This is a genomic window from Variovorax saccharolyticus, from assembly GCF_030316765.1.
Lineage (GTDB): Bacteria > Pseudomonadota > Gammaproteobacteria > Burkholderiales > Burkholderiaceae_C > Variovorax > Variovorax saccharolyticus.
This window is the reverse complement of the sequence record NZ_JASZYT010000001.1, coordinates 1,002,027-1,112,000: the sequence shown is the minus strand read 5'-3', so window position 1 is coordinate 1,112,000 and position 109,974 is coordinate 1,002,027. Positions and strand designations below refer to the sequence as shown.

General features: G+C 68.5%; 111 protein-coding genes, 2 tRNA genes and 1 pseudogene (2 of these 114 running past the window's edge). 65 read left to right on the top strand and 49 right to left on the bottom strand.

Annotation, left to right across the window (positions count from 1 at the left end; translation table 11 throughout):
- Both QTI45_RS05510 and QTI45_RS05505 read left to right on the top strand, forming a co-directional pair.
- A protein-coding gene (locus tag QTI45_RS05510; protein WP_286653733.1) for a DNA ligase crosses the window boundary here: on the top strand, positions 1 to 632 show its 3' portion. It extends 214 nt beyond the left edge of the window; only the last 632 of its 846 coding nucleotides appear in the window; its start codon lies off the left edge, out of view; the stop codon is at positions 630 to 632.
- Between the two features lie 4 nt (positions 633 to 636).
- On the top strand, positions 637 to 1,506 hold the full coding sequence (locus tag QTI45_RS05505) for an EamA family transporter (RefSeq protein WP_286653732.1): 870 nt from the start codon (positions 637 to 639) through the stop codon (positions 1,504 to 1,506).
- On the opposite strand, the gene QTI45_RS05500 is transcribed toward QTI45_RS05505, so the two are convergent.
- The gene (locus tag QTI45_RS05500) at positions 1,469 to 3,793 is read right to left on the bottom strand and encodes an arginine/lysine/ornithine decarboxylase (RefSeq protein WP_286653731.1); all 2,325 of its coding nucleotides are present in this window, start codon (positions 3,791 to 3,793) and stop codon (positions 1,469 to 1,471) included. The genes QTI45_RS05505 and QTI45_RS05500 overlap by 38 nt on opposite strands.
- A 173-nt stretch (positions 3,794 to 3,966) precedes the next feature.
- On the opposite strand from QTI45_RS05500, the gene QTI45_RS05495 reads away from it, so the two are divergent.
- From QTI45_RS05495 to QTI45_RS05485, 3 genes are all read left to right on the top strand, one after another.
- Positions 3,967 to 4,057: transfer RNA gene (locus tag QTI45_RS05495), tRNA-Ser, on the top strand.
- Between the two features lie 131 nt (positions 4,058 to 4,188).
- Positions 4,189 to 4,545 carry a hypothetical protein gene (locus QTI45_RS05490; protein WP_286367763.1) on the top strand — a complete coding sequence of 119 codons (357 nt, stop codon included), beginning with the start codon at positions 4,189 to 4,191 and terminating at the stop codon, positions 4,543 to 4,545.
- Positions 4,546 to 4,687: 142 nt separating this feature from the next.
- Positions 4,688 to 5,062, top strand: a complete 375-nt coding sequence (locus QTI45_RS05485) for a response regulator (protein WP_286653730.1) — start codon at positions 4,688 to 4,690, stop codon at positions 5,060 to 5,062.
- A 53-nt stretch (positions 5,063 to 5,115) separates the two neighbouring features.
- Here the strand turns inward: QTI45_RS05485 and QTI45_RS05480 are convergent, their stop codons facing one another.
- From QTI45_RS05480 to QTI45_RS05465, 4 genes are all read right to left on the bottom strand, one after another.
- Positions 5,116 to 6,321, bottom strand: a complete 1,206-nt coding sequence (locus QTI45_RS05480) for a branched-chain amino acid ABC transporter substrate-binding protein (protein ID WP_286367761.1) — start codon at positions 6,319 to 6,321, stop codon at positions 5,116 to 5,118.
- Positions 6,322 to 6,445: 124 nt separating this feature from the next.
- Positions 6,446 to 6,859 (bottom strand): hypothetical protein, encoded by a 414-nt coding sequence (locus tag QTI45_RS05475; protein ID WP_286653729.1) that lies wholly within the window; start codon positions 6,857 to 6,859, stop codon positions 6,446 to 6,448.
- Positions 6,856 to 7,296, bottom strand: a complete 441-nt coding sequence (locus tag QTI45_RS05470) for a DNA polymerase III subunit chi (RefSeq protein ID WP_286653728.1) — start codon at positions 7,294 to 7,296, stop codon at positions 6,856 to 6,858. Before QTI45_RS05470 ends, QTI45_RS05475 begins: the two co-directional genes overlap by 4 nt.
- Positions 7,293 to 8,783, bottom strand: a complete 1,491-nt coding sequence (locus QTI45_RS05465) for a leucyl aminopeptidase (RefSeq protein WP_286653727.1) — start codon at positions 8,781 to 8,783, stop codon at positions 7,293 to 7,295. The genes QTI45_RS05470 and QTI45_RS05465 overlap by 4 nt, the downstream gene beginning before the upstream one ends.
- A 21-nt stretch (positions 8,784 to 8,804) precedes the next feature.
- On the opposite strand from QTI45_RS05465, the gene lptF reads away from it, so the two are divergent.
- From lptF to QTI45_RS05435, 6 genes are all read left to right on the top strand, one after another.
- Entirely contained in the window at positions 8,805 to 9,914 is a 1,110-nt protein-coding gene (gene lptF / locus QTI45_RS05460) for an LPS export ABC transporter permease LptF (RefSeq protein ID WP_286653726.1), read from the top strand.
- Positions 9,911 to 11,017 carry an LPS export ABC transporter permease LptG gene (gene lptG, locus QTI45_RS05455; RefSeq protein WP_286367756.1) on the top strand — a complete coding sequence of 369 codons (1,107 nt, stop codon included), beginning with the start codon at positions 9,911 to 9,913 and terminating at the stop codon, positions 11,015 to 11,017. The genes lptF and lptG overlap by 4 nt, the downstream gene beginning before the upstream one ends.
- The gene (locus QTI45_RS05450) at positions 11,014 to 11,394 is read left to right on the top strand and encodes a sirohydrochlorin chelatase (RefSeq protein WP_286653725.1); all 381 of its coding nucleotides are present in this window, start codon (positions 11,014 to 11,016) and stop codon (positions 11,392 to 11,394) included. Before lptG ends, QTI45_RS05450 begins: the two co-directional genes overlap by 4 nt.
- Positions 11,395 to 11,457: 63 nt before the next feature.
- A complete protein-coding gene (locus QTI45_RS05445; RefSeq protein ID WP_286367754.1) occupies positions 11,458 to 12,399 on the top strand; it encodes a CysB family HTH-type transcriptional regulator in 942 nt (313 codons plus the stop codon).
- Entirely contained in the window at positions 12,396 to 13,562 is a 1,167-nt protein-coding gene (locus QTI45_RS05440) for a pyridoxal phosphate-dependent aminotransferase (protein ID WP_286653724.1), read from the top strand. Before QTI45_RS05445 ends, QTI45_RS05440 begins: the two co-directional genes overlap by 4 nt.
- 109 nt (positions 13,563 to 13,671) lie before the next feature.
- Complete coding sequence (locus tag QTI45_RS05435) at positions 13,672 to 13,830, top strand: DUF3309 family protein (RefSeq protein WP_286367752.1); 159 nt, start codon at positions 13,672 to 13,674, stop codon at positions 13,828 to 13,830.
- A 63-nt stretch (positions 13,831 to 13,893) separates the two neighbouring features.
- On the opposite strand, the gene hrpA is transcribed toward QTI45_RS05435, so the two are convergent.
- Positions 13,894 to 17,745 carry an ATP-dependent RNA helicase HrpA gene (hrpA, locus tag QTI45_RS05430; RefSeq protein ID WP_286653723.1) on the bottom strand — a complete coding sequence of 1,284 codons (3,852 nt, stop codon included), beginning with the start codon at positions 17,743 to 17,745 and terminating at the stop codon, positions 13,894 to 13,896.
- Positions 17,746 to 17,812: 67 nt separating this feature from the next.
- On the opposite strand from hrpA, the gene argA reads away from it, so the two are divergent.
- From argA to QTI45_RS05380, 10 genes are all read left to right on the top strand, one after another.
- Positions 17,813 to 19,159: an amino-acid N-acetyltransferase gene (gene argA / locus QTI45_RS05425; RefSeq protein WP_286653722.1), complete on the top strand. Its 1,347-nt coding sequence runs from the start codon at positions 17,813 to 17,815 to the stop codon at positions 19,157 to 19,159.
- A 19-nt stretch (positions 19,160 to 19,178) separates the two neighbouring features.
- Complete coding sequence (locus tag QTI45_RS05420) at positions 19,179 to 19,598, top strand: hypothetical protein (protein ID WP_286653721.1); 420 nt, start codon at positions 19,179 to 19,181, stop codon at positions 19,596 to 19,598.
- A 9-nt stretch (positions 19,599 to 19,607) separates the two neighbouring features.
- Entirely contained in the window at positions 19,608 to 20,807 is a 1,200-nt protein-coding gene (dapC, locus tag QTI45_RS05415) for a succinyldiaminopimelate transaminase (protein WP_286653720.1), read from the top strand.
- Positions 20,808 to 20,815: 8 nt separating this feature from the next.
- Positions 20,816 to 21,640 (top strand): 2,3,4,5-tetrahydropyridine-2,6-dicarboxylate N-succinyltransferase, encoded by an 825-nt coding sequence (dapD, locus tag QTI45_RS05410; protein WP_286367747.1) that lies wholly within the window; start codon positions 20,816 to 20,818, stop codon positions 21,638 to 21,640.
- Between the two features lie 75 nt (positions 21,641 to 21,715).
- The gene (locus tag QTI45_RS05405) at positions 21,716 to 22,864 is read left to right on the top strand and encodes a PilT/PilU family type 4a pilus ATPase (RefSeq protein WP_286653719.1); all 1,149 of its coding nucleotides are present in this window, start codon (positions 21,716 to 21,718) and stop codon (positions 22,862 to 22,864) included.
- 16 nt (positions 22,865 to 22,880) lie between these two features.
- Positions 22,881 to 24,053, top strand: a complete 1,173-nt coding sequence (dapE, locus tag QTI45_RS05400; RefSeq protein WP_286653718.1) for a succinyl-diaminopimelate desuccinylase — start codon at positions 22,881 to 22,883, stop codon at positions 24,051 to 24,053.
- Complete coding sequence (prmB, locus tag QTI45_RS05395; RefSeq protein ID WP_286653717.1) at positions 24,050 to 24,913, top strand: 50S ribosomal protein L3 N(5)-glutamine methyltransferase; 864 nt, start codon at positions 24,050 to 24,052, stop codon at positions 24,911 to 24,913. Before dapE ends, prmB begins: the two co-directional genes overlap by 4 nt.
- 27 nt (positions 24,914 to 24,940) lie before the next feature.
- Complete coding sequence (locus QTI45_RS05390; protein ID WP_286653716.1) at positions 24,941 to 26,977, top strand: ABC-F family ATP-binding cassette domain-containing protein; 2,037 nt, start codon at positions 24,941 to 24,943, stop codon at positions 26,975 to 26,977.
- Positions 26,978 to 26,989: 12 nt separating this feature from the next.
- Positions 26,990 to 27,577, top strand: a complete 588-nt coding sequence (locus tag QTI45_RS05385; RefSeq protein WP_353621284.1) for a hypothetical protein — start codon at positions 26,990 to 26,992, stop codon at positions 27,575 to 27,577.
- A 205-nt stretch (positions 27,578 to 27,782) separates the two neighbouring features.
- Positions 27,783 to 28,013 (top strand): hypothetical protein, encoded by a 231-nt coding sequence (locus tag QTI45_RS05380; RefSeq protein ID WP_286367742.1) that lies wholly within the window; start codon positions 27,783 to 27,785, stop codon positions 28,011 to 28,013.
- Between the two features lie 70 nt (positions 28,014 to 28,083).
- On the opposite strand, the gene QTI45_RS05375 is transcribed toward QTI45_RS05380, so the two are convergent.
- Complete coding sequence (locus QTI45_RS05375) at positions 28,084 to 28,446, bottom strand: SPW repeat protein (protein WP_286653715.1); 363 nt, start codon at positions 28,444 to 28,446, stop codon at positions 28,084 to 28,086.
- 154 nt (positions 28,447 to 28,600) lie between these two features.
- Between QTI45_RS05375 and QTI45_RS05370 the strand changes: the two genes are divergently transcribed.
- The 8 genes from QTI45_RS05370 (at position 28,601) to hpxZ (ending at position 35,645) form a co-directional block, all read left to right on the top strand.
- Positions 28,601 to 29,500 (top strand): LysR family transcriptional regulator, encoded by a 900-nt coding sequence (locus QTI45_RS05370; RefSeq protein ID WP_286653714.1) that lies wholly within the window; start codon positions 28,601 to 28,603, stop codon positions 29,498 to 29,500.
- A gap of 111 nt (positions 29,501 to 29,611) precedes the next feature.
- Positions 29,612 to 30,796 (top strand): cyanuric acid amidohydrolase, encoded by a 1,185-nt coding sequence (atzD, locus tag QTI45_RS05365; protein WP_286653713.1) that lies wholly within the window; start codon positions 29,612 to 29,614, stop codon positions 30,794 to 30,796.
- Between the two features lie 90 nt (positions 30,797 to 30,886).
- Complete coding sequence (locus tag QTI45_RS05360) at positions 30,887 to 31,423, top strand: VOC family protein (RefSeq protein WP_286653712.1); 537 nt, start codon at positions 30,887 to 30,889, stop codon at positions 31,421 to 31,423.
- Positions 31,410 to 32,396: an ABC transporter substrate-binding protein gene (locus QTI45_RS05355; protein WP_286367737.1), complete on the top strand. Its 987-nt coding sequence runs from the start codon at positions 31,410 to 31,412 to the stop codon at positions 32,394 to 32,396. Before QTI45_RS05360 ends, QTI45_RS05355 begins: the two co-directional genes overlap by 14 nt.
- Positions 32,396 to 33,175, top strand: a complete 780-nt coding sequence (locus QTI45_RS05350; RefSeq protein WP_286367736.1) for an ABC transporter permease — start codon at positions 32,396 to 32,398, stop codon at positions 33,173 to 33,175. Before QTI45_RS05355 ends, QTI45_RS05350 begins: the two co-directional genes overlap by 1 nt.
- A gap of 5 nt (positions 33,176 to 33,180) precedes the next feature.
- A complete protein-coding gene (locus tag QTI45_RS05345) occupies positions 33,181 to 34,398 on the top strand; it encodes an FAD-dependent oxidoreductase (protein ID WP_286367735.1) in 1,218 nt (405 codons plus the stop codon).
- A complete protein-coding gene (locus QTI45_RS05340; protein WP_286367734.1) occupies positions 34,395 to 35,240 on the top strand; it encodes an ABC transporter ATP-binding protein in 846 nt (281 codons plus the stop codon). The genes QTI45_RS05345 and QTI45_RS05340 overlap by 4 nt, the downstream gene beginning before the upstream one ends.
- Positions 35,241 to 35,264: 24 nt before the next feature.
- Positions 35,265 to 35,645 carry an oxalurate catabolism protein HpxZ gene (gene hpxZ, locus QTI45_RS05335; protein ID WP_286367733.1) on the top strand — a complete coding sequence of 127 codons (381 nt, stop codon included), beginning with the start codon at positions 35,265 to 35,267 and terminating at the stop codon, positions 35,643 to 35,645.
- Between the two features lie 48 nt (positions 35,646 to 35,693).
- On the opposite strand, the gene QTI45_RS05330 is transcribed toward hpxZ, so the two are convergent.
- Positions 35,694 to 36,338 (bottom strand): TetR/AcrR family transcriptional regulator, encoded by a 645-nt coding sequence (locus QTI45_RS05330; protein ID WP_286653711.1) that lies wholly within the window; start codon positions 36,336 to 36,338, stop codon positions 35,694 to 35,696.
- 104 nt (positions 36,339 to 36,442) lie between these two features.
- Between QTI45_RS05330 and QTI45_RS05325 the strand changes: the two genes are divergently transcribed.
- From QTI45_RS05325 to QTI45_RS05300, 6 genes and pseudogenes are all read left to right on the top strand, one after another.
- Positions 36,443 to 37,675: an MFS transporter gene (locus tag QTI45_RS05325; protein WP_286653710.1), complete on the top strand. Its 1,233-nt coding sequence runs from the start codon at positions 36,443 to 36,445 to the stop codon at positions 37,673 to 37,675.
- A gap of 61 nt (positions 37,676 to 37,736) precedes the next feature.
- Positions 37,737 to 38,609 (top strand): alpha/beta hydrolase, encoded by an 873-nt coding sequence (locus QTI45_RS05320; RefSeq protein WP_286653709.1) that lies wholly within the window; start codon positions 37,737 to 37,739, stop codon positions 38,607 to 38,609.
- A 108-nt stretch (positions 38,610 to 38,717) separates the two neighbouring features.
- Positions 38,718 to 39,776 (top strand): GGDEF domain-containing protein, encoded by a 1,059-nt coding sequence (locus tag QTI45_RS05315; RefSeq protein ID WP_286653708.1) that lies wholly within the window; start codon positions 38,718 to 38,720, stop codon positions 39,774 to 39,776.
- Positions 39,777 to 39,860: 84 nt separating this feature from the next.
- Positions 39,861 to 40,570 (top strand): annotated as a pseudogene (locus QTI45_RS05310) (RNA polymerase sigma factor).
- Between the two features lie 22 nt (positions 40,571 to 40,592).
- Positions 40,593 to 41,162 carry a ferritin-like domain-containing protein gene (locus QTI45_RS05305; protein ID WP_286653707.1) on the top strand — a complete coding sequence of 190 codons (570 nt, stop codon included), beginning with the start codon at positions 40,593 to 40,595 and terminating at the stop codon, positions 41,160 to 41,162.
- A 47-nt stretch (positions 41,163 to 41,209) separates the two neighbouring features.
- Positions 41,210 to 41,548 carry a c-type cytochrome gene (locus QTI45_RS05300; protein ID WP_286368295.1) on the top strand — a complete coding sequence of 113 codons (339 nt, stop codon included), beginning with the start codon at positions 41,210 to 41,212 and terminating at the stop codon, positions 41,546 to 41,548.
- Positions 41,549 to 41,600: 52 nt separating this feature from the next.
- Here the strand turns inward: QTI45_RS05300 and QTI45_RS05295 are convergent.
- The 5 genes from QTI45_RS05295 to tolB form a co-directional block, all read right to left on the bottom strand.
- Positions 41,601 to 41,676 (bottom strand) — tRNA-Lys (locus QTI45_RS05295).
- A 46-nt stretch (positions 41,677 to 41,722) separates the two neighbouring features.
- Positions 41,723 to 42,523, bottom strand: coding sequence for a tRNA threonylcarbamoyladenosine dehydratase (locus tag QTI45_RS05290; protein ID WP_286653706.1), 801 nt, complete (start codon positions 42,521 to 42,523; stop codon positions 41,723 to 41,725).
- A gap of 13 nt (positions 42,524 to 42,536) precedes the next feature.
- A complete protein-coding gene (gene ybgF, locus QTI45_RS05285) occupies positions 42,537 to 43,289 on the bottom strand; it encodes a tol-pal system protein YbgF (RefSeq protein ID WP_286367725.1) in 753 nt (250 codons plus the stop codon).
- Positions 43,289 to 43,801 carry a peptidoglycan-associated lipoprotein Pal gene (gene pal / locus QTI45_RS05280; RefSeq protein ID WP_286653705.1) on the bottom strand — a complete coding sequence of 171 codons (513 nt, stop codon included), beginning with the start codon at positions 43,799 to 43,801 and terminating at the stop codon, positions 43,289 to 43,291. Before pal ends, ybgF begins: the two co-directional genes overlap by 1 nt.
- A 19-nt stretch (positions 43,802 to 43,820) precedes the next feature.
- Positions 43,821 to 45,137 carry a Tol-Pal system beta propeller repeat protein TolB gene (gene tolB, locus QTI45_RS05275; protein ID WP_286367723.1) on the bottom strand — a complete coding sequence of 439 codons (1,317 nt, stop codon included), beginning with the start codon at positions 45,135 to 45,137 and terminating at the stop codon, positions 43,821 to 43,823.
- A 147-nt stretch (positions 45,138 to 45,284) separates the two neighbouring features.
- Between tolB and msbA the strand changes: the two genes are divergently transcribed.
- A complete protein-coding gene (msbA, locus tag QTI45_RS05270; RefSeq protein ID WP_286367722.1) occupies positions 45,285 to 47,069 on the top strand; it encodes a lipid A export permease/ATP-binding protein MsbA in 1,785 nt (594 codons plus the stop codon).
- 17 nt (positions 47,070 to 47,086) lie between these two features.
- Here the strand turns inward: msbA and rng are convergent, their stop codons facing one another.
- The 8 genes from rng to QTI45_RS05230 all read right to left on the bottom strand — a co-directional run bounded on the left by rng (position 47,087) and on the right by QTI45_RS05230 (position 54,003).
- Positions 47,087 to 48,613 carry a ribonuclease G gene (gene rng / locus QTI45_RS05265; protein ID WP_286653704.1) on the bottom strand — a complete coding sequence of 509 codons (1,527 nt, stop codon included), beginning with the start codon at positions 48,611 to 48,613 and terminating at the stop codon, positions 47,087 to 47,089.
- A gap of 66 nt (positions 48,614 to 48,679) precedes the next feature.
- Positions 48,680 to 49,294 (bottom strand): Maf family protein, encoded by a 615-nt coding sequence (locus tag QTI45_RS05260; protein WP_286653703.1) that lies wholly within the window; start codon positions 49,292 to 49,294, stop codon positions 48,680 to 48,682.
- The gene (gene rlmH, locus QTI45_RS05255; RefSeq protein ID WP_286367719.1) at positions 49,291 to 49,758 is read right to left on the bottom strand and encodes a 23S rRNA (pseudouridine(1915)-N(3))-methyltransferase RlmH; all 468 of its coding nucleotides are present in this window, start codon (positions 49,756 to 49,758) and stop codon (positions 49,291 to 49,293) included. Before rlmH ends, QTI45_RS05260 begins: the two co-directional genes overlap by 4 nt.
- A complete protein-coding gene (gene rsfS / locus QTI45_RS05250; protein WP_286367718.1) occupies positions 49,755 to 50,420 on the bottom strand; it encodes a ribosome silencing factor in 666 nt (221 codons plus the stop codon). The genes rlmH and rsfS overlap by 4 nt, the downstream gene beginning before the upstream one ends.
- Positions 50,420 to 51,040, bottom strand: coding sequence for a nicotinate (nicotinamide) nucleotide adenylyltransferase (gene nadD, locus QTI45_RS05245; RefSeq protein ID WP_286367717.1), 621 nt, complete (start codon positions 51,038 to 51,040; stop codon positions 50,420 to 50,422). Before nadD ends, rsfS begins: the two co-directional genes overlap by 1 nt.
- A complete protein-coding gene (hemF, locus tag QTI45_RS05240; RefSeq protein WP_286653702.1) occupies positions 51,031 to 51,957 on the bottom strand; it encodes an oxygen-dependent coproporphyrinogen oxidase in 927 nt (308 codons plus the stop codon). Before hemF ends, nadD begins: the two co-directional genes overlap by 10 nt.
- Positions 51,957 to 53,252 carry a phosphoribosylamine--glycine ligase gene (gene purD / locus QTI45_RS05235; protein ID WP_286653701.1) on the bottom strand — a complete coding sequence of 432 codons (1,296 nt, stop codon included), beginning with the start codon at positions 53,250 to 53,252 and terminating at the stop codon, positions 51,957 to 51,959. Before purD ends, hemF begins: the two co-directional genes overlap by 1 nt.
- Positions 53,253 to 53,277: 25 nt before the next feature.
- Positions 53,278 to 54,003, bottom strand: a complete 726-nt coding sequence (locus QTI45_RS05230; protein WP_286367714.1) for a YebC/PmpR family DNA-binding transcriptional regulator — start codon at positions 54,001 to 54,003, stop codon at positions 53,278 to 53,280.
- Positions 54,004 to 54,252: 249 nt separating this feature from the next.
- On the opposite strand from QTI45_RS05230, the gene QTI45_RS05225 reads away from it, so the two are divergent.
- The 3 genes from QTI45_RS05225 to QTI45_RS05215 are packed head-to-tail and all read left to right on the top strand — an operon-like array spanning position 54,253 to position 56,840.
- Positions 54,253 to 55,284: a chorismate transformation FkbO/Hyg5 family protein gene (locus QTI45_RS05225; RefSeq protein WP_286653700.1), complete on the top strand. Its 1,032-nt coding sequence runs from the start codon at positions 54,253 to 54,255 to the stop codon at positions 55,282 to 55,284.
- Between the two features lie 15 nt (positions 55,285 to 55,299).
- The gene (locus QTI45_RS05220) at positions 55,300 to 56,097 is read left to right on the top strand and encodes a lysophospholipid acyltransferase family protein (RefSeq protein ID WP_286653699.1); all 798 of its coding nucleotides are present in this window, start codon (positions 55,300 to 55,302) and stop codon (positions 56,095 to 56,097) included.
- Positions 56,064 to 56,840: a glycosyltransferase family 2 protein gene (locus tag QTI45_RS05215; protein WP_286367711.1), complete on the top strand. Its 777-nt coding sequence runs from the start codon at positions 56,064 to 56,066 to the stop codon at positions 56,838 to 56,840. Before QTI45_RS05220 ends, QTI45_RS05215 begins: the two co-directional genes overlap by 34 nt.
- Before the next feature lie 480 nt (positions 56,841 to 57,320).
- Here the strand turns inward: QTI45_RS05215 and fabG are convergent, their stop codons facing one another.
- The 10 genes from fabG to QTI45_RS05165 are packed head-to-tail and all read right to left on the bottom strand — an operon-like array spanning position 57,321 to position 66,783.
- A complete protein-coding gene (fabG, locus tag QTI45_RS05210) occupies positions 57,321 to 58,052 on the bottom strand; it encodes a 3-oxoacyl-ACP reductase FabG (RefSeq protein WP_286653698.1) in 732 nt (243 codons plus the stop codon).
- A complete protein-coding gene (locus QTI45_RS05205) occupies positions 58,049 to 58,516 on the bottom strand; it encodes a hotdog family protein (RefSeq protein WP_286367681.1) in 468 nt (155 codons plus the stop codon). The genes fabG and QTI45_RS05205 overlap by 4 nt, the downstream gene beginning before the upstream one ends.
- On the bottom strand, positions 58,513 to 59,262 hold the full coding sequence (locus QTI45_RS05200) for a class I SAM-dependent methyltransferase (protein ID WP_286653697.1): 750 nt from the start codon (positions 59,260 to 59,262) through the stop codon (positions 58,513 to 58,515). The genes QTI45_RS05205 and QTI45_RS05200 overlap by 4 nt, the downstream gene beginning before the upstream one ends.
- The gene (locus QTI45_RS05195; protein ID WP_286653696.1) at positions 59,259 to 60,104 is read right to left on the bottom strand and encodes a polysaccharide deacetylase family protein; all 846 of its coding nucleotides are present in this window, start codon (positions 60,102 to 60,104) and stop codon (positions 59,259 to 59,261) included. The genes QTI45_RS05200 and QTI45_RS05195 overlap by 4 nt, the downstream gene beginning before the upstream one ends.
- Complete coding sequence (locus QTI45_RS05190) at positions 60,104 to 62,494, bottom strand: MMPL family transporter (protein ID WP_286653695.1); 2,391 nt, start codon at positions 62,492 to 62,494, stop codon at positions 60,104 to 60,106. Before QTI45_RS05190 ends, QTI45_RS05195 begins: the two co-directional genes overlap by 1 nt.
- Positions 62,491 to 63,132 carry a LolA-related protein gene (locus QTI45_RS05185; protein WP_286653694.1) on the bottom strand — a complete coding sequence of 214 codons (642 nt, stop codon included), beginning with the start codon at positions 63,130 to 63,132 and terminating at the stop codon, positions 62,491 to 62,493. Before QTI45_RS05185 ends, QTI45_RS05190 begins: the two co-directional genes overlap by 4 nt.
- Positions 63,104 to 64,087: a lysophospholipid acyltransferase family protein gene (locus QTI45_RS05180; RefSeq protein WP_444813250.1), complete on the bottom strand. Its 984-nt coding sequence runs from the start codon at positions 64,085 to 64,087 to the stop codon at positions 63,104 to 63,106. The genes QTI45_RS05185 and QTI45_RS05180 overlap by 29 nt, the downstream gene beginning before the upstream one ends.
- Positions 64,088 to 64,118: 31 nt before the next feature.
- The gene (locus QTI45_RS05175) at positions 64,119 to 65,816 is read right to left on the bottom strand and encodes an AMP-binding protein (RefSeq protein WP_286653693.1); all 1,698 of its coding nucleotides are present in this window, start codon (positions 65,814 to 65,816) and stop codon (positions 64,119 to 64,121) included.
- Positions 65,817 to 65,829: 13 nt separating this feature from the next.
- Positions 65,830 to 66,468 (bottom strand): COG4648 family protein, encoded by a 639-nt coding sequence (locus tag QTI45_RS05170; protein WP_286367675.1) that lies wholly within the window; start codon positions 66,466 to 66,468, stop codon positions 65,830 to 65,832.
- 3 nt (positions 66,469 to 66,471) lie between these two features.
- Positions 66,472 to 66,783 (bottom strand): phosphopantetheine-binding protein, encoded by a 312-nt coding sequence (locus QTI45_RS05165; protein WP_286367674.1) that lies wholly within the window; start codon positions 66,781 to 66,783, stop codon positions 66,472 to 66,474.
- Positions 66,784 to 66,928: 145 nt separating this feature from the next.
- Between QTI45_RS05165 and QTI45_RS05160 the strand changes: the two genes are divergently transcribed.
- Positions 66,929 to 68,443 (top strand): helicase HerA-like domain-containing protein, encoded by a 1,515-nt coding sequence (locus tag QTI45_RS05160; protein WP_286367673.1) that lies wholly within the window; start codon positions 66,929 to 66,931, stop codon positions 68,441 to 68,443.
- Positions 68,444 to 68,453: 10 nt separating this feature from the next.
- Here QTI45_RS05160 and QTI45_RS05155 read toward each other — a convergent pair whose 3' ends face one another.
- Genes QTI45_RS05155 through QTI45_RS05140 form a run of 4 tightly spaced genes read right to left on the bottom strand, consistent with a single transcriptional unit; the run spans position 68,454 to position 72,474 of the window.
- Positions 68,454 to 69,680 carry a Glu/Leu/Phe/Val dehydrogenase dimerization domain-containing protein gene (locus QTI45_RS05155; RefSeq protein WP_286653692.1) on the bottom strand — a complete coding sequence of 409 codons (1,227 nt, stop codon included), beginning with the start codon at positions 69,678 to 69,680 and terminating at the stop codon, positions 68,454 to 68,456.
- Between the two features lie 38 nt (positions 69,681 to 69,718).
- Positions 69,719 to 70,513, bottom strand: a complete 795-nt coding sequence (locus QTI45_RS05150) for an ABC transporter ATP-binding protein (RefSeq protein ID WP_286653691.1) — start codon at positions 70,511 to 70,513, stop codon at positions 69,719 to 69,721.
- Entirely contained in the window at positions 70,513 to 71,454 is a 942-nt protein-coding gene (locus QTI45_RS05145) for an ABC transporter permease (protein WP_286653690.1), read from the bottom strand. Before QTI45_RS05145 ends, QTI45_RS05150 begins: the two co-directional genes overlap by 1 nt.
- Before the next feature lie 42 nt (positions 71,455 to 71,496).
- Positions 71,497 to 72,474 (bottom strand): ABC transporter substrate-binding protein, encoded by a 978-nt coding sequence (locus tag QTI45_RS05140; RefSeq protein ID WP_286653689.1) that lies wholly within the window; start codon positions 72,472 to 72,474, stop codon positions 71,497 to 71,499.
- Positions 72,475 to 72,679: 205 nt separating this feature from the next.
- On the opposite strand from QTI45_RS05140, the gene QTI45_RS05135 reads away from it, so the two are divergent.
- Positions 72,680 to 73,153, top strand: a complete 474-nt coding sequence (locus tag QTI45_RS05135) for an Lrp/AsnC family transcriptional regulator (protein WP_286367668.1) — start codon at positions 72,680 to 72,682, stop codon at positions 73,151 to 73,153.
- Between the two features lie 24 nt (positions 73,154 to 73,177).
- Here the strand turns inward: QTI45_RS05135 and QTI45_RS05130 are convergent, their stop codons facing one another.
- Both QTI45_RS05130 and QTI45_RS05125 read right to left on the bottom strand, forming a co-directional pair.
- Positions 73,178 to 73,819: an NrsF family protein gene (locus QTI45_RS05130; protein ID WP_286653688.1), complete on the bottom strand. Its 642-nt coding sequence runs from the start codon at positions 73,817 to 73,819 to the stop codon at positions 73,178 to 73,180.
- Positions 73,816 to 74,385, bottom strand: coding sequence for a sigma-70 family RNA polymerase sigma factor (locus QTI45_RS05125; protein ID WP_286653687.1), 570 nt, complete (start codon positions 74,383 to 74,385; stop codon positions 73,816 to 73,818). The genes QTI45_RS05130 and QTI45_RS05125 overlap by 4 nt, the downstream gene beginning before the upstream one ends.
- Positions 74,386 to 74,557: 172 nt before the next feature.
- Between QTI45_RS05125 and QTI45_RS05120 the strand changes: the two genes are divergently transcribed.
- From QTI45_RS05120 to QTI45_RS05085, 8 genes are read left to right on the top strand one after another with little or no spacing between them, the layout of a single operon-like run.
- Entirely contained in the window at positions 74,558 to 75,916 is a 1,359-nt protein-coding gene (locus tag QTI45_RS05120; RefSeq protein ID WP_286367665.1) for a GTP cyclohydrolase II, read from the top strand.
- Positions 75,913 to 77,322, top strand: coding sequence for a DUF1688 family protein (locus QTI45_RS05115; protein WP_286653686.1), 1,410 nt, complete (start codon positions 75,913 to 75,915; stop codon positions 77,320 to 77,322). Before QTI45_RS05120 ends, QTI45_RS05115 begins: the two co-directional genes overlap by 4 nt.
- A 52-nt stretch (positions 77,323 to 77,374) precedes the next feature.
- Positions 77,375 to 78,004, top strand: a complete 630-nt coding sequence (gene upp / locus QTI45_RS05110; RefSeq protein ID WP_286367663.1) for a uracil phosphoribosyltransferase — start codon at positions 77,375 to 77,377, stop codon at positions 78,002 to 78,004.
- A 43-nt stretch (positions 78,005 to 78,047) separates the two neighbouring features.
- Positions 78,048 to 79,031 carry a BMP family protein gene (locus QTI45_RS05105; protein ID WP_286367709.1) on the top strand — a complete coding sequence of 328 codons (984 nt, stop codon included), beginning with the start codon at positions 78,048 to 78,050 and terminating at the stop codon, positions 79,029 to 79,031.
- A 19-nt stretch (positions 79,032 to 79,050) separates the two neighbouring features.
- Positions 79,051 to 80,571 (top strand): ABC transporter ATP-binding protein, encoded by a 1,521-nt coding sequence (locus QTI45_RS05100; RefSeq protein WP_286653685.1) that lies wholly within the window; start codon positions 79,051 to 79,053, stop codon positions 80,569 to 80,571.
- A 13-nt stretch (positions 80,572 to 80,584) separates the two neighbouring features.
- Entirely contained in the window at positions 80,585 to 81,646 is a 1,062-nt protein-coding gene (locus QTI45_RS05095) for an ABC transporter permease (protein ID WP_286653684.1), read from the top strand.
- A complete protein-coding gene (locus QTI45_RS05090) occupies positions 81,643 to 82,566 on the top strand; it encodes an ABC transporter permease (protein WP_286653683.1) in 924 nt (307 codons plus the stop codon). The genes QTI45_RS05095 and QTI45_RS05090 overlap by 4 nt, the downstream gene beginning before the upstream one ends.
- Entirely contained in the window at positions 82,566 to 83,840 is a 1,275-nt protein-coding gene (locus tag QTI45_RS05085; protein ID WP_286653682.1) for an amidohydrolase family protein, read from the top strand. Before QTI45_RS05090 ends, QTI45_RS05085 begins: the two co-directional genes overlap by 1 nt.
- 12 nt (positions 83,841 to 83,852) lie before the next feature.
- On the opposite strand, the gene QTI45_RS05080 is transcribed toward QTI45_RS05085, so the two are convergent.
- The 6 genes from QTI45_RS05080 to icd form a co-directional block, all read right to left on the bottom strand.
- The gene (locus QTI45_RS05080) at positions 83,853 to 84,371 is read right to left on the bottom strand and encodes a GNAT family N-acetyltransferase (protein ID WP_286653681.1); all 519 of its coding nucleotides are present in this window, start codon (positions 84,369 to 84,371) and stop codon (positions 83,853 to 83,855) included.
- Positions 84,372 to 84,381: 10 nt separating this feature from the next.
- Entirely contained in the window at positions 84,382 to 85,824 is a 1,443-nt protein-coding gene (sbcB, locus tag QTI45_RS05075; RefSeq protein WP_286653680.1) for an exodeoxyribonuclease I, read from the bottom strand.
- Positions 85,825 to 85,827: 3 nt separating this feature from the next.
- Positions 85,828 to 87,288 (bottom strand): cardiolipin synthase, encoded by a 1,461-nt coding sequence (gene cls / locus QTI45_RS05070; protein ID WP_286653679.1) that lies wholly within the window; start codon positions 87,286 to 87,288, stop codon positions 85,828 to 85,830.
- A gap of 90 nt (positions 87,289 to 87,378) precedes the next feature.
- Positions 87,379 to 89,700: an ATP-dependent Clp protease ATP-binding subunit ClpA gene (gene clpA, locus QTI45_RS05065; RefSeq protein ID WP_286367655.1), complete on the bottom strand. Its 2,322-nt coding sequence runs from the start codon at positions 89,698 to 89,700 to the stop codon at positions 87,379 to 87,381.
- A 67-nt stretch (positions 89,701 to 89,767) separates the two neighbouring features.
- Positions 89,768 to 90,127: an ATP-dependent Clp protease adapter ClpS gene (clpS, locus tag QTI45_RS05060; RefSeq protein WP_286367654.1), complete on the bottom strand. Its 360-nt coding sequence runs from the start codon at positions 90,125 to 90,127 to the stop codon at positions 89,768 to 89,770.
- A 230-nt stretch (positions 90,128 to 90,357) separates the two neighbouring features.
- Positions 90,358 to 91,617, bottom strand: a complete 1,260-nt coding sequence (icd, locus tag QTI45_RS05055) for an NADP-dependent isocitrate dehydrogenase (protein ID WP_286367653.1) — start codon at positions 91,615 to 91,617, stop codon at positions 90,358 to 90,360.
- 99 nt (positions 91,618 to 91,716) lie between these two features.
- Between icd and QTI45_RS05050 the strand changes: the two genes are divergently transcribed.
- Both QTI45_RS05050 and QTI45_RS05045 read left to right on the top strand, forming a co-directional pair.
- Positions 91,717 to 92,124: a cell envelope biogenesis protein TolA gene (locus tag QTI45_RS05050; RefSeq protein ID WP_286653678.1), complete on the top strand. Its 408-nt coding sequence runs from the start codon at positions 91,717 to 91,719 to the stop codon at positions 92,122 to 92,124.
- A gap of 149 nt (positions 92,125 to 92,273) precedes the next feature.
- Positions 92,274 to 92,726, top strand: a complete 453-nt coding sequence (locus QTI45_RS05045; protein ID WP_286367651.1) for a DUF192 domain-containing protein — start codon at positions 92,274 to 92,276, stop codon at positions 92,724 to 92,726.
- Positions 92,727 to 92,792: 66 nt separating this feature from the next.
- Here QTI45_RS05045 and QTI45_RS05040 read toward each other — a convergent pair whose 3' ends face one another.
- Both QTI45_RS05040 and xseA read right to left on the bottom strand, forming a co-directional pair.
- A complete protein-coding gene (locus tag QTI45_RS05040) occupies positions 92,793 to 93,374 on the bottom strand; it encodes a superoxide dismutase (RefSeq protein ID WP_286367650.1) in 582 nt (193 codons plus the stop codon).
- A gap of 96 nt (positions 93,375 to 93,470) precedes the next feature.
- Positions 93,471 to 94,748, bottom strand: a complete 1,278-nt coding sequence (xseA, locus tag QTI45_RS05035; RefSeq protein WP_353621283.1) for an exodeoxyribonuclease VII large subunit — start codon at positions 94,746 to 94,748, stop codon at positions 93,471 to 93,473.
- A gap of 310 nt (positions 94,749 to 95,058) precedes the next feature.
- Here xseA and QTI45_RS05030 point away from each other — a divergent pair, with 310 nt between their 5' ends.
- From QTI45_RS05030 to adk, 6 genes are all read left to right on the top strand, one after another.
- Positions 95,059 to 95,691: a MotA/TolQ/ExbB proton channel family protein gene (locus QTI45_RS05030; RefSeq protein WP_286367648.1), complete on the top strand. Its 633-nt coding sequence runs from the start codon at positions 95,059 to 95,061 to the stop codon at positions 95,689 to 95,691.
- Between the two features lie 2 nt (positions 95,692 to 95,693).
- Positions 95,694 to 96,119: an ExbD/TolR family protein gene (locus tag QTI45_RS05025; RefSeq protein WP_286653807.1), complete on the top strand. Its 426-nt coding sequence runs from the start codon at positions 95,694 to 95,696 to the stop codon at positions 96,117 to 96,119.
- Positions 96,120 to 97,094 (top strand): tetraacyldisaccharide 4'-kinase, encoded by a 975-nt coding sequence (gene lpxK / locus QTI45_RS05020; RefSeq protein WP_286653676.1) that lies wholly within the window; start codon positions 96,120 to 96,122, stop codon positions 97,092 to 97,094. It abuts the gene before it with no gap.
- Positions 97,075 to 97,257: a Trm112 family protein gene (locus tag QTI45_RS05015; protein WP_286367646.1), complete on the top strand. Its 183-nt coding sequence runs from the start codon at positions 97,075 to 97,077 to the stop codon at positions 97,255 to 97,257. The genes lpxK and QTI45_RS05015 overlap by 20 nt, the downstream gene beginning before the upstream one ends.
- On the top strand, positions 97,254 to 98,021 hold the full coding sequence (kdsB, locus tag QTI45_RS05010; protein ID WP_286367645.1) for a 3-deoxy-manno-octulosonate cytidylyltransferase: 768 nt from the start codon (positions 97,254 to 97,256) through the stop codon (positions 98,019 to 98,021). The genes QTI45_RS05015 and kdsB overlap by 4 nt, the downstream gene beginning before the upstream one ends.
- A 123-nt stretch (positions 98,022 to 98,144) precedes the next feature.
- Complete coding sequence (gene adk / locus QTI45_RS05005; protein WP_286653675.1) at positions 98,145 to 98,801, top strand: adenylate kinase; 657 nt, start codon at positions 98,145 to 98,147, stop codon at positions 98,799 to 98,801.
- On the opposite strand, the gene QTI45_RS05000 is transcribed toward adk, so the two are convergent.
- Genes QTI45_RS05000 through QTI45_RS04990 form a run of 3 tightly spaced genes read right to left on the bottom strand, consistent with a single transcriptional unit; the run spans position 98,802 to position 100,697 of the window.
- Positions 98,802 to 99,275 carry a DUF6152 family protein gene (locus QTI45_RS05000; RefSeq protein ID WP_286653674.1) on the bottom strand — a complete coding sequence of 158 codons (474 nt, stop codon included), beginning with the start codon at positions 99,273 to 99,275 and terminating at the stop codon, positions 98,802 to 98,804.
- A gap of 26 nt (positions 99,276 to 99,301) precedes the next feature.
- Entirely contained in the window at positions 99,302 to 99,718 is a 417-nt protein-coding gene (locus tag QTI45_RS04995; RefSeq protein ID WP_286653673.1) for a hypothetical protein, read from the bottom strand.
- Between the two features lie 4 nt (positions 99,719 to 99,722).
- Positions 99,723 to 100,697 (bottom strand): asparaginase, encoded by a 975-nt coding sequence (locus QTI45_RS04990; protein ID WP_286653672.1) that lies wholly within the window; start codon positions 100,695 to 100,697, stop codon positions 99,723 to 99,725.
- Between the two features lie 89 nt (positions 100,698 to 100,786).
- Here QTI45_RS04990 and lexA point away from each other — a divergent pair, with 89 nt between their 5' ends.
- The 4 genes from lexA (at position 100,787) to QTI45_RS04970 (ending at position 104,234) form a co-directional block, all read left to right on the top strand.
- Entirely contained in the window at positions 100,787 to 101,461 is a 675-nt protein-coding gene (gene lexA, locus QTI45_RS04985) for a transcriptional repressor LexA (protein WP_286367640.1), read from the top strand.
- A gap of 122 nt (positions 101,462 to 101,583) precedes the next feature.
- A complete protein-coding gene (locus tag QTI45_RS04980) occupies positions 101,584 to 101,934 on the top strand; it encodes a hypothetical protein (protein WP_286653671.1) in 351 nt (116 codons plus the stop codon).
- Positions 101,935 to 102,000: 66 nt separating this feature from the next.
- Positions 102,001 to 103,008 carry a D-2-hydroxyacid dehydrogenase family protein gene (locus QTI45_RS04975; protein ID WP_286367638.1) on the top strand — a complete coding sequence of 336 codons (1,008 nt, stop codon included), beginning with the start codon at positions 102,001 to 102,003 and terminating at the stop codon, positions 103,006 to 103,008.
- Complete coding sequence (locus tag QTI45_RS04970) at positions 103,005 to 104,234, top strand: MFS transporter (RefSeq protein ID WP_286367637.1); 1,230 nt, start codon at positions 103,005 to 103,007, stop codon at positions 104,232 to 104,234. The genes QTI45_RS04975 and QTI45_RS04970 overlap by 4 nt, the downstream gene beginning before the upstream one ends.
- Positions 104,235 to 104,249: 15 nt before the next feature.
- Here QTI45_RS04970 and QTI45_RS04965 read toward each other — a convergent pair whose 3' ends face one another.
- Entirely contained in the window at positions 104,250 to 106,409 is a 2,160-nt protein-coding gene (locus QTI45_RS04965; protein WP_286653670.1) for a type IV pilus assembly protein FimV, read from the bottom strand.
- Between the two features lie 148 nt (positions 106,410 to 106,557).
- Here QTI45_RS04965 and QTI45_RS04960 point away from each other — a divergent pair, with 148 nt between their 5' ends.
- The 4 genes in view from QTI45_RS04960 to QTI45_RS04945 are tightly spaced (at most 55 nt apart) and all read left to right on the top strand, a layout consistent with a single transcriptional unit that may run on beyond the window.
- Positions 106,558 to 108,078, top strand: coding sequence for a 3-hydroxyacyl-CoA dehydrogenase (locus QTI45_RS04960; RefSeq protein ID WP_286653669.1), 1,521 nt, complete (start codon positions 106,558 to 106,560; stop codon positions 108,076 to 108,078).
- Positions 108,079 to 108,087: 9 nt separating this feature from the next.
- Positions 108,088 to 108,867, top strand: a complete 780-nt coding sequence (locus tag QTI45_RS04955) for an oxepin-CoA hydrolase, alternative type (RefSeq protein WP_286367634.1) — start codon at positions 108,088 to 108,090, stop codon at positions 108,865 to 108,867.
- A gap of 55 nt (positions 108,868 to 108,922) precedes the next feature.
- A complete protein-coding gene (locus QTI45_RS04950) occupies positions 108,923 to 109,645 on the top strand; it encodes a Crp/Fnr family transcriptional regulator (RefSeq protein WP_286367633.1) in 723 nt (240 codons plus the stop codon).
- 13 nt (positions 109,646 to 109,658) lie between these two features.
- Positions 109,659 to 109,974: the beginning of a phosphotransferase gene (locus QTI45_RS04945; RefSeq protein WP_286653668.1), read on the top strand. The gene runs 773 nt beyond the window's last position; only the first 316 of its 1,089 coding nucleotides appear in the window; the start codon lies at positions 109,659 to 109,661; its stop codon lies off the right edge, out of view.

Genomic DNA, 109,974 nt, shown 5'->3' with positions numbered 1-109,974 from the left:
CGTGGTTCACCGCCGCGCTGCCGGCCGTTCCGATGGACGGCGAACTCTGGGCCGGCCGCGGCCGTTTCGCGCACGCCGTCTCGACCGTGCGCAGCCAGACGCCGAACGACGTCGCCTGGCGCCAGATGCGCTTCATGGTGTTCGACCTGCCGGCCATGCCGGGCGACTTCACCGCCCGGCTCGCGGTGCTGCGCAAGCTGCTGCCGATCACCGAGGCCCCCTGGATCGTGCCGGTGCCCCAGCTGCGCGCCACCACCCACGAAGATCTCCAGGCCCTGCTCGACAAGACCGTGCGGATGGGCGGCGAAGGCCTCATGCTGCACCGTGGCGGCTCGCTCTACCGGGCCGAGCGCAACACCGATCTGGTCAAGGTCAAGCCTTACGACGACGCTGACGCGCGCGTCGTCTCCCACGTTCCGGGCCGCGGCAAGCACGCCGGACGGATGGGGGCCATCTGGGTCGAGACCCCCGACGGCAAGCGCTTCAAGCTCGGCGGCGGCTTCAGCGACGCCGAGCGCGAGAAGCCCCCGGCCATCGGCAGCTGGGTGAGCTACCGCTACAACGGCACCAACCCGAGCGGCCTGCCGCGCTTCGCGCGATTCCTGCGCGAGCGCCCGGACCTGGGCGACTGAAGCCGTGACGCTCAGCCCCACGCTGGTTGGCGCCGTGCTGTTCGGCGCGCTGCTTCACGCAGGCTGGAACGCGCTCATCAAGTCGGGCACGGACAAGGCGCTCGACACCGCGCTGATCCACAGCCTGGGCACCTTCATCGCCGTGCCGCTGCTGCTCCACACCGGATTGCCGGCACCCGCCGCCTGGCCCTACATGGCCGCCTCGCTGGTGATCCACCTCGGCTACTACGTGGCGCTGGCGGGCGCCTACAAGCACGGCGACCTCGGCCTCACCTACCCGGTGATGCGCGGCTGCGCCCCGTTGCTGGTCGCGATGGGCAGCCTGCCCTTCATCGGAGAGGGCATCTCGGCGGCGGCGTGGGCCGGTGTCGCCGTGATCTGCGTCGGCGTCGTCACGCTGGGCCTGTCTCGCTCGGCGCTGCGCGACAGCGACGAAAGCCGGCGCCGCAAGGCACTGGGCTTCGCCCTCGCCAACGCCGCCATCATCGCGGTCTACACCGTGGTCGACGGCATCGGCGTGCGGGCCTCGGGCAACGCGCTGGCCTACGTGGCCGGCCTGTTCCTGTTTGACGGCCTGCCCTATCTGCTGCTGGTGCTGTGGCGGCGCCCCGGCCAGCGGCGCGCCGCCCTCGGCTACATGGCGGGGCGCTGGAAGCTGGCGCTGGTCGGCACCGTGGCCTCGCTCGGCAGCTACGCCATCGCGCTGTGGGCCATGACGCACGCGCCGGTGGCGGTCGTCGCCGCGCTGCGCGAGACCTCGGTGCTGTTCGCCGCGGTCATCGGCACCCTCTTCCTGCGCGAGCCCTTCGGCTGGCAGCGTGCCATCGGCACCGTGGTCATCGTCGCGGGCGTGATGACTTTGCGGCTGGCTTGACGACCGCCGGTGCCACCGGCTCGGCGCGCACGCAATCGGCGTAGTAGCGCTTCTTGCCGGTCTCGTCGATGCGGCCGACCAGGCCGTGGATGTCGGTCTCGAAGCCCGGACACTCGGTGTTGAACTCGCGCGCGAACTTCAGGTAGTCGACGATCTTCTTGTTGAAGACCTCGCCCGGGATGAGCAGCGGAATGCCGGGCGGGTACGGCGTGATCAGGCTGGTCGTGATGCGGCCTTCGAGGTGGTCGATCTCGACCCGCTCGGTCTTGCGGTGCGCGATGTGGGCGAAGGCATCGCTCGGCTTCATCGCCGGCGTCAGGTCGCTGAGATACATCTCGGTGGTCAGGCGCGCGACGTCGAAGCGCGCGTACAGCTCGTGGATGTGGTGGCACAGGTCGCGCAGGCCGAGGCGCTCGTACTTGGGATGCGCCTGGCAGAACTCCGGCATGATCCGCCACATCGGCTGGTTGCGCGCGTAGTCGTCCTTGAACTGCTGCAGCGCCGTCAACAGCGTGTTCCAGCGGCCCTTGGTGATGCCGATCGTGAACATGATGAAGAAGCTGTAGAGCCCGGTCTTCTCGACGATCACGCCATGCTCGGCCAGGAACTTGGTGACGATGCTGGCCGGGATGCCGGTGCTGGCGAACTTGCCGTTCAGGTCCAGGCCTGGCGTCACGATGGTCGACTTGATCGGGTCCAGCATGTTGAAGCCGTCCGCCAGCTTGCCGAAGCCGTGCCACTTGGCGGTGCGCGACTCGCCCTTGATGATCCAGTCGTCGGCGCGGCCGATGCCCTCGTCCACCAGCTTCTCGGGGCCCCAGACCTTGAACCACCACTCGTCCTTGCCGAACTCGGCCTCGACCTTGCGCATCGCGCGGCGGAAGTCGAGCGCCTCGAGGATGCTCTCCTCGACCAGCGCGGTCCCGCCGGGCGGCTCCATCATCGCGGCGGCGACGTCGCAGCTGGCGATGATGGCGTACTGCGGGCTGGTCGACGAGTGCATCAGGTAGGCCTCGTTGAACAGGTCGCGGTCGAGCGCCCGGTTCTGCGAGTCCTGCACCAGCACGTGGCTGGCCTGGCTGATGCCGGCCAGGAGCTTGTGGGTCGACTGGGTCGCGAACACCAGCGAGTCCTTCGGCCGCACGCGGCGCTTGCCCATCGCGTGGTAGGCGCCGTAGAACGGATGGAAGGCCGCGTGCGGCAGCCAGGCCTCGTCGAAGTGCAGCGTGTCGACGTAGCCGTCGAGCATGTTCTTGATGGTCTCGGTGTTGTAGATCACGCCGTCATAGGTCGACTGCGTGAGCGTCATCACGCGCGGCTTCACCTTGCTGGCATCGACATGCGAGAGCAGCGGATTGGCCGCGATCTTGGCCTTGATGGCCGCCGGCTCGAACTCGCTCTTCGGGATCGGGCCGATGATGCCGAAGTGATTGCGCGTGGGCTTCATGAACACCGGAATCGCGCCGGTCATGATGATCGCGTGCAGGATCGACTTGTGGCAGTTGCGGTCGACCACGACCACGTCGTCCGGCGCCACCGTGTGGTGCCACACCATCTTGTTGCTGGTGCTGGTGCCGTTGGTGACGAAGAAGCAGTGGTCGGCGTTGAAGATCCGCGCCGCGTTGCGCTCGCTGGCCGCCACCGGGCCGGTGTGGTCGAGCAGCTGGCCGAGTTCCTCGACCGCGTTGCAGACGTCGGCGCGCAGCATGTTCTCGCCGAAGAACTGGTGGAACATCTGGCCCACCGGGCTCTTGAGGAAAGCGACGCCGCCCGAGTGGCCCGGGCAGTGCCACGAGTAGGAGCCGTCTTCCGCGTAGTCGATCAGCGCCTTGAAGAACGGCGGCTGCACGCCTTCCAGGTAGCTCTTGGCTTCCCGGATGATGTGCCGCGCCACGAACTCCGGCGTGTCCTCGAACATGTGGATGAAGCCATGCAGCTCGCGCAGGATGTCGTTCGGGATGTGGCGCGAGGTCTTCGTCTCGCCATAGATGTAGATCGGCACGTCGGCGTTCTTGCGTCGCACTTCGCCGATGAAGCTGCGCAGGCTCAGCACCGCCGGGTCGAGGTCCGGACCGACCGTGAACTCCTCGTCGTCGATCGACAGGATGAAGGCGCTGGCGCGGCTCTGCTGCTGCGCGAACTGGCTCAGGTCGCCGTAGCTGGTGACGCCCAGCACCTCGAAGCCCTCGCTCTCGAAGGCCTGCGCCAGGGCGCGGATACCAAGCCCCGACGTGTTCTCGGAGCGGAAGTCCTCGTCGATGATGACGATGGGAAAGCGGAATTTCATGAGCAGGGCTCCGGACAGGCAAATAGGCGCGAAGTGTACGGAATTCGGATGAAGGTTCCGGCGGTCCGTCGAACGGCGTTTCGGGCGGCGTGCCGGACGGGCCTTCGGCGCCTTCGCCGTGCCCGCCCCGGGCGGCGGAAAACGCGCCGTGGCACTGCTACAATCATGGGCTCGGAGCGGTGGATGAGCGGTTTAAGTCGCACGCCTGGAAAGCGTGTGAGGGTTAATAGCCCTCCGCGGGTTCGAATCCCGCCTGCTCCGCCAGAAAATACGTCTCCAGCAGCTTCCAACTGCCACCGGATCCGTCCTGAAAGCCCCGCTTGCCGGGGCTTTTTTGTGCGCGGACGACAGCGGCGTAACATGGCTTTCGCTTTTTCAATCCCGAGGAGCCTGGAATGGCCGGACAGAACAATTCGCAGCCAGAGCCCACGACGCCGCTCGACCAGAGCTCCGGCAAGACCCGCGAGGTCGCCGCGGACGTCAAGCGCGCCTCCGAAGACCTGCTGGTGATCAACACCGTGCTCGAGCAGGAACTGCCCGATGAACTGCAGGTCGGCGACGTGGCGCAGGCGATCGAGCACACCGGCCACCTCGAAAAGAAGCTGGCCGAATCGGCCGAGAGCCTGGCCGAGGTGCACGCCGCGCTGGAGGAAGAGATCGCGAAGCGCAAGAAGGCCACGGCCCAGCGCGATGCCAGCCGGGCGCTGGTCGAGAGACTGAGCGCCAACGACGACGGCAAGACCGCCGACTGAGGCGCGACGGCGCCCCCCTGCGCCAAATCTGCGCCACGCAATGAGTCCCATGCGCTTTCTCCTACGCAAGCGCAAGCCGACTGCCCTAGGTGAGTCGTCTCCTGCGGACTAGGCTCTAAGCCTTGTACTGGCAGGAACCTGCATGGCGCTCCTCACGTTCCTTGTCGAAGACAACAGGACCATTCGCGACAACCTGATCCCCGCGCTCGAGGATCTGGTCGATGCGCGCGTGCTCGGCATCGCCGAAACCGAAGCCGACGCGGCGGCCTGGCTCGCCGCCCATGGCGGCGAGTGGGAATTGCTGATCGTCGACCTGTTCCTCAAGGAAGGGTCGGGCCTGGGCGTTCTTCGGTCTTGCGTCCGGCGCCGCGAACGCCAGCGTGCGGTGGTGCTGAGCAATTTCATCAATCCCGACATTCGCGCCCGCTGCATGGCGCTGGGTGCCGACGCCGTGTTCGACAAGTCCAGGGATCTCGAAGCCTTCTTCGATTACTGCACAGCCCAGGGGTCGGCGTAGCGCCAAAGAAAAAGGGGCCCGAAGGCCCCTTTTTCATGCGGGATGCGAAACGCTCAGCGCACCACGGCGATCTGAGTGCGTGCACCGTTCTTGTAGGTGTACAGCGTCAGCGCACCGTTCTTGATGTCGCCCTTTTCGTCGAAGGCGATCGGGCCGGTCAGGCCCTTGTAGTCGATCTTGCCGACTTCAGGCAGGTACTTCTCCGGATCGGCCGAGCCGGCCTTCTGCATCGCAGCAGCCAGCACCTGGACCGCGTCGTAGACGTACGGTGCGTAGATCTGGACTTCGACGCCGTTCTTTTCCTTGAACTTGGTCTTCCAGGCATCCAGTGCCGTCTTGAAGTCGCCGTCCACGCCACCGGCTTCGGCGCACACCACCATGTCTTCGCCGATCGCGTCGCCAGCCAGCTTGGCCAGTTCGCCGGTGCACAGGCCGTCGCCGCCCATGAACTTGACGTTCATGCCGAGCTGCTTGACCTGCTTGAGCATCGGGCCGCCCACCGCGTCCATGCCGCCGAAGAACAGCACGTCGGGTTGGGCACCCTTGAGCTTGGTCAGGATGGCATTGAAGTCGGTCGACTTGTCGGTCGTGAATTCGTGGCCGACGATGGTGCCGCCGGCGGCCTTGACAGCCTTCTCGAACTCCTCGGCGACGCCCTGGCCGTAGGCCGTGCGGTCGTCGATGACGGCGATGTTCTTGCCCTTCAGCGTCTCGACCGCGTACTTGCCGAGCGTGCCGCCCAGCTGCGTGTCGTCAGCCACCACGCGGAACGTGGTCTTGAAGCCCTGGCGGGTGTACTTGGGGTTGGTCGCCGACGGCGAGATCTGCGGAATGCCCGCGTCGCTGTACAGCTTGGAAGCCGGGATCGTGGTGCCCGAATTCAGGTGGCCGACCACGCCCTGGACCTTGCTGTCGACCAGCTTCTGGGCCACGGCAGTACCCTGCTTCGGATCAGCTGCATCGTCTTCGGCGAGCAGTTCGAACTTGGCGACCTTGTCGCCGATCTTGATGCCCTTGGCATTGAGGTCTTCGACCGCCATGCGAGCGCCGAATTCGTTGTCCTTGCCGAGGTGGGCGATGGCACCGCTGGTGGGGGCGACGTGACCGATCTTGACCACCAGGGTCTCGGCCGGCGGAGCGGCGGGAGCGGGGGCGGCTGCGGTCGGTGCAGGGGCCGCAGGAGCGGCGGCTTCTTCCTTCTTGCCGCAGGCCACGAGCGCGAGAGCAGCCAGGGCGACAGCAGTCCATTTCAATTGCATGGGAAACCTCCAGAACATTGATAAATAGAGTTGAAAACCGGTCTTTGGATCCGGGCACATACCTTGAGCAAGTATCGCGCCGCGGATGCGCAGCGCCCTCGCGCTTTTCGACCCGGCGCGCAGTTTAGCCCAAGGATTCGCGCCCGAATGCTGGCGTAGACCCGGGGTTGTCCGAAAGCTCGTGAGCCAGCGCTTCGCTCACCAAAGCGCGCAAGACAGCCTCTATTTCATTGCGCAAAGCCGGGATCATGGTGTCGAGGTGCTGCTGGACGGCAGCCGAGACCGCGTCGCTCACGCGCTCCTCGAGCGACAGGTCGACGCGCTGCAGCACGCGGTGCAGCAACTGCTCTTCGAGGCGGAAGGCTTCGGCCTCGGACGACTGGGCTTGCGGGCTCAGCGCCACGGCCTGCGAGGGCTCGATCGGGACCGGCGTCGCGGCCACCGGCGCCGGCTCCGCGGCGGCATCCGGCGGCGCAGGCTCGAGCACCGTCGTCAAGGTGGGAACGAAGCGCGGCGGCGTGCGAGGAGCCCCGGTCATGCGCCGGCACTCCCGCCGTAGGCATGGGTGCGGATCGCGTAGCCGCGGTCCTTGTAGTGGCGCCAGCGCGCGCGGCCGGCCTGGCGGTCGGCGTCGTCGCTGCCGACGATGTCGATCAGGCGCTCGAAGCGCTCGAAGCGCGCGGGCAGTCCGGCGCCGAGGTTCACGAGGATCGGCCGGTCGGGGAGCGCATCGGCCGCGCTGTCTGCCAGCACCACCGGCGACCGCTCGACGATGAACGGTGCGTCGTCGCTGCGGCAATGGGCGATGAATTCGCTGGGCGCAAGCTTCCACAGCGCCAGGTCGAGCGCCTCCAGCGCGGCGGCGTCGGCCACCACCACCAGCCGCGCGCCGTGCGCGCTCACCGCCTTGCGCAGCAGGCGGCAGACATAGCCCGTCTTGTCGGGCATGTTGTAGTGGCCGTCGATCTCGGTCACTTGCGAGGCCGCGCCTTGGTGGTCCTGGCCGTCTTGCGCGGCGACGCCTTGCCGCTCTGCGCCAGCAGGTAGTTCAGCAGCAGCCCCACGGGCCGCCCGGTGGAGCCCTTGGCTGCCCCGCTCTTCCAGGCGGTGCCGGCGATGTCCAGGTGCGCCCAGGGATGGTCGCCCACGAAACGCTGCAGGAACTTGGCCGCCGTGACGGCCCCGCCGGCGCGGCCGGCCACGTTGGCGACATCGGCGAAGTTGGTCTTGAGGCCCTCGGCGTAGTCGTCGTCGAGCGGCATCCGCCAGCAGCGGTCCTGCGAAGCCTCGCCGGCCGCCTCGAGCGCCCCGGCCAATGCGTCGTCGCTGGAAAAGAGCCCGCTGCGCACGCCACCCAGCGCCACCACGCAGGCGCCCGTGAGCGTGGCGATGTCGATCACCGCCGACGGCGCGAAGCGCTGTGCGTAAGTCAGCGCGTCGCACAGGATCAGCCGTCCTTCGGCATCGGTGTTGAGCACCTCGATGGTCTGGCCGCTCATGCTGGTGATGACATCGCCCGGCTTCAGCGCCCGGCCGTCGTTCATGTTCTCGCACGAAGGCACCAGCCCGATCACGTTGATCGCCGGCTGGATGTCGCCGAGCGCGCGGAACACGCCCAGCACGCTGGCCGCGCCGCACATGTCGAACTTCATCTCGTCCATTTCCGCCGCCGGCTTGAGCGAGACGCCGCCGGTGTCGAAGGTGATGCCCTTTCCGACCAGCACCACCGGCGCCTGGTCCTTGGGCGCCCCCAGGTAGCGCAGGACGATGAAGCGCAGCGGTTCGGCCGAGCCCTGCGAGACCGCGGCGAAGGCGCCCATGCCGAGCTTGGCCACTTCCTTCGGCCCCAGCACCTCGCACTTCACGTTGGGCAGGTCGGCGAGCTTCTTCGCGGCATCGGCCAGCATCGTGGGCGTGCAGTGGTTGCCCGGCCGGTTGCCCCATTCCTTGGCCAGTTCAACCCCGGCGACGGTCGCGGTGGCCTGGTCGAAGGCCTCGCGCAGCGCCGCGGCGTCGGGGACGCCGACGCACAACTGGCGGATCGTCCGGGGTTCGGCCTTGGACTTGGTCTCGGTGTAGACATAGCTGGCGTCGGCCGCGGCCAGCACGGCGCTGGCCAGCGCCGCAGCGTCGACCGCGCCGGCGAAGACGATGGCAACCCGCTTCGGATTCGTGCCCTTCGCCGCGTTGACGGCGGCCAGCACCGCGGTGCGGACCCCGGCCGCGCCGCCGTCTCCCGCCGCAGCGAGCAGCACGCGTGCCGCCGCCACGCCCGGCGGGCGGTACAGCGCAAGCAGCTTGCCCGCCTTGTCGGGCAGGTCGCCCGCCTTGCGGGCCTCGGCCGCCAAGGCGGCAAGCGCGTCTTTCGAGGTGGTGGTTCCGGCGGCGACCAGCACGATGAGGACATCGGCTTTCTCGGTGGCGGCCTGGGCGATGGAGAGGGTCTTGAGTTGAAAGTCCATAATCCTTTTTTTCCCTCGACGATGTTATTCCATTCCTCTCTACGCAAGGAGCTGTCGCGCAGCTTCGGCGCCACGCTGGTGGTGCTGGTCACCATCGTCATGACGATGATGCTGATCCGCACGCTCGGGCTGGCGGCCAAGGGCAGCGTGAACCCCTCCGAGGTCTTCCTCGTGATGACCTATACCGTGCTCGGCTACATGCCGACCATCCTCAGCCTGTGCCTGTTCATCGCCATCGTCGGCACGCTCTCGCGCATGTACCGCGACAGCGAGATGGTGATCTGGTTCTCGAGCGGGCGCGGCCTGGCGGAGTTCGTCCGGCCGCTGTTCCGCTTCGCCTGGCCGATTCTGCTGCTGATCGCCGTGTTCGCGCTGGTCGGCTGGCCCTGGGCCAACTCGCAGACGCAGAACATGCGCGAGCGCTATGAGCGCCGCAGCGACATCGAGCGCGTCGCACCCGGCGAGTTCCGCGAATCGGCCGGACGGCTGCGGGTGTTCTTCATCGACAAGGACGCGCCCGACAGCGCCACCGCCAGCAATGTGTTCATCTCCTCGATCGAGCGCAACCTGCGCATCGTCACCTCGGCCCGCAGCGGCCGGATGGAAGACCTGAACGGCATCCGCTACCTGATGCTGAGCAACGGCCAGCGCATCGAGGAACCGCTGCAGCCGACCGGCATCAAGGTGAGCGAGTTCGAGACCTACGGCGCCAGGATCGGCGGCCGGACGGTCGACTCGCTCGACGCCACGCCGGTGCGGGCCCGCACCACGCTGACCCTGCTGCGCGAGCCGAACGCGATCAACCGCGCCGAACTCGCCTGGCGCATCGGCCTGCTGTTCGCGGGCGCCAATTTCGTGCTGCTGGCGCTGTCCTTGTCGAGCGTCAACCCGCGTGTCGGCCGCAGCGGCAACCTGCTGTTCGCGCTGTTCGCCTTCGTGCTCTATTTCAATCTGCTCAACCTCGGCCAGAACTGGGTCGGCACGGGACGCATCGGCGTCGGCTTCTTCATGCTCGCCCTGCACGGCGGGGTCTTCGTGCTCGGCCTGCTGTGGCTCGCGAAGCGACACTTCAACTGGGGCTTCCGGGCGCGTCGCGTCCGTGCGCGGCCCGACTCCCCCTCCATCGCGTGAAAACCATCCGTCGCCTGATCTACGTCGAGGTGCTGAAGTCGGTCGCCTTCGTCACCCTGGGATTCCTGAGCCTGTTCTTCTTCTTCGACTTCGTCGACGAACTGCAGGCGATCGGCAAGCCCAACTCCCTGGGCTATGGGGCCGCGCAAGCGCTGCTGTACGTCGCGCTGCTGATCCCCAGCCACCTCTACGAGCTGCTGCCGATCGCCGTGCTGATCGGCACCATCTTCGTCATGGCACGGCTGGCGCAGAGCTCCGAGTACACGATCCTTCGCACCAGCGGCCTCGGGCCCTGGCGCGCCTTGCGCACGCTGCTGCTGCTCGGCGTCGGCTTCGTGGTGCTGACCTTCGCGATCGGCGACTATGTCGCGCCGGCCTCCGATCGTGCGGCGCAGCTGCTCAAGGCGCGCTACCAGGGTTCCCTGTCGCTGATCGGCAATACGGGCGCCTGGCTCAAGGAGCGCCAGGGTGACACATCCTTCGCAGTCAACGTGGTGTCGATGGGGCGCAACGGCATCCTGAAGGAGCCGCGGATCCTCGAGTTCGACGGCAAGGGCTTCCTGGTTTCGCAGACCTCTGCGCCCGCGGCGAGCGTCGAGCGCGGCCACTGGATGCTGGTCAACGTCGAACGCCAGCAGTACGACACCCGCGGCCCCGGCGCGCCGCGGATCGTCCATACCAACGTGCCGGTGCTCGAATGGCCGACCACGCTGAGCAGTGAAATGGTGTCGGTCGCGCTGCTGCGCCCGGACCGCATGCGCACCCTCGATCTGTTCGATTACATCCGCCATCTCGAAGCCAACGGCCAGACCGCGCAACGCTACGAGATCGAGTTCTGGCGCAAGGTGTTCTATCCGCTGTCCTGCCTGGTGATGATCGTGCTGGCCCTGCCCTTCGCCTACCTGCATTTCCGGCAGTCGGGCATCACCACCTACGTGTTCTGCGGCGTCATGATCGGCATCAGCTTCTTCCTGCTGAACAACGTCTTCGGCTACCTCGGCAACCTGGGCAACTGGTGGCCGTGGATCACGGCGGCGGCACCGGGGCTGATCTACTCCGTGATGTCGCTCGGCGCCTTCAGCTGGCTGGTGCTGCGCCGATGACCGTTGCAGCCGCCTCCGCGCTGGGCATCGTTCTTTTTGCACACGGGTCGCGCGACGAGCGCTGGCGCGAGCCGGTCGAGGCGGTGGCGCGGCAGGTCGCCGCGCTCGATCCCACGGCCCGCGTGGCCTGCGCCTACCTCGAACTGGTCGCCCCCGATCTGCGCACCGCGGCGCTGGCCCTGATCGCCGGCGGCGCCCGCCGGGTCCGGATCGTGCCGCTCTTCCTGGGCATGGGCCGGCACGTGCGGGAAGACCTTCCGCTGCTGGTCGAGGAACTTCGCGCGCTGCGGCCAGACGTTGTGTTTTCGCAACAGCCGGCGGTGGGCGAAGACCCCGAAGTGATCGCGTTGCTGGCACGAAAGGCACTCGATTCCTGAACTTGCAGGAATTTTCATAGACCAAGAAGGCATAATGAATCCGAAAATAATACGGAATCCGTTATGAATCTTCATCAGTTCAAGTTCGTTCAGGAAGCCGTCCGGCGCAACCTCAACCTGACCGAAGCTGCCAAGGCGCTCCACACCTCGCAGCCGGGCGTGTCGAAGGCCATCATCGAACTCGAGGAAGAACTCGGCGTCGAGATCTTCGCCCGCCACGGCAAGCGCCTGAAGCGCATCACCGAGCCCGGCCAGCATGTGCTGGCCAGCATCGAACTCATCATGCGCGAAGTCGGGAACCTCAAGCGCATCGGCGAGCAGTTCAGCGCCCAGGACAGCGGCACGTTGTCGATCGCCACCACCCACACCCAGGCCCGCTACGTGCTGCCGGTGCCGGTGGCGAAGCTGCGCGAGGCCTATCCGAAGGTCAACGTGAGCCTGCACCAGGGCTCACCCGACCAGGTGGCGCGGATGGTGATCGACGAGGTCGCCGAAATCGGGATCGCCACCGAATCGCTGGCCGACTACACCGAACTCGTGACCATGCCCTGCTACGAGTGGCAGCACGTGCTGGTGCTGCCGCAGGGCCATCCGCTGGCGGACAAGGAGCGCATCTCGCTCGAGGACCTGGCGAACGAGCCGATCATCACCTACCACCCTTCCTTCACCGGACGCACGCGTATCGACCACGCCTTCGCGCAGAAGAAGCTGACCCCGCGCATCGCGCTCGAGGCGATCGACTCGGACGTCATCAAGACCTACGTGCGGCTCGGCCTCGGCGTCGGCATCGTGGCCGAGATGGCGGTGCGCGACGACACCAACGCCGACCTCGTGGTGCGGCCGATGGGCCACATCTTCGGCGTCAACATCGCCCGCGTCGCCTTCAAGCGCAGCGCCTACCTGCGCAACTTCGTCTTCAAATTCGCCGAGCTGCTCTCCGACCGGCTCGATCGCAACCTGATCGCCAAGGCCTTGAGCGGTCATCAACAGGACTACGAACTGTGAGCCGAGCGACTGCCCGCACCCCTGCCCTGCAAACCAAGCTGCCCGCCGTCGGCACGACGATCTTCACCGTGATGTCGGCGCTGGCCGCCGAGAAGAACGCGGTGAACCTGGGCCAGGGCTTTCCCGATTTCAACTGCGATCCGCAGCTGCTGCAGGCGGTGACCGATGCGATGGCGGCGGGCCACAACCAGTACCCGCCGATGCCGGGGATCCTGCCGCTGCGGGAGGCGGTCGCGGCCAAGATCGAGACCCTGTACGGCCACCGCTACGACGCGCAGAGCGAGATCACCGTGACCGCCGGCGCCACCCAGGCGATCATCACGGCGATCCTCGCGGTGGTGCGGCCTGGCGACGAGGTGATCGTGCTGGAACCCTGCTACGACAGCTACGTGCCGAACATCGACCTGGCCGGCGGCACCGTGGTGCGCGTGCCGCTCACGCCCGGCAGCTTCAGGCCCGACTTCGCCAAGATTGCCGCGGCGCTGTCGCCGCGCACCCGCGCGATCATCATCAACACGCCCCACAACCCCAGCGCCACGGTCTGGACCGAGGCCGAGATGCGGCAACTCGAAGACCTGCTGGCGCCGACCGACGTGCTGGTGATCAGCGACGAGGTCTACGAGCACATGGTCTACACCGGCGCCCGCCACGAGAGCGCGGCGCGCTTCCCGGGCCTGGCGGCGCGCAGCTTCATCGTCAGCAGCTTCGGCAAGACCTACCACGTGACCGGCTGGAAGGTCGGCTACGTGGCGGCGCCGGCCGCGCTGAGCGCCGAGTTCCGCAAGGTGCACCAGTTCAACGTCTTCACGGTCAACACGCCGATGCAGCATGCGCTGGCCCGCTACATGGCCGATCCGGCGCCCTATCTCGAACTGCCGGCCTTCTACCAGCGCAAGCGCGACTTGTTCGCGGCGGGCCTGGCGAAGACGCGATTCAAGCTGCTGCCGAGCGCCGGCACCTACTTCCAGTGCGTCGACATCAGCGAACTCAGCGAACTCGGCGAATCGGATTTCTGCCAATGGCTCACGCGCGAGATCGGCGTTGCGGCGATCCCGCTGTCGGCCTTCTACGGCGATGGTTTCGACCAGCGTGTGGTGCGCTTCTGCTTCGCCAAGAAGGACGAAACGCTGCAACTGGCGATCGAGCGATTGGCGCGGCTCTGACACGAAAGGTAGGCGAGGCCTGACCGCGGGAGGGGGCCCCTTCCCGCGATCGGATCGAGCCCGGACACGGAACATGAGGGCTTCGAACACATCGCCCTAGGAGTAATCCATGTCCCTCTCGTTGATTCTGCTGATCGTCCTGATCCTGCTTCTGGTGGGCGCGCTGCCGAGCTGGGGCTACAGCCGCGGCTGGGGCTACGGGCCCAGCGGCGGTCTCGGCCTGGTGCTGCTGGTCGTGATCGTGCTGCTGCTGATGGGGCGCATATAGGCCGCCCTCGAGCACCGACTCTGCAAGCCCGCCCATGGCGGGCTTTTTCATGCCCGGCGCAGCTCAGTGCCCCAGCTGGGCCCACAGCTTGTCCAGCCGATTCACGCTGACCGGCTGCGGCGTCCGTAGTTCCTGGGCGAAGAAGCTCACCCGCAACTCTTCCAGCAGCCAGCGGAACTCGCTCATGCGTTCGTCGGCCGCGCCCTTGCGCTCGGCCAGCAGGCGCCAGTAGCGCTGCTCCTGCGGCCGCAATTCGGCCAGCCGCTGCGCATCGCGCGCCGGATCGGCGCGCAGCTTGTCGAGCCGCAGCGTGATCGCCTTGAGGTAGCGCGCGAAATGCTGCAGCCGCGTCCACGGGGTGTCGGCAATGAAGCGCTTGCCCATCAGGCGCTGCAGTTGCTGCGCGGCGTCGGCGGTGGCGTCGGGCTGCACCTTCGTGTCCTTGATCTTGCGCGCCGCCAGCCCGTACTCGACCAGGATCGTGCCGGCCAGCCGGGCGATCTCGTTGGCGATCAGCGTGAGGCGGCCGCGGCCCTCTTCCAGCCGGCGCTTGAAGGCGAACTCGTCGGTCGGCAGCGGCTCCTGGAGAAAGGCGCGGTCGATCGCCACCTCGATGATCTGCGCGCGCAGCTCCTCGGCGGTGCCGAGCGGCATGTAGGCGACCGCCATCTTCTGCAGGTCGGGGATGTTCTTCTCCAGGTACTTCAACGCATCCTTGAGCTGCAGGGCGAACAGCCGCCTGAGGCCCGCCCGGTGCTTGGCCGCCGCCACGGCGGGTTCGTCGAAGACTTCGATGCTCACCGCATCGGCACCGTCGACCAGCGCCGGAAAGCCGATCAGCGATTGCGCGCCGCGCCGCACCTCCATCAGTTCGGGCAGCTCGCCGAAGGTCCAGCCGGTGTAGCGCTGGCCGGCCGGCAGGGCCGGCGCCGAAGCAGGCTCGGGCACGGCCTTGGTGGTCGCCTGCGCGGGTGCGCCCGCCGCAGGCGAAGCTGCGGGCGAGGCCCGCACGTTGAGTCCGGCCAGTGCCTGGAACGCACCGCGGGCCTGGGCCCCGAGTTCGGCCTTCAGTGCGCCTAGATTGCGCCCCATGCCGAGCTGTCGTCCATGCTCGTCGACCACCCGCAGATTCATGAACAGATGCGGCGGCAGCATGTCGAGCTTGAAGTCGGCGCGCTTGACGTCCAGGCTGGTCTGGTCGCGCACCCGCTTCAAGAGCGCGTCGGTCAGCGAGCCGTGGCCGAAGGCCTCGGGCGTCGACAGCATCTCGGTGAAGCGCGCCGCCGACTCGGGCAGGGGCACCAGCCGCGCGCGCGGCTTCTGCGGCAAGCTCTTGAGCAGCGCCTGGATCTTGTCCTTGAGCATGCCGGTCACCAGCCATTCGCAGCGTTCGTCGCTGACCTGGTTCAGCACGAACAGCGGCACGCTGACCGTGAGACCGTCCCGCGCATCGCCCGGCTCGTGCAGGTAGGTCGCGGCGCAGTCGACGCCGCCCAGCCGTAAGGTCGGCGGGAAGGACTGGGTCGTGATGCCGGCCGCCTGGTGGCGCATCAGCTCGTCGCGCGTCAGGTAGAGCAGCCGCGGCTGCTCGCGCGACTGGCTGCGATACCAGTTCTCGAACGTGAGGCCACTCGATACGTCGGCCGGCAGCTGGGCGTCGTAGAAGGCGTAGATCAGCTCGTCGTCGACCAGCACGTCCTGACGGCGCGACTTGTGCTCCAGCCCCTCGACCTCGCGCACCAGCTTTCGGTTGGCCGCCAGGAAGGGCAGCTTGCTTTCCCACTGCCCGCCGACCAGCGCCTCGCGGATGAATATCTCGCGCGCCGCGACCGGATCGACCTTGCTGAAATCGACCCGGCGCCCGCTGTAGACCACCAGCCCGTAGAGCGTGGCGCGCTCCAGCGCCGCGACCTGGGCGCCCTTCTTCTCCCAGTGCGGGTCGAGCAGCTGCTTCTTGAGCAGATGGCCCGCCACCTGCTCGAGCCACTGGGGCTCGATGTTGGCGATGCCGCGGCCGAACAGGCGCGTGGTCTCGACCAGCTCGGAGGCGACGATCCAGCGGCCCGGCTTCTTCTTCAGGTGGGCGCCGGGATGGCGGTAGAACTTGATGCCGCGCGCACCCAGGTAGGCTTCGTCGTCCTCGAGCTTCCAGCCGATGTTGCCGAGCAGCCCCGAGAGCATCGACAGGTGCAGTGGCTCGTAGCCGGCCGGCTGGGTGTTGATCCGCCACTTGTGCTCGGTCACCACCGTCAGCAGCTGCGAGTGGATGTCGCGCCATTCGCGCACGCGGCGGATGTTGATGAAGTTCTGCCGCAGCAGCTGCTCGTACTGCCGGTTCGAGAGCTTATGGGTGTCTCCATGCCCGCCGCGCGCATCCAGGATCCACTTCCACAGCCGCAGGTAGCCGCTGAACTCGCTCTTCTCGTCGTCGAACTTCGAATGCGCCTGGTCGGCCTGCTGCTGCATCTCCATCGGCCGGTCGCGCACGTCCTGCACCGACAGGGCGCTGGCGATCACCAGCACTTCCTCGAGGGCGCCGCGCGTGCGGGCCTCGATGATCATCCGGGCCACCCGCGGGTCGAGCGGCAGGCGGGCCAGCTCAGCGCCCATCGGCGTCAGCTCGTTGGCGTCGTCGACCGCGCCGAGTTCGTTCAGCAGCTGGTAGCCGTCGGCGATCGCGCGCCGCTGCGGCGCCTCCAGGAAGGGAAAGCGCTCGACATCGCCCAGGTGCAGCGACTTCATGCGCAGGATCACGCCGGCCAGCGAGGAGCGCAGAATTTCCGGGTCGGTGAAGCGCGGCCGGCCGTCGAAGTCCTTCTCGTCGTAGAGCCGGATGCAGATGCCGTTGGCGACCCGGCCGCAGCGCCCGGCGCGCTGGTTGGCCGCCGCCTGGCTGATCGGCTCGACCAGCAGCTGCTCGACCTTGCTGCGGAACGAATAGCGCTTGACCCGCGCCGTGCCGGTGTCGATCACGTAGCGGATGCCCGGCACGGTGAGCGAGGTCTCGGCGACGTTGGTGGCCAGCACGATGCGCCGGCCGCTGTGGCTGTCGAAGATGCGCTCCTGCTCGGCCTGCGACAGCCGCGCGAACAGGGGCAGCACCTCGGCGCTGCGCATCAGCGGCTGGTGGCTCAGGTGGCGGCGCAGGTGGTCGGCGGCCTCGCGGATCTCGCGCTCGCCGGGCAGGAAGACCAGGATGTCGCCGGCGTTGTGCGGATCGCGCCAGAGCTCGTCGACCGCGTCGGCGATGGCGTCATTGAGGTCGTGGTCGCGGGACTCCTCGAAGGGCCGCCAGCGCTGCTCGACCGGGAAGGTCCGCCCCGACACCATGATGGTCGGCGCCGGCCCCTTCGCGGATGCAAAGTGCTGCGCGAAACGGTCGGCATCGATGGTGGCCGAGGTCACGATCACCTTGAGGTCCGGCCGCCGCGGCAGGATCTCGCGCAGGTAGCCCAGCAGGAAGTCGATGTTCAGCGAGCGCTCGTGGGCCTCGTCGATGATGATCGTGTCGTAGGCCTTGAGCAGCGGGTCGGTCTGGGTCTCGGCCAGCAGGATGCCGTCGGTCATCAGCTTGACCGAGGCATCGCGCGACAGCCGGTCCTGGAAGCGCACCTTGTAGCCGACCACCTCGCCCAGCGGCGTCTTCAGCTCCTCGGCGATGCGCTTGGCGACCGAGGTCGCGGCGATCCGGCGCGGCTGGGTGTGGCCGATCAGCCGGCCCTTGCCAGGCGGGGCGTTCAGCTTGCCACGGCCGAGCTCCAGCACGATCTTCGGCAACTGCGTGGTCTTGCCCGATCCGGTCTCGCCGCAGACGATGACGACCTGGTGGGCAGCGATGGCCTTGGCGATTTCGTCGCGCCGGGCCGACACCGGCAAGGACTCGGGGAACTCGATTCGAAGAGGAGACGAAGACAAGGCGGGCAGTTCGGGGAAAATCGTCGATTATCTTGCGCCTGGCAATTCCGCCCGACCCACCCCGCCAATGTCCACCGTCTTCAACTTCACCTTCGTCCCCTGGTTCCGCTCGGTCGCGCCCTATATCCACATGCATCGCGGCAAGACCTTCGTGGTCGCGATGGCCGGCGAGGCGATCGCCGCCGGCAAGCTGGCCAACATCGCCCAGGACCTGGCGCTGATCCAGAGCATGGGCGTCAAGGTCGTGCTGGTGCATGGCTTCCGGCCCCAGGTCAACGAGCAGCTGCGCGCCAAGGGCCACGAGGCGAAGTATTCGCACGGTATCCGGATCACCGACGAGGTCGCGCTCGACTGCGCCCAGGAAGCCGCCGGCCAGCTGCGCTACGAGATCGAGGCCGCCTTCAGCCAGGGCCTGCCGAACACGCCGATGGCCGGCTCGACGATTCGCGTGATCTCGGGCAACTTCATCACGGCCCGGCCGGTCGGCGTGGTCGACGGCGTCGACTTCCAGCATTCGGGGCTGGTGCGCAAGGTCGACGCCGCCGGCATCCGGCGCGCGCTCGATTTCGGCTCGATGGTGCTGATGTCGCCGTTCGGCTTCTCGCCCACCGGCGAAGCCTTCAACCTCACGATGGAAGAGGTCGCGACCAGCGTGGCGATCTCGATCCAGGCCGACAAGCTGATCTTCCTCACGGAAGTGCCCGGGATCGCACAAGACGCGGCCCTGCCGATCAGCGAGGACAATCCGATCGACACCGAGCTGCCGCTCGACACCGCGCGCAAGCTGCTGGCCGCGCTGCCGGCGCCGCAGCGCCCGACCGACACCGCCTTCTACCTGCAGCACTGCGTGAAGGCCTGCGAGGCCGGCGTCGAGCGCAACCACATCCTGCCCTTCTCGGTCGACGGCTCGCTGCTGCTCGAGGTCTATGTGCACGACGGCATCGGCACCATGATCATCGACGAGAAGCTCGAGTCGCTGCGCGAGGCCACGGCCGACGACATCGGCGGCATCCTGCAGCTGATCGAGCCCTTCGAACGCGACGGCACGCTGGTCAAGCGCAGCCGCACCGAGATCGAGCGCGACATCGGCCAGTACACCGTGATCGAGCACGACGGCGTGATCTTCGGCTGCGCGGCGCTGTATCCCTATCCCGAGGCGAAGACCGCCGAGATGGCCGCCCTGACCGTGTCGCCCCATTCGCAGGCCCAGGGCGACGGCGAGCGCATCCTCAAGCGCGTCGAGCAGCGCGCCAAGGCCTCGGGGCTGGACAGCATCTTCGTGCTCACCACCCGGACCATGCACTGGTTCCTCAAGCGCGGCTTCCAGCAGGTCAACCCCGACTGGCTGCCCGAAGCCCGCAAGCGCAAGTACAACTGGGATCGCAAGAGCCAGGTGCTGGTCAAGAAACTCTAGAAACCGCAGGAGTAAAGCGATGTTCCCCTGGCTCTGGTTCTGGTCCCCCACGCTCCACCTGCCGTTCAGCGGCAGCGTGGCCCAGCAGATCGAGCCGGACACCCAGTGGTTCTTCGCCGGCATCCCTGCGCAGGCGGGCAACGGGCAGATCGAAAAGAAGGCCTTCGAGGTCGCCAGCTACGGCAGCCAGCTGGGCTGGATCACCGAGGTGCTGCTGGCACAGGCCAGTCCGGGCTCGGTGGATGCCGACCGGGCGGCCGGCGCGCTGCGCAAGCTCGAGAAAGCCCATGCCGAGATCGAGGTCGTCAAGAAGCAGAGCCGCGCCGAGCTCGCCGAGGCCGCCAGCGCCGCGCTGGCCAGGCTGCAGCAGGCCGACCCGGCCGCCTACGAGCGCCTGTTGGCCTCGGCGGCCGCAGGGCCGCGCCGGCTGCCGCGATAATCCAGGTCCATGAATCCCCTGCTCGCCAAACTGCAGCCCTATCCTTTCGAGCGGCTGCGAAAACTGTTCGCCGGGGTCACGCCGAACCCTGAATTCACGCCGATCAGCCTCGGCATCGGCGAACCCAAGCACCCCACGCCGTCCTTCATCAAGGACGCACTGGTGGCCGGCATGGACGCGCTGGCCGTCTATCCGGCCACGGCCGGAGACCTCGAATTGCGCCAGTCCTTCACCGGCTGGCTGCAGCGGCGCTACGGCCTGTCGCTCGACGCCGCCACCCAGGTGCTGCCGGTCAACGGCTCTCGCGAAGCCCTGTTCGCACTGGCCCAGACCGTGGTCGATGCCAGCCGCTCGCCGGCCCCGGTGGTGCTGTCGCCCAACCCGTTCTATCAGATCTACGAAGGCGCAGCCCTGCTCGCGGGCGCCGAACCGTACTACGTGCCCAGCGTGCCCGCACGCAACTTCGCGGTCGACTGGGACAGCGTGCCGGCCGATGTCTGGGCCCGCACCCAGCTGGTCTTCGTCTGCTCGCCCGGCAACCCGACCGGCGCCGTGATGCCGATCGGCGAGTGGGAAAAGCTCTTCGCGCTGTCCGACCGGCACGGCTTCGTGATCGCCGCCGACGAGTGCTACAGCGAGATCTACTTCCGCGACGAGCCGCCGCTCGGCGGCCTCGAGGCTGCCGCCAGGCTCGGCCGGGGCGACTTCCGCAACCTGATCGCGCTGACCTCGCTGTCCAAGCGCAGCAACGTGCCGGGCCTGCGCAGCGGCTTCGTGGCCGGCGACGCGGCCATCATCAAGTCCTTCCTGCTCTACCGCACCTACCACGGCAGCGCGATGAGCGGCACCGTGGCTGCGGCCAGCATCGCGGCCTGGGACGACGAACTCCATGTGGTCGACAACCGCGCCCGCTACCGCGCCAAATTCGCCGCCGTGACGCCGCTGCTCGAGCCGGTGCTCGACGTCCGCCTGCCCGACGCCAGCTTCTACCTCTGGGCCGGCGTGCCGGCCTCGTGGCAAGGCGACGACGCCGGCTTCGCCCGCGCGCTCTACGCTCAATACAATGTGACGGTGCTGCCCGGCAGCTTCCTCGCCCGCGACGTGGCCGGCACCAATCCGGGCCGCGGGCGCATCCGCATGGCGCTGGTCGCCGACACGGCCGAATGCACCGAGGCCGCGAAACGCATCGTGAATTTCATCCAGAACTGAGTTTTTCCATGACCCAACAACTCCAGCAGACCATCGACGCCGCGTGGGAAGACCGCGCCAACATCTCCGCCTCCAGCGCCTCCAAGGAAGTGCGCGACGCCGTCGACCACGTGATCGCCGAGCTCAACAACGGCCACCTGCGCGTCGCCACCCGCGAGGGCGTCGGCCAGTGGACCGTGCACCAGTGGATCAAGAAGGCGGTGCTGCTGTCCTTCCGCCTCAAGGACAACGAGCAGATCCAGGCCGGCGCGCTGGGCTTCTACGACAAGGTGCCGACCAAGTTCTCGCACCTGTCGGCCAACGAGCTCAAGGAAGCCGGCGTGCGCATCGTGCCGCCGGCCGTGGCGCGCCGCGGCAGCTACATCGCCAAGGGCGCGATCCTGATGCCCTCCTACGTCAACATCGGCGCCTACGTCGGCGAAGGCACGATGGTCGACACCTGGGCCACGGTCGGCTCCTGCGCCCAGATCGGCGCCAACGTCCACCTCTCGGGCGGCGTCGGCATCGGCGGCGTGCTCGAGCCGCTGCAGGCCGGCCCGACCATCATCGAGGACAACTGCTTCATCGGCGCCCGCTCCGAAGTGGTCGAGGGCGTCATCGTCGAAGAGAACTCGGTGCTGTCGATGGGGGTCTTCATCGGCCAGAGCACGCCCATCTACGACCGTGCCACCGACACCGTCAGCTTCGGCCGCGTTCCGGCCGGCTCGGTGGTGGTCGCCGGCACCTTGCCCAAGCCGGGCGGCAAGTACAGCACCTACGCCGCCATCATCATGAAGAAGGTCGATGCCAAGACGCGCTCGTCGACTTCGCTGAACGACCTGCTGCGCGACTGAAGAAAGCCGGCCGCCTGAGGGGGCGGCCTGCCGAAGATCGATTTCCAGAACCACAACGCTGAGGAGAGAAAGCCGATGAGCACGATGGAGCGAATTCTTCGTCTGATGGCCGAACGCAAGGCTTCGGACATCTATCTTTCGGCCCACTCTCCGGCGCTGATCCGGATCAACGGCAATTGCATGCCGATCAACGCCCAGGTGCTGCCGCCCGAGGCGCCGCTGAGCCTGTTGAGCGAAGTCGTTCATGAAGGCCGCGTCGCCGAGCTGGAGCGCACCGGCGAACTCAACATGGCGATCGCCCTGGAAGGCGCCGGCAATTTCCGCATCAGCGCGATGCGCCAGCGCGGCAGCTACGCGGTGGTGGTGCGCCACATCGCCTCGACCATCCCGAGCTTCGAGGATCTCAACCTGCCCGAGATCCTCAAGACGCTGGTGATGGAAAAGCGCGGCCTGATCCTCATGGTCGGCTCGACCGGCGCCGGCAAGAGCACCACGCTGGCCTCGATGCTCGACTACCGCAACGAGAACGCCACCGGCCACATCCTCACGGTCGAGGAACCGATCGAATTCACCTTCACCAACAAGAAGTCGATGGTCAACCAGCGCGACGTCGGCAGCGACACCCAGTCGCTGCAGATCGCGCTCAAGAACGCGCTGCGCCAGGCGCCCGACGTGATCCAGATCGGCGAGATCCGCGACCGCGAGACCATGACCGCCGCGATCGCCTATGCGCAGTCGGGCCACCTCTGCGTGGCCACGCTGCACGCCAACAACAGCTACCGGGCGCTGAACCGCATCCTGAGCTTCTACCCGGTGGAAGTGCGCGCCACGCTGCTCGGCGACCTCGGCGGCGCGCTGCGCGCCGTCGTCGCGCAGCGTCTGCTGCGCACCCCCAACGGCGCCCGCGTGCCAGCGCTCGAGGTGCTGCTCAACACCGCGCTGGTGGCCGAGCTGATCGGCAAGGGCGACTTCTCGGCCGTCAAGGAGGCCATGGAGCAATCGATGGCCGAGGGTTCCCAGACCTTCGAGGAAGACATCGCGCGGCTGATCACCGAAAATCTGGTGACGCGCGAGGAAGGCCTGGCCCAGGCCGATTCGCCGACCAACCTGATGTGGCGCCTGCAGAACCGCAAGGCGCCGCCCGCGCGCAACGAAGAACGCTCCCTCCTCGACCAGGTCGAGGAACCCACCTTCACGGACATCACGCTCGACGTGCGTCCCTGAGCCACCTGCCCTGTCGATGTCCCGAACGCTCCAGCTCGCCGAACAACTGATCTCCCGCCCCTCGGTCACCCCCGACGACGGCGGCTGCCAGCAGATCCTCGGCGAACGCCTGGCGCGGCTCGGATTCAGGCTCGAAACCATCGAAAGCGGCCCCGCCGACTTCCGCGTCACCAACTTGTGGGCGGTTCGGCCCGGATCCGGCCAGCAGACGAAGACCATCGCCTTCGCCGGCCACACCGACGTCGTGCCCACCGGTCCGCTCGAACAGTGGACCAGCCACCCCTTCACGCCGACCCACCGCGAGGACCGCCTCTACGGCCGCGGCGCCTGCGACATGAAAACCTCGCTGGCCGCCTTCGTGGTCGCCATCGAGGAGTTCCTGGCCGCCTCGCCCGATCCGCGGCTCACGCTGGCGCTGCTGCTCACCAGCGACGAGGAAGGCCCCGGCGTGGACGGCACGGTGGTGGTCTGCAACACGCTGGCCGCGCGCGGCGAAACCATCGACTACTGCATCGTCGGCGAGCCGACCTCGGTCGAGCGCTGCGGCGACATGATCAAGAACGGCCGCCGCGGCACCATGAGCGGCAGGCTCACGGTGAACGGCTTGCAGGGCCACATCGCCTACCCGCACCTGGCGAAGAACCCGGTGCATGCCTTCGCGCCGGCGCTGGCCGAACTGGTCGCCATCAACGCGGCCGGCGGCTGGGATGCCGGCAACGACCACTTCCAGCCGACCAGCTGGCAGATCAGCAACATCCATGCGGGCACCGGCGCCAGCAACGTGATCCCGGGCGCGGCGGTGATCGACTTCAATTTCCGCTTCTCGACCGAGTCGACGCCCGAGTCGCTGCAGCAGCGCGTCAAGTCGGTGCTCGACCGCCACGGCCTCGACTTCACGCTCGCCTGGACCGTCGGCGGCCTGCCCTTCCTCACCGTGCCCGGCGCGCTGGTGGATGCGGTGCAGCAGGCGATCCGCGACGAGACCGGCCTCGCGACCGAGCTGTCGACCAGCGGCGGCACCAGCGACGCCCGCTTCATCGCCAAGATCTGCAGCCAGGTGGTGGAGCTGGGCCCGGTCAACGCCAGCATCCACAAGATCGACGAACACATCGCGGTGGCCGACATCGAGCCACTCAAGAACATCTACCGCCGCACGCTGGACAGGCTCGAAGCGCTGCTGTTGCCATGAGCACCGTGATGCAACTGATCGAGGCCGGCGCGCAGCAGCTGGCCGACGCGGGCGTGGCCTTCGGGCACGGCACCGACAACGCCTTCGACGAAGCGGTCTGGCTGGTGCTGTGGCGCCTCGGGCTGCCGCTCGACGAGCTCGACGCCGTGGCCGGGCAGCCGGTGTCGCCGGCCGAGGCGGCCCGCGTGGCCGAGCTGTTCGCGCAGCGCATCGCGAGCCGCAAGCCGGCCGCCTACCTCACCAAGGAAGCCTGGCTGCAGGGCGTGTCCTTCTACATCGACGAACGCGCCATCGTGCCGCGCAGCTTCATCGCCGAGTTGCTGGCCGACGGCAGCATCGATCCCTGGCTCGGCGAGCACACGCGCAGGGTGCTCGATCTTTGCACCGGCAACGGCAGCCTCGCGGTGCTGGCGGCGCTGACCTATCCGGACATCGCGGTCGATGCCGCCGACCTCTCGGCCACGGCGCTCGAAGTGGCGGCGATCAACGTCACGCGCCACCAGCTCGACGACCGTGTCAAGCTGATCGAGTCGGACGGACTCGCGGCCTTGAACGGACCCTACGACCTGATCCTCTGCAATCCACCCTACGTCAACGCCAACAGCATGGACGCGTTGCCGGCGGAGTACCGCGCCGAACCCGAACTGGCGCTGGCCGGCGGCGCGGATGGCATGGACTTCATTCGCCGCCTGCTCGCCGACGCACCGGCCCGCATGAGCGACGCCGCCGTGCTGGTGCTTGAAATCGGCAACGAGCGCGCGCACTTCGAGGCTGCCTTCCCGCAGCTCGAGGTGGTGTGGCTCGCCACCAGCGCGGGCGAAGACCAGGTGCTCCTGATCCCGCGCGAATCCCTTCTCTGACCTGCCCGCCGACCGGCGGGCACCGAAATGATCACTCTCAAGAACGTCATCCTGCGCCGCAGCGCGAAAGTGCTGCTCGACGGCGCCAGCGTCACCATCAACCCCGGCGAGAAAGTCGGTCTGGTGGGACGCAACGGCGCGGGCAAGTCCACCCTGTTCGCCCTCTTCAACGGCACGCTGCACGAGGACGGCGGCGACTTCTCGCTGCCAAGGCAATGGCGCATGGCGCAGGTCGCGCAGAACATGCCCGAGACCGACGAGCCCGCCACCGACTTCGTGGTCGGCGGCGACACCCGGCTGGTCGAGCTGCGCGACATGCTGGCCCGGGCCGAAGCCGGCCACGAGGCCGACCCCGACGACCACGAGATGGGCATGGCGCTGGCCCATGCCTACACCGACCTGGCCGACGCCGGCGAGCACGATGCGGTGCCGCGGGCCCAGTCGCTGATCCTCGGGCTCGGCTTCAAGGCCCACGAGCTCGACCAGCCGGTCAACAGCTTCTCGGGCGGCTGGCGCATGCGGCTGCAACTGGCGCGCGCCCTGATGTGCCCGAGCGACCTGCTGCTGCTCGACGAACCCACCAACCACCTGGACCTCGACGCCCTGGTCTGGCTGGAAGCCTGGCTGCAGAAGTACGCCGGCACCATGATCGTGATCAGCCATGACCGCGAGTTCCTCGATGCCGTGACCGACGTCACCCTGCACATCGAAAACGCCAAGCTCACGCGCTACGGCGGCAACTACAGCAAGTTCGAGGAGATGCGCGCACTGCAGATGGAGCAGCAGCAGGTCGCGTTCAGCAAGCAGCAGGACAAGATCGCCCACCTGCAGAAGTTCATCGACCGCTTCAAGGCCAAGGCCAGCAAAGCCAAGCAGGCGCAGAGCCGGGTCAAGGCGCTCGAACGCATGGAAAAGGTCGCGCCGCTGCTGGCCGAAGCCGACTTCACCTTCGAGTTCAAGGAGCCGGGCAACATCCCGAACCCGATGCTCTCGATCAGCGACGCGAGCTTCGGCTACCAGGTCGAGGACGAGGCGCCGAAGACCATCCTGCGCGGCGTCAACCGCTCGGTGCTGGCCGGCCAGCGCATCGGCATCCTGGGTGCCAACGGCCAGGGCAAGTCGACGCTGGTGAAGACCATCGCGCGCGAAATGGGCGCGCTGGCGGGCACGGTCACCGAAGGCAAGGGACTCAACATCGGCTACTTCGCGCAGCAGGAACTCGACGTGCTCCGGCCGCAGGACACGCCGCTCGAGCACATGGTGCGGATGGCGCGAGAGCTCGGCAGCGCCGCCAAGGACAGCTCCGGCGAGCAAGCGCTGCGCGGCTTTCTCGGCAGCTTCAACTTCAGCGGCGACATGGTCAAGCAGCCGGTCGGCACCATGAGCGGCGGCGAGAAGGCGCGTCTGGTGCTGGCCATGATGGTCTGGCAGCGGCCCAACCTGCTGCTGCTCGACGAGCCCACCAACCACCTCGACCTCGCCACCCGCGAAGCGCTGGCGGTGGCGCTCAACGAGTTCGAGGGCACGCTGATGCTGGTGAGCCACGACCGCGCGCTGCTGCGCTCGGTCTGCGACGAGTTCTGGCTGGTCGGCCGTGGGGTCGTCACCGATTTCGACGGCGACCTCGACGACTACCAGCGCTACCTGCTCGATGAAGCCAAGCGCCTGCGCGAAGAAGCCAAGGTGGCGAATCGCGATGCCGCGTCGGCCGCCGTGGCCGAAGCCGTCGTCCCGGTGGCCGTAGCCCCGGCCGCCAGCGCGCCTGCGCCCCGGGCTGCCGATTCGGCTCCGGCCGGCAAGAACCAGCGCAAGCAGGACGCCCAGGAGCGCCAGCAGCGCAGCGAGCAGGCCAAGCCGCTGAAGCGCGAGCTGGCGCAGGTCGACCAGCGGCTGGCCGCCGCCAGCAGCGAGAAGGCTGCGCTCGAGACCCGGCTGGCACAGGCCCTGCCGGCGCCGGAGATCGCCGAGGCGGGCAAGCGGCTGAAGGCGCTCGGCGACGAGATCGCCCGCCTCGAGGAGCGCTGGTTGGCCTTGTCCGACCAACTGGAAATGCTCGCCACCTGATAATCCGGCGGAATGTCCTCCGCCATCGAACTCGCCCAAGGTGATCCGCAGCTGATCGCGGCCATCGGGCGCAGCCGCCGCCTGCTGAGCCGCAAGGCGCTGATCGCCGCCGCGGTCGGCGCCGTGCCCCTGCCGGGCATCGACTGGGCGGCCGATGCGGCGCTGCTGGCGCGCGTCGTGCCCCAGATCAGCCGCGAGTTCGGACTGTCCGTGACCCAGGTGGAGCGGATGGCACCGCACGAGCGCGAACGCATCCGGAAGGCCGCCGCCACGGTCGGGGCGCTGCTGGTCGGGCGCCTGGTCACGCGCGACCTGCTGGTGGCGCTGGCACGCCACGCCGGCGTCAAGCTCACTGCCAGCCAGGCCGCTCGATTCGTTCCCATCGCCGGCCAGGTGGTTTCCGCCACGCTGAGCTATGCCGCGCTCCGCTCCCTGGGCGAACTGCACATCAAGGACTGCGTCCGGGTGGCGCAGAGCGTGCGGCACCAGCTTCCGGCGCCCGCCGGCGCGGTCGGAGCCAGCGCCCGAACCGAAGCCGATCCGCCGTCCGCCCCAGGTTCCCGGCTCGCCAACGCCTGGAACAGGCTCCGGCTTCGCTAGCGCACGAATACCAAAGTCATCAGTACGCTCCAATCTGAGCCGGGCTGTTGGCCTGCGACGACAAGGGTCGGGAAACAATCGCCTCCGCCGGGGGGATAATGCGAAAACCCGCCCAAGTTGGGATTGGCCGGGTCAGAGTGGTCCAGAGGAAAAGTCGAGATCAGACCAGGTCGTTCTTTGCACGGCTGGTCCGGAGGAGCGGAAGATGAACGAGACAGACCTCGCAGCGTCGATCGAACGGCTCATGGCCCGTGTCGACTACTACCTGCATTGCGAGTTGGACGAAGAGTACGACCACGACCGGCCGGACACGGCGCGCCGGCTGCTCGAAGCGGCCCTGCGACAGGAATTGATCCGGGCGAGCGCAGTGGGCGTCGTGTCGTCGGTCGCCGGCTCGCGGCATCCGACCACGATGGGCGGCGACGACGGCGGCTGAGTCGGCGCTCCCGGAGCCAGAAATGAAAAAAGGCCGTCTTCGACGGCCTTTGCCATGTCTGGGGCCGCCTTCAGTGGGAGGCAGCACCCCAGTGGACATAGTCCTTGTCGGTCGCCAGCACCCAGAGCGCCAGCACCATCACGACCACGCCCGTGGCCACGGCGGCCATCATGGGATCGCGCGACGCTTCGAAGCCGAGCACCCAGGGCGAAATCACCATCCACAGGCCCAGTGCACCTTCGGTCCATTCTTCCCATGCACGGGGAACGAAGGTGGCCCCCAATGCGGTTGCGCCCAGCAAGATCCCGACCGCCACTGCGTTCATCGCTGGCGTCGCCTGGTCCTGAAACCCCAGCAACCAGGGTGAGAGAACCATCCAGAGACCCAGCGCCGCGTTGAGCGGATCCTGCCAGTGCTTGACGTGCTGCTTCATGACTTTTGCCTCCTGTCGTCGCATGAGAACAAAACCCGCGGCGACATTTCTTGGACAGCGAACGGGAATTCCAAGTTCCGGCCCGGGCCTCGGCGGGCTGCCTCACAATCGCCGAGGCCTGCGGATCCGCCGGCCCGAGTCCCCCCGCCCTGACATGCTCCACCCCCCTCGCCACTTCGTCTACCTCGATGCCGTTGCCCGCGCCGGCTCCATCCGCAAGGCCGCCGACACCCTGCATGTCGCTTCGACCGCACTCAACCGCAAGATCCTGGAGATCGAATCGGATGTGGGCACGCCGCTGTTCGAGCGGCTGCCGCGCGGGGTTCGGCTGACCGCGGCCGGCGAGGTCCTGATCGCGGCTGTGCGCCGCAGCATGGCCGACATGCGCTCGGCCGAATCGCAGATCGAACAGCTGCGCGGCCTGGTGCGCGGCACGGTGCGCATCGGCTGCGCGGAGTCGGTCGCCACCGACCTGATCCCGGCCACCATCGCGCACTACCAGCAGACCCACCCGGGCGTGCAGTTCCAGATTGTCTCGAGCGTCACGGGCAAGCTGGTGGCGTCGCTGATGGACGACGAGATCGAACTGGTCCTCGTGCATGACCCCGAACCTTCGGAAATGCTGCGGGTCATCAGCGCGGTGGCGCAGCCGCTGTGCGCCATGCTGCGGCCCGACCATCCGCTGGCCGGCCGCGAGACGCTGCGGCTGGCCGACTGCCAGAAGTATCCGGTGGCGCTGGGCGACCGCTCCTTTGGCAGCCGGCGGGTGCTCGACGGCGTGATGGCGCACTCGCGCATCGCGCTGCAGGTGGCCGTGGAGGCCAGCACGGTGCAGACGCTGAAGGAATTCACGCGCCAGACCGGCGCCATCAGCTTCCAGTTCCAGATCGGCACGCAGAACGAGGTGCGGCGCGGCGAACTGGTCTCGATCCCGCTGACCGACCGCGCGCTCACCCACAGCCGGCTGGTGCTGGCCTCGCGCGCCAACCGCATGCTGCCGATCGCCACCCTGTCCTTCGTGGAAGCGCTGGCGAACCGGCTCGCAGCGCTGTAGGGCCGACCGCGGCCATTGCACACAATTTGCGCTCGGTCCGAGCGAAACAATGCGCTGGAAGTTTGCGGCGCGGCTGCCCATACTGCGTCCATCTGTTGCACCGCAGCATCCATGGACACCTATCTGCCTCCCGCCCCAGCCGCCCCGCGCCAAAGCCTGGACACCCGTCCGCGCCTGAGCGTGCATCGCCTCGACATGGCGCATCCGGGGGACGTGTCGGCGCTGGCCGCCCTGCTCGACCGCGGCGCCATCGAGGCGGCCGGCATCATGGCGGTCATCGGCAAGACCGAAGGCAACGGCGGCGTCAACGACTTCACGCGCGGCTACTTCACTCAAAGCCTGATGGCGCTGCTGGCGGCCCGCACCGGCCGGCCGGCCGAGGCCCTGCTGCGCGAGCTGCCCTGCATCCTGTCGGGCGGCACCGAGGGCGTGTTGAGCCCGCACTACGTGGTGTTCGCACGCAGCGCGCCGGGCGTCGCCAACCCGGTCGACGAGGCGCAAGGCCCGCAGCCTGACGGCGCGCTCGCCATCGGATGCGCGCTGAGCGAGCCGCTCGCGGCGCAGCAGGTCGGCCGCTGGGCGCAGGTTCGCTCGGTGGCGGGCGCGGTGCGCGACGCCATGCGCGAGGCCGGCATCGCCCGGCCCGAGGACATCGCCTTCGTGCAGGTCAAATGCCCCTGCGTCACCGCGGCGCGTGCGCAGGCTGCCGCTGCCGCCGGCCACGCGGTGCTGACCGCAGACGCCAACCGCTCGATGGCCGCCGCGCGCGCGGCGGGCGCCTTCGGCGTCGCCATCGCGCTCGGCGAGCTGCCGGACGACCCCGCGCTCGAATCGGCCATGCTGAGCGACTTCGAACGCTTTTCGGCGCGCGCGAGCGTTTCCTCGGGCGTCGAGGTCGAGGCCAACGAAGTCATCGTGCTGGGCCACAGCGCCGCCTGGGCCGGCCCGCTGCGCATGGGGTGCGCGCCGATGCGCGATGCGCTCGACATCGGCGCCGTGGCCGAAGCGCTGCGACCGCTGGGCCTGAGCGCCGAGCCGCAACTGCACCCCGAAGATGCCGCGCGCGTGGCCGCCGTCTTCGTCAAGTGCGAGCCCGACCGGCGCGGCCGCGTCCGCGGGGCCCGCCACACCATGCTCGACGACACCGACATCAATGCCCAGCGCCACATCCGCGGCGCGGTCGGCGGCCTGGTGGCCGGCGTGCTCGGCGACGGCCGGATCTTCGTGTCGGGTGGCGCGGAGCACCAGGGACCGGACGGCGGCGGCTTGATCGCGGTGATCGCCCATGTCGGCTGACACGCTCGCGCACGGCCCGGTCGCCCACGTGGCACGCATCCTGCACGCCATCGCAGCGCGCATGCAGTTCCCTCACCTTTCCGAAACCGCATGACATCCGCCATCACCCACGGCCTCTTCCACCTGGCGATCAAGACCGCCGACCTGCCGCGCACCCTGGCCTTCTGGGTCGGCGTGATGGGCCTGCGCGAAGTGGCGCGTCCCGACTTCGGCTACCCCGGCGCCTGGCTCGCCTGCGGCCACCCGGGCGGGCAGGCCATCGTCCATGTCTATGCCGGCGGACCGGCGCTCGGCGACTCCGGCCACGTGCCGTCGGGCACGGGCGCCATCGACCACGTGTCGCTGTCGTGCAGCGGCTACCACGCGCACATCGCGCGGTTCCGCGCCGCCGGGCTCGCGTGGCGCGAGTTCCTCGTGCCCGGCACCACGCTGTGGCAGCTGTTCGTGTACGACCCGAGCGGCGTGCAGCTCGAGCTGACCTTCGAGGGCGCGGCGGAGGACGGCGCGCCGCCCGACATGTCGCCGGCGCGCAGCTACCGCGCGGGGCGCTCGTTCTTCGATCCCTCGTGCTACCCCGCCCTTTCCATTCTTCAACGTTCCGGAGCCATCCCTGATGAAACTGCCTGACCTCTTCTCCACCACCCTGCGCATCGCGGGCGCCTGCGCGCTGGCGGCAGGCCTGGTCTCGATGCCCGCCTTCGCGGCCGACAAGGTCAAGGTCGGCGTCTTCCTCGGCAACTCGGCGCTGCCCTACTACGTCGCCGCCGACCGGGGCTACTTCAAGCAGGCCGACCTGGAGACCGAGGCGGTGGTTTTCGCGACCTATCCGCTGATGATCCAGGCCATGGTCTCGGGCGACATCGATGCGGTCGCGAACCTGGTCACGCTGGAAGGGGCCAACATCAACTCGCGCCGCCCCGGCACCGCGGTCTACATCTCGATCAACGGCCAGAACGCCAAGTTCATGACCGAACAGTTCATCGTGCGCACCGGCAGCACGGCGCAGTCGCTCAAGGACCTCAAGGGCACCAAGCTGCTGTCGGCCGCCGGGCCCGCCAACATCGGCACCGCGCGCGCCGTGCTGGCGAAGGTGGGGCTGGTCGACGGCCGCGACTTCACGATCCAGGAACAGCAGGGCGGCGTGCAAGTCGGCGCCTTGCAGGCCGGCCTCTTCGACGGCGGCTACGTGATCGAGCCGGTGGCGACGGTGGCGATCTCCCAGGGTGTCGCGCGCCGGCTCGAGGCGGGCGTGATCTCCACCTACCTGCTGGAGCGCAAGGACGCCTTCTCCTACGCAGCCGGTGGTGCCGTCACGACCAAGTTCATGACCGATCGCCCGGATGTTGCGGCCCGGTATGCCAAGGCCTGGTCGCAAGGCATCCAGGACGCGAACAACGACCCGTCGACGCGCGCCCTCTTCGTCCAGCACATGAACATCGCCCCGGCCGTCGCGCCGATCGTGCCGCTGGTGAAGTTCACGATGGTCAAGGACCTGAAGCCAGAGGACGTGGCCGACTTCCAGCGCTTCGTCGATCTCGGCGTCGGCTTCGGCGTCGTCAAGGAAAAGGTCGACGTCAAGACCTTCCTCAAGGCCTACTGATGAGCGAGACGATCTCCGTCTGGCCGTCCCGCCTGCGCGCGCTGTCGCCGCTGGTCGGGGCCGTGGCCTTCGTCGCGCTGTGGTGGTGGGCCTGCGCCCTGAAGCTGGTCGACCCGGTGCTGCTGCCGACTCCGGGCGCGGTGCTGGGCGCGCTGTGGGACGGCTTCGTCGGCGGCGCGATGGTGCACGACTTCCTGGTGACGGTGCAGCGCACCCTGCTGTCCTTCGCGATCGCGCTGGCCATCGCGGTGCCTTGCGGCATCGTGCTGGGTTCCTCCAAGCAGCTCTATGGCTTCGTCGAGTTCCTGATCGACTTCTTCCGCTCGACCCCTGCCTCGGCCCTGTTCCCCTTGTTCCTGGTGCTGTTCGGCGTCGGCGAGAAAACCAAGGTGGCGGTGGCCGCCTTCGGCGCCGGCCTGACGATCCTGTTCAACGTGGCCTACGGCGTGATGAACGCGCGCAAGACGCGGCAGGCCGCCGCGCGCGTGATGGGCGCCAGCCGGCTGCGCATCATGGTCGACGTGACGCTGCTCGAGTCGCTGCCGCAGACCTTCATCGGCATGCGCGCCGGCATCTCCTTCGCGCTCATCATCGTGATCGTGGCCGAGATGTTCATCGGCTCGGTCGACGGCCTCGGCCAGCGCGTGCTCAACGCGCAGATGGTGTTCGAGATGCCGACCATGTACGCCGCCATCCTGGCCGCGGGCATCCTCGGCTACGGGCTCAACCTGGTGTTCCTGCTGATCGAACGCCGCTTCGTGCACTGGGGGGGCAAATGAGCCGGATGCGGATTGCCATTGTGGGCTGCGGCGTCGCCGGCAGCGTGGTGCTGCACGGGCTGCGCGAACGCGACGACGTCGAGATCGTCTGCTTCGAGAAAGTGGCGACCGCCGACCAGGTCGACTCCGGCACCGGACTCAACATCGGCCCGAACGGCCTGAAGGCGCTGGCCAGCCTCGACCCGTCGCTGGCGACGGAGTTCGCGGCCCGCAGCCTGCCCTGGCGGCGCTGGGCCGTGAGCCTCGCCGACGGCACGCCGATCTTCGACCTCGACCTGCTGAGCGTGGCCGACAACCCCGGCATCCGTATCCGCTGGGCCGGCCTGTACGGCTTCCTGCGCGGGCTGGTGGCGCCGCGCGTCCAGTTCCGCAGTGAAGTGCGGGACCTGCGCCACGGTCCCGAGGGCCGGACGCTCGAACTGCAGATCGAGGAGAACGGCCTCGCCCAATGGGAGACCGGCTTCGACCTCGTGATCGCCGGCGACGGCCGCTACTCGATGCTGCGCGAAAAGCTGATGGGCAGGCCCGCGGTGCGGCACCTGGGCATCGCGCTGGGTCGCTCGCTGCTGCCCGACGAATCAGGCGGCCTCTTCGACGACTATGCGCAGTGGTTCAGCGGACCGCATCGGCTGTTCGCCTTCAAGGTTCCAGGCGGCCAGCTCTATCTCACGACCTCCTACCCCTTGCAGCCGGGCCAGCCGATCCCCGAGGCGGCGCAGCGGCCCGAGACGCTGCGCGCCGCGCTGGCGCCGGCCGGCGCGCGGCTGTGCCCGCAGGCGGCCTACATCGTCGACCGGCTCTGCGCCGATCCGCAGGCGCTGCACTGGTCGCGGGTGCAGGAAGCCGATGCCGCCTTCCATGACGCGAGCGGCCGCCTGCTGCTGGTGGGCGATGCGGCCCATCCGATGGCGCCGACCCTGGGTCAGGGCGCGACGCAGGCGCTGGAAGATGCGGTGGCGGCAGTGGACGAAATCTGCGCCGCCCTCGACGGCGGCAGGACCGACGCGCCGGCGATCAGCCGCGCCGTCGCCGAGCGGCGGGCGGCCCGCGTGGACTTCATCGCCCGGCTGTCCTGGGACGCCAGCAGCTCGATGCTGAGCGGCGCCCGTCCGGCCCTCAGCGAAGCCGCCAAGCGCGAGCCCGCCTTCCTCGCGCAACTCGCGCGCATGTACCGCGACAGCGAGCGCCTGAAGCGATCGCGCCGCGAAGAAAGCCACGCATGACTGTCACCGCCACCCTTCCCCTCGCCGCCGCCCGTTCGCGCCCGCTGCCCGAGTCGGCCAGCCGGCCCTTCGTGCCCGGTCCGCACGGCACGCACATCACGATCCGCGGGCTGCGCAAATCCTTCGCCGGCCAGCCGCTCTACGAGGACTTCGACCTCGACATTCCCAAGGGCCGGATCGTCTCGATCTTCGGACCCAACGGCTGCGGCAAGTCGACCCTGATCAACATGGTGGCCGGCCTGATCCCCATGGACGGCGGCGAGGCGCTGTTCGAGGGCAAGACGCTGCGCGACACGCAGATCGGCTACGTGTTCCAGAACTATCGCGAGGCGCTCCTGCCATGGAAGCGCGCGGCCGACAACATCCGCTACGCGCTCCGGCTGGCCGGGCGCACGCGCGGCCAGGCCGAGGCGCGGCTCGATGAGCTGGTGCGCTCCTTCGACGTCCGCTTCGATCTCAACCGCTATCCCTACGAACTCTCCGGCGGACAGCAGCAACTGGTCTCGATCATGCGGGCGCTGGCGCCCGAGCCGGAGGTGCTGTTCCTCGACGAGCCGTTCTCGGCGCTCGACTACGAGATGACGCTCTTCATGCGCGACAAGCTGCAGGCGATCTTCCAGCAGACCGGGACGACCATGGTGCTGGTCTCGCACGACCTCGAGGAGGCGGTCTACATCGCCGATCGCGTGCTGCTGCTGACCCGACGCCCGACGCGGGTGGCGGCCTGGGTCGATGTCGACGTGCCCAGACCGCGCAGCGCGGCGACACTGGCCGACCCGCACTTCGTCGACATCAAAGCGCGCTGCCTGGACATCTTCCAGCGCGAAGTGCCACGCAACTGAACTTCTGCATTGAACGGGACATCCATGGACCACGCCATCAACCTGCCGCAAGTCCTCGCCGAAGTCGAGGCCGTGTTCGACGAGTACGAACGCGCGCTCACCAGCAACGACGTGCCGGCGCTCGACCGCCTGTTCTGGGATTCGCCGCACACGCTGCGCTACGGCGCCGGCGAGAACCTCTACGGTTTCGAGGCGATCCAGGCCTTCAGGCGCGGGCGGCCCGCGAACAACCTCGAGCGCGAGATCACGGCCCGCGCGATCACCACCTTCGGCACCGACTTCGCGGTCGCCAACATCGAGTTCCGCCGCCAGGGCAGCGAGCGCACCGGACGCCAGAGCCAGACCTGGGTGCGCATGCCCGAGGGCTGGCGCGTGGTGTCGGCGCACGTGAGCCTGATGCTGTGAGGGGCGGCGCCGCGCGCTTCACGGCGAACGGCCCCGGGCCGACGGTCTTCAGGCGTTGACCGCCGCCTTGGGCTTGCGCGCGGACCGGACTGCCGGCTTCGCGCGGCTCGTTCCCGCGGCCGCATCGAGCATGAGCGCCGCCATCTCGCGCGCCGCGACCGCGGCGCTGCTGCCCGCGCCCATCTGGGCGGACACCGCGGCGCCGTCGTAGAGCAGCACCAGCTGGCTCGCGAGGTGCTCGGGATCGGCTGCGCCGGCATCGCGCGCCAGCCCGGTAAAAAGCTCTCTCATCCATCCGCGGGCGTCGTCGCAGGCCGCCTTGACCGGTGTTCCCGCCTTCGATTCGGCCGCCGCGCGATTGAAGGCGCAGCCGCGGAAGCCGGGCGCGGCCATCACCTCCTCCATGGCATCGAAGACGCCGAGCAGGCGGTCGCGCGGCGTGGCGCAGTTCGCGAGCCTGGCCGTGATGCGGCCCTTGCGGGCCTCCTGGCGGGCCTGCAGGTAGGCGCGAACCAATTCCTCCTTGCTGCCGAAGCTGTCGTACAGCGAGGCCTTGGCGACGCCTGCGCGCTCGATCACCCTGTCGATGCCGACGGTGTGGATGCTGCTTTCGTAGAAGAGTTCGTCCGCCGCGGCCAGCAGCCGCTCGCGCGCCGAGCGCCGCTCGGGTGTCACCGGTTTCTGTGTGTCCATGGGCTTGACATTACCAGACCGGTCTGTACACTGCAAGCAAAACAGACAGATCGGTCTGTCTGGTTCGAGGCCCTCGTTCAGACACCCCACTTCCGGAAAACGCCATGTCTTCCCTTTGCCCAGCCGCACCCGCCCCAAGGCCGCAGGTCCGCCGCCGCCTGTCGCCGAACGCCGCCTTCCTGCTCCAGGCTTCGATGACCCTCGGCTTCCTGGCGGGCTCGAGCGCACCGACGCCCTTCTATGCCATCTACCAGAATCAATGGGGCTTCTCGGCCACCATGCTCACGCTGGCCTTCGGCATCTATGCCATCGCGGTCCTGTCCGCACTGCTGGTCGGCGGCCGGCTGTCGGACCACGTGGGGCGCCGGCCGATCCTGCTCGGCGCCGCCGTGGCGCAGGCCGCGAGCATGGCGGTGTTTGCGACCGCGCACGGACTGCCCGACCTGCTGCTGGCGCGCGTGGTGCAGGGCCTGTCCGCCGGTGCCGCGATCGCCGCGGCCGGGGCCGGGCTGCTCGACATCGACAAGGGACGGGGCGCCATCGCGAACTCGGTCGCGCCGATGATGGGCACCGCGGTCGGCGGGCTGGTTGCCGGGCTCATGATCCAGTACCTGCCGGCGCCCATGCACCTGGTCTACACCCTGCTCGGCATCGTGTTCGTGCTGCAGGGTGTCGCGGTCTTCTTCATGGAAGAGACCGCACCCGCGCGGCCCGGCGCACTCGCCTCGCTGAAGCCGCGGCTGGCGGTGCCGCTCGCGGTGCGGCGCCCGCTGCTGCTGGCGGCACCCGCGCTGGTCGCGGTCTGGGCCATGGCCGGCTTCTATGCCTCGCTCGGTCCGATGCTGATCCGCAGCTTCACGGGCACGACCTCGATCCTGCTGGGCGGACTGGCGCTGTTCGTGCTGGCCGGCAGCGGGGCCCTGGCGGTGTTCCTGACCCGCGATGCATCGCCCAGGGCGCTGATGCGGCTCGGCTCGCTGGCGCTGGTCGCCGGCATGGGCGTCGTCATGACGGCGATCGTGCTGCACTCCGTGCTGCTGTTCCTGCTCGGCAGCGCGGTCGCTGGCATCGGATTCGGCACCGGCTTCCAGGGTGCGCTGCGAAGCGTGGTCGCGCTGATCGCGCCGCAGGAGCGCGCCGGCGTGCTGTCGGTGCTGTTCATCATCTCCTACCTGGCGATGGGCCTGCCGGCGATGCTGGCCGGCTACGACGTCGCGCACCAGGGCGACATCGCTCGAACCGCGATGGAATTCGGCGCTGGCGTGACGGCTCTGGCGCTGGCGGCCTTCATCGGCAGCGTCTGGACGCGGACCGCCCGTTCGAGCGCCGCGGCCTGAGTCGGCGCGGGGTTCGGGATCGGCCTGTGATCCGCGCGTCACGCGGGCGCGTAAGACCCGCATGGACCTCGCCCCACCCCGCACACGGCGCGTCATCTTGCTGGCAGCCGCCCTGCTCGCCGGCTGCTCGCCACTGCGCATCCTCAACGGCCTGGTAAGCAACGATTCCCGGTTCCAGACAGGCATTGCCTACGGGGACGCGCCGCGGCAGGCGCTCGACGTCTACCGGCCCCGTACCCGCGCTGCTGCCGAAGCGGCCACGCTGCCGCCCCTTGTGGTCTTCTTCTACGGCGGCAACTGGTCCAGCGGCGAGCGCGCCGACTACAAGTTCGTGGGAGAGGCGCTGGCCTCTCGCGGTGCGATCGTCGTGATCCCGGACTACCGACTGTCGCCGGAGGTGAGCTTTCCCACCTTCGTGCGCGACGGTGCGCAGGCGCTGCGCTGGGGGCTGGTCAATGCCGATCGCCTGGGAGCCGATCCGAGTCGCGTGTACGTGATGGGCCACAGCGCCGGCGCCTACATCGCGGCGATGCTGGCACTCGATGAGCGCTGGCTCCGGGAAGCAGGCGCCGACCCGCGGCAACTCGCGGGCTGGATCGGCCTCGCAGGCCCCTACGATTTCCTCCCGATCGGCGATCCGATGACGAAGCTGGCATTCAACTGGCCGGACACGCCGGCGAGTTCGCAACCGTTGTCACATGTGTCCTCAGCGTCGCCGCCCGCCCTCCTGATGGCGGCATCGAAGGACAAACTGGTCGATCCCCAGCGCAACACCCTCCGGATGGCCGAACGGCTGCGCGCAGCGGGCGTCGAGGTGCACGTGCGCGAGTTCGACGATCTGAGCCACGTGACCCTGATCGGCGCGATCGCCACGCCGCTGGAATGGCTCGGGGGGCCGGTGCTGCCGCCTGTGCTGGATTTCATCGGAGTTTGACGGAGGCGGCTCTGCGGGGCGCGGGCGATGCCGGGTGAATGCCCGGCCCGAAGGTGCGTCATGGCGACCGGCTACAGTCCACCAGCGGACCGTCCCGCGAACCTCCCGATGACCGCTGCAAGAACCTTGATGACCGACGCTGGCGACGAAGCCTATCGCCAACAGACACTCAGGCGCCTGCAGCTCACTGCCGTCGAGATGGGGGTCACGGCGGTGCTGGGCTCGGCGGCCGCTCTGCTCGCGCGGCTGCTGATCCCGACCCCGGAGTACGTCTGGCTGCGGGTGCTGCTGCTGCCGCTGACGGCGCTGTTCGCCTACCTCATCGTCCGCGCGCCTTCGGTGCGCGCCTACGGTGCCGCCTGCATGGCGACCATTGCCACCGTGAGCCTCAACAGCTACCTCGGAGCGCTCGGCACCGACCGGCCGCTGATGTACTTCCTGCCGGCGGCCGCCATCATCGTGCTGTCCACCAGCTTCTTCTGGATCACGCTGGGCCAATGGGTCGGAGGAGCACTGGCCTGCTACGCCCTTTTCCTGCCCTTCGTGGTCGATCACACGGCCAGCCGCGCCGACACCGTGTTCAGCCTGCTGTACGCGGCGATGGCGCTGGTGACGGGCTTTGTCAGCCACCTGCGAATACAGGACTACCAGCGCCGCGCTTTCGATCAGGAATGCCGGCTGGCCAAGCTTTCCGTCACCGACACGCTCACCGGCGCCCTCAGCCGGGCCGAGTTCCTGCGTCAGGCCGAAGTGGCGGCGTCCGAAGCCCGTGCGTCCGGCGCGCCGCTCACGCTGCTGTATCTGGACATCGACCATTTCAAGCGCCTCAACGACAGCCACGGCCATGCGGCCGGCGACGCGGTGCTGCGCGGCCTGTCCGACGTGCTGCACCAGGCATTGCACGACAGCGACGCTGTCGGCCGACTCGGCGGGGAAGAGTTCTGCGTGCTGCTTCCCGGGCAAGACGAAGAACAGGCCCGGACGCTGGCGGATCGCTTGCGCATCCTGCTGGCAGCGGTGCCGCGGCCCGACGGTCGGCTGACCGTCTCGGCCGGCGTTGCGGGCCTGCGCGACGGCCAGTCCGTTGCACAGACCCTGCACCGGGCCGACCTGGCCATGCTCAAGGCCAAGCAGTCCGGCCGCGACACGGTGTGCGTCGCAGACTGAATCCACCCGGTGGGCGCATCGGATCCGGCAAGCAGTTGAAACGCGCGGCGGTGTCGCGCCATCTAATGGGGCAAGAGCCGCGACATGCCACACACCGCCCCCATCCCCACGACCCACCCGGAGAACGCCTCCGATCCTGATCTCGCCGGACGCGCTGCCCAGGGCGACACGCAGGCCTTCGAGTGCATCATGCGGCGCCACAACCAGCTGCTGTTCCGCACCGCGCGCGGCATCCTCAGGAACGACGACGATGCCGAGGATGCCCTGCAGGACGCGACCTGCGGGCCTGGCAAGCGATGGGCAGCTTTCGCGACGATGCGCGCCTGTCCACCTGGCTGGCCCGCATCGTGATCAACGAATCCCTGGGTCGGCTGCGCCGCAGGGGCGCGCAGGTGATCCCGCTGGGCAGCTCCGGCGAGGCGGACGGGGAATCGGCGGAGCCGTCGATCGCCGACGACCTCGAAGGCCGGCCGGAGCGCCTTGCCATGCGGCAGGAGATACGCCACCTGATGGAACGCCGCATCGACAAGCTGCCGGACCTCTATCGAACCGTGTTCATGCTGCGCGCCGTCGAGGAGATGAGCGTCGACGAAGTCGCCGCCATGCTGTCGATGCCCGCTGCCACCGTGCGCACCCGCTACTTCCGGGCGCGCAGCCTGCTGCGCGAAAGCCTGTCCCGGGAGATCGATGTCGGTGTCGGCGATGCGTTCTCGTTCGACGGCTCGCGTTGCAACCGGATCGTGACCCGGGTGCTCTCGCGCCTGGACGGCGGCACCCCCGCGCGCAACCCATGACATTCACCACCAGGAGTACGCCATGTCATTCCTTCAGATGTCCTCCCCGCTGGCCGCCCGTCGCCTGTTCATCGGCCGGTCCGGCCTGCTGCTCTCGGGCGCGGCAGTGGCGCTGCTCGCCGGCCATGACGCCCTGGCTGCCAAGGCCGGCAGCGAAACCGCCCAGGACATCCAGATCCTCAACACGGCCCTTGGCGCGGAACTCGAAGCGATCGCCGCCTACCAGCTGGGCGCCGAGAGCAAGCTGCTCGAGAAGTCGGTTCTGGACCTCGCCCTCACCTTCCAGGGCCATCACAAGGAACATGCAGCGCTGCTGGCGAAGACGGTCGCGAAACTCGGGGGCAAGGCTGTGGCGGCAAAGGCCAGCTATGAATTTCCGGTCGAGCAACTGAAGTCGCAGGCCGACGTGCTCAGGTTCGCTGGCAAGCTGGAGCAAGGCGCAGTCAGCGCGTACCTGGGCGCGGTGCCGCTCTTTGGCAACCGCGAACTCGCCAAGGCCGCCGCGAGCATTCTCGGCGACGAGGCCATGCACTGGGCCATCCTGCGCCAGGCGGTGGGAGAAGCGCCGGTTCCCGCGGCCTTCGTGTCGTGACCGGCCGCTGGCTCGCGCCGGGCGGCCTGCTGGCATTGGCATTGGGGATGGCACAGGCCGCGCCCGATGCCGTGCTGCGAGGTGAACAGGTCTATGCGCGGTGCCAGGCCTGCCATGCGCTGGCGACCGATCGCGTGGGGCCGCACCATTGCGGCCTGTTCGGCCGATCGGCCGGCAGCGTCCCCGGCTTCAACTACTCGCAGGCGATGAAGACTTCGCGCATCGTGTGGAACGACAAGACGCTCGATCGCTTCCTGGCCAATCCGCTGGCGGTGGTGCCGGGCAGCACGATGACTTATGACGGCATCGCGGATCCGAAGGAGCGCGCCGATCTGATCGCCTACCTGCAGCATGCGAATGCGGGTCCCGCATGTCACGGGCCCTAGGGTGCCTGCTATCTTTTCGCTAGCAGGCTTTCGAATATCGACGGGGGTATCGTGGTAGGACGTACAAGATTCGAACTTGTGACCAACGGATTAAAAGTCCGCTGCTCTACCAACTGAGCTAACGTCCCGATACCGAGCTTCTCTTACCGGCGTCGAATCCGGCAAAGCCTGAAATTATAGCCTGCCATTTCGGGAAATCCTGTCCAGCAGCCACCCTGCGGCGCATTGGCCGAAGGTCGCAGTGACGCTGACCACCGAGCCGTAGCCGTGGCAGTTCAGCGAGCCGTCGCCCTCGATCGCGCAAGAGGCATCCGGCGGCGCCACGCTCTCGCGGCTGAACACGCAGGCCACCCCGATCTTGCGGCCTTCGCGCGGCGCGCCGTGCGTCTTGCGAAGCCGTTGGCGAAGCTGCGCCAGCAGGGGATCGTGCGTCACCAGCGAGAGGTCGTCGATCTCCACCTTGTGCGCCAGCCGCTTGCCACCGGCGGCGCCGACAGTGACGAAGCCCGCGCCCGTGCTGCGCGCCCAGGCCGCCATCGCGAGCTTGGCCTTCACCTGGTCGCAGGCGTCGAGCACCGCGGTCACCGGACCGTTCGTGCCTTCGGCTTGCTCGAGCAGGGCCTGCCAGTTGTCGGGCTCGACGAAATCGTCGATCGCCAGTACCCGGCAGGCCGGATTGATGTGGGCGATGCGGTCGCGCATCGCCTCCACCTTGGCCTGGCCCACGGTCGTATCGAGCGCGTGGATCTGGCGGTTGATGTTGGATTCGGCGATGTGATCGAGGTCGACCAGCGTCAGCCGCCCGACCCCGCTGCGCGCCAGCGCCTCGACCGCCCACGAGCCGACGCCACCGATGCCGGCCACCAGCACATGCGCATCGCGGATGTGCGCGGCGCCCGGCACGCCGTACAAGCGCTCGAGCCCGCCGAAACGGCGGGCCAGGTCGGCATCGTCCGAGGCGACGATGGTGCTCACGGCGCAGAAGCCACTAGCGCAGCCGCGACAGCCGCTCGCGGCCGGCTTGCGCCGCTTCCGACTGCGGATAGGCCTTGGTCAGGTCCTCGAGGGTGCGGCGCGCAGCCCGCGTGTCCTTGAGTTCGATCTGGCAATTGGCGATCGACAGCACGGCTTCGGGCGCCTTCGCATGATCGGGCGCCAGCGACAGCATCGACCTGAAGTTCGCGATGGCTTCGTTGTAGTTGCGCGTCGCGTACTGCGCGTTGCCGAGCCAGAACAGCGCCGAGGCGTTGTAGCCGCTCTGCGGATAGCGCTTGACGAAATCGGCGAACGCCGTCTGCGCCTGCGCGAACTGGCCGGCGCGGAAGATGCCGAGCGCAGCATCGAAATCGGCCTTCTCCTTGGGGTCGGCGTTGAACTCGCGTCCATCGACAGCGACCTTGGACGGCTCGTTGCTCTTGATGCGGCTGTCCACGTCGGTCTGCTTCTGCTGCAGATCGGTGACCGTCTTCGTGAGCTGTTCGTTCTGCCCGGTCATGCGCGCCAGATCGCCGCGCATCTGCTCGATCTGGTTCTGCAGTTCGAGCAGGCTGCGCCGCAGCTGCGCGCTTTCCTCGCTCTGGCGCTGTTCGGCCTGCTGGCGCATGGTCTCGACCCGCTGGCGCAGGTCGAGAATGGCCCGCCGCGCCTCGTCGTCCTCGAACAGCGCGGCCTGCGCGCCGAGCGAAGCACACAGCAGCGCGGCTGCGACGGCTGCGCCGCGCAATGAAAGGCCGCGCATCATCAGCGGTAAGTGATCTCGGCGCGGCGGTTTTGCGCCCAGGCGTCTTCACCGCTGCCCTGTGCGGCCGGCTTTTCCTTGCCGAAGCTCACGGCCTCGATCTGGGCATCGGTGACGCCGACCAGCACCAGCGAGCGGCGCACGGCTTCGGAACGCTTCTGGCCCAGCGCGAGGTTGTACTCGCGGCCGCCGCGTTCGTCGGTATGGCCTTCGATGGAGATGCGGCGATTCGGATTCGCCTTGAGGAAGCGCGCATGGCCATCGATCAGTTGCTGGAACTCCGGCTTGACCGTGTAGCTGTCGAAATCGAAATAGATGATGCGTGCGACGCCGACCGGGCCCTGCGCGTTCTGCGCGTTCGGGTCGATGGTCACCGGCGCAACGCCGCTGGCGGCCCCACCCGAGCCTTGGCCTGCCCCGCGGTCGACCACCGGCGCGTCGTTCAGCTTGGTGCCAGACGAGCAACCGGCAATCAGCGCCACGATGGCCAGCGAATAAATCGTACGTTTCAACATTTCGAACTCCTCAAGTTAATCATTGCTTTTGAAACGGACCCCAGTCCGGTTCCCTGATGTCTCCCGCCTGCCCCGCCAGCCGCGCCTTGATCTTGCCGTCCAGCGTGGTCGTCATCAACGCCTCGCGGCCCTGGAGCTTGGTGGCGTAGACGATCAATTTGCTGTTGGGTGCAAAGCTGGGATTCTCGTCGGCCGTGGTGTCGGTGATGGCCTGCACGTTGCCCGTCGCCAACTCCATCACGTGGAGTTTGAACCCTCCGCCCACGCGCGAGATGTAGGCCAACCACCGGCCATCGCCGCTGACGGACGGAGATATGTTGTAGGTGCCGCTGAAGGTCACCCGGGTCGGATTGCCGCCGCTGGCGCCCATCTTGTAGATCTGCGGCGCACCGCCGCGGTCGCTGACGAAGTAGATCGTGCTGCCGTCGGCCGAATACACCGGCTCGGTGTCGATGCTGTTGCTCTGCGTCAACCGGCGCGGCTCGCCGCCGGCCGAAGAGATGGTGTAGAGCTGCGAGCCGCCGTCGCGGCTCAGGGTGACGGCGAGCGTGCCGCCGTCCGGGGCCCAGGCCGGCGCACTGTTGGAGCCGCGGAAGTTGGCGACCAGCCGGCGCTGGCCGCTGGCCACGTTGTGAACGTACACCACCGGCTTGCGCGACTCGAAGGACACGTAGGCCAACTGCGTGCCGTTGGACGACCACGAGGGCGAGATGATCGGCTCCGGGCTGGCCAGCGCCGCCTGCGCGTTCTCGCCATCGGCGTCGGCCACCCACAGGGTGTAGCGGGTGCCGCCCTTGGTGACGTAGGCGATGCGGGTCGAGAAGATGCCCTTCTCGCCGGTGAGCTTCTCGTAAATGTAGTCGGCGATACGGTGTGCCGCCAGCCGCAGGTCGCCCTGCGGCACCGTGTAGCTCTGGCCGCCGAGGTCCTGGCCGCGGACCACGTCCCAGAGTCGGAAGCGGACATCGAAGCGGCCATCGGCCAGCCGCGTCACGCTGCCGACCGCGAGCGAGTCGGCGGTGCGCTGGCGCCACAGGCTGAGGTCCGGGCGCGAGCTCTCGTCGAGCGCCTGGCCCGAGGTGTCGACGCCGCGGAACTGCCCGCTGCGCTCGAGGTCGGCCAGCACGATCGCCGAGATCTTCTGCGGCGACGAATCCTCGCCCCGGAACGGAGCGATCGCGATGGGCAACTGGGTCACGCCGACGCCCGACACCTCGACCCTGAACTGGGCCAGGACGGGAATCGCAGGGGTGGCAGCGAGGGCCGCGACCAAGGCGCGGCGAGCGAAGAACGATGAAGAAGGGGTTGGGGGGAAGTCTTGCAACGGCTTTTTCATGCAGTTCGGAGAGGTTTCCGAGGATTAAGTTTCTTCTGTCTCGGACAAAAACAGCGCACATGGTACATGTTGCGATGGCCCTGGCGTCACAAAACGTGTATGAACCGGCCCGGTCCTACATGTTGCACGCCCGTAGAATGCGCCGCCATGCAGCCTTCCCCCGCCACCGACACGGTGCGCCCTCCCCTGACGCAGCGACTCGCGCGCCTGATGACCTGGTTCGGTGGCGCGCGCCGCTGGTGGGCCGTGGGCATCGTGACCGCGGCGGTCGCCGCGCTCACCGAACCGCTTCTGGCGGCCATGCTCAAGCCGCTGTTCGACCGCGGCTTCACGCGCGGACAGCTGGCCCTGTGGATCGTGCCGGTCGCGATCATCCTGCTGTTCCTGGTGCGCGGCGTGGCGCAGTTCATCTCGCAATACGCCTTGGCGCGCATCGCCAACGACGGCATGCAGGGCCTGCGGCGCATGCTGTTCAAGCGCCTGCTCGAAGCGGAACTGGGATTGTTCTCGCGCCAGTCGGCCAGCACCTTGTCGAACACGGTGGTCTACGAGGTGCAGACCGGCGCGCTGCTGCTGGTGCAGGCGCTGCTGAGCCTGTCGCGCGACGGCTTCGTGACAGTCGCGCTGCTGTTCTACCTGGTCTACCTGAACTGGAAGCTCACGCTGATCGTCGGCGTGATGGTGCCGGGCGTGGCCTGGATCATGAAGGTGCTGTCCAAGCGGCTCTACCACCTCACACGCCTCGGCCAGCACGCCACCGACGAACTGGCCTACGTGGTCGAGGAGAACGTGCTCGCCCACAGGATGGTGCGCCTGCATGGTGCCGAAGCCGGCCAGAGCGAGCGCTTCGAGCGGCTGAGCCACAGCCTCAATCGGCTGGCCGTGAAGTCGACCATCGCCCAGGCTGCGATGACCCCGCTCACGCAGCTCTTCGCCGCCTTCGCGCTGTCGATCGTCGTCATGATCGCGCTCTGGCAGGCGGGCGAGAAAGGGCTCACGGTCGGCGGCTTCATCTCGTACGTGACCGCCATGCTGATGCTGATCGCACCGATCCGGCGCCTCGCCGACATGGCCAATCCAATCACGCGCGGCTTGGCGGCGCTCGAACGCGGCCTCACGCTGATCGACGAGGTCCCCTCCGAAATGCAGGGCCGCTTCGCGCTCGAACGCGCGGCCGGCCACATCGAATTGCGCCAGGTGCGGGTCAACTACCGTGGCGACGACGAGGCGCGCGCGCTGGATGGCGTCAGCCTCGCCATCGAGCCCGGCGAGGTGGTCGCCTTCGTCGGCCCTTCGGGCTCCGGCAAGACGACGCTGGTCAACTTGCTGCCGCGCTTCGTGCTGCCCAGCGCCGGCGAGGTGCTGCTGGACGGCCACGAGGTCGGCGAATGGCAGCTGTCCAGCCTGCGCGCGCAGTTCGCCATGGTCAGCCAGGACGTGGTGATGCTCAACGACAGCCTGGCGGCGAACGTGGCGCTGGGTGCGGCGATCGACCGCGACCGGGTGCTCGAATGCGTCGCCGCCGCCAATCTCGCGGTGCATGTGGAGGCGCTGCCGCAGGGCATCGACACCGTGCTGGGCCACAACGCGACGCAGTTGTCGGGTGGCCAGCGCCAGCGCCTGGCCATTGCGCGGGCGCTCTACAAGAACGCGCCGATCCTGCTGCTCGACGAGGCCACGTCAGCGCTCGACACCGAATCCGAGCGACAGGTGCAGGAGGCGCTGCAGCGTCTCATGCAAGGCCGCACGACGCTGATCGTCGCGCACCGGCTGTCGACCATCCAGCACGCCGACCGCATCGTGGTGATGGACCACGGCCGCATCGCCGAACACGGCAGCCACGCGCAGCTGATGGCGCTGGACGGCCTCTACGCCCGGCTGCAGAGCAGCGCGATCCGGGCCACGCCGCCCGGCCAGACCCCGACCCTCTGAGCGCGAGCGCGGGCGAGCTACAGCAACACGATGTCGTACTGGCCCTGCCCCATCGCGGGCTCGGCCTGAAGCGAAATGGGCTTGCCGATGAAGTCGCTCAGGCCCGCCAGGTGCTGGCTCTCCTCGTCGAGGAAGAGCTCGATCACCTGCGGCGACGAGACGATGCGGAACTCGCGCGGCGTGAACTGCCGCGCCTCGCGCAGGATCTCGCGCAGCACGTCGTAGGCCACGCTGCGCGCGGTCTTCACGATGCCCTGCCCGTTGCAGGCCAGGCAGGGCTCGCACAGCATGTGGGCCAATGATTCGCGGGTGCGCTTGCGCGTCATCTCGACCAGCCCGAGCTGCGAGAAGCCGCCGGCGGTGGTCTTCACGCGGTCGCGCGCGAGCTGCTTGCGGAACTCGGCCAGCACCTGCTCGCGGTGGTCGTCGCGCGCCATGTCGATGAAGTCGACGATGATGATGCCGCCCAGGTTGCGCAGGCGCAGCTGCCTCGCAATGGCTTGCGCCGCCTCGAGGTTGGTCTTGAAGATGGTGTCGTCGAAGTTGCGCGCGCCGACGAAGCCCCCGGTATTGACATCGACCGTGGTCAGCGCCTCGGTCTGGTCGACCACCAGGTAGCCGCCCGACTTCAGGTCGACCCGGCGGCCCAGCGCCTTGGCGATCTCCTCGTCGATCGAATAGAGGTCGAAGATCGGCCGCTCGCCCTTGTAGAGCTGCAGCTTGCCGGCCGCCTGCGGCATGAACTCGAGGCCGAACTTGAGGAGCACATCGAACTGCTCGCGCGAGTCGATGCGGATGGTCTGCGTGTCCTCGCTGGTCATGTCGCGCAGCACCCGCTGCAGCAGGCTCAGGTCCTGGTGCAGCAGCGACATCGGCGGCATCCGTGCCGACAGCTCGCGGATGCGGGTCCAGGTCTTGCGCAGGTAGGCGATGTCCTCGGCCAGTTCGGCGTCGCTCGAATCCTCGCCGTTGGTCCGCAGGATGAAGCCGCCGGTGTTGGCCGGCACCACACCACCGCTGTCGGCCGCCGCGGCAGCCTCGATCAGCGCCTGCATGCGGTTGCGCAGCGCCTCGCGCAGGTCGGGCGGGATCTTCTGCGAGACGCCGATGTGGTTGTCCTGCGGCAGGAACACCAAGAGCCGTCCGGCGATGCTGATCTGGGTCGACAGCCGCGCGCCCTTGGTGCCGATCGGGTCCTTGATGACCTGCACCAGCAGCGACTGGCCCTCGAACACCTGCTTCTCGATCGGCACCATGGCGCCGCTGTTGCGATGGTCGCGCTCGGGCGCCTGCGTGCTCGGCCGCGAGCCCGGGGTGAACGGCGCCACGATGTCGGCCACGTGCAGGAAGGCGGTGCGGTCGAGGCCGATGTCGATGAAGGCCGACTGCATGCCCGGCAGCACCCGCGACACCTTGCCCAGGTAGATGTTGCCGACCAGGCCACGCTCCAGCGTGCGCTCCACGTGGAGCTCCTGCACGGCGCCGTGCTCGACCAGCGCGACGCGGGTCTCCTGGGGGGACCAGTTGATCAGGATGTCTTGCATTTCTTCTAGTCAGTTGAGGACAGAGCAAAAACTGCTGCGCAGTTTCCTGGTCTGTCCCGCAAGGTCTCAATAGCTCTCGAAGCCGGCCTGGCGCAGCAGCTCGGCGGTCTCGAACATCGGGAGGCCCATGATGCCCGAATGCGAGCCGCTGATGTGTTCGATGAAGGCCGCGGCACGGCCCTGGATGCCGTAGGCGCCGGCCTTGCCCAGGGGTTCGCCGCTGGCGACATAGGCGGCGATCCGCGCCGGGCCGATGGCCGCGAAGCGGACATGCGAGACGTTCAGTGTCGCCAGCCGACGATCGCCATGCTGCAGCGCGATCGCGGTCATCACGCGGTGGGTGCGCCCGGCCAGCGAGGCGAGCATGCGGGCGGCATCGGCGGCGTCCTCGGGCTTGCCGAGGATGGTGCGGCCGATCGCCACCGTGGTGTCGGCGCACAGGATAGGCGCCGCAGGCAGGCCGCGCGCCTGGCGCCGCCGCACGGCGGCATCGAGCTTCAGCGCCGTCACGCGCTGCACGTAGGCGGTCGGCGATTCGCCCGCCCGCACGGCTTCCAGCGATTCGGCGTCCTCGTCGGCGGTGGCCAGCAGCAGTTCATGCCGCACGCCCAGTTGTCCGAGCAGCTGGGCGCGGCGCGGGCTTTGCGAGGCCAGGTAGATGAATGGGGAATCGGAACTCATTCGCGGTGGTACGGATGGCCGGCATTGACCGACCACGCGCGATACAGCTGCTCGACGAGCAGCACGCGCGCCATCGCATGCGGCAGGGTGAGGTCGGACAACCGGATGCGCTCGTGCGCAGCCGCCTTGAATGCGGGGTCGAGGCCGTCGGGCCCGCCGATCACCAGTGCCACGTCGTCGCCCTCGCCTTGCCAGGCCTGAAGCCGTGCCGCCAGCGCCTTGGTGGTCAGCGCCGTGCCGCGCTCGTCGAGCGCAACGATGCGCATGCCCTTGGCGATCGCGCCTTCGATGCGCTCGCGCTCGGCCGCATACAGCGTCTCGAGGGTCTTGGAGCCGCGCGGCTCGGTCTTGACCGCGCGCAGTTCGAGCTTGAGTTCGGGCGGGAAACGCTTGGCGTAGTCGTCCCAGGCGGTCTGCGCCCAGTCGGGCATGCGTTGCCCGACCGCGACCACCAGCAGCTTCATGACCTCGGCGAGGTCGTCTTGCGTGCGGCCTTCTTCGCTGCCGGCGCGGCCTTCTTGGCGGCCGCCTTCTTGGCCGGCGCCTTGTTGACCACCACGGTCTTCACGGGGGACTTGGCCGCGGTCGTCTTGCGGGCGGCGGTCTTCCTGGCGGCGGGCTTCTGCTTTTCCGCCTTGGCGGCCTGCTCGGCCGAGCGGATGGCGGTCTTGGCGGCGCTGGAGCGGCGCAGCGAGGTCGGCGCCTTCTTGGCGGCCGGTGCCTTCTCTTCGGAGGCCTGGGCCACTGCCGGCTTGGCGGCGCCGAGCTTGGTGCGCACCGGCTTGTCGCCCCAGATCTCTTCGAGGTGGTAGTAGCGGCGGATTGCCGGCTGCATGATGTGCGCCACCGCTGCGCCGCAGTCGACGATGATCCACTCGCCGTTGGCCTCGCCCTCGACCCGCGGCTTGTTGAAGCCGGCATCGCGCACCGCGTCGCGCACGCTGGAGGCCAGCGCCTTGGTCTGGCGGTTGGAGGTGCCCGAGGCGACGATCACGCGCTCGAAGAGCGGCGATAGATGTTCAGTGTCGAAAACCTGGATGTCCTGCGCCTTGACGTCCTCGAGCCCGTCGACGATGGCTCTCTGGAGTTTCTGGATGTCTTTTTTTGCGGCGGCTTCAGTGGTCATCAGGCGGGTCGGTAGAGGTGGTGTCTGTCAATATAGCGTGCAACCGCCGCCGGAACCAGACCACGGAGGTCCTCGCCACGCGCAGCGCGCGCCCGGATATCGGTCGCGCTGGTGTCCATCGGCTGGATTTGGAGTTGCTCGAATCGCGCGCCGGACGGCAGGGATGCCAGCATTCCGGGGTTGAATGGGCCGGAAGGGCCCGTGGACATTGCGCGATTTGCTACCGAAATTATAGCGGTCGCCAGGATGGCCTCGAATCCGTGCCAGCGCGGCAGCGACAAGGCCTGGTCCGCGCCCACGATCAGCACCAGCTGAACCGCGGGATGCTCCTGCTGCAGCTCCCGCAGCGTATCGAGCGTGTAGGTGGGGCCGGGGCGCAGGATCTCGCGGGCGTCGACCACTGCACCGGGGATGCCCTCGAAGGCCAGCCGCGCCATCGCGAGGCGGTCTTCGGCGGCGCTCAACGAACGTTCCTTGTGCCACGCCTGTCCGGTCGGGAAGATGCGCAGCTCGGCCAGGTCCGATTGCGCCAGTGCCGCCTGCACCAGGGCCACGTGCGCGAGGTGCGGCGGATCGAAGGCACCGCCGAAGACACCGACGCGCAAGGGATTCAGAGCCATTCGCGACGCACGATGAAGTCGCTGTGGAGCGCCGCCTCGGGGCTGCCCGGTTCGGGCTCCCGCCGATAGCCCCAGCTGGCGAGCGGCGGCATCGACAGCAGGATCGATTCGGTGCGTCCGCCCGACTGCAGCCCGAAATGCGTGCCGCGGTCCCAGACCAGGTTGAACTCGACATAGCGGCCGCGCCGGTAGAGCTGGAACTCGCGTTCGCGCTCGCCGTAGGGCGTGTCGCGGCGCCGTTCGACGATCGGCAGGTAGGCCGGCAGGAAGGCATCGCCGACCGACTGCAGCATGGCAAAGCTCTGCGCGAAGCCGGGCTCGGAGAAGTCGTCGAAGAAGATGCCGCCGACGCCGCGCTGCTCGCTGCGATGCTTGAGCGTGAAGTAGTCGTCGCACCAGGTCTTGAAGCGCGGGTACTTGTCGTCGCCGAACGGTGCCAGCGCATCGCGGCAGGCGCGATGGAAATGCACCGCGTCTTCCTCGAAGCCGTAGCACGGCGTCAGGTCCATGCCGCCGCCGAACCAGCACACCGGTGCTGCATCGGCTGGCAGCGCGGCCAGCATGCGCACGTTCATGTGGACGATCGGCACGTAGGGATTACGCGGATGGAAGACCAGCGACACGCCCATCGCCTCGAAGGGTGCGCCGGCGAGTTCGGGCCGGTGCTGGGTCGCCGAGGGCGGCAGCCGCGGCCCGCGCACCTGCGAGAAGCCGCAGCCTGCGCGCTCGAACAACTGGCCGCCTTCGAGGATGCAGGTCAGTCCGCTGCCCTGCAGCGGCTCGCCGGGTTCCTTCTGCCAGGGGTCGCGAATGCAGCGGCCGCCATCGGCCGCCTCGATCGCTTCGACGATGCGCAGCTGCAACCCTCGCAGGTAGGTCTCTACCGCTTCGGGTCGGGCGTCTTCGCCGGCCTGCATCAGGCCTGCGGGCTTCGCGCGTGGACTGCGCGGTGTCCGATGTCCTTGCGGTACTGGGCGCCATCGAACTGGATGCGCGCGGCCACCGCGTAGGCACGCTGCTGGGCCAGCTTGACGCTGTCGGCCAGCACCGTGACGCAGAGCACGCGGCCGCCGCTGGTGCTGAGCTCGCCGCCGTCGAGCGTGGTGCCGGCATGGAACACCACGGCATCCGGCGCCTCGGGCGGAATGCCCGTGATGCGATCGCCCTTGCGCGGCGTCAACGGATAGCCGTGGGCGGCCATCACGACACCGAGCGCGACGCGCCGGTCCCACTCGAGCTCGACCTGGTCGAGCGTGCCGTCGGTGGCGTGCCAGAAGACCTCGAACAGGTCGGACTTCAGACGCAGCATGATCGGCTGCGTCTCGGGGTCGCCCATGCGGCAGTTGAACTCCAGCGTCTTGGGGTGGCCCTTGGCATCGATCATGAGGCCGGCATAGAGGAAGCCGGTGTACGGAATGCCGTCTTTCTCCATGCCGCGGATGGTCGGCAGGATGATCTCGCGCATCGCGCGCGCATGCACCTCGGCCGTGACCACCGGCGCCGGCGAATAGGCGCCCATGCCGCCGGTGTTGGGGCCATCGTCGCCATCGAGCAGGCGCTTGTGGTCCTGGCTGGTGGCCAGCGCCGTGACGTTCTTGCCATCGCACAGCACGATGAAGCTGGCCTCTTCGCCCGTGAGGAACTCCTCGATCACGACGCGCGCCCCGCCCTCGTTGTGCGAGACGCCGAACTTGTTGTCGAGCAGCATGAAGTCGATCGCCTCGTGCGCCTCGGCCAGCGTGGTGGCGACCACCACCCCCTTGCCGGCCGCCAGGCCGTCGGCCTTGATCACGATCGGCGCGCCCTTGGCGTCGACGTAGGCATGTGCCGCCGCGGCGTCGGTGAAGGCCTCGTATTCGGCGGTCGGGATCGCGTGCCGCTTCATGAAGGCCTTCGAGAAGGCCTTGGAGCTCTCGAGCTGCGCCGCGGCCTGGGTCGGCCCGAAGATGCGCAGGCCGTGGGCCCGGAACTCGTCGACCACGCCGGCTGCCAGCGGCGCCTCGGGGCCGACCACGGTCAAGCCGATCTTCTCCTGCTGGGCCCAGGCCCGGAGATCGGCCGGCGCCGTGATGTCGACGCACTCGTAGCGCGTGTCGGAGCGGGTGCCGCCGTTGCCCGGCGCCACATAGACCCGGCTCACACGGTGCGACTGCGCCAGTCGCCACGCCAGTGCGTGCTCTCGGCCGCCGCCCCCAATCACCAGTACCTTCATTCGCGGGCTTTCGTTCGCCGCACCGTCATTCGGACAGCGCTGCGTTGTGATAGACATCCTGCACGTCGTCCAGGTCTTCCAGGACGTCGAGCAGCTTCTGCATGCGGGCGGCTTCCTCGCCCGCGAGTTCGATGGTGTTCTCGGCCCGCATCGTGACCTCGGCCACCTCGGGCTTGAGGCCGGCGGCCTCAAGCGCGTTCTTGACGGCTTCGAAGTCGGCAACCGCGGTCAGCACCTCGATGGCGCCGTCGTCGTCGCTGACCACATCCTCGGCGCCGGCCTCGAGTGCCACTTCCATGACCTTGTCCTCGCTGGTGCCGGGCCCGAACACGAGCTGGCCGCAATGCTTGAACTGGAACGCGACCGAGCCTTCGGTGCCCATGTTGCCGCCATGCTTGGAAAAGGCATGGCGTACTTCGGCGACCGTGCGCACGCGGTTGTCGGTCATGGTGTCGACGATGATCGCGGCGCCGCCGATGCCGTAGCCCTCGTAGCGGATTTCCTCGTAGTTGACGCCTTCGAGGTTGCCGGTGGCCTTGTCGATGTTGCGCTTGATCGTGTCGATCGGCAGATTGACCGCCTTGGCCTTCTCGACCGCCAGCCGCAGCCGCGGATTGGCGCCGAGATCGCCGCCGCCAGTGCGCGCGGCGACCATGATTTCACGGATGGCGCGGGTCCAGAGCTTGCCGCGTTTCTCGTCCTGCCGGCCCTTCCGGTGCTGAATGTTCGCCCATTTGCTGTGTCCGGCCATGGCTCTATCTCTCGCAGTTCTGTGTTTTCAATCCAGGCAGCGAGTTTACTGTCCGGCGGACGCAACTGCCGGGCCCGTCCGACAGGAGCGACCACGCCTTTTTGGGATAATCCGGCGCTGATGCGCCCTTGCGCGACCCACCTCCAAGCCCACGCGCATGAACAATTTCCCGACGTATCCCGAATCCGCCTTGCCCACACGGAAGACTTGCGACGTGCTCGTGATCGCCGAGAACCTCGTCGAAGCCCCATGACCGCACGACTCCCCCTAGGCGCGCCTCCCCTGCGCGTGCAGCGCCTCAGCCTCGCCGACAGCCTGGCCCTCGCCGCCAGCAGCCAGTCGCCATTCGGCGCACTCGGCTACGGCACCCCCGACGGCCTGGCCTGGATGCCGACCGTGAATGCGCGCGTGCTGTCCGGCGGCGCCGCGATGGCCGATGTCTGGCATGCCAGCGAACACATCGAATCGGGCACCACCGGCGTGGTGCGCTGGCGCTGCGACGGCCACTGGATGCTCGGCGCCATCGATCTCGACGAGAGCGTCGAGCGCAGCGGCGTCGCCGCGCTGGCCGAACGTGCCTACCGCGATCTGTTCGCGGCGCTCGCAGCCACCGGCTGCAACCATCTGCTGCGGATCTGGAACTACCTGCCGCAGATCAACGGCGACGGCGGCGGCCTGGAGCGCTACCGCCAGTTCAACGCCGGCCGGCAGCAGGCTTTCGTCGACGCCGGCCAGGCCGCCTTCGACGGCGCCCCTGCCGCCTGCGCGCTCGGCATCCACCAGGGCGCGCTCAGCATCCGCTTCCTGGCCGGCCGCACCGCGCCGCTCGCGGTCGAGAACCCGCGCCAGGTCTCCGCCTACCGCTACCCGACCGACTACGGCCCGCGCGCCCCGACCTTCTCGCGTGCGGCACTGGCCGAGATCGGCGGCGGCGACGTCGCCCTCTTCATCTCGGGCACGGCCAGCATCGTCGGCCACGAGACCGTGCATGTGGGCGAGTTGCTGCCGCAGGTGCAGGAAACGCTGCGCAACCTCGCCGCCGTGATCGCGGCGGCCAACGAGCGCACCAGCGCCAGCTTCGACCTGGCGGCGCTCGACTGCGTGGTCTACGTGCGCCATGCCGCCGACGCACCCCGGGTGCGGCGGGCGCTCGAAGAGGCGCTGGGGCCGGCCGCCCACACGGTGAGCCACGCGGTCTACCTCGAAGCCGACATCTGCCGCCAGGACCTGCTGGTGGAGATCGAAGCCCATTCGGTCGCACGCGGCGCACTGCGCGCCTGACGGTCGAGGCCTTCCATGAACCGGCTGCTCCGCCTGGGACTCGCGATCCCGTTCGCGCTGCCGCTGTATGCGCTGCTGGTGCTGCTCGGTGCCATCTCGCTGGTCTGGAACGTCGTCGCGATGCTGCTCTACCCGCTGCTGCCGGCCACCACCGGCCGCGCCCTCGGCCGCAGCGTGATCGCCCGGGCCTATCGCTTCTTCTGGGCCGCCGCCTCGGTCAGCGGCATGATGCGCATCGATGCCGATTGCCTCGACGCCCTGCGCGACGAGCGCGGGCTGATCCTGGTGGCCAACCATCCGACGATGCTCGACGCGCTGCTGCTCGTCGCGCGACTGCCGCGCAGCGCCTGCATCATGAAGGCCGACCTCATGCGCAATGTCTTCCTGGGTGCCGGCGCCCGGCTGGCACGCTACATCCGCAACGACTCGGCGCGCACGATGGTCCGGCTGGCCGTCGAAGACCTGCGCAACGGAGGCCAGCTGGTGATCTTCCCGGAGGGCACGCGCACCGTGACGCCGCCGCTCAATACCTTCAGGCCGGGCGTCACCCTGATCGCCAAGCTGGCGCAGGCACCGATCCAGACCGTCTTCATCGACACCGAGTCCCCCTACCTGGCCAAGGGCTGGCCGCTGTGGCGCGTGCCGCCGCTGCCGATCGTGTTCCGGCTGCGGCTGGGACAGCGCTTCGCACCCTCGCAGGACAGCAATGCGCTGCTGCAGCAGATCGAACTCTATTACCGCCAATCCATGGAACAGCGCGCCCCCGACGCGCAGCCCGCATGCCAGACGTCTCGCGCACCCACCTTGTCCTGATTCCGAGCTACAACACGGGCGAAGGCCTGTTCTCCACGGTCAAGGCGGCACGCGCGCAATGGAATCCGGTGTGGGTGGTGGTGGACGGCAGCACCGACGGCACCGGCGAACGGCTCCAGCAAATGGCCGCGGACGACCCCGGCCTGCGGGTCTGGCTCCTGCCGCACAACCAGGGCAAGGGCGCGGCGGTGCTCCATGGCTTGCGCGAGGCCGCTCGGGCCGGCTACACCCACGCTCTGACGATGGATTCCGACGGGCAGCACCCGGCAGACCTGATCCCGGACTTCATGCGGGCCTCCGAAGCGCGGCCCGAGACGATGGTGCTCGGGAGGCCGGTCTTCGATGCCAGCGCCCCGTTGCTGCGGGTGCGCGGCCGGCGGGTTTCCAACGGCTGGACCCAACTCGAAACGCTGTTCGCCGGTGTCGGCGATTCGCTCTACGGCTTTCGCGTGTACCCGGTAGCGGACCTGGTCGCCGTGATGGCTCGCCAGCCGTGGATGCGCCGCTTCGATTTCGACACCGAAGCCGTGGTGCGCCTGGCCTGGCGCGGGGTCAAGCCGGTGAACATCGATGCGCCGGTGAAGTACCTGACCGCCGAGGAAGGCGGGGTGTCTCACTTCCGCTATGGCCGCGACAACCTGCTGCTGACCTGGATGCACACGCGCTTGATGATCGAGTTCGTGCTGCGGCTGCCTGGGCTGGTGGTGCGCAAGCTGCGGGGGGCGCCGCCGTTTCAGGCGTGATCCTGGGGTGTGCGCGGCGATGGCGGGCGGTATGCCCTGGACCGGCCGACGTCACCGGCCCTTCGGGCTTCCCTGCGCTGCTCACGACAGGCGGGGTCCGCGCAAACTCGCTCCGCTGCGCTCCACTCAAACACGCGCGGCCCTGATCCGCCTGCCGCTCCGCTGCTCGGCGGTGCCTCAACGGCCGGCCCAGGGCATACCGCCCGCCACCGCTGACAGGTTGGGGTTGCATCGGCGTTGGAGAAGTTTGGATTGTTCGCACACCCCTGAGCCCGGCATGCGGTGCGGGACGGGCGATCCCCTCTGCGCCGCTGAGGAGCGGAGCTTCAGGCGGATCAGGGCCGCGCGTGTTTGAGCGAAGCGAGTTTGCGCGGACCCCGCCTGAAGCGAGCACCGCAAGGAAGCCCGAAGGGCCGGCGTAGTGGGGTCGTTCGGCCCGTACCGCGTGCCGGGCGCCCGCCCCAGACGGCATGCCTGACCTCAGATCATCCCGCCGTTGATCGAGATCACCTGCCCCGTGATGTAGGCCGCCTCGTCGCTCGCCAGGAACCCGGCCAGCGAAGCAACCTCGTCAGGCGTGCCGGCCCGCTTCGCGGGCACCATCTGGTTGATCATCGCCGTGTCGAACACGCCATCGGCCATCGGCGAGGCGATGATCCCCGGCGCGATCGCATTCACGGTCACGCCGCGTGCGGCGACTTCGAGCGACAGCGCCTTGGTCGCGCTGTTGAGCGCGCCCTTGGCCGCCGCGTAGTTGACCTGGCCGCGATTGCCGGTCAACGAGGCCACCGAGGAGATGTTCAGGATCCGTCCCCATCGCGTGCGAAGCATCGGCAGCAGCAAGGGCTGGGTCACGCGGAAGAAGCCGTTGAGCGACACGTCGATCACCTTGTGCCATTGCTCGGGCCGCATGCCCGGCAGCACCGCGTCGTCGTGCACGCCGGCGTTGTTGACGATGACTTGCACCGGCCCGCCCTCGAGCAGGCGTTGGCAGGCCGCCTGTGCGGCCTCGTCGCTGCGCAGGTCGAAGACCACGCACTCGGCCTTGCCGCCGGCGGCGGCGATGGTCGCGGCCAGTTGCTCGACCGACTCGGGCCGTGAATTGGCGTGCAGCAGCACGGTGGCGCCGTCGCGCGCCAGGCGCTGCGCGATCGCCGCGCCGAGGGCGCCGCTGGCACCGGTGATGAGAGCGCGTTTTCCGATGAGACTCATGCGTTCGTTTCCATGGCAAGCGGGGTGTTCAGGACGACCACCGCACGGCCCTCGGCCAGCGGCCGGCCGGCGGCATCCTTGACTTCGAATTGATAGAGGATCTGGCTCACGTCGCCCGTGAGCCGCTGCGCGTGCACCTGCAGGTCGCCCTCGATGTCGTCGATGCGCGCGACGCTCAAGCGCACGTTGCGGGCACTGGCCAGGAAGCCGGCCGAGGGCTCGCTGCCCTCCGCCGCCAGCAGGCCGCCGTGCAGGGCCATCGCCTGGGCCGCGTACTCGATCAGGTTCGGCGACAGCAGGCCCGAGGCGGTGCGCAGCGGGTTGTCGGCCTGTGCGTGCGTGGCGGTGGTGCAGTGGATCGCCTGCTCGTCCCAGGCGGCGAGCCGGTCGAGCAGGCACATGCTGCCGCTGTGCGGAATGCGGCGGGCGATGCCGGCGCGATCGAGGGTCTGGGGTGCGGTCATGCGGCTTCCTTGATATCGGCCACCAGCAGCACGTTGGCGAATGGCGTTCCCGCGCTCATCGGGATGCTGTGGACCGTGAATCCCAAGCGCTCCAGCAGTCCCGTCCAGTCGTCGAGCGGACGGCCCCAGGTCGGCGATACGCGGTGGCCGCGAATCCGGGTCACGGTGCGATCGACCCACTGGCTGATCGCGAAGCCGCGGCGGCTGGCGGCATCGCCGACGCGCAGCAGCAGGCGCCCGCCCGGCTGCAGGGCTTCGCGCACGCGGCGCAGCACGCCCTCCTGGGCCTCGAGGTCGACGTAGTGCAGCACGTCGAGGATCACCACCAGGTCGCTGGGCGGCAGCTCGGCCTTGCACATGTCGGCGCAGACGAATTCCGGTGCCGGCCGCAGGTGGCCGATCGAGGCCTGGGCGCGCGCCACGTCCTTGGGCATCAGCTCGATGCCGGTGTAGCGGACCGACGCCGGTGCCGCGCCCCAGGCTGCCGGCCAGGCGCCGGGCCGCGACTGCATCGTGTCCAGGGTCGCCAGCAGGCTCGCGAACAGCCCCTGCCCGCAGCCGATGTCGACCACGCGACGCCGCTGGGCGCCGATCAGGCCGCGCTCGATGAGCCCGCGGAAGACCGGGTCGCGCCCCAGCTTGCCGCGCGCGAAGTGCCAGGCGAACTTGCCGGCCTTGCGGTAGGGCGCGGTCGCCTGCTCGTGGATCTGGCGCCAAGCGGCGTCGGTGGATGCGGGGTGGGTCATGCGGCCAGGGCCTCGGGCAGGGTCACGGCACGCAGGCCGTCGGTTCGAATGCGTTCCAGCAGCGGCGGCAGCACCTCCAGCACCACGGCACGGCCGTCATGGGTGCGCGCGGCGTTGCCGTCGTGCAGCAGCAGGATGTCGCCCGGCTCGAGATCCTGAGCCAGGCGCGCGAGCACGGCCGCGGCATCGCGCTCGCGGGTGTCGAAGCCGCGCCGCGTCCAGCTCACCAGCGACAGGCCCAGCCGGTGCAGCACCGGGGCCAGGAAGGGGTTGCGCAACCCGGCCGGCGCCCGGAAGCAACTCGGCCGCTCGCCGGTGACTTCGAACAGCAGTTGCTGGGCCTGCGAGATCTCGGCCTCGAAACCCCGCGGCCCCAGCAACGAGAAGTTGTGGCGATGCCGCGCCGTATGGTTCTGGATGCTGTGGCCGCGGGCCACGATCTCGCGCGCCAGCGCCGGGTGCGCAGCCACGCGCTCGGCGATGCAGAAGAAGGTGGCGCGCTGCCCGTGGGCATCGAGCAGGTCGAGCACCTGCGGCGTGACCTCGGGATCGGGACCGTCGTCGATCGTGATCGCGACCTCGCGCCGCGCCCGCGCCGCCGCGGGCAGCCGCGTCAGGTTCTGGCCCAGCAGGCTGCTGCGCGGCGTCAGGCCGGCGGCGGTGATCAGCGCGTGGTTCAGCACCACGGCGGCGATGGCCCAGGGCACCGCGCCGGGCACGGTGATCGCGCTGCCGAGGGCCACCAGGTGCCAGCCGACGCTGGCGCGCACCATCGGCGGCCACTGCCAGGAATCGGAGCGAAGAGCGGGAACCACGGAAGTCATGGAGCGGGATTTTCCCATCAGTGGCGGACCACCCCGACCGGCGGGGCCGCGCGGGCGAACGCAGCCGACAGCAGCAGCGCCAGCAGCGCACCGGGCGCCACCACGCGGCCGATCGAGGACAGGGCCGGGATATCGGAAATCGCGATCAGCGTGAAGGACACCACGGTCGTCAGATTGGCCAGCATCAGCGAGGCCAGCGTGTCCTCGTCGGCGCGCCCGGTCTCGCGCAGCTGGTCGAAGAACAGCGCGTAGTTCGAGCCGACCGCCACGATCAGCAGCAATCCCACCAGGTGCAGGATGCCGAGCGGCACCTGCAGCGCCGCCATGCCGCCGAGCGTGAGCACCACCGCGACCACCAGCGGCTGGCAGACCGCGAGCAGGCGGCGCCCCGATCGCAGCCAGGCGGCCAGCAGCAGCACCACCGCGAGCGCGCCCAACATGACCTGCATGAAGGCCTCGCGCAGGTAGCGCTTGTAGAGACCCGAAAGCTCGTCGCCGACGTTGACCACCTGCACTTCGGGCAGGCCATCGAGCGCCGAGGCCAGTCGCGCGGAGTCGAAGCGCGCGCCGGGATGCAGCGCGACCAGCGTCGACCAGCCGCCGCCGGCACGCTCGAACATCAGCGCCCCGACCAGCGCGTCCAGCGGAGTTCCCTGCAGGTCGGCGCGGCGGATCATCGGCTGCGTCCTGGCCGCCTGCACCTCGGCGATGAAAGGCTCCAGCCGCGCGGCCGGCAGCGGCAGGCCCTGCGTCGCGGCGGCCAGCCGGCTGCGCAGCGTCGCGGCGTCCGGCAGGCTCGCGATGCGTGCCGCCTGCGTCGCCTCGCTCGGCAGCACGCGGGTGACGGTCTCGAAGCCGGCCAGTTCGCCGCTGTCGACCAGCGCCTCGAGCCGCTGGCCGGCGGCCTCGGTGCTGCGCAGGGTGGCTTGCACATCGGCGCCGCGGATCACGATCAAGGTGCCGCCGTCGCTGGCGCCGATGTCTTCGCGCAGCTCGGCGTCGAGCGCCTGCATCGCCTTGGGCACCGGGCTCATGGCGCCGAGATCGGCGCGCCACAGGTAGCCGCCCTGCCACAGCACCAGCGCCAGCGCCGCCACGCCGAGGGCCGACAGCACCCAGCGCAGGCGTGGCAGCCCGCGCACCAGGAAGCCCGCCAGCAGCGCCATCTGGCGCCGCATGCCCATGCCGGTGGCGCCATCGGGCGCCAGCACCGGCAGCACATGGCGGGCGACCAGCGCCGCCGCGACCAGTCCCGCGATCGAGAACACGCCGAGCTGCGCGAGCCCCGGGAAACCCGAGAACACCAGGGCCGCGAAACCGCAGACCGAGGTCAGCAGGCCGAGGCGCACCGTCGGCCAATGGATGTCGCGCCAGCGCTGCCAGCCGGTGCCGGCCATGGCGGCGCCGCGGGCCTGGATCAGGTAGTAGATTGCGTAGTCGACGGTCTCGCCGATCAGCGTGCTGCCGAAGCCCATCGTGAGGCCGTGCACCTCACCGAAGACCAGGCTCACCGCCGCCGTGCCGCCGACCACGCCGGTGGCGACCGGCAGCAGCGCGATCACCAGCGCCCGCGGCGACGCGAAGGCCAGCAGCAGCAAGGCCCCCATGACGATGCCGCCCACCACCGCCAGGTGCACCGCCTCGGTCTTGATCTGATCGCGGCTCTGGACCGAGAACACCGGCGCGCCGGTCATCTGGAGCTTCGGGCCGGCTTGCGCCATGTCGCGCGTGGCGGCATCGAAGGCCTCTTGCACCGACGCGATCGCCCGCGCGATGGCATCGAGGTCGCTGCCCGCGGCATGGGTGGTGGCGAGGATCAGCGCCCGCGGCGCGCTGCGCGAGGCCCAGACGCCCTCCTCGCTGCGCGGCGAGCTCGCGGGAATCAGTCCTTCTGCGATGCGCTGGGTCTCACCGGTCGGGTCGCGCTCCAGCAGCGGCTTGAGCGCGTTGCCGGCCGGGGTGCCGAGCATCGACAGGCTGTCGACGATCGCGTCGCGCAGGCCGTCGGCGGTGAAACGCTCGGGCGTCGAGCCCGGCGACAGCAGGTAGCGGTGGTCGAAGACCCAGCTGCCGGTGTCCTTCCAGTCGCTGGCATCGCCGTTCTGCACCAGGTCGAAGAGCCGGCTCTGGCGCATCGCGCCGGCCACCGCGCGCGACACCGAAGCGCGCTGCGCCGCATCCTTGCCGCCCTCGATGCCGATGAAGATCGTGCGCGAAGCGATGCCGCTCTGCAGCTGCTCGATCAGCACCTGCTGGCGCGCGTCCGGGCTGGCCGGCAGGAAGGCCGACAGGTCGGCGCTGAAATGGGTGCGGGCGATCAGCAGGATGCCGGCGGCCAGCGCCAGCAACCAGAGGCCCAGGGTCAGCGCAACGCGGCGGCGACCGGGAGCGGCGGCAGCTCGCGTCACGGCGCGGAACGCGCGGGCGTCGCCGCGGACGCTGCGCCGGTGCCGCGTTCGGGCGTGATGGTCATGACCGAGCGGTCGCCGCCGATGAACTCCATGTCGATCCCGAGCACCTCGCCGCCGCGGCCGCTGAGGCGCATCGAGCGCACCTGCGCAGCCAGCCGCGGGTCGATGGGCTGGAGGTCCAGGCTCCAGCCGCCGGCGCTGCCCGACAGCGTGCTGCGGAAGTGGCGCTGCAGGCCCTGGGCATTGCCGCTCAGGGTGCCGCGCATGGCCTCGACCATGCCGAGCAGCTCGGGCATGCTGTCCAGGGCCAGCGTGCGGGTGCGGCCGCTGCGCGACAGGGTCAGCGTGTTGCCCTCGACGCTCATGGTCTCGGGCCGCGGCGACAGCGTGCGGCGCGTCAGGCGGTCGGGGGCGGTGAAGCTCAGCACGCCGCTGGCGTCCAGCGGCCCCTCGAGGCCGCGCACGAAACGCTGCTCGGTGAAGCGTGCCTCACCGCTCTTTTGCTGCGCCAGCAGGCCCATCAGTTCGGCCAGGTCGAAGGCCCAGGCGGAGGAGGTGGAAAACACGCCCATCACCAGGGCCGCCATCAGCGCCCTGCCCCAGCGTTCAATGCGGATCTTCGAGCCAGAAATCATGAAAGTTGAACCAGTTGTACGGGTAGGCGCGGCACAGCGCCTCGAGCCGCGCCACATAGGCTTCGAGCGCGGCACGGATGCGCCGTTCCCGCTCGACGGGGTCGCCGATGCGCTCGCTGAAATCGGCCAGCGGCTCGAACAGCACATCGTAGCGGTCGCCACCCACGTACAAACCCGCCATGAAGAAGACCTTCCGGCGCAGCAAGGCGGCCAGCCGGAACGGCCCGTCGTTGAAAAGCGCCGGCTGGCCGAGGAAGGGGACCTCGATGCTGCTGCCGCGCTGCTGGCCCGCTTCCTCGGGTCCGGCCAGCGTGCGGTCGGCCAGCAGCCCGGCCAGGCCGCCGCCGTCGAGCCAGTCGCGCAGCGCCAGCATCGAATGCGGCCGGCCCAGCGCGATGACGTGCGGCCGCAGTTCGGGCAGGCTGATCGCGTTGAGCACCGCGTTGATCTGCCGGGCGTTGTCCGGATACATGAGCATCGCGGGCCGCAGGTCGGCCGGCGCGGCGGCGCGATGCTTGCAGGCCCCCAGCGCCTCGAAGCTGCCCACATGCGCGCCGAGCATGAAGGCCCCGCGGCCGGCCTTCACCTCGACCTCGACCGGAATGTTGCCGTAGACGCGGATGTCGAACAGATCCATGCGTCCGCGCAGGAAGTACAGGCGGTCGAGCACGGTCGATGCGAAGGCGTGCAGCAGACGGTAGCCGTCGGCCCAGCCGGCATGGGGGCCGATGGCGCGAAACAGGTAGCGCTTGATGTGGCGCCGCTGGGTCGGCGAAAACAGCAGGAAATAGACCGAGATCGGATGCAGGATCAGTCGCGTCAGCGGCCGCCCGAACAGGATCGCGATGGCGCAGATGACGCGCAGCGCCAGCATGTTGCTGCGCTCGGGCGCGCGCGACCAGTCGGCCTGGCGCGGCTTCGAATCGCCCGGCTCGGGCGGCCGGGCGTCGCTCACCAGGCCCCCTCCGGAGCGGCCGAGCGCGGGCTCATGAGCCCGCGCCAGGCACCCAGCGTCCACTGACCGCCACCACGTCGCCGCAGCGGACCTCGAACTTCAGGCCGCGCGACGCACCGCTTTCGGGCAGCAGGTCGATGAGCAGGCTGCTGCCCGGACGCACCGGCGCCAGGAACTTGGCAGCGGTCAGGGTCGGCTGGTCGCCGATGCGCGCCGACAAGGCCGGCACGCCGCGCACCGCCTCCAGCACTTCGGACAGCAGCAGCGCGCCAGGCAGCAGCGGCTGGCCGGGGAAGTGGCCGGCAAAGGCCGGGTGGTCGATCGGCACTTCGCGCGTGACCTGCACCGGCGTGCCATCGGAGGCCAGTTGCGCCAGCGCGAACTCGCGCAGCGAGCGCGCCGTCAGCTTGCCGGTGCCCTCGCGCGGGAAGGCGCCGACATGGACCACGCGGCGCGGCACGAACACCGCCTCGACCCGCTCGCGCAGCGCCGCGATGATCGCGTGGGCATCGAGCGTGGGCGCGACCACGAAAGCCACCGGCCGCACCACGCCGTCTGCGACGTCGTCGGGCAGCCAGAAGGCGCCGTCCTCGACGCCCGGGATGCTGTTGAGGTGGTGATTGAGGTAGCCCAGCGAGCTGCGCCGCCCGGCCACGTGGATCAGGTCGTTGGCGCGCCCGAGCAGGCGGAAGCGGCGGTCGTCGACGAGTTCCAGGATGTCGGCCATCGGCGTCGGCTCCGGGATGAAATCGCCCGAGAAGACGAAGCGCTCGGCGCCGCCCGCGTCATGCTCGGCATGCACCCGGATCTCGCCGAAGGTCTCCCAGACCTCGCCCTGCGTCGGCCGGCGGGTGGCGACCTGGCCCGACTCGGTGCTGCCGTAGATCTCGATCAGCGCACCGCCCATGGCCTGCTCGGCCTGGGCCGCCAGCTGCGGCGACAGCGGCGCGGTGGCCGACAGGATCAGGTCCACGGGCGGCAGCGCGATGCCCGACAGCAGCAGCGTCTTCAGGTGGAAGGGCGTGGTCACGAGCGCCCGCGGCTGCGGCACCGAGGCCAGCGCCTGCGCCACGTCGGCCGGAAAGAAGGGCCGCCCGCTGTCGAAGGCCGCGCCGCCCAGCAGCGCCAGCAGCACCGAGGACTCGATCCCGTAGCTGTGCTGCACCGGCACGGTGGCGACCAGGGTCAGGCCGGCCAGCGTGGGACGGCCGAGCCAGGCGGCTAGCCGATCGACCGCGGCCCGGACGTCGCCGACCAGGGTGCCCCAGGTCTTGGCGTGCGGCTGCGGCGCCCCGGTGGAGCCCGAGGTCAGCAAACTCACCGCATGCATGCCGGCGGCGATGGACGGCAGCGGCGGCTCGGGCTCGCCGGCCAGCGGCGGACGCCTCTCGAACAGCACCTGCGGCAGGCCGGGCGTCTCTATCTGCGGATCGTCGATCACCGCGTAGGCCGGGTCGCCCGCCTCGTGCAGGCGCGCCAGCGTGTCTGCGCGTGCGTCGGGCGGCAGCAGGCTGGCTTCGCCCCGCACCAGTGCAGCCGCCAGCCCGACCGCGAAGGCGTAGCGGTCGCTGCACAGGTTGACGACCGGCCCGCCGGGGAGCAGTTCGGGGGCGAAGCGCGCCACGTCGGCGAGGAACTCGCGCGCGCTGACCGGGGTGCCGGCGCGCCATGCGAGAGGCTGGTCGAGATCGCGGTCCGCCAGCAGCGGCAGGAAGGTTTCAGGGCTCAAGGGGTTCGCCGAGTCAGTGCCGCGCGGTGTGATCCGCCGGCGCACCATAGAAGGCGCGCACCGCATCGATCAGGCGGGTGCGCTCGAATTCGGGATGCAGCCGGTAGCGCACCAGGTACTCGCCGACGAACAGGCCGGCCACCATGAGCGGGGTCAGCAGGTTCGCCAGCACGGACCAGGCGGCGAACGAGAAGCTGGCATAGACCGCGATCGACGCCACCACCATCGAGGCGAAGTAGAGCGTCCAGACCCAGGTGACCTGGGCGGTGTAGTGGCGCATCGCCGGCGACAGCGGGTGCACGCGCTGGGCGAACTGGCCGATCAGCGACAAGCGGTCACCGCGCAGCGTGCTGCCGAACCAGCCGCACAGCAAGGCGTTGATGCCGGCATGCTGCAGCACGTAGAGGCGGTTGGGGTCACCGGCCTCGCCGTGCAGCACCAGCGCGAACAGCGCCACGCCACCGACGCCGGCAAGCGCCAGCCCCCAGCTGCCGAAGCGGCTGCCCGCGAGACCGAGTGCGGTGAGCCACAGCGGCCCGAGCAGGACCACCACCGCCCAGGGCTCGGCCGCGTGAAACAGCATCATCCAGTGCGAGACGCAGGCATAGCCCACCCCCGCGAGCAGCAGGAGCGCCAGGCGCCAACGGGACATGGTTCAGGAAGTACCGCGGTGCGCAGCGACGTGCGCCGCCAGACTGCGCAGCGACGAGAAGATCTGCTGGTTGCGTTCGTCGTCGGAGCGCAGCTGGAAGCCGTACTTGCGCGACACTTCCAGCGCGACTTCGAGGATGTCGATCGAATCGAGCCCCAGGCCTTCGCCGTACAGCGGTGCCGTCGGCACGATGTCGGCCGGCGCGACTTCGAGGTTCAGCGACTCCACCAGCAGGACGGCCAGTTCATTCTCGAGGGGGGACTGTTCGGAGGCGTCGCCAGCGGCGGGAACGGGGGATTGGGCAGTCGATGACAAAGGAGAACTCCGGGTGCTTGTGTGAACTGTCGCAAAGGGGACGCGAAGAGATCCCCGGCAGGGCCGGAAGAAGCTTCGCATGGGGTCGCGATTATAGGAGGCCGGCTTCGCTAGACTGGGCACCTACGAACGACCGGAAAACCCCATGGCCGACCCTCTGCTCATCGCCCGCCACGCAAGCACCGACTGCAGCCTGCTCCCGGGTCTTGCCAACCGACACGGCCTGATCACCGGCGCCACCGGCACCGGGAAGACCGTCACGCTCCAGACCATCGCCGAAAAGCTCTCTTCGATCGGGGTGCCGGTGTTCATGGCCGACGTCAAGGGCGACCTCACCGGGGCCAGTCAGGCGGGCAGCATCGGCGCGAAGATGGCGGGCATCCTGAAGGAGCGCGGCCTCGACCTGCCGACGCCCCTGGCCTGCCCGGTCACGCTGTGGGACGTCTTCGGCGAACAGGGCCATCCGGTGCGGGCCACGGTGTCCGACATGGGGCCGCTGCTGCTGGGCCGGATGCTCAACCTGAACGAAACGCAGTCGGGCGTGCTGAACCTGGTGTTCAAGATCGCCGACGACAACGGCCTGCTGCTGCTCGACCTGAAAGACCTGCGGGCCATGCTGCAGCACGTCGGCGAGAACGCCAGCCAGTTCACGACCGAATACGGAAACATCAGCGCCGCCAGCGTTGGCGCTATCCAGCGCGGCCTGCTGGCGATCGAGACCCAGGGCGGCGACAAGTTCTTCGGCGAGCCGATGCTCAACATCGCCGATTTCATGCAGTCGGTGGACGGCAAGGGGGTGATCAACATCCTGGCGGCCGACAAGCTCATGAACTCGCCGCGCCTCTACGCCACCTTCCTGCTGTGGATGCTGTCGGAGCTGTTCGAGCAATTGCCCGAGATCGGTGATCCCGAGCAGCCCAAGCTGGTGTTCTTCTTCGACGAGGCCCACCTGCTGTTCAACGAGGCGCCCAAGGCGCTGGTCGAGCGCATCGAACTCGTGGTGCGGCTGGTGCGCTCCAAGGGCGTGGGCGTCTTCTTCGTCACGCAGAATCCGCTGGACATCCCGGATTCGGTGCTGGCCCAGCTCGGCAACCGCGTTCAGCATGCGCTGCGGGCCTTCACGCCGCGCGACCAGAAGGCGGTCAAGGCGACCGCCACCACGATGCGCCAGAAGCCCGGGCTCGACATCGAGGCGGCGATCACCGAACTCGCGGTCGGCGAAGCACTGGTGAGCTTCCTCGACGACAAGGGCCGTCCGAGCGTCACCGAGCGGGTGTTCGTGCTGCCGCCCGGCAGCCAGATCGGACCGATCACGCCGGCCCAGCGACAGGCGCTGATCGCCAACTCGCTGGTGGCCGGTGTCTACGAGAAGGCGGTCGACCGCGAGTCGGCCTACGAAAAGCTCAAGGGCCGCGCCGCGACCGCGCCCGACGCGCCGGCCACCGCGGGCAAGCCCGGCGCTGCCGCGCCCCAGGAATCCGGCGGCGTGATGGGCAGCCTCAACGAGATCCTGTTCGGCTCCACGGGCCCGCGCGGCGGCAAGCGCGACGGCCTCGCGCAGACCATGGCGAAGTCGGCCGTGCGGACCATGGGCACGACGGTCGGCCGCGAGATCCTGCGCGGCGTGCTCGGCGGCATCTTCGGCTCGAAGAAGCGCTGACCGGCGCGGCCTAGACCAGCTGCGCCAGTGCGTTCTCGAACGCGGTGCGGGCGATGCCGGTGCGCTGGCTCGAACGCGCATGGCAGCGCTCCAGCGCCGAAGCCACCGTCGCCGACACGTCGCCGAAGATCGCCGCATCGGACAGCTCCGAACCGTCCTGCATCAAAAAAGCGAACGCGCGGGCCATGCCGCAGTTGGCGATGAAGTCGGGGATCACCGCGACCTTCGAGTCGGCCTGCTCGTAGATCGGGCCGTAGAAGATCTCGCTGTCGGCAAAGGGCACGTTGGCGCCGCTGGACACCACCTCGAGCCCGCCCTTGACCAGCGCCTCGACCTGCGCGCGCGTCACCAGCCGCGAGCCCGCGCACGGCAGGAAGACCTCGGCGCCCGCGCTCCAGACCAGGCTGTTGATCTCGTCGAAGCGCAGCATGTACTTGGCCGAGAGCTGGTTGCCCTTCTTCTCGAGAAAGAGTTGGCGGACCTGCTCGAAGCTGAAGCCCTCCGGATTCAGCAGCCCGCCGTCGCGGTCGATGATCCCGACCACCTTCGCGCCCGCCTGGGCGAGGTAGTACGCGGCGGCGGAGCCGACGTTGCCCCAGCCCTGAACGATGACCCGCTTGCCGGCCACATCACCGCCGTACAAGCGGTAGTAGTGCAGCACCGACTCGGCCACTCCCCAGCCGGTGATGAGATCGGCCACGACGTACTTGCGAGACACGTCCGGCGAGTACTGGGGGCCTTCGACCACCTTGGCCACGCCCATGCGCAACTGGCCGACCTTCTGGATGCGCTCGCTGTCGCTCGGCGCGAAGTGGCCGTTGACCACGCCTTCCTGCGGATGCCAGAGGCCATAGCTCTCGGTGATCGGGATCACCTCGTGCACCTCGTCGACGTTGAGGTCGCCGCCGGTGCCGTAGTAGGTCTTGAGCAGCGGCGTCACGGCCTTGTACCAGCGCCGCAGCACCTCGTTCTTGCGCGGATCGGCCGGGTCGAAGTCGATGCCCGACTTGGCGCCGCCGATGGCCGGGCCCGACACGCTGAACTTGACCTCCATGGTCTTGGCCAGCGATTCGACCTCGCGCCGGTCGAGTCCCGCGCGCATGCGCGTTCCGCCGCCTGCGGCACCGCCGCGCAGCGAATTGATTACGACCCAGCCCTTGGCGGGCGTTTCGGCGTCGTGCCACTCGAAGACGATCTCGGGCGCCTTGTTCTCGAAGCGGGTCAGCAGTTCTTTCATTTCTGTCTTTCAGGAAGCAATTGAGGGAGTCGGGTGGGTCAGGCCAGCAGGAGCTTGTCGTCGTCCAGCTTTTCGCCGCGGGTCTTCTCGAACATGTGCAGCAGATCGGGCACGTCCATGCCGGTGCGTTCCTCGCCCTTGACGTCCAGGATCACGCGGCCCTCGTGCAGCATCACGGTGCGGCTGCCGTAGTCCAGCGCCTGCCGCATGCTGTGCGTGACCATCATGGCCGTGAGCTTGCCGGCCTCGACGATGCGCGCGGTGAGCTCCAGCACGAAGGCGGCGGTCTTGGGGTCGAGCGCTGCCGTGTGCTCGTCGAGCAGCAGGATGCGCGACGGCTGCAGCGAGGCCATCAGCAGGCTCACCGCCTGCCGTTGTCCGCCCGACAGCAGCCCCATGCGGTCGGCCAGCCGGTTCTCGAGGCCGAGCTCGAGGATGCTGAGCTTTTCGCGGAAGAACTCGCGCAGGCTGCGCGTGAGCGAGAAGCCGAAGCTGCGGCGCGCGCCGCGTTTCCAGGCCAGCGCCATGTTCTCCTCGATCGTCAGCGCCTCGCAGGTGCCGGCCATCGGGTCCTGGAACACGCGCGCCACCAGGTCCGAGCGCTGCCATGCGGCGCGGCGCGTCACGTCTTCGCCGTCGATGTGGATCGTGCCGTGATCAACCATCAGGTCGCCGCTGACCGCATTCAGGAAGGTCGACTTGCCCGCGCCGTTGGAGCCGATGACCGTGACGAACTGTCCGGTCGGGATCTTCAGGTCCAGCCCGCGCAGCACGCGGTTCTCGATGGGCGTGCCCGGGTTGAAGGTGATTTCAAGGCCTTTGGCGTGCAGCATTACCGTGCCTCCCTGGCAGCGATGGTCGAAGGAGAAGAAGAAGCCTGGCGCGCGGCCGGCCGCCGTGCCGGCAGCTTGCGCTTCCAGGCCGGGACGAGCAGCGCGAAGGCGACGAGCATGGCGGTCACCAGGTTCAGGTCCTGGGCCTTCAGGCCGATGAAGTCGCTGTTGAGCGCCAGCGCGATGAAGAAGCGGTAGAGCACCGCGCCGAGCACGCAGGCCAGCGTGGTCACGACCAGGCTGCGCGCCGGCAGGATGGTCTCGCCGATGATCACGGCTGCGAGCCCGACCACGATGGTTCCGATGCCCATCGAGATGTCGGCCCCGCCCTGGCTCTGGACGAACAGCGCTCCGGCCAGCGCGACCAGCGCGTTCGACAGCGCCAGGCCACAGAGGGTCTGGCGATCGGTCGAGATGCCCTGCGCACGCGCCATGCGCGGATTGCCGCCGGTGGCGCGCATGGCCAGACCGGCTTCGGAGGCGAAGAACAGGTCCAGCAGCAGCTTGACCGCGGCCACGATGGCCAGCAGCACCAGCGGCTTGAGCAGGTAGTCGGGCAGGCCGCCGAAGCTGAGCATGCTGAACACCGTGGGCTCGTCGATCAGCGCGATGTTGGGCTTGCCCATGACGCGAAGGTTGATCGAGTAGAGCGCGATCATCACCAGGATGCTGGCGAGCAGCTGCATGATGCGCAGCCGCACGTTGAGCCATGCGGTGAGCCAGCCCGACAGCGCGCCGGCGGCGATCGCCGCGCCGGTCGCGGCGAACGGATTCCAGCCCGCCACGATCAGCGCCGCCGCCACGGCGCCGCCGAGCGGAAAGCTGCCGTCGACCGTCAGGTCCGGAAAGTTGATGATGCGAAACGACAGGTAGACGCCAAGCGCGACCAATCCGAAGATCAGGCCGATCTCGATCGCACCCAGTGAAGCGATGAGGGACATTTCAGTTCTTTTCCAAACAGGGGAAGCGGCCGCGGCCCGGCCTTACTTGACCACCACCTGGGCCGACTTGAGCAGCTCGTCCGGGAGCGTCACGCCCTGCTTGTGCGCCGCGGCCGGATTGACGTGCAGCTCGAAATTGCTGCTGGTCTGCGAGGCGATCGTGCCCGGCGCCTGGCCTTGCAGGATGCGCACCACGATCTTGCCGGTCTGCTGGCCGATGTCGTAGTAGTTGAGGCCCAGTGCCGCGACCGCGCCGCGCTTGACCGCATCGGTGTCGGCGGCCACCACGGGGATCTTGGCCTGCTGGGCCACCTTCACGATGCCCTCGAAGGCCGACATCACGTTGTTGTCGGTCGGCGCGTAGATCACGTCGACCTTGCCGACCAGGCTCTGCGCGGCGCTCGCCACGTCGACGGTGCGCGCGGCCGCGCCTTCCACCAGCGTGAGGCCGGCGGCGGGCATCGCCTTCTTCAGGGCCTCGATGATCGCGACCGAGTTGGCCTCGCCCGGGCTGTAGATCACGCCCACCCGCTTCGCGCCGGGCACGACGCGCTTGATCAGCGCCAGGTGCTTGTCCAGCGGCGAAAGGTCGGACACGCCGGTCACGTTGGTGCCCGAGGCCTCCCAGCTCTTCACCAGCTTGGCCGCGACCGGATCGGTCACGGCGCTGTAGACCACGGGAATGTCCTTGCTCGCTGCCACCACGGCCTGCGCCGACGGCGTGGCGATGGCGACGATCACGTCCGGGCGCTCGCCGACGTACTTGCGGGCGATCTGCGCGGCGGTGCCGTTGTTGCCCTGGGCGCTCTGGTACTCGTACTTCAGGTTCTTGCCGGCTTCGAAGCCGGCGGACTTCAACTCGTCCTTGACGCCGTCGCGCACCGCGTCGAGGGCCTTGTGTTCGACGATCGAGGTCACGGCCACCGAGACCGTCTTGTCGGCGGCGTGGCTGGAAGCGGCTGCGCCAGCGAGCGCGAAAGCGAGAAGGCCGAGGGCGGAGCGCACGAAAGAATGTTTCACGTTGAAGTCCTGATGAGAAATAGTCGATTGGGTTTCAATTGAGGGAAGCACTCCGGCGCAAGAGCCTTGTGAGCCCCGTCGAATCACTGCTTTCCAGGCCGAGAAGTTTGAACTTCCGCACGGAAAATCTGCTTTCATCCAAGACCCGGGCGAACCCTCAGGCGAGAAATAGAATTTCTTCATCGAGACACATGAGGAGAAAATCTTGTACGAATCCGATTTGGACCGTATCGACCGCAGGATCCTGGGTTTCCTGCAGGAGCACGGAAGGGCCTCCAACCTCGAGCTGGCCGAGGCCGCAGGCCTGTCGCCCGCGCAATGCCACCGCCGCCACCGGCGGCTCGAGGAAGCCGGCTACATCGCCCGCTACGAGACCCGGCTGGCCCCTGCCCGGCTCGACCTGCACGTGGTCGCCTTCATCCTCGTGGCGATGGAAAAGGGCCATATCCGCGACCTGTCGAAGTTCACCGACGTGGTGACCGACATGCCGGAAGTGCTGGAGTGCTATTCGATCACCGGCGACTTCGATTTCGTGATGAAGGTCATCGCGCGCGACCTGAAAGGCCTGTCGCAGTTCCTGATCGAGAAGCTGATGCGGCTGCCGGGCGTGGACGGCGTGCGGTCCAGCGTCTGCCTGGACGAATTCAAATGCACCAGCGCGCTGCCGCTGCCGGAGTGAGGCAGCCCTTCGGCAAGCGCCGCCTCACCACCGCAGCCAGCGCGCCCCGATCAGCGCGCCGGCCACCACCGGTAACGCGATGCCGGCCAGGTACCAGACCGCGATGTACGGCGCCGCCAGCTCCGGGCAATGGAAGGCATAGACCCAGGCCGCCGCGCCGCCGGCCAGCGCGCCGGCCGCCGCCCCCGCCAGGGCCGGCCGGGTCGGTGCCAGGCCTTTGAGGGCCCACAGCAAGGCCGCGAAGGTCGGCAGCGAGACCACGGCGATGTCGATCGCGCAGCTGCGCCAGGTCTGGCCCCAGACCAGGGCCGCGCGCTCCTCGGCCGGCGCCGCCAGCAGCGCCAGCAGGGCCAGCACCCAGATCACCACGACCGGCGCGGCCAGCCCCAGCCAGGCGCCCCGCACCCGAACGCCCGGACGCGCCAGCCGCTGCACGACCACGAAACCGGCCAGCGCGATGGCAGCGCCGAACAGCAGCCGAACCCAGAACATCGGCCAGAACATGGCCTGGATCAGGTCCCGCCGCACACCGTACTCCAGCAGCATCCAGGCGAAGGACAGCGGCAGCCCGATCGCCACCGCCAGCAGCAGCCGGCGCGAGACCGCGCGCCGGCGCACCGGCGCCGCATCCGCGGCCAGCAGGTCCACCCATTGGTCGGTGTTCATCGCGTCTCCCTGATCTTCTGCGCCAGCGCCTTCAGGCCGCGGTGGACGCCGACCTTCACGGCCGATTCCGACATGCCGGTCAGGCGCGCGGTCTCGGCCACCGACAGGCCTTCGAGCTTGGTGTGGACGATCGGCAGGCGATGGCGGTCCGGCAGTGTCGCCAGCAAGCCGGCCAGGTCGCGCCGGGCGTCGCTGGCCTCGTTGTCCGACTCGGCGAACACCGCCAGCTCGTCGTCCAGCGGGTCGTGCAATGCCTCGCGCCCGGCCCGGGCCCGCAGCAGGTCGATCATCTTGTAGCGCGCGATCGCATGCACCCAGGCGGTCAAGGGCTGGTCGGGCTGGTAGGTATGGCGCTGGTTGTGCATGGCGAGAAGGCATTCCTGGACCAGGTCCTCGACATCGTCCGGCCAGCCGAACAGGCGCCGGGCCAGGAACGCGCGAAGGTGCGAGGCGAGCTGCTGCAGGAACATCCGATAGGCGACCGCGTCGCCCGCGAGCCCGCGCACGAACAGCGCGTGCAGCCGGAGCTCCGCTTCGCTCTTCACCGTCGGGCTTGCCTTGGTCATTCGCGCGCCGGCGGCGACCGGTTACAGCCGCCGCCAAAAAAACAAATCCGCCGGATTGTGCCGTGCCGGCGCAGGCCTGCTCCGCCGGCGCGGGCGTTTACGGCAAATGGCGTATGCGCCGGCTTGCCAGTTCAGGAAGCCATCGGTACATTGTGTTTTTTGAGGGCCCGCAATGTCCGTAGACACCGTTCCGACACCTTCTTCCTCGTCCGTTCCAGCCGCCTCCCAGCCCTCCCCCGACGCCGCGCCGCTCGAGCCGGCGTCGCTCTCCCCGATCCTTCCCGCGACCCCTCCCCAGCGCAGCCACATCCGCCTGACCTCGCATGCCGGCGGCTTCGGCGCCCTGCCCATCCAGTGGGGCGCGGCGACCGCCGCCGAGCGCGGCCCGGTGGTCGGCACCACGACCAAGCGCGCGCATCGCAACGTCATCGGCACCCACAGCGGCTCCTACAGCGTGTACCGCGCCCTGGCGGTGGCCGCCGGTGCGCTCTCGCCGCACCACAAGGCCGACCTCACCAATACCTCGCCGACCGACGTCATCGGCCCCTACCCGCAGTGGAGCGAACCCGGCAAGATCGTCTCGCTCGACCCCTGGGGCGCGGTGGTGGCCGATGCCTTCGCGGCCGAGCTGGCCGCCGGCTACGACATCCGCCCGACCATCGCGATCACCAAGGCCCACGTGATCCTGCCCGAGGTGATCGAGGCGCTGCAGAGCGGCCGGCTCAAGGCCGACGGCAAGTTCCTCACCGCGGGCGGCGCGGCGATGGTCACCAAGGCGGCGATCGAGCCGGTCTGGTACCTGCCCGCCGTGGCCCAGCGCTTCGGCTGCTCCGAGACCGAGCTGCGCCGGGTGCTGTTCGAGGAAACCGGCGGCATGTATCCCGAGCTCGTCACGCGCTCCGACCTCGAGGTCTTCCTGCCGCCGATCGGCGGCCAGACCCTCTACATCTTCGGCAACGCCCGCGATCTCGCGAACCCGGAGGTCGAACTCACGGCACGCATCCACGACGAATGCAATGGCTCGGACGTCTTCGGCTCCGACATCTGCACCTGCCGGCCCTACCTCACGCATGCCATCGAGGAATGCATCCAGGGCGCGCAGCGCGGCGGCGTCGGCCTGATCGCCTACTCGCGCAAGGAAGGCCGGGCCCTGGGCGAAGTCACCAAGTTCCTGGTCTACAACGCCCGCAAGCGCCAGGTCGGGGGCGACACGGCCGACCAGTACTTCGCCCGCACCGAGTGCGTCGCCGGCGTGCAGGACATGCGCTTCCAGGAGCTGATGCCCGACGTCTTCCACTGGCTCGGCATCCGCAAGATCCATCGGCTGGTGTCGATGAGCAACATGAAGTTCGATGCCATCACCGGATCGGGCATCGAGATCGGCACCCGGGTCAACATCCCCGACGAACTGATCCCGGCCGACGCCCGGGTCGAGATGGACGCCAAGATGGCAGCCGGCTATTTCACCCCCGGCACGGTGCCGGACGCGGAAGAACTCAAGAAGGCCAAGGGCCGGGGGCTGGATCAATGAGCGGCAACAACTACGGGCTGGACCCGGACCACCCGACCGCCAACCCCGCGGTGCGCAGCGCGGATGCCGAGGGCCATGTCGACCCGGCGCTCGAATTCGTCGGCGACACGGCGCACCCGGCCGGCGCCGCCGCCTTCCTGCGCACCACCCAGGCCGTGCGCAGCCGCGCCGCGGCACTGTTGGCGCGGGCCCGCGCCGGCGAATCCGAATGGTTCACCATCGGCGATGACGAAGCCCTCGAAGACACCGCGAGAACCGTGGCCGAAGTCACGCGCGACCGCTATGCCTGGGGCCCGATCCCCTATCACAGCCGCTGGCGGCATTTCGAGGCCGGCGGCGTCAACCGGGTGGCCGCGCTCGACCAGCTGCTCGGCGATGTCAACGCCCGCCAGCGCGCCCGCGCCCACCTCGACCTGGTGCTGGTCAGCGTGCTGCTCGACGCCGGCGCCGGCCCCGACTGGCACTACTTCGAGGCCACCAGCGGCCAGCGCTTCACGCGCTCCGAAGGACTGGGCGTGGCCAGCTTCCACGCCTTCACCAGCGGGCTGTTCTCGTCCGATCCCGCGCATCCGCTGCAGGCCGATGCGGCGGGCCTGCGCGCGCTGGTGACCGACCGGCTCGGCGACGCCTTCCAGGTCAGCACGGTCAACCCGCTGGTCGGGCTGGCCGGCCGCGCCACGCTGCTGCGCCGGCTCGGCGAGGCCATGAACGAACGGCCCGAGGTCTTCGGCGACGAGGGCCGGCCCGGCGGGCTGTTCGATGCGCTCATCGGGCCCTACGGCCCGGCTGCGCCGCCGACGGCGGAAACCACGGCGCACGAGATCCTGTCGCTGCTGCTCGAATCGCTGTCGGGCATCTGGCCGGCCGCGAACGCCATCGACAGCATCGCCGCCGACGGCAGCGATGCGCCCGGCGCCTTCGGCTCCGGCGACCCGGCGTTCGCGCTCGGCGACTGCTGGCGCCACAGCGCGGTGCGCGGGCCCGGGCTCACCAACGGCTGGATGCCCTTCCACAAGCTGTCGCAATGGTTGACCTACTCGATGCTCGAACCCTTCGAATGGGCCGGCGTGAAGGTGCGCCACGTCGAGGCCCTCACCGCCCTGCCCGAGTACCGCAATGGCGGACTGCTGATCGACAGCGGACTGATCGTGCCGCGCAGCCCGGCGCTGCTCGAGCGCTCCTGGAAGGTCGGCGACGAGTTCATCGTCGAGTGGCGGGCCCTGACCGTCGCGCTGCTCGACGAGGTCGCGGTGCGGGTGCGCAGGGTGATGGAGCGCAGCGAGCAGGAACTGCCCCTGGCCCGCGTGCTCGAGGGCGGCACCTGGGCCGCCGGCCGCGTCATGGCACAGCGCTTGCGTGACGGTGCGCCACCCCTGCGCATCGAGAGCGACGGCACCGTCTTCTAGACTTCCACCTTTCTTCACAACGACAAGAACGCACTCGCGCTTCGCCAATTCCATGAGCAACGTCCACCTCGTCGACCACCCCCTCGTCCAGCACAAGCTCACGCTGATGCGCCGCAAGGAGGCCAGCACCAACAGCTTCCGGCGCCTTCTCAACGAGATCAGCATGCTCATGGCCTACGAGGTCACGCGCGACATGGCGATGCAGGACATCGAGATCGAGACCCCGCTGGAGACCATGCACGCCAAGGTCATCGACGGCAAGAAAGTGGTGCTGGTGTCGATCCTGCGCGCCGGCACCGGCATCCTCGACGGCATGCTCAGCGTGATTCCCGGCGCCCGCGTGGGCCACATCGGCCTGTACCGCGACCCCAAGACGCTGACCGCGGTCGAGTACTACTTCAAGATGCCCGGCGGCATGGAGGAACGCGACGCGATCGTGGTCGACCCGATGCTGGCGACCGGCAACTCGGCCGTGGCGGCGGTCGAGCGACTCAAGGAGCTGAACCCGAAATCGATCAAGTTCGTCTGCCTGCTGACCTGCCCCGAGGGCGTCAAGACGATGCAGGACGCGCACCCGGACGTGCCGATCTACACCGCCGCCATCGACCGCGAACTCAACAGCCACGGCTACATCCTGCCGGGCCTGGGCGACGCAGGCGACCGCATCTTCGGCACCAAATAATTTCCAACTCAACGAGGAGAAGCCTGTGCGCCACCGCCGTCAAATGATCATCCGTTCGGTCGCCATCGCCGCCGCACTCGCCGCGGGCGCGCCGGGGCTGGCGCTCGCGCAGGCCAAGCTCAAGGTGGCGGCGGTCTACACCGTGCCCTTCGAGCAGCAATGGGTCGGGCGCATCCACAAGGCGCTCAAGGCGGCCGAGGCGCGCGGCGAGATCGAGTACACGGCCACCGAGAACGTCGCCAACGCCGACTACGAGCGCGTGATGCGCGAGTACGCGCAAAAGGGCAACCAGCTGATCTTCGGCGAGGTGTTCGGCGTCGAGGCGGCGGCACGCAAGGTCGCCAAGGACTTCCCGAAGACCGCCTTCGTGATGGGCTCCTCGCTCAAGCCCCAGGCGCCGAACTTCGCGGTCTTCGACAACTACATCCAGGAGCCGGCCTACCTGTCGGGCATGGTGGCCGGCGGCATGACCAAGACCAACAAGATCGGCATGGTCGGCGGCTTCCCGATCCCCGAGGTGAACCGCCTCATGAACGCCTTCATGGCCGGCGCCAAGGAGACCAATCCCAAGGTCGAGTTCAGCGTCAGCTTCATCAACAGCTGGTTCGACCCGCCCAAGGCCAAGGAGGCGGCCTTCGCGATGATCGACAAGGGCGCCGACGTGATGTATGCCGAGCGCTTCGGCGTCAGCGACGCGGCCAAGGAAAAGGGCAAGCTCGCGATCGGCAACGTGATCAACACGCAGGACAAGTACCCCGACACCGTGGTCGCCTCCGCGCTCTGGAATTTCGAGCCTTCGGCCGATCGCGCGATCAAGCTCGTGAAGGAAGGCAAGTTCACGGCCGAGGACTACGGCCCCTACTCGATGATGAAGCACAAGGGCTCCGAGCTCGCCCCGCTCGGCACCTTCGAGGCCAAGGTGCCGGCCGACATCGTCGCCAAGGTGAAGGCCAAGCAGGCCGACATCCTGGCCGGCAAGACCACCATCAAGGTGGACGACAGCCAGCCCAAATCGACCGCCAAGTGAGGGCCAAGGGAAGCCGCCGGTGACGGTCCTGTCCCTGCGCGGCATCACCAAGCGCTTCGGCGCGCTGCTGGCCAACGACGCCATCTCGCTTGACCTCCAGGCCGGCGAGGTGCTGGCGCTGCTGGGCGAGAACGGCGCCGGCAAGTCGACGCTGATGTCGATCCTGTTCGGCCACTACGTGGCCGACGAAGGCAGCATCGAGGTGTTCGGCCGGCCGCTGGCGCCGGGCAATCCCAAAGCCTCCCTGGCCGCCGGCATCGGCATGGTGCACCAGCACTTCACCCTGGCCGACAACCTCAGCGTGCTCGACAACGTGATGATGGGCACCGAACCGCTCTGGCAGCCCTTCTCGCGGCGCGGCGCGGCGCGCGCCAGACTGCTGGCGGTGGCGCAGCGCTTCGGGCTTGCGGTACAGCCGGACGCAAAGGTCGGCAGCCTGTCGGTCGGCGAACGCCAGCGGGTCGAGATCCTCAAGGCGCTGGTTCGCGATGCGCGCATCCTGATCCTCGACGAGCCGACCGCGGTGCTGACGCCGCAGGAAAGCGAGGCACTGTTCGACACGCTGGCCCAGATGGTGGCCGAGGGGCTTTCGATCATCTTCATCAGCCACAAGCTGCCCGAAGTGCTGCGCGTGTCGCATCGCATCGCCGTGCTGCGCGGCGGCAAGCTGGTGGCCGAGGCCCGCGCGGGCGACACCACGCAGGCGCAGCTGGCGCTGTGGATGGTCGGGCATGCGATCGAAGGCACCGGGCGGCGCCCGGCCCGGCAGGTCGGCGATGCGGTCTGCGTGCTCGACCATGTGCGCACCACGGGCAGCGGGCACGATCGGCTGCAGGACGTGAGTCTCACGCTCAAGGCCGGTGAGATCGTCGCCGTCGCGGGCGTCTCGGGCAACGGCCAGGTGGCGCTGGCCGAACTGCTGAGCGGGACGCGGCGGGCCATCGCGGGCAGCGTCAGCCTGATGGGCCGCGAGCTGCCGCCCTCGCCGGCCCGGCTGGTGCAGCGCGGCGTGGCGCGCATTCCGGAAGACCGGCACGCGGTCGGCGTGATCGGCGACCTGCCGGTGTGGGAGAACGCGGTGTCCGAACGCCTGCGCAGCCGCGCCTTCTCGCGCTGGCTCTGGGTCCGCCGCGGCGCGGCAAAGGCCCATGCCCGCGGCGTCGAGAAGGCCTACGACGTTCGCGGCGCCGGACTCGAATCGCCGGCGCGCGCCCTCTCGGGCGGCAACATGCAGAAGCTGATCCTCGGCCGCGCGCTGATGGCGCCGGCATCGGCAGCCGCGAAGCAGCGCAACCCGCGGCTGATCGTCGCGCACCAGCCGACCTGGGGGCTGGACATCGGGGCGGTGGCCTACGTGCAGCAGCAGCTGATCGCGGCGCGCGATGCGGGCGCCGCGGTGCTGCTGATCTCCGACGATCTCGACGAGGTGCTGACGCTGGGCGACCGGGTTGCCGTGATGCATGGCGGCCAGCTCGGCGAACCACGGCCGGCCGCCGCCTGGACGCGCGAGGCGATCGGGCTGGCGATGGCCGGCTCATGAACACGCCGCCGGCATGAGACTCGAACGCCGTCATCGAAGCTCGCGCGCCGCACTGGTGCTGGCGCCCTTCGGCGCCATCGCGTTCACCCTGCTGGTGAGCGCCCTGCTCGTCCTCTGGGCCGGCGCGCCGGTCGGCCGCACCTACGCCCTGCTGCTGCAAGGCGGCTTCGGCTCGGTCTTCGCCTGGAGCGAAACACTGACCCGCGCCGTGCCGCTGATCCTCACGGGCCTGGCCGCGACGGTCGCCTTCAAGGCACGGCTCTTCAACATCGGGGCCGAGGGTCAGCTCTATGCCGGCGCACTCGCCGCGGTGGCGGTCGGCGGCCTGCACGGCGGCACCGGCTTCGAGCTGCCGACCTGGCTGCTGTTCCCGCTCATGATGATCGCCGCCGCCGCCGCCGGTGCTCTGCTGCTGCTCGGCCCGGCGCTGATGAAGAGCAGGCTCGGCGTCGACGAGGTCGTGACCACGCTGCTGATCAACTTCATCGTGCTGCTCGGCGTCTCGGCGATGCTCGACGGCCCGATGAAGGACCCGACCGCGATGGGCTGGCCGCAGAGCGTCTCGCTGCAATCCGAACTCGAGCTCGCCAAGCTGGTCGTCCAGACCCGCATCCATACCGGCCTGCTGTGGGCCGCCGGGCTGGCCGTGCTGGTCTGGCTCCTGTTCAAGTACACGGTGATCGGCTTCGACATCCGTGCGGTGGGCGCGAACGCGCGCGCAGCCGCCTTCGCGGGCGTGCCGGTCACGCGCACCGTGGTCCTGGTCGCGCTGCTGTCGGGCGCGCTGGCCGGCCTCGCCGGCGCGATCGAGGTGGCCGGGCGCACCAGCTACGTCACGCTGGACATGTCGCCGGGCTACGGCTACAGCGGCATCGTGATCGCGATGCTGGCCGGGCTGCATCCGCTCGGCGTGCTGGCGGCCGCCGTGTTCGTGGCCGGCGTGCTGGTCGGCGCCGACACCATGAGCCGGGCGATCGGCGTGCCGACCTACATCGCCGACGTGATCGTCGCCGCCTCGCTGATCGCGGTGCTGGTCGCCACCTTGCTGACGCAGTACCGGGTGCGTCTGAAGTGACCGACATCGCCGACATCCTCTCGAACGCGTCGTTCTGGGTCGCGGTGCTGCGCATCGCCACGCCGCTGATCTTCGGCACCCTCGGCGTGCTGCTGTGCGAGCGAGCCGGCGTGCTGAACCTCGGCATCGAGGGCATCATGGTCGCCGGCGCCTTCGCCGGCTGGATCGCGGTCTATGCCGGGGCACCGCTGTGGCTCGGGGTCGGGGTCGCGGCGCTGACGGGCGCCGTGTTCGGGCTGCTGCATGCCTTCCTGACGGTCGGGCTGGCGCTCTCGCAGCATGTGTCGGGACTCGGCATCACGCTGCTGGCGACCGCGCTGAGCTACTACGGCTACCGCGTGAGCTTCCCGAAGGTCAGCACGCCGCCCACCGTGACACCCTTCGCGCCGATGGACTGGCTGCCGATCCCGGTGCTCGGTTCGCAGACGCCGCTCACGCTGCTGGCGCTGCTGCTGGTGCCCCTGCTCGCCTGGGTGCTGTACCGCACGCCGGCCGGCCTCGCGGTGCGGATGGTCGGCGAGAACCCGCAGGCGGCCGAGGGACAGGGCGTATCGGTCGCGGCCACGCGCACGGGCGCGATCGTCGCCGGCTCGGCGCTGATGGGCGTCGCCGGCTCGTTTCTCACGCTGTCGGCCTTCAACGCCTTCTTCTTCAACATGATCAACGGACGCGGCTGGATCTGCGTGGCGCTGGTCGTCTTCGCATCGTGGCGGCCCGGCAAGGCGCTGCTCGGCGCCCTGCTGTTCGCGTTCTTCGATGCGCTGCAACTGCGGCTGCAGCAATCGGGCGATGCCATCCTGCCTTACCAGATCTACCTGATGCTGCCCTACCTGCTGTCGATCCTGGCGCTGGTGCTGGTGGCGCGCAAGGCCAGCTATCCGCAGGCGCTGATGAAACCCTATCGAAAAGGAGAGCGCTGATGCTCGACCTGCTGATCCACGACGCCACCCTCCCCGACGGCCGCACCGGCATGTCGATCGCGGTCCAGGATGGCCGCATCGCCGAAGTCACGGCGGGCCTGGATGCACCGGCCGCGCAGAAGCTCGACGCCTGCGGCCTGCTGCTCGCCCCGCCCTTCGTCGACCCGCATTTCCACATGGACGCCACGCTCAGCTACGGCCTGCCGCGCGTCAACCAGAGCGGGACCCTGCTCGAGGGCATCGCGCTGTGGGGCGAACTCAAGCCGCTGCTCAAGGCCGAGGCCCTGATCGAACGCGCCCTGGCCTACTGCGACTGGGCCGTCGCCAAGGGCCTGCTGGCGATCCGCAGCCACGTCGACACCAGCGACGCGAGCCTGCTCGCGGTCGACGCGCTGCTCGAGGTCAAGCGCCTGGTCGCCCCCTACCTCGACCTGCAGCTGGTCGCCTTCCCCCAGGACGGCGTGCTGCGCTCGCCCGGCGGCGTCGACAACCTCCGGCGCGCGCTGGACAAGGGCGTCGATGTGGTCGGTGGCATTCCGCATTTCGAGCGCACGATGGCCGACGGCGCCGCCAGCGTGAAGCTGCTGTGCGAGATCGCGGCCGAGCGCGGCAAGCTGGTCGACATGCACTGCGACGAATCCGACGACCCGCTCTCGCGCCACATCGAGACCCTGGCCTTCGAGAGCCAGCGCCTCGGGCTGCAGGGCCGGGTCACGGGCTCGCACTGCACCTCGATGCATTCGATGGACAACTACTACGTCAGCAAGCTGCTGCCGCTGATCGCCGAGAGCGGCGTCGCCGTGATCTCGAACCCGCTGATCAACATCACGCTGCAGGGCCGCCACGACAGCTACCCCAAGCGCCGCGGAATGACCCGCGTGCCAGAACTGATGGCCGCCGGCGTCAATGTCGCCTTCGGCCACGACTGCGTGATGGACCCCTGGTACGGCATGGGTTCGGGCGACATGCTGGAAGTCGCGCACATGGGCCTGCACGTGGCCCAGATGACCAGCCAGGCCGGCATCCGGGACTGCTTCGATGCCGTCACGGTCAACGCCGCCAAGGTGATGCACCTCGAAGGCCACGGGATCGCTGCCGGCTGCGATGCGAGCTTCGTCCTGCTGCAGGCGCGCGACCCGGTGGAGGCGATCCGCCTGCGGGCGACGCGGCTCAAGGTCTATCGCAAGGGCCGCCTGCTGGCCGAGACGCCGGCCGCGACCGCAGCGCTGCATCTGCCCGGCCGCAGCACGCAGACCCACTGGATGCAGCCCTAGGGTGAACAGGCCCTAGCCCGGCAAGTCGATGGCGCGCCACATGTGGACCTTCGAAACGAAGGTGCTGCCCAGCGAAACCGCGAAGGGCTCGACGCCGAAGACCGCGAAGCCGCAGCGCTCGTAGAGTGACTGCGCCGCCCGATTGCCCTCGGTCACGGTCAGCTGGACCAGCCTGACGCCCGGACGGGCTGCAGCCTGTTCGAGCGCAGCGTCGACCAGTTGCCGCCCGAAGCCGCCCTGACGCGCTTCGGCCGCGACATACATCCCGAACAAGTGGGCCTTGTGCCGTGCCTTCTCGCGCGGCTCGAACTCGAGCCCTGCGGCACCGACCAGGCGTTCGCCATCGAAGGCGCCGAGCACGAGCTGCCCGGCCGCGGGGGAAGGATCGAGGCGGGCGACCCACCACGACAGCGGCAGCGCCGCGCGTTCGGCGGCGCTCGAGGTGAAGGCATCGGGATGCAGCGCGTAGGCGTCCAGCATGAGCGCCCTATACGGCACGGCATCGGCGGGGAGCAGTCGGCGCACGGTCATCGCAGCGGCCTCAGACGGACGGGGCGATCGCCTCGGCGTACTCGTACAGTGCGCCGAGAATTTCCTCCGCCCGCTCGTCCGCGGTCTCGGCCAGCGTGTCGATCTCGGCGAACAGCTGGTCGACATTGCGAACGCCGCCCTCGCCCTCCAGCAGCCGCGCCACGCGGTGCGCCTCCCAGCGCTCGGCCTCTTCCTGGTTCAGGCTGTCGGCGAAGTTGCGGGCACGGTAGCGAAACAGCAGTTCCTCGAGCCGGGGGTCGTCGAAGCCGGTGCGCGAGCGCGCCAGCTCGGCCGGCGACAGCGCACGCAGCTCGTTGAGCCGGCGCCGGTCGCCGTTGCCGACGAAACCGCCGTAGAGATCCTCGTCCACATCGGGCGTGCCATCGCGGGGCCGCTCGTAGACCCGCGGCCAGATCGCGCTCATGTCGGGCAGGGCCGCGGCGATCGCGGCATGGCGCAGCGCCGCTTCGACGTCGATGCCCCAGCGCGCCGCCATCGCCGGCGCCAGCGTCTTCAGATTGCCCACCACCATCGGCGACTTGTTCAGGTGGATGCCCTTGAGCGGCAGCCGCTGCACGCCCTCGGGCAGCTCGGCGCTGCGCGTGAACAGCCGCAGCCGCAGGGTGTCGACATCGAGGTCGCGCAGTTCGCTTGGGTCGTGAGCCAGGTCCCAGGCCAGCAGCTCGTTCTTGTTGGTCGGGTGGCTGGCCAGCGGCCACATGACGGCCAGGCATCCGCGCTCGGCCGGGAACATGCCCGAGACGTGAAGGAAGGGCCGCGCCGACTCGCGCGTGGCCGGGAGGCCCAGTTCGGCCGCGACGCGGTCCTTGCGATGCAGGCCGAACGCGAAATCGAAGAGCTTGGGCTGCTTGTCGCGGATCAGCCGCGCCAGCGCGATCGTCGCCCGCACGTCCGACAGCGCGTCGTGCGCCGCCTCGTGCAGCAGGCCGTTGGCGCGCGCCAGGTCCTCGAGCCTGAAGCTCTGGCTGCCGTCGGCCTTCTTCGGCCATTCGATGCCGTCGGGACGCAGTGCGTAGGTCAGCCGCACGACGTCCAGCAGATCCCAGCGGCCGCAGTCGTTCTGCCATTCGCGCGCATAGGGATCGATCAGGTTGCGCCAGAACATGAAGCGCGTCACCTCGTCGTCGAAGCGGATCGTGTTGTAGCCGACGCCGATGGTGCCCGGCTGCGAGAAGGCCTGCTCGATCGCGGCCGCGAACCGGTGCTCGGGGATGCCGCGCTCCAGGCACTGCTGCGGCGTGATGCCGGTGATCAGGCAGGCCTCGGGGCTCGGCAGGTAGTCGGGCGCAGGCTGGCAATAGATCATCAGCGGCTCACCGACCTCGTTGAGCTCGGCATCGGTGCGGATCGCAGCGAACTGCGAGGGCCGGTCGCGGCGCGGCACCGCGCCGAAGGTTTCGTAGTCGTGCCAGAGGAAGGTGTGGGAAGCCATGGGTCAGAGCAAGGGAGAAAAAAGGCGGGCGATCGAATCGCCCAGGCGGCGCAGGAATGGCTGGCGCCGGTTGGCGCGCACCGGCGAGGCACTGCGCAGGTCGGTCTCGAACTGGGCCACCAGCGGCTTGGCGAGCGTCGTTCCATAGATCACGGCGCAGACCTCGAAGTTGAGCCGGAAGCTGCGATTGTCGAAATTCGCGGTGCCGATCATCGCGCAGTTGTCGTCCACCACCAGCGTCTTCGAATGCAGCATGCGCGCCTTGTACTCCCAGACCTTGACGCCGGCGGCGATCAGTTCGTCGTAGTAGGAGCGGGCCGCTGCGCTCACGACCAGCGAATCGCTGCGCCGCGGCACCAGCAGGCGCACGTCGACGCCGCGCAGCGCGGCGCTGGTCAGCGCCATCAGTGCCGGCTCGCCCGGCACGAAGTACGGCGTCGTGAGCCAGGCGCGATGCACCGACGACTGGATCGCCGCCAGGTGCATGCGATGGATGGCCTCGAGCGGGCTGTCGGGGCCGCTGGTGATGATCTGCACCGGGATGTCGCCCGCGCCCTCGTTCGGCGGCAGGCGCGGCAGCAGGTGCACCAGGGCCATGTTGTCGAGCTGGCGCGGAGGCTCGCCGGTCGCGTAGCTCCAGTCTTCGAGGAAGGTGGTCTGCAGCCAGCGCACCGCACTGCCTTCGATGCGCAGGTGGACGTCGTGATAGGCGTCGGGCCGGGTGCGGGCGTCTTCCTCGTCAGTGATGTTGACGCCCCCGGTGAAGCCCACCCGGCCGTCGCAGACCACGATCTTGCGGTGGGTCCGGTAGTTGGTCACCGGACGCAGCCGGCGCCCGATGCGGGTCTCGTGGAACAGCGCGACATGGATGCCGGCGGCCCGCATCGGCGCCATGAACTTGCGGCCGATCCGCTTGGAGCCGAGCGCATCGAGCAGCAGCCGCACCGTGACGCCGGCCCGGGCGCGCTCGATCAGCAGGTCGCGCAGCGCGGTGCCGATCCGGTCGGGCTCGAAGATGTAGTACTCGAGGTGCACGTGGTCGCGCGCCTCGCGGATCGCCTCGAAGATCGCGTCGAAGGTGCGCGCGCCGCCCGACAGCAGTTCGGCCGAGGTCGCACTCGACACCGGCAAGCCGCAGGCCGCCGTGCCGAGCGCGGCCATCTGGCGCAAGGCGGGCGGCGCCTGCTCCCTGGCGTCGCGCAGCATCGCCACGTCGGCCGGGGCCAGCGCGCCGGCGCGGCTGCGAAGCCGCTTGAGGCGCTGCTTGCGCAGCCGCTGCGGCCCCAGGAAGTAGTAGATGAGAAAGCCCGCGAACGGCAGCAGCGCGAGCGACAGGATCCAGCTCATCGTCGAAACCGGCGCGCGCTTCTGCATGACGATCCACATGGAAAGCACCGCGATATAGCCGCTCCATGCAAAGGAGAGGCCGGTCTTCCATTCCTGGCTGAGCTCGGGGATGATCAAGGCGAAAGGTCGATGGATGAAACGAAAAAGGCCGGCAGCAATGCTACCGGCCTTCTGATCGGAAGAATCCGCCCCTATGGCGGAAGGCGCTCAACCTGTCGCCGCCTCTTCGGCTTCGGGCTTGGCCCGGCCTTCCTTCTTCGGCAGCGGCTGGATGTCCAGCTGCACTTCTTCCTTGTCGTCGAGGTCGACAGTCAGGCGACCGCCTTCCTGCAGGCGACCGAAGAGCAGTTCGTCGGCCAGGGCGCGACGAATCGTGTCCTGGATCAGGCGCTGCATCGGCCGCGCACCCATCAGCGGATCGAAGCCCTTCTTCGCCAGGTGCTTGCGCAGGGCGTCGGTGAAGGTGACATCGACCTTCTTCTCGGCCAGCTGCGTCTCCAGCTGCAGCAGGAACTTGTCCACCACGCGCAGGATGATCTGCTCGTCGAGGGCCTTGAAGCTCACGGTCGCATCGAGGCGGTTGCGGAACTCCGGCGTGAACAGGCGCTTGATGTCGGCCATCTCGTCGCCCGCCTGGCGCGGGTTGGTGAAGCCGATGGTCGCCTTGTTCATGGTCTCGGCACCCGCATTGGTGGTCATCACGATGATCACGTTGCGGAAGTCGGCCTTGCGTCCGTTGTTGTCCGTCAGGGTGCCATGGTCCATGACCTGCAGCAGCACGTTGAAGATGTCCGGATGCGCCTTCTCGATCTCGTCGAGCAGCAGCACCGCGTGCGGCTTCTTCGTGATGGCTTCGGTCAGGAGGCCGCCCTGGTCGAATCCGACATAGCCCGGAGGCGCGCCGATCAGCCGGCTCACCGCGTGGCGCTCCATGTACTCCGACATGTCGAAGCGGATCAGCTCGATGCCCATGATGTAGGCGAGCTGCTTGGCCGCTTCGGTCTTGCCGACGCCGGTCGGGCCGCTGAACAGGAAGGAGCCGATCGGCTTGTCCTCGCGGCCCAGGCCCGAACGCGCCATCTTGACCGCAGAAGCCAGCACTTCGAGCGCCTTGTCCTGGCCGAACACCACGCTCTTCAGGTCGCGCTCGATGGTCTGCAGCTTGCCGCGATCGTCGTTCGAGACGTTGGCCGGGGGAATGCGCGCGATCTTGGCGACGATTTCCTCGACCTCGGTCTTGCTGATGGTCTTCTTGCGCTTGTTCGCGGGCAGGATGCGCTGGGCAGCGCCGGCCTCATCGATGACGTCGATCGCCTTGTCGGGCAGATGACGGTCGTTGATGTACTTGGCGCTCAGCTCGGCCGCGGCCTGGAGTGCGGCGACGCCGTACTTCACGCCATGGTGCTCCTCGAAGCGCGACTTCAGGCCCTTCAGGATGTCGACGGTTTCCTGCACCGTCGGCTCGACCACGTCGACCTTCTGGAAGCGACGCGACAGGGCCGCATCCTTCTCGAAGATGCCGCGGTACTCGGTGAAGGTGGTCGCGCCGATGCACTTGAGCTGGCCGCTCGAGAGCGCCGGCTTGAGCAGGTTCGAGGCGTCGAGCGTGCCACCCGAAGCGGCACCGGCGCCGATCAGCGTGTGGATCTCGTCGATGAACAGGATCGCGTTCGGCTTGTCCTTGAGCGACTTGAGCACGCCCTTCAGGCGCTGCTCGAAATCGCCGCGGTACTTGGTGCCGGCCAGGAGCGCGCCCATGTCGAGCGAGTACACGTTCGACTCGGCCAGGATCTCGGGCACGTCGTTCTGCGTGATGCGCCAGGCCAGGCCCTCGGCGATCGCGGTCTTGCCGACGCCGGCTTCGCCGACCAGCAGCGGATTGTTCTTGCGCCGGCGGCACAGGATCTGGATCACGCGCTCGACCTCGTACTCGCGGCCGATCAGCGGATCGATCTTGCCTTCCTTGGCCAACTGGTTGAGGTTCTGCGTGAACTGCTCGAGCGGCGAGGACTTCTCGTTCTTCTCGCCGCCGCCTTCCTCGCCTTCACCCGACGAAGCGTCGCTGCTGCCCTTGGCGGCTTCCGGCGGATCGCTCTTCTTGATGCCGTGCGCGATGAAGTTCACGACGTCCAGGCGCGTCACGCCCTGCTGGTGCAGGTAGTAGACGGCGTGCGAATCCTTTTCGCCGAAGATCGCGACCAGCACGTTGGCGCCGGTGACTTCCTTCTTGCCGTTGCCGGTGGATTGCACATGCATGATGGCGCGCTGGATGACGCGCTGGAAACCCAGCGTCGGCTGGGTGTCGACATCGTCGGTACCCGCCACCTGGGGCGTGTTGTCCTTGATGAAGTTGGTGAGCGACGCCCGCAGGTCGTCGACATTGGCCGAGCAGGCGCGCAGAACCTCTGCGGCACTCGGGTTGTCCAGCAAAGCGAGCAGCAGGTGCTCCACCGTGATGAACTCGTGGCGCTGCTGCCTGGCTTCTACAAAAGCCATGTGCAGGCTGACTTCCAGTTCCTGGGCAATCATGTGATTTCCTTTTGCCTTGCTGTAAATAATTTCTCAGATGGGTTGGAGCGCGCCCAATTCAACTGGTTCATTCGACCGGTTCGCTGACGCACTGCAGCGGATGCCCCGCCTGATGCGCCGCTTCCATCACCTGATTGACCTTGGTGGCCGCCATGTCGCGGGAATACACCCCGCAGACGCCTCGGCCATCGAGGTGGATCTTGAGCATGATCTGGGTTGCGGTTTCCCGGTCCTTGCTGAAGAACTCCTGGATCACGACGATGACGAATTCCATCGGCGTGTAGTCGTCGTTCAGCATCACGACCTGGAACATCTGGGGCGGCGCGGTCTTCTGCGGTCGCCGCTCGAGCACGACCGCATCGCCATCGTCCCGCTTCGGCTTCACGGCCGGTGGCGTCTTGGGGGTCGAAGGGATTCTGGTAGCCATGAAATTCATTTTATAGAGCCGCCGCCGGTTGCACTCGACGATGTGACACAACTGGTGGCGGCTTTGTGACATTCAAGGCGAATGCGACCGGAAGAGCATGCAAGCAGCATGCCCCGACAGCCCAAACGCCTGCCGCTACAGGGTTTTTCCGAGCCATGAAAAAGCCCCGGCACCTGTCGGGCCGGGGCTCGGGAGCAAGGCGTCCGCTGGAGACGCGTCGAGCGCCCTTTTTACATGTTGTCGATCATCACCTGCCCGAAGCCCGAGCAACTCACCTGGGTGGCGCCTTCCATCAGCCGCGCGAAGTCGTAGGTGACCTTCTTGCTGACGATCGATTTTTCCATGGCGCTGATGACCAGGTCGGCCGCCTCGGTCCAGCCCATGTGGCGCAGCATCATCTCGGCCGAAAGGATCTCGGAGCCCGGATTGACGTAGTCCTTGCCGGCGTACTTGGGCGCCGTGCCGTGGGTGGCCTCGAACATGGCCACGGTGTCGCTGAGATTGGCGCCCGGGGCGATGCCGATGCCGCCGACCTGCGCCGCCAGCGCGTCGGAAATGTAGTCGCCGTTCAGGTTCAGGGTCGCGATCACGCTGTACTCGGCCGGCCGCAGCAGGATTTGTTGCAAGAAAGCATCAGCGATCGAGTCCTTGACGGTAATTTCTTTACCTGTTTTCGGGCTCTTGAACTTCATCCAGGGACCGCCGTCGATCAGTTCGGCGCCGAATTCCTTGGCCGCCAGACCGTAGGCCCAGTCGCGGAATCCGCCCTCGGTGAACTTCATGATGTTGCCCTTGTGCACGATCGTGACGCTGGGCTTCTCGTTGTCGATCGCGTACTGGATCGCCTTGCGGACCAGCCGCTCGGTGCCCTCGCGCGACACCGGCTTGATGCCGATTCCGGAGGTGTTCGGGAAGCGGATCTTCTTGACGCCGAACTCGTCCTGCAGGAACTTGATGAGCCGCTTGGCCTTGTCGCTCTCGGCCTCGAACTCGATGCCGGCATAGATGTCCTCGGAGTTCTCGCGGAAGATCACCATGTTGGTCTTCTGGGGCTCCTTCACCGGGCTCGGAACGCCTTCGAAATACTGGATCGGCCGCAGGCAGACGTACAAGTCCAGCTCCTGGCGCAGTGCGACGTTCAGCGAGCGGATGCCGCCACCCACCGGGGTCGTGAGCGGACCCTTGATCGACACCACGTAGTCGCGCACGGCGTGCAGCGTTTCCTCGGGGAGCCAGACGTCGGGACCATAGATCCGGGTCGATTTCTCGCCCGCATAGACCTCCATCCACTGGATCTTCTTCTTGCCGCCGTAGGCCTTGGCCACGGCCGCATCGACCACCTTGAGCATCACCGGCGTGATGTCCAGTCCGGTGCCGTCGCCCTCGATGAACGGAATGATCGGCTGATCCGGCACATTGAGCGAATTGTCGGCATTGACCGTGATCTTCTGGCCCTCGGTCGGGACTTTGATGTGCTGATAGCTGGACATGAGACGCTGACTCCGGTGAGATAAGGTTGGAACACGCCGAGTGTCCAATCGCCTGAATACCCTTAGAATTTTAGACGCAACCGGAGGAGCCCGAAGGATGTGTCAACCACCGCCGGCCCGGCTCCGTTGTTGGCAGACCTTCTGCTGGCCGGGAGGCGTTTTCAAACCATTTCCATTGAGGAATCCGTAATGAGCAAAGTTCTCGCAGTCATGATGGCCGGCCTGTTCGCAGCTGGTGCATTCGCACAAGGCACCTCGCAAGAAGCCGCCCCTCCGACCAACACCAAGCCTCAGCAACGCGCGCAAGAGCGTCGCGCGGACCGTCCGCAAGGCCAGGTGCGTCCGCAGGCTGGAGACACCGCCAACACCGCTGAAGGCAGCGGTGGTCTGACCCAGAACCGTTCGACCGCCGCGGCGCAAAAGCGCCAGAGCACCCGTGACGACCGCCGCCGCGCCAAGGACGGCAGCGTTCGCAAGATGAACCCGCAAGGCGGCACGCCGCAGTAATCGGTTCTCCGGTTATTTGAAAAGGCGCTCCACGGAGCGCCTTTTTTTCGTTCCCGAATAGCCCGCCAATAAGAGGTAAGCTATGCGGTCAATCGATGATGCCCGCATGAGCGGGCATTCTTGTTTGCGTGCCGTCCCGAAAGCCGAACATGTTCCTCCGCCTATTCAGTCTCTTCGCGCTCTGCGTTTCGTTCACCGCCATTTCGCATGCCCAGGAAGCGCAAACCCAATTGCCCAGGGTCCGCATTTCGGCCGGCATGTACCAGATCGACACCCAGGTGGCGCAAACGCCGCGGCAACGCGAAATCGGGCTCATGTTCCGAAAGGAAATGCCGGAGACCGAGGGCATGATCTTCGTCTTCGAGCAGCCCGCGACGCAGTGCTTCTGGATGAAGAACACCCTGCTGCCGCTGACGGCCGCCTTCGTCGCCGACGACGGCCGCATCGTGAATCTCGCGGACATGCAACCCATGACCGAAGACTCGCACTGCTCCAAGGAACCGGTTCGCTTCGTGCTCGAGATGAACCAGGGCTGGTTCGCGAAGAAGAACATCAAGGCCGGCAGCAAGCTCGGCGGCGAGCTCTTCGCCAAGCGACGCTGAAGCCGCCCCGGGCAGAAAAAAGCCGACCCGCGGGTCGGCTTTGCTGGGGCTGTCGATGATCGGGGATCAGCCGAAGTTCTTCGCGACAAAGTCCCAGTTCACCAGCTTCGCGAGGAAAGTCTCGACGAACTTGGGGCGCAGGTTGCGGTAGTCGATGTAGTAGGCGTGCTCCCAGACGTCGACCGTCAGCAGCGCCGTGTCGGCGGTGGTCAGCGGCGTGCCGGCAGCACCGGTGTTGACGATGTCCACCGAGCCATCGGCCTTCTTCACCAGCCATGTCCAGCCGGAGCCGAAGTTGCCCACGGCCGACTTCACGAAGGCTTCCTTGAAGGCCGCGTAGCTGCCCCACTTGGCGTCGATCGCCTTGGCCAGCGCGCCCGTGGGCTCGCCGCCGCCAGCGGGCTTCATGCAGTTCCAGAAGAAGGTGTGGTTCCAGATCTGGGCCGCGTTGTTGTAGATGCCGCCGCTGGACTTCTTGACGATCTCCTCGAGCGTCATGCTCTCGAACTCGGTGCCCTTCTGCAGGTTGTTCAGGTTCACGACGTAAGCGTTGTGGTGCTTGCCGTAGTGGTACTCCATCGTTTCCTTCGAGTAGTCGGGCGCCAGGGCGTCGAGCGGATAAGGCAGAGGAGGAAGAACGTGTTCCATGTTTTTTTCTCGCGGGTTGGTTGAAGGAATCGGAGATTCTAGGAAGGATTCATGCGGCAGGCGTCGGACGCTGCCGCGATATCCCTGTCGCGGCCCCTATTGCACCACTTTCAGGTCCACCGAGCCGTCGGCCAGGCGGGCCGTCACGGCGTCGCCCGGCGCCAGTTCCGCGGCGCGCGTGACGGCGCGCCCGTCGGCATCCGTCAGCCATGCGTAGCCGCGTTGCAACACCAGTGCAGGATCGAGCAACTGCAGGCGCAGCGCGGCGCGGTCCAGCCGCTCGTGATGGCGGGCGAGCGTGGTGCGCAGGCCGAGCGGCGCCCGCGCCTGCAGGGCCTGCTGCGCCTGCGCGAAACGACCGGTCCGGGACAGCACCGCGTAGTGCAGGCGCTGGGCCTGGTGCGCCAGGCCCAGCCGTTGACGGGCCACCAGAGTCGACGGGCGCCCGAGCCGACCGGTCGCGACGTCGAGCCGCTGGCCCAGCACGTCGATGCGCCCCGAGACGGCATCGCGCAGACGCTCTTCGAGCAGGCCCAGCGCACCGAGCCACAGTTCGCGCGAGGCCGCCACCAGTTCGGCAGCAGCGGTCGGCGTCGGTGCGCGCACATCGGCGCAGAAGTCGGCGATCGTGAAATCGGTCTCGTGGCCAACGCCGCTGATCACCGGCACCGGGCTCTGCACGATGGTGCGCGCCAGCGTCTCGTCGTTGAAAGCCCACAGGTCCTCGATCGAGCCGCCGCCGCGCACCAGCAGGATGACGTCGACCTTCGGCTCCAGCGCATACAGCGACCGCAGCGAACGCACCAGTTCCGCCGGCGCACCGGCCCCTTGCACCGCCGCCGGCGCCAGCACGACCGGGATGTGCGGCACCCGGCGGCGCAGCGCGGTGACGACGTCATGCAGGGCGGCGGCGCCAAGCGAAGTCACCAGGCCGATGGAACGCGGCAGCACGGGCAGGGCCCGCTTGCGCGCAGGATCGAACAGCCCCTCGGCCTCGAGCCGGGCCTTGCGCTGCATGAACTGCTCGAACAAGGCGCCCTGCCCCGCGCGGCTCAGGCTTTCGACGATCAGTTGAAGGTCGCCGCGCGGCTCGTACACCGCCAGCCGGCCACGCACTTCGACCTGGTCGCCATCGCGCGGCGAGAAATCGAGCAGGCCGGCCGCGCGGCGGAACATCGCGCAGCGCAGTTGGCCCGATTCGTCCTTCAGCGAAAAATAGCAGTGGCCGCTCGCCGCCCGCGAGAAGCCCGAGATCTCGCCGCGCACCGAGACCGGGTTGAAGCGCGCATCGAGCGCATCGGCGACGGCCCGGCACAGGGCGCCCACGGCCCACACCCTCATGCCCGACGAGGGCAATTGCTCACGTTCCATCATCTTTTGCGCGCTGTCACAGGTCTGAGTCGTCCACAAGGCGCACCGTGGGACACCGATGCATCCAGGTGCCGGCACCACAGGCACGGGTTGTCGTGCAAGCCATTGATTTCATTGAAAAAACTGCTGCTCAATATTCAGTCGATCTGTGGAAAGGCCCGGCCGGCGCGGCTTTGCGGAGGTTGCTCAGCGTGTTAGTCACAAAGTTATCCACACATTCTGTGCGACTGCGCCGACAAGAATACTTCTCGTAACAGGGTGCCGCGCGGGTGGATAATCGCCGCGCATTTACAGTCATGGGCCGGAGGAATCCTTGTTTTCCATCATAGTTGCTGCGGGCTGGCCGATCTGGCCGCTGCTCGCCTGTTCGGTCATCGGGATGGCGCTCGTGATCGAGCGATTCGCCAGTCTCAAGACCTCCCGGGTGCTGCCGCCGAAACTGCTCGACGAAGCCATCACGGTTTCGCGGGCGTCGATTCCGGGCCCCGACGTGGTCACCAAGCTGGAGCGCAACTCCGGCCTCGGCGAGGTGCTGGCCGCCGGCTTCCGCGCCCTGAACGCCAACCCGATGGCGACCGAGGACGACCTGCGCGTGTCGATGGAATCCGCCGGCCGCGTGGTCGCGCACCGCCTCGAGCGCTACCTGCCCGCCCTCGCCACCATCGCGTCGGCGGCGCCGCTCCTCGGCCTGCTCGGAACCGTGATCGGGATGATCGAGATCTTCGGCTCGCAATCGCCGGCCAACGGGGCGGTCGGCTCGGGCAATCCGGCGCAACTGGCGCACGGGATCTCGATTGCGCTCTACAACACCGCCTTCGGCCTCATCATCGCCATTCCGGCGCTGATCTTCTGGCGCTACTTCCGCAGCCGGGTCGACGAATACCTGCTGAACCTCGAACTGGCCGGCGAACGCTTCGCCCGCCACCTGGACACCCTGCGCCGATGAGAATGCACTTTCGCCACGGCTCGCGCGAGGAGCCCGAGATCAACCTGATCCCGTTCATCGACGTGCTGCTGGTCGTGCTCATCTTCCTGATGCTGTCGACCACCTACAGCAAGTTCACCGAAATGCAGCTGCGGCTGCCGGTGGCCGACGCCGAGGCACAGCGAGACCACCCCAAGGAAGTGATCGTCGCGGTGTCGGCCGACGGCCGCTATTCGATCAACAAGACGGTGCTGCCGGACCGCAGCCTCGAAACCGTGACTGCAGCCCTGGCTGCAGCGTCCGGCGGCGCCAGCGACAACGTCGTGATCATCAGCGCCGATGCGAACGCGGCCCATCAATCGGTCATCACGGTGATGGAAGCGGCGCGCCGGGCCGGCCTCATGCAGATCACCTTCGCCACCCAGTCGGCCGCGCAGGCGGGGCGCTAGTTGCAGGACGCCTGGCTGCAGCGCGGCGTGCTGGCGCGCTTGTTGTGGCCGCTGTCTCTGCTGTACGGCGGGCTGGCCGCGCTCCGCAGGACCCTCTATCGGCTGGGCGCCCTGCGCACCGAGAGCGCGGGCGTGCCGGTCGTCATCGTCGGCAACGTGATCGCCGGCGGATCGGGCAAGACACCGGTGGTGATGGCGATCGTCCGCCACCTGGAGGCGCGCGGGCTGCGCGTCGGCGTGGTGTCGCGAGGCTATGGCCGCAGCACGCAGGACTGCCGGGAGGTGCTCGACGACAGCGCCCCGGACGAGGTCGGTGACGAACCGGCGCTGATCCGCCGTTCGACCGGCGCCCCGGTGTTCGTGGCGCGGCGCCGCATCGAGGCGGCCCGCGCCCTGCTCGCGCGCCATCCGTCCACCCAGGTGATCGTGAGCGACGACGGCCTGCAGCACCTGGCGCTGGCCCGCGACGTCGAGATCTGCGTCTTCGACGATCGCGGCATCGGCAACGGCTGGCTGCTGCCCGCGGGGCTGCTGCGCGAGCCCTGGCCGCGCCCCTGCAACCTGGTCATCCACACCGGCGACCGGCCGGCTTTCGCCGGCTTCCGGGCCCGCCGCACGCTCGCCGATCATGCGGTCCGGCGCGACGGCACCCAAGTGCCGCTGGCCTCCCTGGCCGGCGCCTCGCTCATCGCGGTGGCGGCGATCGCCAAGCCCGAGGGCTTCTTCCAGATGCTGCGTGCGCGGGGCGTGCTCCCGGTGCAATGCATCGCCTTGCCCGACCACGACGATTTCAGCCGCTGGAGCCCGCCTGCGGACCCTGGCGCGATCGTGCTTTGCACCGAGAAAGACGCGCTCAAGCTGTGGCGAAAAGCACCGGCTGCGCTGGCCGTGCCGCTGGTCTTCGAACCCGAGCCCGCCTTCTTCGCCGCGCTCGACGCAAAGCTATCATCGCGCGATGGACACCAAGCTGCTTGAACTGCTCGTCTGCCCCGTCACTAAGGGGCCGCTGACCTGGAACGCCGAGAAACAGGAGCTCGCCTCGCGCAGCGCCCGCCTCGCCTACCCCGTGCGCGACGGCATCCCGGTGCTGCTCGAGACCGAAGCGCGCACCTTGTCCGACGACGAGCTCGGCCTTTGAGCACCGAATTCACGGTCCTGATCCCGGCCCGGCTCGCATCGACGCGGCTCCCGGACAAGCCCCTGGCCGACATCGCCGGCCTGCCGATGGTGGTGCGCGTCGCCCGGCAGGCCGCCCTTTCGGGCGCCGCCGGCGTCGTGGTGGCCGCCGACGATGCCCGCATCGTCGACGCCTGCAGTGCCCACGGTGTACGCGCCTTGCTGACGCGCACCGACCACGCCAGCGGCAGCGACCGGCTGGCCGAGGCCTGCACCCTCCTCGGCCTGGCCGACGACGCGATCGTCGTCAACGTGCAGGGCGACGAGCCGCTGATCGAACCGGGCCTGATCGACGCCGTGGCCCAGACGCTGGCGCTGCATCCCGGCGCCGCCATGAGCACAGCCGCGCACGCGATCGATTCGCTCGCGGACTTCGTCAACCCGAACGTGGTCAAGGCCGTGCTCGATGCCGAAGGCAATGCGCTTTATTTCAGCCGCGCGCCGATCCCCTGGTGGCGCGACGGCTTCGCCGGCACCGGCCCGACCGCGCTGCCGACCGCCCCGGCGCCGCTGCGCCACATCGGCATCTACGGCTATCGCGCCGGCTTCGTGCGAGGCTTCCCCGGCCTGCCGCCGGCGCCGGTCGAGGCGACCGAAGCCCTGGAGCAACTGCGCGCGCTCTGGCACGGCCACCGGATCGCGGTGCACGTGAGCACGCATGCGCCGGGCCCGGGCATCGACACGCCCGAGGATCTGGCACGGGTTCGCGCCCTCTTCGGCGCCTAGAACCGCGCGGCCGCGGGCCGGGCCGGGCCCGCACCCCATGCTATCCTCGAAGCAACTCCGCCCTGCGCCGCGCCTCGCGCCCGCCATGGCGCGACAGAAATCAAAGAACCTTCCGAGGACACCATGAGACTGATTTTGTTGGGCGCCCCCGGGGCAGGAAAAGGCACGCAAGCGGCCTTCATTTGCCAGAAGTACGGCATCCCCCAGATTTCCACTGGCGACATGCTGCGCGCCGCCGTCAAGGCGGGCACGCCGCTCGGGCTCCAGGCCCAGGCCGTGATGGCGTCGGGCGCCCTGGTGAGCGACGACCTGATCATCAACCTGGTCAAGGAACGCATCGCGCTCGCCGACTGCGCACAGGGCTTTCTGTTCGACGGCTTCCCGCGCACCATCCCGCAGGCCGAAGCGATGCGCGCCGCCGGCGTCAAGCTCGACTACGTGCTCGAGATCGACGTGCCGTTCTCCGACATCATCGAGCGCATGAGCGGCCGCCGCTCGCATCCGGCCTCGGGACGCATCTACCATCTCAAGTTCAACCCGCCGAAGACCGAAGGCAAGGACGACCTCACCGGCGAGGACCTGATCCAGCGCGAGGACGACAAGGAAGAAACCGTCCGCAAGCGGCTCGAGGTCTACAGCCAGCAGACCCGTCCGCTGGTCGACTACTACTCGAACTGGGCCAAGGCCGAACCGGCGGCGGCACCGAAGTACCGCGCCATCAGCGGCGTCGGCAGCGTCGACGACATCACCCAGCGCGCGCTCGCCGCCCTGTCGAGCTGATCAGGCCGGGCTGGAACGCAGCCCGTAGACCTTGCCATCGGCGAACAGGTACTCGACCCGCATCACGGCCTCGCCCTTTTCGTCCTTGGTGCCGAAGCCGATGGCCGAGATCATCGCTCCGGGCTGGATCTCGCGCACCTTCCAGGCCTCCATCCGCGTCAGCGGCGCCAGTTCGAGCTCCCATTGCCGATCCTTGCGACGCGGCAGCGCGGCCTTGGCGAGCAGGCCCGCGCCGTCGACCGGCGCGCTTTGCGGCGGCAGTGCGCGCTGCGCCAGGTCCGCGGGCAACTTGAGATCGGTCGGCACCTCGATCATCAGTTCGGCATGCGGGTTCTGCCAGCGCGAGCTCAGGACCTTTCCTTCGAGATAGAGCGGCCGGTCCTGGTCGAAACTGCTCCAGCCATGGTGGGCCCAGGCGAACGGCATGGCGCCCGGAAGCGTGACGGCGGCGAACATGAGGCTGCGGCGTTTCATGCGTGAGGCTCCTTTCGAACCAGTGCTCAGTAGGCGATCCAGCGGCCGCAGAAGACGACCGCCAGCCAGATCGCAGTGGACGACAACATCTGTACCCGCGCCAGCAGGTCAAGTTTGGCCAGCGAACCGCGGCCGTGGAACCACAGCGCGTTGCAGCCGGCCAGCACCAGCAGCCCCATCTTGATCTGGAACGCACGGTTGGCGAGCAGATCCTGCGGCTGCGTGGCGAACATCAGCGACCCGCTGGCCGCCGCCAACGCGAAGCCGCTCAGTGCGATGCTCAGAGAGAGCCTCGCCAAACCCTGCACCGGCAGCACGGCAGCGCGACCGAAGACCCTCGCCTCGAGCGCGACCAGATTGCCGATCAGCAGCGCGATGCCCACGATATGCACGGCTTCGAGCGCCGGATAGGCCCAGGGCGTGGAGCGCAGCGCCTCGAACATGGGCTCAGCCGGTGGCAGCGCCCGCCAGCAGCTCCAGCATCAACGCGATGCGCGCCTTGACCGGCGTCAGCCCGCCGGCGTCGCGCAGGACCTGGTCCGGCCGCGACAGGATCCGTCCTTCGGAGCAGCGCGTGGCACGCAGCACCGCCACGCCCTCCGCCTGCGCGCGCAGGGCCGCCGCCTCGAGCGCGTGATGCAGCGTGCCATTGCCGGTCGCCGCCAGCACGATGCCTTGCACCGGCTCGGGTGCGCCGCGGCGTCGTTCCTCGAGCAAGGCGTCGATGAGCGTGCCCCTGGCCTCCGCATGGCTCGACAGGATCTCGACGCGCGGCCACACCGTGGCGGCCGACATGCGCTCGAAGGACGCCGCCGCCCCCGGATCGACCGGCGGCCAATCCCGGAGCTGGCGAAGCGCCCCTTCCTCGACATGGCCCAGCGGCCCGGCATCGCCGGAATCGAATGCGTCGAGCCGGTAGGTGTGGACTTTGCGGACGTCGAAGGCGCCATGAACGGTCCCCGCACACACCGCGACCACACCGCGGGCGCCCGGCGTCGCAGCGACCACGATCGCATCGCGCACGTTCTGCGGCCCGTCGGGCGCCAGCGCGCTCGCGGGCCTCATCGCGCAGGTCAGCACCACGGGCTTGGAGGGCGCCAGCACCGACTGCAGGAAGAAGGCCGTCTCCTCCAGGGTATCGGTCCCGTGAGTGATGACCACGCCCGCGACGTCCGGCTCGCCCAGCCAATGCACGCACCGCTGCGCCAGGGTCTGCCAGATGGGGAAGCTCATGTCCTTGCTGTCGACCTGCGCCACCTGCTCGGCCAGGAGCGTGATGCCGGCCGGCGCATCGATGCCCTGCAGCAGGTCGCCAACGCCGACTTCGCCCGCGGTGTAGCCGATGTTGTCATTGGCCGCCCGCGCACGGCCGGCGATGGTCCCGCCGGTGCCCAGCACGATCACGCGGCGCGCCTTTTTCATGGAGATTGGGTCCATCTATTGTCAACTTTGGAAAACTGGTTAAAAATACAGGTACTGGACGTTTAGCCAGTGCACCGCCAGGAGCCAACATGCAGTTCGCCGTCAAGCTTACAGCCCGCCAGCAGCAGATCCTCGATTTGATCCAGAGCGCCATCGCACGCACTGGCGCGCCGCCCACACGGGCCGAAATCGCTGCAGAGCTGGGTTTCAAGTCCGCCAATGCCGCTGAAGAGCACCTTCAGGCGCTGGCGCGCAAGGGCGTCATCGAACTCGTCAGCGGCACTTCGCGCGGCATCCGGCTCAAGGGCGACGCCCTGCGCTCCCTCAACGAATCCCGCAACAACCAGTTCTCGCTCTCGCTGCCCGGCATGGCGCAACTGGCGCTGCCGCTCATCGGCCGTGTGGCGGCTGGCTCGCCGATCCTGGCCCAGGAGCACATCGACCAGACCTACTACGTCGAGAACACCCTGTTCCAACGCCAACCCGACTACCTGCTCAAGGTGCGTGGCATGTCCATGCGCGACGCCGGCATCATGGATGGCGATTTGCTCGCCGTCCAGTCCACCAAGGAAGCCCGCAACGGCCAGATCGTGGTGGCCCGGCTGGGCGACGAAGTCACGGTCAAGCGCCTCAAGCGCAACAAGCAGGTCATCGAACTGCACGCCGAGAACCCCGACTACCCCACCATCGTGGTGCAGCCCGGCGAGCCCTTCGAGATCGAGGGCCTCGCGGTCGGCCTGATCCGCAACACGATGCTGATGTAGCCCCTTCTTTCACCAATCCGGCCGCGACAGGTGGCGGGCGTATGGCGAAGAGCCATCACCCTGTAGCGGCCGATGAAAGCAATCCTGCCTGTGTCCAACCTCTGACCATTCTGGAGTTCAACATGGGAATCGCTCTCTTCAACATCGCCGACTTCTTGACGCCACTGCAATCGCTGGCCGACCGCTGGATGCCGCGGCGCCGCTCGGGCCGCCGCGCGATGTCCTCGGGCCTGCGCTACGTCGGCATCCGCCCGAGCTGCGCGCAGCGGCACGCCACAGGCAGCGCCACAGCCGCTGCAAGTGCTGCAGCGGCACTCCCCCTTCGCGTGGTCCGCATGGTCGATGCACAGCATCCGGGGCGCGCCGCCGGTCGCATGGTGATCTCCGGCCGGATGGCCGACGTGTGCGCAGAACTCGATCGCCTGGTCGCGCTCGAAGCCGCCACGGCACTGCCGCGCGCCCACCTGCACTGAGGGCATCCAAGACAAAGTCGTCCCGCGGCCACAGCATGCCGTTCGTGCGAGGCACAATGGCATGCCATGAACATTGTGATTCTTGACGACTATCAGGATGCGGTTCGCAAGCTGAGCTGCGCTTCGAAGCTCGACGCCTATGCGGCCAAGGTGTACACCAACACGGTCAAGGGTATCGGACAGCTTTCTGTTCGACTCAAGGATGCCGACGTCATCGTTCTGATCCGGGAGCGCACCCAGATCTCCAGGCAGCTGATCGAGAAGCTGCCCAAGCTCAAGCTGATCTCCCAGACCGGGCGGGCCGGGGGCCACATCGACATCAATGCCTGCACCGAACAGGGCATTGCGGTGGCCGAAGGTTCGGGTTCGCCGCTGGCGCCAGCCGAACTCACCTGGGCGCTGATCATGGCCGCGATGCGCCGCCTGCCCCAGTACATCAGCAACCTGAAACACGGCGCCTGGCAGCAGGCTGGCCTCAAGTCGGCCTCGATGCCGCCGAATTTCGGGCTCGGCTCGGTGCTCAAGGGCAAGACGCTGTGCATCTGGGGCTATGGCCGGATCGGCCAGCTGGTGGCGCGCTATGGCCAGGCCTTCGGCATGCAGGTGGTGATCTGGGGCCGCGAGCAGAGTTGCGCCAAGGCGCGTTCCGACGGTTTCCAGGTGGCTCCCAACCGGGAGAGCTTCTTCGCCGCCGCCGACGTGCTGTCGATCCACCTGCGGCTCAGCGACGAAACCCGCGGCCTGGTGACGCTCGAAGACCTTTCGCGCATGAAGCCGACCGCGTTGTTCGTCAACACCTCGCGGGCCGAACTGGTCGAGCAGGATGCCCTGCTGGCGGCGCTGAACCGAGGGCGCCCAGGGCTGGCGGCGATCGACGTCTTCGAAAGCGAACCCCCGCTGCAGGGCCACGCCCTGCTGCGGCTCGAGAACTGCATCTGCACGCCGCACATCGGCTACGTGGAGCAGGACAGCTACGAGATGTACTTCGGCCAGGCCTTCGACAACGTCGTGAGCTTCATCAAGGGCAACCCGACCAATATCGTCAACCCCGGCGCGCTGCAGGTCCGTCGTTGAAGCGGCCCGCGCTGCCGGCCCCGCTGTGGGCCCTGCTGGCGGGCAATTTCGTCATCGGCACCGGGGTCATGGTGGTGCCCGGCACGCTCAACGAGCTGAGCCAGTCGCTGCAGGTCGGCGCCGCCACCGCCGGCCAGCTGATCACCGCCGGCGCGATCGTGATGTGCCTCGGCGCCCCATTGCTGGCGGCGCTGGTCGCCGGCTGGGACCGTCGCCTGCTGCTCGCCTGGACGATGCTCTGGTATGCCGGCGGGCACCTGCTGTCCCTCCTGATGCCCAGCTTCGCCGCCCTGCTGCCGGTTCGCATGCTGACCGTCGTCGCGCCTGCGGTGTTCACGGCACAGGCGGCCGCCTGCGCCGGCCTGCTGGTGCCGGTCGAGCAGCGCGGACGCGCCGTCACCTTCGTCTTTCTGGGCTGGTCGATGGCTTCCGTCCTGGGGCTGCCGATCGGCGCGCTGATCGGCGGGCATTTCGGCTGGCGGGCCGCCTTCGGCCTGATCGCCTGCCTGTCGGTCGCGAGTGCGGCCTGGATCTGGCTCAAGCTTCCCTCGGGCATCCGCCCTGCTGCGCTGTCTCGCGAGGCCTGGGGCCGCGTCCTGAAGAGCCCGCTGTTGATGGGCGTGGTCTCGGTCACCGCATTGCAGGGCGCCGGCCAGTTCGTCCTGTTCAGCTATTTCGCGCCGATCGTGCGGCAGGGCCTGGGGGCGGATGCGACGCAGATGGGCCTGCTGTGGGCCTGGTTCGGCGCTTGCGGCCTGTTCGGAAACATGGTGGTCAGCCGCTACATCGATCGCATCGGCGCCGCGCGCATGGTGCTGGTCACCACGCTGCTGATCGCGCTGAGCCTGCTGCTGTGGCCGCTGGCGATGAGCTTCACGACGCTGGCGCTGGTGCTCGTGCCCTGGGGCCTGGGCTGCTTCGCCACCAATTCGGCCCAGCAGGCACGGCTGGTGTCGCTGTCGCCGGCGCTCGCACCGGGCTCGGTGGCACTGAACAGTTCTGGCATCTACGTCGGCCAGGCGATCGGGGCAGCGGCCGGCGGCTGGCTGCTGGCCCACGACGCCATCGGCTGGATGAACTGGGTGGGCCTGGCCACCGTGCTGCTCGCGGTCGCGCTGAGCGTGACGGTCGACCACGCGCAGCGCCGTGCCCTCGCGCTCAGTCCGCCGCCGGGCCGCCCCAAGGCGGACCGCACCCCCTCGGGGGGCAGCGAGTACACGAAGTGACGAGCTTGGGGGCTCTCAGCGCTTGATGATCGGCCGCGGAGCGATCTCGGCTTCGGTGCTCGGGTCGAACAAGTCGAAGTCGATGACGTGCGGATCGTTGGACGGCGTCGGCGGCTTGGCCGGCTCGATCGGCGTGGGCATCGTCTCGTAGGCCGTCTTGTCGAAAGCGTCCAGATCCATGTCGAGGTCGGGGCGCGATACCGGGGCTTCGGCCCGGACCGGATGGTCGACTGACGGCAGCCGCGCATCCGGGTCCAGCACCGTTTCGTGCAGCATGCCCTGGTCGATCGACCCGTAGATCGAGGGCGGCAGCACCGGGCCATCGCTCACCGTCGGCGGCGGCGCCTCGACCTCGATCGGGGGCGCGGTCGCGGTGGGCGGACCGTCGCGCGCGACGGTGTCGGCGAAGGCGTGCGGCTCGAAGGCGGCCGGCGACGCGCTGGCCGGGTCGATGACTTCCTTGGCGACCGAATAGAGCAGCAGCAGTTCCTGGTAGGCGGCGAGATCGAAGGCCTCGTCGTCGTGGCGGCCGGGCTTGCGGAACACCAGTTCCTCGATCAATGCCAGTGTCCCCGGTGCCGGCCACAGCGATTCGATGCGCGCCAGCGTGCCACGGTAGTGTTCGAGCCCCTTGCCGGTGTCGGTGAAATGCGCGAAGGACGGTACATCGGCGTTGAAGGCATGCTCGAATTCCTCGGCCAGATCCGCGTAGTCGTCCTCGCGATCGAGCGAATGGAAGATGCGCAGCAGGTCGAGATAGGCCAGCGCGCTGGTGCCTGGATTGGCGGCGATGTGCTCGCGCAGCACGGCGATGGCCTGATCGTGCTGGCCCAGCGAGAGGAAGAAGTCCGACTGCTGCTGGACGTCGAACAGCTCTTCGGTGTTGACCGATCGTGCCGGCGTGCCTTCCGCCAATTGCGCCGGATGGGGCAGCGGCGCGTGCGGACCGCTGTCGAGATCATCGCCGTCGAGCGGATCGAGCGGGGCGAAGGGTGTCGGGGCGAAGGTCCTGGTCGGCCCGCCGCGGCGGGCCCGGGTGCGCGGCGGCTCGGTGTCGAGGTCCAAGTCGTCGTCGAGCAGGCCTGCATCCGGGCGCGGCCGGCGCGGGTCGCCTCCGCCTGCGGGCGCTTCGCCCCACCAGGCCGGCGCCGTCGCCCGGCGTGCCAGCCGCCACAGCATGAACATGCCGATCAAGGCCAGCAGCAGCAGCGCCACCAGGGCGTAGACCAGCGGATTGAAGTAGCGGCTCTCGCGCGCCTGGGCCAGCTCGGTGCGCATCTCGAGCAGGGTCCGCTGGTTCTGCGCCGCCTGCTCGCGCAGCGCGGTCAGCGTGGCCTCCATGTCCTTGTTGCGCTTCGCCTCGCGCTGTGCCTCCTCGGCGGCGGGATCGAGGGCGCTCCAGAGCGCTGCTGCAGCGGCGCGGCGCACCGGATCCGGTGCGTCGGGCAGGGTCAGCTCGGGCGTGGCCTTGAGGTTGCCGGCCAGCGCTGGTGCGGGCTCCAGGGCCTCCACCTGCAGCCGGGGCCGGCCTGCACCTGCTTCCCGGGGCGCATCGGGTACGGCTGCCTGCGATGCAGGCGAAGTCGCGCGAGCGGCAGGCGCGGGTGCCGGCAGCGCCGCAGCGCGCCGGGTCGCGGCGGCATCGACCGCCGCGCGACGCGGCGCCGATGGCGCATCGGTGGCCGGCTGGGCACGCGATGCAGGCGGATTGCTGCGCCGGGCGGGCGGCGGCGAGACGCCGCCGTCCTGGCCGGAGGCGCCTCCATCCCCCGCTGCAGCGCGGGCAACCGGGCGTGCGACAGGCCTCGGCGCCGGCGCGGCTTCGGGCATCTGGCGCGCGGCGGATGCGGGCACGGCCGGCAGCGCGGCGTCGACCGGCACGTCGGCCAGCAGCACGTAGTTGCGTATGGACTTCAGGTCGCAGCCGGCCCGGAGGGTCAGCGTGACCACCGGCTCCTCGATCGGCACGGTCGAGCGGATCCGGGCGCGGGACCCGCCCGACCCGGTCTCGAGCGACACGGTCACGCGCCGGTCGGGAATCGCGGAGTCGCCCTGCAGCACATCGGCCTGGAGACACAAGGAATCGCCAGCCTCCGCGGCATCGAGCGAAAGCGGGATCACCACGTCCATCGGCTTGCCGATCCAGACGGCCCCTTGGGGCCGGCCGATCGTCAAGGCGGATGATTCAAGGGCCAGGCCGACAATGAGCAGGCTCGCCGCGCGTCGTGGGAATTGCAAAATGGGCTGCTGAAATAGCAATCAAAAGTTGACACATTCTGACACGAGGGTCAGGGGCGATCATTCATAGAGGGACAATTATCAAATGACCGTGAAATTTTCCAACGTCGGCGTCATCGGTGCCGGCGCCATGGGGCGAGGAATCGCCCAGATCGCGGCGCAAGCCGGGAGCCAGGTCCTGCTGCTCGACAGCTTCGAAGGCGCGGCAGCACGCGGGCGCGAGGCCCTGCTGGCCCAATGGCGCAAGCAGCTCGACAAGGGCAAGCTCGATGCGGCGCAATGCGACGCGCTGGCATCGCGCGTGCAGGCCGTCGAGTCGGTGCAGGCGCTCGCCGCCTGCGACCTGGTGATCGAAGCCGTGGTCGAGGACCTGGAAGTCAAGCGCGCGCTCTTCCGAGAACTCGAATCCGTGGTCTCGCCTTCGGCCATCCTGGCCAGCAACACCTCTTCGCTGTCGGTGACCGCGATCGCGACCGCATTGAAGCAGCCGCAGCGGATGGCCGGCTTCCACTTCTTCAATCCGGTGCCGCTGATGAAGGTGGTCGAGGTGGTGGCCGGCTTCAAGACCGAGCCCGAGGTCTGCCGCCAGCTGGCAGACTATGCCGGGCAGATGGGCCACAGCGCCGTGCAGGCCAAGGACACGCCCGGCTTCATCGTCAACCACGCGGGGCGCGGCTACGGCACCGAGGCACTGCGGATCGCCGGCGAAGGCGTGGCCGATTTCGCCACCATCGACCGCATCCTGCGCGACCAGGCAGGCTTCCGGCTCGGCCCTTTCGAACTGCTCGACCTGACCGCGCTCGACGTCTCGCATCCGGTGATGGAGTCGATCTACCGCCAGTACTACGAGGAGCCGCGCTTCCGTCCCAGCGTCATCACGGCGCAGCGGCTGGCCGCGGGCGCGCTGGGCCGCAAGACCGGCGAGGGCTTCTACCGCTATCCCGACGGCGAGATGCAAAAGCCGGCCGAGCCGCCGGCGCCGAAGGTCGACACCCTGCCCCCGGTCTGGGTCTCGCCGCGCGCGGCCCGGCGTCCTGAACTGCTGCGCCTGGTGCATGCGCTGGGCGCCCAGCTCGAAAGCGGCGCCGCTCCGTCCGGCGCGGCGCTGATCCTGGTCGCGCCGCTCGGCTTCGACGTCACGACCGTGGCTGCGGTCGAGCGGCTCGATGCCACCCGCACGGTCGGCATCGACCTGATGGTGGACGACGCCGCCACCCGGCGCCGCGTGCTGGCGACCAATCCGGCCACCCGGCGCGACATGCGCGATGCGGCGCACGCCCTCTTCGCCAGCGACGGCAAGGCGGTCAGCGTGATCCGCGACAGCGGCGGATTCGTCACGCAGCGCGTGGTGGCGACCATCGTGAACATCGCCTCCGACATGTGCCAGCAGGGCGTCTGCTCTCCGGCCGATCTCGAGCTCGCGGTCCGCCTCGGGCTCGGCTACCCGCAGGGGCCGCTGGCCATGGGCGACCTGTACGGTCCGACCAACATGCTGGAAGTCCTGTTCAACCTGCAGACCGTCTACGGCGATCCGCGCTATCGCCCAAGCCCGTGGCTGCGCCGCCGCGGCGCCCTCGGCCTGAGCCTCACCCACCTCGAAGAGTAAGCAACGCACATGACCGCAGAACTGAAGAGCACCAGCGAAGGAGGCACGATGGTGCTGACCCTCTCCAACCCCTCGATGCGCAACGCACTGGGCCCCGAGATGTACGCCGCCGGCATCGAGGCGCTGAACGGCGCCGAGAGCAGCCAGGAGATCAAGAGCGTCGTCATCGTCGGCGAAGGCAAGTGGTTCTGCGCCGGCGGCTCGCTGCAGCGCCTGTCGGCCAACCGCGACCGCGAGCCCTCGGTGCAGGCCGAGAGCATCGAGGCACTCCACACCTGGATCGACTCGATCCGGACCTTCCCCAAGCCGATCATCGCGGCGGTCGAAGGCGCGGCGGCGGGCGCCGGCTTCTCGCTGGCACTGGCCTGCGACTTCGTCGTGTCGGCGCGCGATGCGGTGTTCGCCGCGTCCTACAGCAACGTCGGCCTGTCGCCGGACGGCGGCCTCAGCTGGCACCTGGCCCGGGCGCTGCCGCGACAGCTCGCGAGCGAATGGCTGATGCAGGGCGAGCGGCTGGAAGCGGAGCGCCTGCATCAGCTCGGTCTGGTGAATCAACTGACCGAGAGCGGCCAGGCGCTGGCCACGGCGCTCGCGCTGGCCGCCAAGCTCAACGCGCGGGCGCCCAACGCACTGGCCAGCATCAAGGAACTGCTCAGCGACGCCCGCGGCGCAACGCTGGTCTCGCAGCTGTCGCAGGAGCGCGACCACTTCGTGCGCAACCTGCACCACCCCAATGCGGGCATCGGCATCGCCGCCTTCCTTGCCAAGGAAACGCCGCGCTACGAATGAGGGCGCGTCGCTCTCGTGACAACCCCCAGCCTTTCAGTCACCGACAGGACAGTCCATGGACGACCCCATTCTTACCATCGAAGAACGTGAAGCGATCAACAGCGGTCGCTGGTTCTCTTCCCTTTCACCCTCCCTGCGCCACGACATCCTCCGATGTGCATTCGTCAAACGCTACAAGGACGGCGAGCTGATCGCCGCTCGCGGCGATCCGCCCGAACAGTGGATCGCCTGCGCGAAGGGCGCGGTGCGCGTGAGCTCGACCGCGGTGTCGGGCAAGCAGGTGACGCTGACCTATGTCGAGCCGGGCATCTGGTTCGGCGACGTGGCGATCTTCGACGGCGACCGGCGCACGCACGATGCCTATGCGCACGGCGACTCGACCATCCTGTGCGTGGCGCGGGCCGACTTCCAGAAGATCCTGTCGAACCACGTCGAACTCTACGAAGCGCTGATGCGGCTGCAGGCGCGCCGCATCCGGCAGCTGTTCGGCCTGGTCGAGGACCTCAACACCCTGCCCCTGCGCGCGCGACTGGCCAAGCAGCTGATTCACCTGGTGCGCAGCTACGGGGTGCCGAACCTGGCGGACGGCAGCCAGATGCGCATCGGCCTGCACCTGGCACAGGAAGAACTCGCCCAGTTGCTCGGCGCCTCGCGCCAGCGGGTCAACCAGGAACTGAAGGCGATGGAGCGCGAGGAAGCGATCCGCATCGAATCGGGCGGCCTGGTGGTGCTCGACCGCGCCGCACTCATGCGGATCTCCGAAGCCGACGACCAGTGAACAAAGAAGAGACATGACCCAGGACTTCGACAATTTCATCGGCACGCGTGCCGTCTCGCAACAGCATCAGGTCGACATCGGTGCCCTCACCGCCTGGCTCGAGAAGAACCTCGAGGGCTTCAAGGGTCCGCTCTCGGTCGAGATGTTCAAGGGCGGGCAGTCGAACCCGACCTACAAGCTCGTGACGCCGTCGCAGAGCTACGTGATGCGCGCCAAGCCGGGCCCGGTCGCCAAGCTGCTGCCGTCGGCGCACGCGGTCGAGCGCGAGTTCAAGGTCATGAGCGGGCTGGCCGGCACCGACGTGCCGGTGCCGAAGATGCATTGCCTCT

Excerpts from the sequence above, each read along its gene's own strand:
- QTI45_RS05500 (WP_286653731.1), bottom strand. The coding sequence starts at position 3,793 with ATGAAATTCCGCTTTCCCATCGTCATCATCGACGAGGACTTCCGCTCC.
- QTI45_RS05490 (WP_286367763.1), top strand. The coding sequence starts at position 4,189 with ATGGCCGGACAGAACAATTCGCAGCCAGAGCCCACGACGCCGCTCGAC.
- QTI45_RS05485 (WP_286653730.1), top strand. The coding sequence starts at position 4,688 with ATGGCGCTCCTCACGTTCCTTGTCGAAGACAACAGGACCATTCGCGAC.
- QTI45_RS05480 (WP_286367761.1), bottom strand. The coding sequence starts at position 6,321 with ATGCAATTGAAATGGACTGCTGTCGCCCTGGCTGCTCTCGCGCTCGTG.
- QTI45_RS05475 (WP_286653729.1), bottom strand. The coding sequence starts at position 6,859 with ATGACCGGGGCTCCTCGCACGCCGCCGCGCTTCGTTCCCACCTTGACG.
- QTI45_RS05465 (WP_286653727.1), bottom strand. The coding sequence starts at position 8,783 with ATGGACTTTCAACTCAAGACCCTCTCCATCGCCCAGGCCGCCACCGAG.
- lptF (WP_286653726.1), top strand. The coding sequence starts at position 8,805 with ATGTTATTCCATTCCTCTCTACGCAAGGAGCTGTCGCGCAGCTTCGGC.
- QTI45_RS05450 (WP_286653725.1), top strand. The coding sequence starts at position 11,014 with ATGACCGTTGCAGCCGCCTCCGCGCTGGGCATCGTTCTTTTTGCACAC.
- QTI45_RS05445 (WP_286367754.1), top strand. The coding sequence starts at position 11,458 with ATGAATCTTCATCAGTTCAAGTTCGTTCAGGAAGCCGTCCGGCGCAAC.
- QTI45_RS05435 (WP_286367752.1), top strand. The coding sequence starts at position 13,672 with ATGTCCCTCTCGTTGATTCTGCTGATCGTCCTGATCCTGCTTCTGGTG.
- argA (WP_286653722.1), top strand. The coding sequence starts at position 17,813 with ATGTCCACCGTCTTCAACTTCACCTTCGTCCCCTGGTTCCGCTCGGTC.
- QTI45_RS05420 (WP_286653721.1), top strand. The coding sequence starts at position 19,179 with ATGTTCCCCTGGCTCTGGTTCTGGTCCCCCACGCTCCACCTGCCGTTC.
- dapC (WP_286653720.1), top strand. The coding sequence starts at position 19,608 with ATGAATCCCCTGCTCGCCAAACTGCAGCCCTATCCTTTCGAGCGGCTG.
- dapD (WP_286367747.1), top strand. The coding sequence starts at position 20,816 with ATGACCCAACAACTCCAGCAGACCATCGACGCCGCGTGGGAAGACCGC.
- QTI45_RS05405 (WP_286653719.1), top strand. The coding sequence starts at position 21,716 with ATGAGCACGATGGAGCGAATTCTTCGTCTGATGGCCGAACGCAAGGCT.
- dapE (WP_286653718.1), top strand. The coding sequence starts at position 22,881 with ATGTCCCGAACGCTCCAGCTCGCCGAACAACTGATCTCCCGCCCCTCG.
- prmB (WP_286653717.1), top strand. The coding sequence starts at position 24,050 with ATGAGCACCGTGATGCAACTGATCGAGGCCGGCGCGCAGCAGCTGGCC.
- QTI45_RS05390 (WP_286653716.1), top strand. The coding sequence starts at position 24,941 with ATGATCACTCTCAAGAACGTCATCCTGCGCCGCAGCGCGAAAGTGCTG.
- QTI45_RS05385 (WP_353621284.1), top strand. The coding sequence starts at position 26,990 with ATGTCCTCCGCCATCGAACTCGCCCAAGGTGATCCGCAGCTGATCGCG.
- QTI45_RS05380 (WP_286367742.1), top strand. The coding sequence starts at position 27,783 with ATGAACGAGACAGACCTCGCAGCGTCGATCGAACGGCTCATGGCCCGT.
- QTI45_RS05375 (WP_286653715.1), bottom strand. The coding sequence starts at position 28,446 with ATGAAGCAGCACGTCAAGCACTGGCAGGATCCGCTCAACGCGGCGCTG.
- QTI45_RS05370 (WP_286653714.1), top strand. The coding sequence starts at position 28,601 with ATGCTCCACCCCCCTCGCCACTTCGTCTACCTCGATGCCGTTGCCCGC.
- atzD (WP_286653713.1), top strand. The coding sequence starts at position 29,612 with ATGGACACCTATCTGCCTCCCGCCCCAGCCGCCCCGCGCCAAAGCCTG.
- QTI45_RS05360 (WP_286653712.1), top strand. The coding sequence starts at position 30,887 with ATGACATCCGCCATCACCCACGGCCTCTTCCACCTGGCGATCAAGACC.
- QTI45_RS05355 (WP_286367737.1), top strand. The coding sequence starts at position 31,410 with ATGAAACTGCCTGACCTCTTCTCCACCACCCTGCGCATCGCGGGCGCC.
- QTI45_RS05350 (WP_286367736.1), top strand. The coding sequence starts at position 32,396 with ATGAGCGAGACGATCTCCGTCTGGCCGTCCCGCCTGCGCGCGCTGTCG.
- QTI45_RS05345 (WP_286367735.1), top strand. The coding sequence starts at position 33,181 with ATGCGGATTGCCATTGTGGGCTGCGGCGTCGCCGGCAGCGTGGTGCTG.
- QTI45_RS05340 (WP_286367734.1), top strand. The coding sequence starts at position 34,395 with ATGACTGTCACCGCCACCCTTCCCCTCGCCGCCGCCCGTTCGCGCCCG.
- hpxZ (WP_286367733.1), top strand. The coding sequence starts at position 35,265 with ATGGACCACGCCATCAACCTGCCGCAAGTCCTCGCCGAAGTCGAGGCC.
- QTI45_RS05330 (WP_286653711.1), bottom strand. The coding sequence starts at position 36,338 with ATGGACACACAGAAACCGGTGACACCCGAGCGGCGCTCGGCGCGCGAG.
- QTI45_RS05325 (WP_286653710.1), top strand. The coding sequence starts at position 36,443 with ATGTCTTCCCTTTGCCCAGCCGCACCCGCCCCAAGGCCGCAGGTCCGC.
- QTI45_RS05320 (WP_286653709.1), top strand. The coding sequence starts at position 37,737 with ATGGACCTCGCCCCACCCCGCACACGGCGCGTCATCTTGCTGGCAGCC.
- QTI45_RS05315 (WP_286653708.1), top strand. The coding sequence starts at position 38,718 with ATGACCGCTGCAAGAACCTTGATGACCGACGCTGGCGACGAAGCCTAT.
- QTI45_RS05305 (WP_286653707.1), top strand. The coding sequence starts at position 40,593 with ATGTCATTCCTTCAGATGTCCTCCCCGCTGGCCGCCCGTCGCCTGTTC.
- QTI45_RS05300 (WP_286368295.1), top strand. The coding sequence starts at position 41,210 with ATGGCACAGGCCGCGCCCGATGCCGTGCTGCGAGGTGAACAGGTCTAT.
- ybgF (WP_286367725.1), bottom strand. The coding sequence starts at position 43,289 with ATGATGCGCGGCCTTTCATTGCGCGGCGCAGCCGTCGCAGCCGCGCTG.
- pal (WP_286653705.1), bottom strand. The coding sequence starts at position 43,801 with ATGTTGAAACGTACGATTTATTCGCTGGCCATCGTGGCGCTGATTGCC.
- tolB (WP_286367723.1), bottom strand. The coding sequence starts at position 45,137 with ATGAAAAAGCCGTTGCAAGACTTCCCCCCAACCCCTTCTTCATCGTTC.
- msbA (WP_286367722.1), top strand. The coding sequence starts at position 45,285 with ATGCAGCCTTCCCCCGCCACCGACACGGTGCGCCCTCCCCTGACGCAG.
- rng (WP_286653704.1), bottom strand. The coding sequence starts at position 48,613 with ATGCAAGACATCCTGATCAACTGGTCCCCCCAGGAGACCCGCGTCGCG.
- QTI45_RS05260 (WP_286653703.1), bottom strand. The coding sequence starts at position 49,294 with ATGAGTTCCGATTCCCCATTCATCTACCTGGCCTCGCAAAGCCCGCGC.
- rlmH (WP_286367719.1), bottom strand. The coding sequence starts at position 49,758 with ATGAAGCTGCTGGTGGTCGCGGTCGGGCAACGCATGCCCGACTGGGCG.
- rsfS (WP_286367718.1), bottom strand. The coding sequence starts at position 50,420 with ATGACCACTGAAGCCGCCGCAAAAAAAGACATCCAGAAACTCCAGAGA.
- nadD (WP_286367717.1), bottom strand. The coding sequence starts at position 51,040 with ATGGCTCTGAATCCCTTGCGCGTCGGTGTCTTCGGCGGTGCCTTCGAT.
- hemF (WP_286653702.1), bottom strand. The coding sequence starts at position 51,957 with ATGCAGGCCGGCGAAGACGCCCGACCCGAAGCGGTAGAGACCTACCTG.
- purD (WP_286653701.1), bottom strand. The coding sequence starts at position 53,252 with ATGAAGGTACTGGTGATTGGGGGCGGCGGCCGAGAGCACGCACTGGCG.
- QTI45_RS05230 (WP_286367714.1), bottom strand. The coding sequence starts at position 54,003 with ATGGCCGGACACAGCAAATGGGCGAACATTCAGCACCGGAAGGGCCGG.
- QTI45_RS05225 (WP_286653700.1), top strand. The coding sequence starts at position 54,253 with ATGACCGCACGACTCCCCCTAGGCGCGCCTCCCCTGCGCGTGCAGCGC.
- QTI45_RS05220 (WP_286653699.1), top strand. The coding sequence starts at position 55,300 with ATGAACCGGCTGCTCCGCCTGGGACTCGCGATCCCGTTCGCGCTGCCG.
- QTI45_RS05215 (WP_286367711.1), top strand. The coding sequence starts at position 56,064 with ATGCCAGACGTCTCGCGCACCCACCTTGTCCTGATTCCGAGCTACAAC.
- fabG (WP_286653698.1), bottom strand. The coding sequence starts at position 58,052 with ATGAGTCTCATCGGAAAACGCGCTCTCATCACCGGTGCCAGCGGCGCC.
- QTI45_RS05205 (WP_286367681.1), bottom strand. The coding sequence starts at position 58,516 with ATGACCGCACCCCAGACCCTCGATCGCGCCGGCATCGCCCGCCGCATT.
- QTI45_RS05200 (WP_286653697.1), bottom strand. The coding sequence starts at position 59,262 with ATGACCCACCCCGCATCCACCGACGCCGCTTGGCGCCAGATCCACGAG.
- QTI45_RS05195 (WP_286653696.1), bottom strand. The coding sequence starts at position 60,104 with ATGGGAAAATCCCGCTCCATGACTTCCGTGGTTCCCGCTCTTCGCTCC.
- QTI45_RS05185 (WP_286653694.1), bottom strand. The coding sequence starts at position 63,132 with ATGATTTCTGGCTCGAAGATCCGCATTGAACGCTGGGGCAGGGCGCTG.
- QTI45_RS05170 (WP_286367675.1), bottom strand. The coding sequence starts at position 66,468 with ATGTCCCGTTGGCGCCTGGCGCTCCTGCTGCTCGCGGGGGTGGGCTAT.
- QTI45_RS05160 (WP_286367673.1), top strand. The coding sequence starts at position 66,929 with ATGGCCGACCCTCTGCTCATCGCCCGCCACGCAAGCACCGACTGCAGC.
- QTI45_RS05155 (WP_286653692.1), bottom strand. The coding sequence starts at position 69,680 with ATGAAAGAACTGCTGACCCGCTTCGAGAACAAGGCGCCCGAGATCGTC.
- QTI45_RS05150 (WP_286653691.1), bottom strand. The coding sequence starts at position 70,513 with ATGCTGCACGCCAAAGGCCTTGAAATCACCTTCAACCCGGGCACGCCC.
- QTI45_RS05145 (WP_286653690.1), bottom strand. The coding sequence starts at position 71,454 with ATGTCCCTCATCGCTTCACTGGGTGCGATCGAGATCGGCCTGATCTTC.
- QTI45_RS05130 (WP_286653688.1), bottom strand. The coding sequence starts at position 73,819 with ATGAACACCGACCAATGGGTGGACCTGCTGGCCGCGGATGCGGCGCCG.
- QTI45_RS05125 (WP_286653687.1), bottom strand. The coding sequence starts at position 74,385 with ATGACCAAGGCAAGCCCGACGGTGAAGAGCGAAGCGGAGCTCCGGCTG.
- QTI45_RS05120 (WP_286367665.1), top strand. The coding sequence starts at position 74,558 with ATGTCCGTAGACACCGTTCCGACACCTTCTTCCTCGTCCGTTCCAGCC.
- QTI45_RS05115 (WP_286653686.1), top strand. The coding sequence starts at position 75,913 with ATGAGCGGCAACAACTACGGGCTGGACCCGGACCACCCGACCGCCAAC.
- upp (WP_286367663.1), top strand. The coding sequence starts at position 77,375 with ATGAGCAACGTCCACCTCGTCGACCACCCCCTCGTCCAGCACAAGCTC.
- QTI45_RS05105 (WP_286367709.1), top strand. The coding sequence starts at position 78,048 with ATGATCATCCGTTCGGTCGCCATCGCCGCCGCACTCGCCGCGGGCGCG.
- QTI45_RS05095 (WP_286653684.1), top strand. The coding sequence starts at position 80,585 with ATGAGACTCGAACGCCGTCATCGAAGCTCGCGCGCCGCACTGGTGCTG.
- QTI45_RS05085 (WP_286653682.1), top strand. The coding sequence starts at position 82,566 with ATGCTCGACCTGCTGATCCACGACGCCACCCTCCCCGACGGCCGCACC.
- QTI45_RS05080 (WP_286653681.1), bottom strand. The coding sequence starts at position 84,371 with ATGACCGTGCGCCGACTGCTCCCCGCCGATGCCGTGCCGTATAGGGCG.
- sbcB (WP_286653680.1), bottom strand. The coding sequence starts at position 85,824 with ATGGCTTCCCACACCTTCCTCTGGCACGACTACGAAACCTTCGGCGCG.
- clpA (WP_286367655.1), bottom strand. The coding sequence starts at position 89,700 with ATGATTGCCCAGGAACTGGAAGTCAGCCTGCACATGGCTTTTGTAGAA.
- clpS (WP_286367654.1), bottom strand. The coding sequence starts at position 90,127 with ATGGCTACCAGAATCCCTTCGACCCCCAAGACGCCACCGGCCGTGAAG.
- icd (WP_286367653.1), bottom strand. The coding sequence starts at position 91,617 with ATGTCCAGCTATCAGCACATCAAAGTCCCGACCGAGGGCCAGAAGATC.
- QTI45_RS05045 (WP_286367651.1), top strand. The coding sequence starts at position 92,274 with ATGTTCCTCCGCCTATTCAGTCTCTTCGCGCTCTGCGTTTCGTTCACC.
- QTI45_RS05040 (WP_286367650.1), bottom strand. The coding sequence starts at position 93,374 with ATGGAACACGTTCTTCCTCCTCTGCCTTATCCGCTCGACGCCCTGGCG.
- xseA (WP_353621283.1), bottom strand. The coding sequence starts at position 94,748 with ATGATGGAACGTGAGCAATTGCCCTCGTCGGGCATGAGGGTGTGGGCC.
- QTI45_RS05025 (WP_286653807.1), top strand. The coding sequence starts at position 95,694 with ATGCACTTTCGCCACGGCTCGCGCGAGGAGCCCGAGATCAACCTGATC.
- QTI45_RS05015 (WP_286367646.1), top strand. The coding sequence starts at position 97,075 with ATGGACACCAAGCTGCTTGAACTGCTCGTCTGCCCCGTCACTAAGGGG.
- adk (WP_286653675.1), top strand. The coding sequence starts at position 98,145 with ATGAGACTGATTTTGTTGGGCGCCCCCGGGGCAGGAAAAGGCACGCAA.
- QTI45_RS05000 (WP_286653674.1), bottom strand. The coding sequence starts at position 99,275 with ATGAAACGCCGCAGCCTCATGTTCGCCGCCGTCACGCTTCCGGGCGCC.
- QTI45_RS04995 (WP_286653673.1), bottom strand. The coding sequence starts at position 99,718 with ATGTTCGAGGCGCTGCGCTCCACGCCCTGGGCCTATCCGGCGCTCGAA.
- QTI45_RS04990 (WP_286653672.1), bottom strand. The coding sequence starts at position 100,697 with ATGAAAAAGGCGCGCCGCGTGATCGTGCTGGGCACCGGCGGGACCATC.
- lexA (WP_286367640.1), top strand. The coding sequence starts at position 100,787 with ATGCAGTTCGCCGTCAAGCTTACAGCCCGCCAGCAGCAGATCCTCGAT.
- QTI45_RS04980 (WP_286653671.1), top strand. The coding sequence starts at position 101,584 with ATGGGAATCGCTCTCTTCAACATCGCCGACTTCTTGACGCCACTGCAA.
- QTI45_RS04975 (WP_286367638.1), top strand. The coding sequence starts at position 102,001 with ATGAACATTGTGATTCTTGACGACTATCAGGATGCGGTTCGCAAGCTG.
- QTI45_RS04960 (WP_286653669.1), top strand. The coding sequence starts at position 106,558 with ATGACCGTGAAATTTTCCAACGTCGGCGTCATCGGTGCCGGCGCCATG.
- QTI45_RS04955 (WP_286367634.1), top strand. The coding sequence starts at position 108,088 with ATGACCGCAGAACTGAAGAGCACCAGCGAAGGAGGCACGATGGTGCTG.
- QTI45_RS04950 (WP_286367633.1), top strand. The coding sequence starts at position 108,923 with ATGGACGACCCCATTCTTACCATCGAAGAACGTGAAGCGATCAACAGC.